This window comes from Capnocytophaga genosp. AHN8471, from assembly GCF_016806945.1.
Classification (GTDB): Bacteria; Bacteroidota; Bacteroidia; order Flavobacteriales; family Flavobacteriaceae; genus Capnocytophaga; species Capnocytophaga periodontitidis.
Window position 1 is genome coordinate 1 of record NZ_JAESPJ010000005.1, and the last position, 115,343, is coordinate 115,343.

Sequence of the window (115,343 nt, forward strand, 5' to 3'; positions counted from 1 at the left end):
TTTTTTGATTGTACCGAAGCTGAAATAAAAAAGTTCAGACAATAAAATAACTATACCCCTAACAACTAATGATAGACATAGGCATAAATCTCACTAATAAGCAATTCGCAGGTGAGTACGACAAAATTATAGACCGCGCCATAGAGGCAGAAGTAGATACAATACTTCTTACAGGAACAAGCGTGCGTAGCAGTAATGAGGCTTTAGCGTTAGCCAAAAAATACCCCAAAAGACTTTACGCTACCGCTGGCATTCACCCTCACGACGCCAAAACGATGAACGCCGAGAGCATCAAAAACTTACAAGCGTTGCTCAACCAAAAGTATGTAGTAGCCGTAGGCGAATGTGGCTTAGATTTCGACCGCGATTTCTCACCGCGCCCCATACAAGAAGCGTGCTTTCACGCACAACTTTCTTTAGCTGAAGAAGTGCATAAACCCTTATTTCTACACGAGCGTGCAGCCTTCGTGCGTTTTACTGCCATACTCGCCGACCACAACCAATTGCCCGAAGGGGTAGTACACTGCTTTACTGGTAGTTTAAAAGAAGCAAAAACCTACTTAGATGCTGGTTATTATATAGGTTTTACGGGGGCTGTGAGCGATAGCAAACGCTTTGCTCATTTAGAAGAAGTTGTCCGTTACGTGCCTTTAGACCGTATGCTCATAGAAACCGATGCTCCTTTTATGTTGCCCAAGAACGTACCCCAAAGTCAGCTGTCACAGTATCAATCGCGTCGCAATGAACCTGCCTTTTTGCCTTATGTGGCTCAAACTATAGCTCAGTTCAAAGAGATACCGTTCAAAACAGTGGCTTCAGCAACTACTCTCAATGCGCAAACCTTATTCAAACTATAAAAACTAACAGCGAATGACCATAGTATTCTTTGCTCACGGAGGCGAAGCTTTTTTAAACGAAGTAACTTTTGCATTGCTTTCTTATTATCAGCATCACCACACTGACGAAAATAAGATTGTAATATATACTGATAATGTAGCTCATTTTCAGCAATTGCTCCCTCCCCAAATTACCTACATAAGTGTTACCCCTGCACAAATAAAACAATGGCGTGGCACTATCAACTTTGTTCACCGTGTAAAAATAGAAGTGCTACGCGATGCTTTTCAGCGCTTCCCTCAAGAAACATTCTTGTATTTAGATAGCGATGTTTATTTCAAAGAAAACATCTCTTTCTTAGAAACGAAAATCAATAAAGGTACTCCTATAATGAGTTTGAAAGAGGGAATTATCTTCAAAAGCAATCTTAGGCACTTCAAAACATTAGCTTCCTATCTAAAATCACATCAAAACACGATTGCAGTAGTGCCTCCTATCGTTGTAGCTCCTCAACAAGCGATGTACAACGCTGGGATTATAGGTCTCTCACCAAGTGATAACTTTGTGGTAGAAAGGGCTCTAACAGTTACCGATTTTCTTCACCCTTCTATTGATAACCACGTAACCGAACAGTTTGCTTTCACAGTGTTGCTCTCTCAAAAAGGAGCTATTTATGAGGCTGAACCTCATATTCATCACTATTGGTATTTCAAAGAATTTAGAGAGGTTATAACACAATTTCTACAAGAGAACAAAGAAAAGAGTTTTGAAACATTAGTAGCTCTTTCTGCAAACTATAATCCCGAATATATGGGCAGTGAAAAACTCGCTTATAAACAAATGAACTTCTGGCAAAAACTCATACAAAAAATTACTAAAGGTAGAAAATGGAAGATTATATACCCCTCAAAATAGCTATTACGGGAATGAGTACCCTCGCTGCCGAGGCTCTTACTCTTCATAACAACATACCCCAAGGAAAACTTTCTGAGGGCGACCAAATGCTCATCTCAGCACTTCAAGCCTCCAATCCGGCTTACGAACCTTTAGATACTACTGTTCTTTATGCACTACACACCGCTCGTGAAGCAGTAGCACAAGCTAATTGGCACGATTTGCGTTTTGGCATCAATATAGGCTCTTCTCGCGGAGCTACGGCCTTGTTTGAAAAGAATTATTCTCATTTTCTCGCTGAAGGCACTTGCCAAACCTTAGCCTCACCCACCACTACTTTGGGTAATATCAGCACGTGGGTAGCTCAAGATTTAGGCAATCAAGGCTTTGAACTCTCACACTCCATTACTTGCTCTACTGCCTTGCACGGTATCGCTAATGCCATTGCGTGGCTGGAAAGCGGTATGGAACAACGCTTTTTAGTGGGGGGTAGTGAAGCACCGCTTACTCCTTTTACCATAGCCCAAGTAAAAGCCCTCAAAATCTATAGCAGTCTCCCTTTGCCTTATCCTTGTCGTGCAATGGATATGACCAAAAAACAAAGCACAATGGTGCTGGGGGAGGGGGCAGGTTGTTTTTGTTTAGAAAAAGGGGAACGCACCAATGCCTTAGCTTATATTGTGGGGATAGGTTTTGCTACCGAAAAGCTCACCCATAGTGTATCCCTCTCCAAAAATGGCGATTGCCTGCAAACTTCTATGCAACGGGCTTTGGCAAGTGCCGGAAATCCTAAAATAGATGCTATAATTACCCATTGTACGGGTACTATCAAAGGCGATCAAGCTGAACTCAATGCCATAGAAGCTGTTTTTGGCGACAAGAAACCACTGCTCACCAATAATAAATGGCAACACGGACATACCTATGGTGCCAGTGGAGCGCTCAACCTCGCAATGGCTGTCAGAATGTTGCAAAACAATCGTTTTGAGCCAATACCCTACCTACCAGCACCCGAATGTATCCCTGATAAATTACAACATATCTTAATCAATGCGGTTGGCTTTGGCGGAAATGGAATAAGTGTAGTCGTGAGTCGTTAGAAAATTTTTCTGTTGAACTTCCCTTATGCATCCCCACACTTTGGCAAAGTTGATTACTCTAATAATACGTGAGTTCGATATAACAGAACATTGATTTACAGTTTTGTAACATAATATATTCACAAAATAATTCACCGTCAGGTGAAAATTCGTGAGATAATAAAAAATAAAGACTTTTATGTACTCCCAATTTCGTGAAAATTCGTGTAATTCGTGGGAGATTAAAAAATATTTTACTGATTGTTAAATAATTACTTACGCCGAACTCACGTTAATAATCAATCATTTTTGAATTATATTATGTAGGAAAGCCAGCGATAGCTGGGTATGTGCTGCAAACGCCCCCGCAACAAACACCCATACAACTAAAAACAGTAAAATACCGCGTAATAGCTAAATTTTCCTCTACACCCCATCTTTTAACCTCTATTATATAATTAATTATAAATGAGTAGTTTAAAAATTTTAAATGCAAAAAAACTACAATATTTATCAGAAAAAGATTGTGTTTCAAAAAAAATGTTATACTTTTGCCGGCAGTAATTATTATTAAATTATAAAAAAAGAAAATTATGTCAGACATTGCATCAAGAGTTAAAGCCATTATCGTTGATAAATTAGGCGTAGACGAAAATGAAGTTACTGCAGAAGCAAGCTTCACTAACGACTTAGGAGCTGATTCATTAGACACTGTTGAATTGATTATGGAATTCGAAAAAGAATTTGATATTCAAATCCCAGATGACCAAGCTGAAAACATTGCAACTGTTGGTCAAGCAGTAAAATATATTGAAGACGCTAAACAATAATTGGCTCATAGGCAGTAGGCTATCAGCATATCACAGTTGGTAGCTTACTGCCTAATTGTTTTTTAAAACCTAAATGCTAAAAACTTAAAAAACTATATGGAGAAAAGACGTGTTGTAGTTACAGGTATAGGGGCTCTTACCCCTATTGGAAATACCGCCCCAGAGTTTTGGGAAGGTCTTGTCGCTGGTAAAAGCGGCGCTGCGCCTATTACCCATTTCGATGCTTCTAAGTTCAAAACTCAGTTTGCTTGTGAAGTTAAAAACTTTAATATCGAGGATTTTATGGACAAAAAAGAAGCCCGTAAACTCGATAAGTTTGCACAATATGCCTTAGTAGCTTCCGATGAAGCAATCAAAGATGCCCACCTCGATGTTGATACACTCGATAAAGACCGCATTGGCGTGATTTGGGGCTCTGGCATAGGTGGTTTGGAAACCTTCCAAAACGAGGTAACCAACTTCAATCAAGGCGATGGAACTCCTCGCTTCAACCCTTTCTTTATCCCTAAAATGATAGCCGATATCGCCGCTGGCGTAATTTCTATACGCTACGGCTTTAGAGGTCCTAACTTTACTACTGTATCAGCTTGTGCTTCAGCTGCTAACGCTATGATTGATGCCCTTAACTACATCCGTTTAGGCTATGCCGATATGATGGTATCAGGAGGCTCCGAAGCAGCTGTAACTATTGCTGGTATTGGTGGTTTCAACGCTTTGCACGCACTTTCTACTTTCAACGAAAATCCAGCCAAAGCCTCTCGTCCATTCGATGCCAATCGCGATGGTTTTGTATTAGGCGAAGGAGCAGGAGCTGTAGTGCTCGAAGAGTACAACCACGCAGTAGCTCGTGGTGCTACTATCTACTGCGAATTAGCAGGTGGAGGTCTTTCGGCCGATGCTTACCATATGACGGCTCCTCACCCAGAAGGATTAGGAGCTAAAAATGTGATGATCAATTGCTTGAAAGATGCAGGAGTATCAACAAACGAAGTCGATGCTATCAATATGCACGGCACTTCTACACCACTGGGTGATGTTGCAGAATCTAAAGCTGTACTCGAAGTTTTTGGCGAACACGCTTATGATATCAATATCAACTCTACCAAGTCGATGACAGGACACTTGCTCGGTGCTGCAGGGGCAATAGAGGCAGTGGCATCTATTCTCGCTATCAAATACGGCATTGTACCACCTACAATCAACTTTGAAACCCCCGATGAAAAAATAGATCAACGCTTGAATTTCACCTTCAACAAAGCACAACACCGCGATGTAAAAGTAGCGATGAGCAACACCTTTGGTTTTGGTGGTCATAATGCGTGTTTATTATTCAAAAAGATATAAACTATAAGTGTTCTACTTAAAGAAAATATTAGCTTTTCCCCGTCTTTTTTCAAAAAAGAAAGACGGGATTTTTTATAATAAAATAAAGAATCTCTTAGGCTTTGCCCCTAAAAACTTGTCCTATTACAGCGAGGCTTTTACACATCCTTCTTACCAATTCCAGAAGGCAACGCGCAAAAGTTATGAGCGATTGGAGTTTTTGGGCGATGCCATACTTGGCGCAGTAATAGCCGATTATATTTTCACCAATGCTCCTGAACAAGATGAGGGGTACCTCACCAAAATGCGCTCTAAAATTGTAGAACGCCGCAATCTCAACCAGTTGGGTAAAGATATGGGACTCTTAGATTTTTTGCGCACCAAGCTCACCCCAAGGCAATTGGGTAACAATATCACAGGCAATCTCTTCGAGGCGCTCATAGGGGCTATTTATTTAGATAGAGGGTATAAAGCCTGTTTCCGTTTTATAGAACGCGAACTCATCTTGCCGCATATCAATATCAAAAACTTGGAAGGAAAAGTGATTAGTCACAAGAGTTTATTGATAGAATGGTGTCAAAAACACAAGTTAGACTTTGCTTTTGAAGCCGAAGAAGATATAGAAGACCGTTCTGAAATAAAATATTTTGTCGCCAAAGTACACGTACAAGGTTTTTCGGTAACGCGTGCTCGCTCTACTTCTAAGAAAAAAGCCGAAGAAATAGCCGCTAAGCGCGCTTGCTACAAAATTCAAGGCAAACAGCACCATAAATTGGACGTACAATGAAAATTCTCCTCCTATCCGACACCCATTCGTATATAGACGACCGCATCCTGCACTATGCTAATGAAGCCGATGAGATTTGGCATTGTGGTGATTTTGGTAATGTAGCAGTGATCGAAGCCCTTCAAGATGTAAAGCCCTTGCGAGGGGTCTATGGTAATATCGATGGTACCGATGTGCGTCAGTACTTTCCTAAAGTAAATAGATTTTTGTGTGAGGAAGTAGAAGTACTGATGATACATATAGGCGGTTATCCTAATAAATACACTCCCTTGGCCAAACAAGAAATTTTAGCTCACCCTCCCAAACTCTTCATTTCGGGGCATTCACATATTCTAAAAGTACAATACGACCCACAATTTCAATTGTTGCATCTCAACCCTGGAGCTGCAGGCATTTATGGCTGGCAAACAGTGCGCACTATGCTTCGTTTTGAAATTCAAGGTAAAGAAATTAAAAACTTAGAAATCATTGAGTTAGCTAAGAGATAAAAGTTCTATTATTGTAAACTCTGCTAAATAAAAAAACAACAAATACAACTATGAAAAAACACTTAACTATAGCATTTTTATTAGCGTTTTTCTCTGTTTTTGCACAGAAAATTACTGTTACAGGTACCTTTAATAAGAATTATAGAACGATAAATCTATCGGAAAATATCAAAAAAGCACTTTTTGTATTAGAAAAAGCAAATATTTATTTACCAGAACGGGGATATTTCTTAGATTTATCACCTGAGGATGCTAAAAAACTAAAAACGGAAACGATTCTCCTTATTCCTTTTAATCAAGAAATAGGAGAGAAGTATGATACTCCTCTCACTTTTGAACTGCTCCCTATTCCTAATCTCCCTGAGGTGTATTACACCAAAAGCTATTGGAAACGCTCTCCTTCTATCATTTCACAAATCAAAAGAAAGAAACCTTTTTACTATGATGAATTTAACAATAGATATGATTTTCAAAATACAGCCTATTGGATAACTGCTATTAATAATCCTCAGAAAACAAAAGTAATTTATCTTTCATCAGGAGATGGTGAATGTGGTGTTAGTGAAGTAGGATTCCAAGAAAATATCAAAAATGTACCACTCTCAACATTAGCCAAAGAAAAATTAGAACATTTAGTATATTTAACCTATGATTTAGGAACTATCCCTAAAAAAGATACTCAAAAGGATTGGCAACGGTGGTTACAACAAATCTATAATTACAAATTTACCCCTATAAAAAATACCGCCCATATAGAACCTTTGAGTAACAATATAGGTTTTGAAGAGGTATATGCTACTTTAGATACTGTAACCCAACATATTTACCTCCTACATGAATACGATATAGATGCGTTAAAGCGTTTCGATACTACTACAGGACTCGTGCAACGTGGTAAAATTTGGAGTGAATCACAACCCAATGCTCGCGACTTTGTAACTGTCTATGCCGAGAGTGATACACTCTACACTCTCAATCGTCATTTGTGTTGGGCTAAATATGTGCCTACTCTTACTGCTAACAACTCACTTTTCTACCGTGAAATTGCTTCATTGGCTCTTCCTTTTGATAAAAATTATAATATTCAACAAAGCTATAGTCATTCACATTACACTTATTTGCTATTACAACAGCAAAATACTTCTGTTTTCAAGTTGTTGTGTCTCCAAACCAAAACTGGTAAACTAATTGGTGAAACTTCTATAAACGCGCTCTTAAACAATCCTAAAAAATTAGAATACAGGCTAATATCGGATACCGATATGCAAAAAGGAGATGCTTTTGCAGTGCTTTTTAAAACAGAACAAGGAGTGTATCACCTGAAGTTTAAACAAACAAAATGTACTGAAAATGTGTATTTAGGTAATGTTTTTAGGTGGGCAACCAACTATTTGCAATGGAACAATCAACAGTATCACGCCGGTAGAGAAGAGGGCAATTTTGTGCTATATAACATAGCCTCTCCTTCGCAAACTATAGTGTTATCCGACACTGATTACAACACCGATGAATGTTTGTTTACTACTAATAACCAGCATATTGCTGTTTTTTTTGAATTTGACGAAGGTTTTTACCAAGGAGTGAAAATGCAACTCTTCAGTAAACAAACCCTTAAACCTATTGATAAACCAAAAGTACTATACCAATATTTTCCTGAAGAAGAAGTTACAAGTGCAAATAATATTCGCAATTTTAAAGCTTTTTGGAGTGCAGGCAAGTGGAATGTACTCTTTATGAAGGAAAAAGAGTTGTTTTTTTGTCGTGATAATCAGTAACTAAATTTAAATCTTCTCATTTTGAGAATAAAATAAAAAATTATATCTTTGTCCCTTAATTGATAAAATCATTTTATGGCAAAGAAAAACACAAAAACCCTTAAATTCGAGGCATTAGACAAAGAACTACAAAACTTATTATACAGCCGTGACAACTCTAAACTGATTTCAGTACTCAAAGAGGGGAAAAATCCACTACACTTAGAACAACTCAACCAGTTAGATGTGAAGAGTTGTAAAAATTTAGGTTTCCCTATACTGTGGTCGCTATATGAAAATGATTTTATCCCATTTGAGGAGGATTTTTTAATAGAAAAATTCGGAGATGCCTTATACTTATTGAACAAACATAAAGAAATAGAGTCCTTTATTCTTAAAAGACCCCGTATTGCTAAAGAAATAGGTGAAAAACTGCCTTCTTATTTCCTTGAAAAAAGAGATATTTCTGTTACAGAATATGAAAAATTACTTGATTTCGGGGCAAAAGGATTTTTCAAAGGTACCCAAGTAGTACCTAACTTCTTGGAAGCCTTACTCAGTCCTATGAAGACCTATACAGCCAATACCTATTGCCGTCTTATAGAGAGCTGCAAACCCTCTGCGGAAGAACTCCTCCCTTCTCAGTACACCCTCTTTGCTCTGCTCAGTAGCGATAAGACCTCGGTGGTGAACTTTGCTATCAAACTCATCAAGCAAATAGCTGATGAAAAAGACTTTTACTTCCAAGCCTTTGCCGATAACTTAGCCTTGTGTTTTGCTACCCCAAAAATCGCCAAATCTCAACTCATAGGTTTGGATATCTTAGAAAAGTACTACAAAAAGCAAGCTCCTATCAATCCCGACTACCGCGAGCAATTAGCGGTACTCTTCACCGTCCCCGATGCCAAACTTCAAGAAAAAGTCGCCAGTCTCCTCACCACCTATTTCAACCAAGAAGGTCTCCCCGAAGTCATCGCCCCTTACCGCGATTATCTAAAAGGCAAAGCCCAAGACCTCCTTGCAACCCTAAGTCCATTGGATTCATCCACCCCGTCAGCCTCGTCTGACAGGTCAGCCTTGTCCGAGAACACCCAAACTGCTTGCGCGGCTCGCACCCTAATCTCTATCTCCTATCCTCTAAAATCTGAAGACCTCCTCTTCCTTCTCGGCGACTGCCTCCGCGAGCCTGCAGCTCATACAATAGATGTCTTCTTGGAGGGGCTTATCACCTTGCAAGACAACTTCCCTACCGATTGGGCAAAGTCCCTTTCGCCCTATATCAAACAGCTTACCAAGCGAGTAGATAAGGAGGAAATCCCTACCGATGCCATTCTCTTGGGAGTTTTGCGTGCGCTGATAGACCGCCGTCCTTTAGCACTTGACCCTAAGTGTAGCTATACGTGGGAAGAACTCTGTAAAAAGCGCAAAAAGCTCTCCGAAAAAGAGTTTGAAGCCTATACACAGGATTATTACTTAGGCAATGCCCGCCAAGTCCTGCCGTTTCTTTTCCGCAAGGGGCAAATCGTCATTGACTTCATCCTCCAGCACTGCCACCTGCCGTTGCTCTCTACCCCTACGCACCTGCCTTTTTATATAGAAGCAAAGGTATTAGTGGATAAGCTCTTGCAATACGAAGCACAAGGCAAATCCCCCGACCTTGATGACCTCATTGTAGCTTGCAACCGATTGCTTTTCACAGAAGTTTCGGCAGTAGCCAAAGAAAAAGCGAGACAACTCAAAGGAGATTATGCCAAAGCTATTCAGTATTATTTAGGTCTTACAGATGAAATACAACTAACAGAAGACCTTTTGCCTCTTTGGACGCAAATCACTCGTATCAAGCACCCTGATAGAGAGTTCCCAGAGTTTGCTGCCACTTCAGCTAAGGATATTCTGGGGGTAGTAAAACCTTACCTGATTGGCTATGGCTGGCAGGAAAATGACGTTCATAAAAAATTTACTTTTGGATACCACACCGAGTGGGTAGGGGTAAGTTATACAGACCTAAAGAATGCCTTCCCGTATCGCTATTACAATACCAATGGTGGAAACTCGCCCATCAGTACTATTTTTGAATATAAGCTAAGTCTCAACCCTCACTACCCCGATGCGATGTTGTGTGACTATATCAGCACTTGGGTTACGGGCAACGAAGTGCGCGAAATTCGCAATATGTCAGTTCCTTTGGAAGTGCTTTTGCGCTATGACATCAGCCTACGCCACAGCGGTTGGCTTTATATAGGAACAGCTTTGCTTTTTGAGAAACGCCCATCGCGAGATTTAGCGTATGAATATATCTGTCAGGCAATCACCCGCGGAGAAGACCTCAGTTACCTCAAAACCTATCTCGCTCAGGTGCTCGCTTGCGATTTTCTCCCGATCACTCGCTTTATAGAGTTCCTCGATCGTCCCGCTCACGACCCTAAAGTAAAAGCCTTTGGAAAAGAAGTAGTGAGATTGTATTCAGAAGAAGTGAAGAAGCAAGAAAAACTACCGAAGAATCATAAGAAGTTAGTGGAATTTAGCGATTAATCTACATAAACAAATACTAATTTAACGTAGAGACTGTCTAAAAAGTTTCAGAATCGCATTTGTGTCGCTACACTTTGCCAAAGATTCCTGCCCATGCGGCTTGCACCTTTAGCAATGTGTATTTTATTGATAATCAATTATTTTTAGAGTATATTATGTAGGAAAGCTAGCGATAGCTGGGTATGTGTCCAAACACCTCCTAAAAGTAAACTTATTTATTTCCAATCTATTTTTGTTTGACTATGAAACAATTCTTTTTGTCGTGGCAAAAGTATAAAATTCATACCATAACGGCTATAGGGTGTCGTTTTTCATTTGCAAAAAAGTCTTTTGTACAGCATCTATAATCTCTTTTTTATCCCTTTCTTGTGCGAATTGCACCGCTTTTTCTTCCACTTTTATAGCCTCGTCTTTCCGGTTGGTGGCATATAATAAGCAGGCATAAGTATCGAGGTAATAAGGGTCATTCTCTCTGAAATCGCAGATAGCCTCCATCCAGCGCGTGGCTTTAGAGAGTAAGGCAGCATCATTGCGACGCGTTTCGAAGATATAATAAGCAATAGTGTTAGCCTGATTTGCCCATACATTGCCATAAGAATACCAATCGGAATAATACCCATTCTTAGGAAATACCTTGTTGATACCTTGCACAAAATTGCCTTTCCCCTGTGCGATAACTCCCTCTATATAAGGCACGTAATAATCGATAGCCGCTTGCTTGTCTTGGTCTAATAAATAGTATATATAACCCAATGCCGAAGCCATCTTTTTAGCAACTGCCTCTTCGTAAATAGGTCTAATTTCTTTAAGAGGCAGTACTTTTTCTTTTTCTAAGTCATTAATAGCCTCTTGCACAGTCGAGTCGTATGGCTCTATTTTCTTTTTAGAGCTGATATTCACGCCTTTATCAATAGCTTGGTTGTAGGCTTCAATGGCTTGGCTGAACTTCATCAGGTAGGCAATGGTTTGTAGCTTGTCTTTAGCAGTGACTTTTTTATCCTCTATCAGATAATTTCTGTAGCTATAAAGGTTTCTGACGGTCATTCTGGCAAATAAGGGGTCTAAAACTGTATCGTTTTGATGACTTGCCGCCACTCTGCGCCATTGGTAAGTCAGTTGGGCGGGGGTGGTTTTCAGTTGGTAAATAAGTTTTTTATTTTTGAAGTCGAGTGCGTAATACTCTTGCTCAAATTTTTTGCGGTCGGTAAGCAAATATAAGCTCAAATCATAGTTTTTGAGGTAGGTGTAAAAGAGCGCTTCCACTTCTTTTATAGGAGCCTGAGGGTTAGCAAATAGCTGGTCGATGTGGCGCGCTACTATGATGCTATTGAAAAGGGTAGGAGCCGTGTTTTTTCCGAAGAAATCATCGCGCTGGGCTTCGGCTATGGTACTTTCTTGATAGTAAAGCACGTGTCCCTCGTAATCTACAAAAATCACTTGGTTTTTATCAGTGGCAATACCGTGTTTTTTCAGCCACTGCTCATCGCCTTTAGAAGTGGTATAAAACTGATAAGTAAAAGGTAGTTTATCGCTTTTCTCTATCTTGTAAGATAGTTTTAGCAACTCAAACTCTTTGTCGGCTTTGGGGTTCTGCGGTTGGTGAAGGATAGCGAGCAACTGCTGAGTGGGTTTTACGCGTTGTATCGCTTTTTCAATATTCTTGCTATCGCTCACCACTAAGGTGGCGTTTATTTTTGCTTCCTCTTCTTCCTCTTTATAATCTTCGAGTATATCGTCATAATCATCGATTACACAACCCAGTTCCCTATTCGTTTTAACTTCTTTAAAAGACAGATGTTCCCAGTTCTTTACACGTGTTATCTCGTTGGGATAGAGGGGGGTAGGGATAAGCTTTTGGTATATATCAGGTCTTTTATTGCCTGTTTCCATAAGTGATAGCTCGCCTGTTGAAGCCTCATATACTCCTATAAATTGATTTCTTAAAGCACTGTTCTCTCCCAAGAAAACAACTTCTAAGGCATTGGTGTTTTTGCCTATATAAAAAGTGTTGATAGTTACCTCGCCGTTATTTTCGCGGTATTCAGCAGCAAAGCTGTTTACCAAATAGAGCTTTTCGGTACGCGGAATTTCGATATGAAGGGTATCATTAGCGAACTGGTCTTTCGCCTCCTTATACAGATGCAGATAAGTGACGCCCCCTTGTTCGTTTTCGTAGCCTACATAGATAAACAAGGTAGAAGATTCCCAAATCATTCCTTTGGGGCCTATGAATGAGAGTTGCAGCTGCTGGGAGTTGCCCTGCTGTTTGTGTAGCATAAAAGAGCGGTCGGCGTTTAGTATCACAAGGTTGCCATCGCGTCTGTAGCTACCTGAGTATTTTATCACATCGAAAGTATTATCAGCATTGAGCCGGATACTTTCTCTTTCTCTATCGTTTTTATAAATCCCGACAAGGCTATCTTGAGCATATAGCCCACTGGCAAAGAGGGTGAAAAGTAGGAGGAGGTTTTTCATAAAACAATTCTTTTTTGTTATACTAAGAGTTCAAAATTTATACCATTATTATTTTTTTTAACTATAGCTGACCTACCTCCATAATTATCTCATTGGCAAATTTGCTAATTCACTAATTTGTTAATTAACAAATTATCCCTATCTTTGCCCCTCACACAAATCAACAAATCGACAAATCAAATGAACGACTTTGAATATGCTTATCCGTTTGCCTCTGTGATAGAAGAGGCGAGCGCTCACGAGAAGAATTTTATCTTTTCGCACTGTTCAGAACTCAAAGAAGACAATGCAGTGCCTTGTTTCTTCTGGGGGAGTATCACTCAACCTTTTGTGGTGGCTAAGTGTCTTGCTACACTGGCGAAGACCGTAGCCTCTCAGTTTGCTATCGCCCCAGGAGTGCTTGCAAAATTGCGTGACCCCATTATCTCGGTGGGGAATGGTGAATTGCTTTTTGAGGGCTTCTCCTCTTGCAATAGCGTCTATGCCCGTGTAGGGTTGCGCAACGATGTGTTAGACGGTGATTTTCTCCAAAGTGGTTGCACCAATATCGATTTCAACGATATAACCGTGCGTGCTTTCAATGCGGTAACCGCTTCCGAGAAAATGGTGCTTAGTGTAGGACAAAAGCAGACACACTTTATTACCGAGAAACACAAAACTGTAGAGAAAAAAGTAACCCTCCCCAACCGCTGGATCAAAGGCTTGGGTAATGTACAAGTATATCTTTCGGAGATGGATTTGGCATACCGCCTCAATAAAGCTGAAGCCATACAGCTCTTCCGTTCTTTGCCTAAACAAGCCGTGAAAAATGATTATTATTTGGTAAAACGCGGTGTTGGTTACACTTTTGCGCCTACCCCTACAGCGGGAGCTATCAAAATAGGAGGAGTGCACCGTCTCAACCTCTTACAAAGTTTACTTCTGCTTGCCGATAGTCTTTATGTATATCGCAGTAGCAGTGAGCAATCTGTTGCTTTTGTGTTGCATTTCAAAGGGGTAGAGATGCTTTTCTTACTTTCGGATAATGTATATCGAGGCTTTTCGGGCGAAGGAAAATACTTGGAGAATATGATTGAAGAGGTACCTATGGAATGGCTCGTGGGGATTAACAATTTCTTCAAAACTAACGAAGTGTTCTCACCAGCAATGGTAGCTATTGAAAACGATGTGAATATGGGTACAATGGCAACCCTACAAGCATCGCTTTCGAGTATCGGACTCTTGGGCTACAACCTCACCGATGGCAATTATTTCTACCGTCGTTTGCCTTTTAAACCGCAGCGATTGATAAGTCTGAACCCGCGTTTGCAAAATGCCAAAAAACTCACTGAAAATAATGAAGTACAAATCGTAGAACAACGCGGTGATTATGTGAAAGCCAATGTAAAAGGAACAGGAGGGGTTACCCATACCGTTATTCTTGACGGCGAGAAAGCACAATGCACTTGCAATTGGTACACCAATCACCAAACAAACAGAGGGTTGTGCAAGCACATTTTAGCTACCAAGATGATAAGTCAGAACAATTAAGAGTTTTGTTAAAAACTAAGATTAAAAAGATTCAAAGTAAAAGTAATAGTTAATCCTTCAAAGGAGGCTTTTTCTCTTAAAGGTATAGAATAGCCTATATGAGCGTTGTGTATATTAAAAAAAGAGAGTCCCATTCTGGGTTGTATAGCTTGAGTATTAATGGAGATTCCTGCTCCAAATATAAATATACTAGTTTCAAACCCTATTTCAGGGATTATCAGTACTTTATTAGAAGTGCTATCAAAATCTGACCCTATATGAGCACCTGCGTAAAAGGTTGAAGCTGTAGGAATGGCTAAAAAATAACCATTTCCTTCGTCAAAAGAATTGAGTGAAGCTCCTATAAAACCTAAGTTATGCGACTTGTTGCTATGGGTGAAAGCAGCTCTAACGCCAAAGTATTCAAAATCTTGAGCACTCCCTAACAAAGGAAGTAATAACAATAAAAAGAGTAGTTTTTTCATAAGAAAAGAATTTATTTATGACAAAAATAGCAATAATTTGTCAATTCTCATTGTCTTAATAAAACAAATTTGTACTACCTCACGGTATTCGTATTTAAAATAATAGACTTATGCTTTATTAATAAACTACAAAAAAAGTAGCGAATATTAGATGTTTTCTCTTTAAAATTTTACTTTTGCGGATTAGAAGCCGTCCAAAAAATCTCAAAATCACCTTTTTGTCCCTACACTTTGAAAAAGCTTACAGTTCTGATAATCAATCACTTTTAGAGTATGTTATGTAAGGGCGTTTTGCAAATGCCCTTACAAAAAATTTTTTGAACACCTTCAACGGAGGTTAAGCCTTTAAAAGCGAATGCTATTACCTCTTATCTCTTACCTAAAAAATTCTCCCCAAAAGTATTGTAATCAAAAAAAACTTTGTACCTTTGCAACATATTTTGTATAAAGAGAACATTAACTGCCACCTGACCCCTATCACCTAACACCTTACCACTAAAAACTAGCCACTAAATATAATGAGTATGACAAAGAAATTCAATCCCGACTATGTGTTCGAAACCAGTTGGGAAGTGTGCAACAAAGTTGGCGGTATCCACACCGTTATCGCTACTAAAGCCCCTGCTATTGCCAAAAAATTCAGAAGTAAATACATCTTGATTGGTCCTGATATTTGGCAACACAACGAAAATAAAGAGTTTGTAGAAAACCCCGAACTCTTCAAATCTTGGCGCACTAAAGCTGCCTCCGAAGGTTTGCGCGTGCGTGTCGGTAATTGGAAAATTGAAGATAACCCCATCGTCCTCCTTGTTGATTTCTCTCATTATATGAGCGCTAAAAACGATATCTTGCGCTACTATTGGGATAACTATAAACTCGACTCTTTTAGTAGCCCCTGGGATTATGTAGAATCAGTGCTCTTTGGATATGCCGTTGGAAAGGTAATCGAAAGTTTTGTGAAGTTCAACACTGCCTCACGCGAAAACGTAATTTGCCACTTCCACGAATGGATGACTGGTAGTGCCTTGCTCTATCTCGAAGAAACTATGCCTAAAATAGGCTCTGTTTTCACTACTCACGCCACCGTCGTAGGTCGTGCTATCGCTGGCAATGGCTACCCCCTCTACAACGATATGAAAAACTACAACCCCGAAGAAATGGCTTATCGTTTCGGGGTACAACACAAACACTTCCTCGAAAAAGAAACTACTAAAGTTGCCGATTGCTTCACTACTGTAAGCGAAATTACTGCTCAAGAAGCTCAGCATTTCCTCAGTAGAAAAACCGATATCATCACTCCTAATGGCTTCAACGATGCTATTGTCCCCGCCGATAAAGATTTCGATAAAAAACGCAAAATAGCTAAAGAACGCCTCATCAACGTCGCACAAGCGTTGGTAACTCAACCCATTAGTGAGAATACCAAAATCGTTGCTATCAGCGGTCGTTATGAGTTCCGCAACAAAGGAATCGATGCCTTTATCGATGCCTTAGGTGCTCTAAATCGCAACCCTAAAAACAAAAAAGAGCTCTTGGCTTATATACTTATCCCTACAGCCTACGACGCTCCTAACCAAGGATTGCTCAATAACCTCCAATCTCCCGAACAAACAACCCCTAACGAACAAAAACATCTCACTCACATCCTCCCCGATGTCTATAACGATGCCATTGTAAAACGCATCAACGAACAACAACTCTTCAACCGTAAAGAAGATAAGGTGAAAGTGATTTTCTGCCCAAGCTACCTCAATGGTAACGACGGCGTATTCAACCTCTCTTATTACGATTTGCTACTCGGTCTCGATGGTACCGCTTTCCCTTCTTACTATGAGCCTTGGGGCTATACCCCGCTCGAAAGTTTGGCTTTCAAAGTACCTACCATCACCACTACTTTAGCAGGATTTGGCAAGTGGGTAAACGACTACTACCCTCAAAAACAAAAAGCTATAGAAGTAGTCAATCGTACCGATAGCAACTATGGCGAAGTAGTAGGTGCCATCGCTAAAAACATACAAAATCTATTAGATAGCAAAGACGACGATTTCCAAGCTTTGCGCGAAACTGCCGCTAAAGTCTCCGAAATCGCCCTTTGGAAAAACTTAGTACAGTATTATATCAAATGTTACGAACTCACCCTCGAAAATATAGAGGATAGAGTAGAAAGCCTCCCTCCAGTAGAAACCGAAGGCGTAGCTTATTTAGAAAAATCCAAAGTGGTAAACACTCCTAATTGGCGTAGTGTGATCATCCACCGCGCTATCCCTGAAGCCTTACAACCCCTTGAGGAACTCGCCAAAAACCTTTGGTGGTGCTGGAATGATGAGGCTTACGAGGTGTTCAAATATATTGATAAAGCAAAATGGATAGAAGTGCGCAAAAACCCTATCGCTCTACTCGATAGCATCTCCCTCTCTCGTTACAAAGAGTTGGAAAACGATACTGTTTTTATGCGTAACCTCTCTAAAGTATATGGTGATTTTCAAGAATATATGGCTAAAAAAGCCGAAATGGTAAGCCCCTCTATTTCATATTTTAGTATGGAATATGGCTTGCACTCTTCTTTGAAAATCTACTCAGGAGGTCTGGGTGTCTTGGCGGGCGACTATCTGAAAGAAGCCAGCGACAAAGCTACAAAAATCACTGGGGTTGGATTGCTATACCGCTATGGCTATTTCACCCAAAAACTCTCCTCAGCAGGTAACCAAGAAGCCGACTACGAGGCTCAAGATTTCTCTAAAATCCCTGTAACTCCTGTATTCGACCCCGAAACAGGTAAGTGGATAGTGATCTCTATCGAGCTCCCTGGGCGTACCCTCTATGCCCGCGTATGGCGCGTTGATGTAGGTCGTATAGAACTCTATCTCCTCGATACCGATTTCGAAAATAACCGAGAAGACGACCGTTCTATCACACACCACTTGTACGGTGGCGACTGGGAAAACCGACTCAAACAGGAAATGCTCTTAGGCTTAGGCGGTATCAAAATGTTGCGAAAATTAGGTATCGATAGTGATATTTACCACTGCAACGAAGGACACGCTGCTTTCATCGGTTTAGAACGTCTTAGCGAATTTATCGAACACAACAACCTTACTTTCTCTGAGGCAATGGAGGTGGTACGCGCTTCTTCTCTCTTCACTACGCACACTCCTGTACCTGCAGGTCACGATGCTTTTGAAGAAGGTTTATTGCTCGCTTATCTCGGTAATTATACCGATAAATTGCACGTGAATTGGGAACAAATCCTCGCTCTCGGTAAAATCAACCTGAGCGACCCTCACGAGAAATTCTCAATGAGTAACCTCGCCGCCAACCTCTCTCAGGAAGTCAATGGAGTGAGCTGGCTACACGGTGAGGTGAGCAAAGAAATCCTCAAAGATTTGTGGCCTGGCTATATGCCTGAAGAATCGCATATTAGCTATGTGACCAACGGAGTACACCAACCTACCTGGACAGCCGGTCTCTGGAAAGAAGTGGAAAACGAAGTCTTTGGTAAAGACTACAAAACTCACCACTACGACCCTAAGAGCTTTGAAGGTATCTACAAAGTATCCGATCAACGCGTGTGGGAAATCAAAACAGCCCTCCGCTCTAAACTCTTGCGCCGCGTCGAACAAAAATTGCGCTTAGAGAAAAATACTCCCTATTTCTCTCCTCGCCAATTAGTCGAAATCAAAGAAAACTTGCGTGAGGACATCCTTACCATTGGTTTTGCACGCCGCTTTGCGACCTACAAACGCGCACACTTGCTCTTTACCAATATAGAACGTTTAGATAAAATCGTAAATAATCCTGAACGCCCTGTACAATTCATATTCGCTGGTAAAGCTCACCCTGCCGATAAAGCGGGGCAAGATTTGATTAAAAATATTGTCGAAATCTCTAAATTACCACAATTCTTAGGTAAAATATTGTTCATTCCTAACTACGATATGGAACTTGCACGCCACATGGTACAAGGAGTCGACGTATGGATGAACACCCCTACACGTCCGCTCGAAGCTTCAGGAACCAGTGGTGAAAAGGCAGCAATGAATGGTACTATGCACTTCAGCGTACTCGATGGTTGGTGGGTAGAAGGCTACCGCGAAGATGCCGGTTGGGCACTGCCAATGGAACGTTCCTACGAAAACCAACAATATCAGGACGAAATGGACGCTGAAACCATTTATAATATCATCGAAGACGAAATTGCACCTATATTCTACGATAAGAATAAAGATGGTGTTTCATCTCGCTGGTGCGCCCTTATCAAAAATACAATCGCCAAAGTCGCTGTGAATTTCACCACTACGCGTATGCTCACCGATTACGAAAACCAATACTATTACCCTATGACCGAACGCGTAAATAAACTGAAAGACAATCAGTTTGTAACTGCTATCGAGCTCTCTAATTGGAAACGAAAAGTAACCCAAGAATGGGATAATATAAAGGTAGTCAATTTCAAAGTCCCTAATCGAAACGAACAACTTATCTCTATAGGAAAAAACTATAAAGGCGAAATTACTTTAGAATTAGGCGAATTGCGCCCTGAAGATGTAGGTGTAGAACTCGTCGTCGCTCAACAAAAAGATGATAAGTTTAAAGTCCTCTCTACTAGTGAGTTCTCTGTAGTAGCTCAAGAAGGTAATAAAGCTACCTATCAATTAGAGATAGCTTCCGAATATCCTGGTGCTTTACACTTAGCAATACGTATTTTCCCTAAAAATAATTTATTGCCACACCGCCAAGATTTTGCCTTGGTAAAATGGTTGTAAAACATTTTTAATTAATTCGTAATCAAGTAAATAACAACAAACGAGGCAAGATATAATACTGTTTTAAACACTCTGTTTTTAAGTCTTTTTTTTAGTTCTTATCAATTTTAACAAAAAAAAATAACCTTAAAAATTTATAGATATTAAAATAATACTTATATTTGCCCCCAAATTTAAATAGTAATCAAAATTCATTTTTAAGTATGAAGAAAATCAAATTAACTTTATTTGCTTTGGCTGCTGCTTTTTCAGTAGGAGTTCAAGCGCAAGATGAAAACAGTCCTTGGCAGATAGGATTTGGAGTAAATACAGTTGATATACGTACTCCAGATGCTTTTGGGGACTTGATGAAAGACTGGGGTGGACCAAGTGATATCAACATCCTTCCCGCTGTTTCTCGTCTTTCTGTAGGTAGATACATTGGTGCCGGTTTCTCTGCTGAATTATCTGGATCATTGAACAAAATCGAAAAAGGTTTCGGTTATAGCAAAGATCTTGACAATAAAGTAGATTTGTCTTTTTGGGCTGCCAATTTAGCTGTGAAATACCACTTGAACTCTCTTTGGAAAGCCGCAAGATGGTTTGACCCATTCTTACAAGTAGGTGGTGGATATGCCGCTATCGATAACGAAGGTAAATTCCGCGCTTTAGGCGGCGGTGGTGTAAACTTCTGGTTTACCGAAAATATCGGTATCAACTTGCAAACTGCCTACAACCCAACTTTCAAATCTGATTCTCAAGAAGACTACTTCCAACACGCTGCTGGTATTACCATTAAATTCGGTAAAAAAGACCGCGATAAAGATGGCGTAGCCGATAAAGATGACCTTTGTCCAGACGAACCAGGTAAAAAAGAATTGAACGGTTGTCCTGACCGCGATAACGATGGTATTGCTGATAAAGACGACGCTTGTCCAGACGAAGCTGGTCTCCCTGAATTAAAAGGTTGCCCTGATAGAGATGGTGACGGTATCGCTGATAAAGATGACGCTTGCCCAGACGAAGCTGGTCTTAAAGAATTCAACGGTTGCCCTGATACCGATGGTGACGGTGTTGCTGATAACGTAGACCAATGTAAAGACGTAGCTGGTCCTAAAGAAAACAATGGTTGCCCTTGGCCTGATACCGATGGTGACGGTGTACTTGATAAAGACGATGAATGCGTTGATAAACCAGGTCCTGCTTCTAACAACGGTTGCCCTGAAGTAACTCAAGAAGTTCAAAAGAAATTGAACGACTTCGCAAAAACTATCTTGTTCGATGTAAACAAAGCTACTATCCGTCCTGAATCAGCTACTGTATTGAACAATATCGTTGAAGTATTGAACGAATACAAAAACGCTAAATTCTCAATAGAAGGTTATACTGATACAAGTGGTAACAAAGCTAAAAACCAAAAACTTTCTGAAGATAGAGCTTATTCAGTTAAAGCTTACTTAATTGATAAAGGTATAAACCCTGCTCGTCTTACTGCTAAAGGTTTTGGTCCTGAAAAACCTATCGCTTCTAACAAAACTAAGAAAGGTAGAGAACTTAACCGCCGCGTTGAAATCAACTTGGTAAAATAGTTTTAGGAACGTTTTTATCTTTATAAAACCAAAAAAAGAGGCTGCCACTTTCGGTAGCCTCTTTTCTATCTCTAACCCTTATGTCCATAGATATTCAATTACAAACCTTGCCTAATAACCCTGGCGTCTACCAGTTCTATGACGCCTCCGATACCCTTATCTATGTAGGCAAAGCTGTCAATCTCAAAAAACGCGTCTCCTCTTATTTCCAAAAAGAACACGATAATGCTAAAACACGCATTTTGGTACGCAAAATCGTACGTATTGAGCACATCGTGGTAGCTACCGAAAGCGATGCTTTACTACTCGAAAACAACCTTATTAAAAAATACCAACCTCGCTACAACATTCTTTTGAAGGACGATAAAAGCTATCCGTGGATATGCGTGAAAAAAGAACGCTTTCCTCGTGTCTTCTCCACACGGCGAGTAGTGAAAGACGGATCCTTGTATTTCGGCCCCTATACCAGTATGAAAACGGTGCATACACTTTTAGATTTGATAAAAGAACTCTTTCCCTTGCGCAATTGCAACTACGATTTGTCACCCCAAAACATAGCTAATCACAAGTTTAAAGTGTGTTTGGAATACCATCTAAAAAATTGCAAAGGACCTTGTGAAGGATACCAAAGCGAACAAGATTATAATAATAATATCCAGCAAATAGTCGAAATTCTCAAAGGAAATTTCAAAGACGCGCTTAAGCACTTCAAAGAAGAAATGATGACATTAGCTGCCGAAATGCGTTTTGAAGAAGCGCATCTCATCAAACAGAAAATACAAAGTTTAGAAAACTACCAAGCTAAATCTACCATTGTGAGTAGTAAAATTACCAATGTCGATGTATTCTCTATCGTTTCCGATGAAGAATATGGGTATGTAAATTTCTTGCAAGTGGCTTATGGAGCGATTGTGCGCGCTCATACTTTGGAGATTAAAAAGAAATTGGACGAGACTGATAGAGAGCTTTTAGAATATGCTATTATTGATATTCGCGAACGTTTCTTCTCTGTATCTAAGGAAATTATCGTACCTTTTGATGTAACCCTTTCTGACGGATTGCAAGCCACCATCCCTAAAGCAGGTGAGAAAAAACAACTTTTGGAACTCTCTTTGCGCAATGCCAAACACTTCCGTCAAGATAGGTTCAAACAAGAAAAAATACTAGACCCTGAACGCCATACAAACCGCATCCTTACCCAGATGCAACGCGATTTGCACCTCTCAGTCCCTCCTGTGCATATAGAGTGTTTCGATAACTCTAATATTCAGGGCACGAACCCTGTATCAGCTTGTGTAGTCTTTAAAAATGCCAAACCAAGTAAAAAGGACTATCGCCATTTCAATGTAAAAACCGTTGAAGGGCCTAACGATTTTGCTTCTATGGAAGAAGCTGTCTACCGCCGTTACCGCCGTTTGTTAGACGAACAGCAACCGCTGCCTCAACTTATAATCATTGATGGAGGTAAAGGGCAACTCTCATCAGCTCTAAAAGCCTTAGAACAGTTAGAATTGCGCGGTAAGATAGCCATTATAGGCATTGCCAAACGTTTAGAGGAAATTTATTTTCCTGAAGATAGTGTCCCTTTGTATTTAGATAAGCGTTCCGAAACTCTGCGTGTAATTCAGCAATTGCGTGACGAAGCACACCGTTTTGGTATTACGTTCCACCGCCAAAAACGCAGCAAATCAGCTATCGTATCCGAACTCGATGGGGTAGGGGGGATAGGCGATAAAACCAAAGAAACGCTCCTCCAACACTTCAAATCCGTAAAACGCATCCGTGAGGCTACATTAGAAGAACTCACAAAAGTCGTAGGTTTTAGAGGAAAAAAAGTCTATGAGTATTTTCATCATCCGTAATTCGCTAATTTTCTAATTTGCTAATTTGCCAATTATTACATATCTTTGCACTTTCATCATCAATAATTTTAAGTAGTGAAGTATTGTTTCTACATAATAACCTTGCTCTTTTTGGTTGCTTGTACTTCTAAAGAAAAAAAAGCAACCCTCACCCCTTTTACTTTTCCCGAAAATACTGAGCTCATCTACCATATCAACAACCGCGACAACTTCCTGAGTGCCCTTACGAACAATAGCTTTTGGAAAACTCATAACCCTCGTACATTGCGCTTGCACGAAGTAAAACTCTTAGGAACTTTACCCGTAAATGATGATATATGGGTAGCATTTTCTACTGAAGGCAATTGCTTTTTTATTTGTAAAAAAGAAAATAACGAGAAATCAGCTATTTGGAAAAACGCCTCTGCACAAGTGCAAAAACAAGCCTTGTTTGGCAAAGAGTGGTTCTATACAATTTATGGTGATTACTTGCTTATCAGCGATGGCGAAAAACTTTCTGAGTACACCTCTTTAAACAAACAAAACAAGAGCGATGCTCAACAGGATTTAGAAAAACTACAACAAATTAGCGGTACTGAATGTGTAGCAAACCTATTTTTGCAAAAAAACGCCGCCAATGATTATTTCGAACCTTTCTTTGGTGAAAAACTACTTGCTAATTGCAAAAATTGGGTAGCTTTTGATCTCTTTTTAGAAGAAAATAATGTGCGTCTCAACGGGGTAACTACTATTGATAAAGAGGCAAATACCGATGTGATGCTCCACACTGTCCCCTACCAAAACAATGCGCTAAGCCTAATGCCTGCCCGTGTGCTCAGCATCAGTGCTTACACTTTTGACGATGCCGAAAAACTAACACAAAACGACAGTATAGCACAAGAAAGTCCCTTTAGAACTTCTATCAATGGGGTTGCTTTTGGGCGCGTAACCGAAGGTCAATTTGCAGTAGTTTCCTCATTTGATGTAGATGAAACCCTCCAACAACTACCCGTGCTCTCCGAGGATTTCCAATACAACTTCCCGATGTACGAACTCAACCCCGACCTGCCCGTCGGTTTCTTCACTTCATTTGTAAAAGATTTCATTCCGCGTTATGCAGGTGTCTATCAAAAGCAATTGGTACTCACCAAAACCAAAGAACTACTTATCTCTGTAGTGAACGATATGCAGCGAGGGAATGTGTTATCAGCGAATAAAGCCTTTGGTTTATTAGAGGAAAACAGCGCTTCAAATGTTACTTTCTCCCGCATTGCCAATCTTTACGACAACCCTTCTTTTAGCAGTCGTTTTCCTGCAATAGCCGAAAATTACCGTTGGGCTCTCTTCCAACAAACACCTCAAAACGACTATTACGTGCTGAATTTTGTAAGTGAAAAACAAACTGAAAGCACCCTTTCTGATGAGATGCGCGAGCGTTTCCGCTTTGCCTTAGACGATGTTATGGCAAGCGAGCCCGTCATTCTCTTAAATCACCGCACCAAGCGATTGGAAATCGCTGTGCAAGATGAGAATAACTACCTTTATCTCATAGGTAATAACGGATCACTATTGTGGAAAAAACGCTTAGACGGAAAAATACAAAGCCCTATTTATCAAGTAGATTTATTTAAAAATGGCTTCCTGCAAATGGCTTTCACTACCGAAAAATCTATTTGGGTCGTCGATCGCAATGGCAAGGAGGTAGCCCCTTTCCCTTTGCAGTATAAAAATCCTATCACCCCCTTAGAAGTCTTTGATTACGAAAGTAATCGTGAATATCGATTCCTATTTGCCGAAGGTAATACTCTTCACCTTTTAGATAAGAAAGGTCAAGAAGTGAAAGGCTTTAACCAGCGCGCTAATGGAAAACCTTTGTTTACCCCTAAACACTATCGGTTCAATGGAAAAGACTATCTCATTTACTCATCTAACAATGGCACTTTCAACATTTTGCACCGCAATGGCGAGCAGCGTATTACAGTGAAAGGCACCTATAGTTTTTCTAACAATCCGCCTTTGGTGTTAGGTGACCTCTTTATGTTCACTAATAGTGATGGTACGCTTATCTCTATAGACGAAAAAGGTGGAATGACCCGCAAAAACCTATCGCTTACCGAACCTTTTTATTGGGGCGGCAACCGCTATGTACTTACCTCACTTTCAGGAAATATACTCACTATAGGTAATCAGCGTATCGAACTCCCCGAAGGAAAATACAGCCGTCCTAAATTGTTTCGCATTCGCGGAATGAACTACGTATCAGTAACCGAACAGAATACTCAAAAAGCTTACCTATACGACGAAAAAGGCAACTTGCTAAAAGATTTTCCCGTAGAGTCTATTTCTCCCATCGCTATAGATGTAGATTACGATAAGTCTATTTGGGTAGTCACCGAAAAAAGCACTACCGAATTGATATTGTACACAATGAAACAATTCGCTAATGAGTAGATCAATTACCTTTACTTTGATAACTGCGATAATTCTGAGAATTCCTCTTGCCTTACAGTAATTCCCTAATTTGCTAATTCCCTAATTCTCTAATTTGCTAATTTCCCAACCCTCAACTACTTAAAAACTTTTTAAAAAAATATTTCCAAAAAACTATTGCCATTTCAAAAAATAGTAGTACTTTTGCACGATATTTTGTAAATAGGCTTCGTGGGGACTCCCCAATGAGGCCACATAAACTTATTATATTCACCATAACAATATGGCAAGAGAAAAAACAACAGCTGTTCCTAAATTTGATAAAATTTCGATCGGTTTAGCCTCCCCCGAATCTATTTTAGCCGTTTCACGCGGCGAGGTTACTAAACCCGAAACTATCAACTACCGTACTCACAAACCTGAACGCGATGGGTTGTTTTGTGAGCGTATTTTCGGTCCCGTAAAGGACTATGAATGTGCTTGTGGTAAATACAAACGCATTCGCTATAAAGGTATCGTTTGCGACCGTTGTGGCGTCGAAGTTACCGAAAAAAAAGTACGCCGCGAAAGAGTGGGTCATATCAACCTCGTAGTGCCTATCGCTCACATTTGGTATTTCCGCTCACTACCTAACAAAATCGGCTATTTGTTAGGGCTCCCTTCCAAAAAGTTGGATATGATTATCTACTACGAGCGCTATGTAGTTATCCAACCTGGGATTGCCAAAGGCCCAGAAGGTGAAGATTTACAATATTTAGACTTCCTTTCAGAAGAAGAATACCTCGCTATTACCGAGAGTCTTCCCGCTGATAACCAATACTTAGAAGATACCGATCCTAATAAGTTTATCGCTAAAATGGGCGCCGAGTGTCTCCTCGAACTCCTCGAACGTTTGGATTTAGACGCACTTTCTTACGACTTGCGCCACAAAGCTAACAACGAAAGTTCTAAACAACGCAAAACCGAAGCGCTCAAACGCTTACAAGTGGTAGAAGCGTTCCGCGAATCTCAAAAAAACCGCGAAAACAAACCTGAATGGATGATAATGAAGGTGATTCCTGTAATCCCACCTGAATTGCGCCCATTGGTACCGCTAGATGGAGGTCGTTTTGCAACTTCCGACCTCAACGACTTATACCGCCGTGTAATCATCCGCAACAACCGCCTCAAACGCTTGATGGAAATCAAAGCACCTGATGTGATTTTGCGCAACGAAAAACGTATGTTGCAAGAGTCTGTTGATTCACTCTTCGATAACACTCGTAAATCATCAGCAGTTAAAACCGAATCTAATCGTCCGCTCAAATCCCTTTCCGATTCATTGAAAGGTAAACAAGGGCGTTTCCGTCAGAACCTCCTCGGTAAACGTGTGGACTACTCTGCGCGTTCCGTTATTGTGGTAGGTCCTGAACTCAAAATGTATGAATGCGGTTTGCCAAAGAATATGGCAGCCGAACTCTATAAACCGTTTGTAATCCGTAAGCTCATCGAGCGCGGTATCGTAAAAACGGTGAAATCAGCTAAAAAAATCATCGACAAAAAAGAACCTGTAGTATGGGACATCTTGGAGAACGTGATCAAAGGTCACCCTGTCCTCCTCAACCGTGCCCCTACATTGCACCGTTTGGGTATTCAGGCATTCCAGCCTAAACTTATCGAGGGGAAAGCTATCCAGTTGCACCCATTGGTGTGTACAGCGTTCAATGCCGACTTCGACGGTGACCAGATGGCGGTGCACTTGCCTCTTGGCCCTGAGGCTATCCTCGAAGCTCAACTCTTGATGTTGGCTTCTCACAATATCCTCAACCCTGCCAATGGTTCACCTATTACGGTACCTTCACAAGATATGGTCTTGGGGCTTTACTACATCACCAAAGGTCGTAAATCTACCCCTGAGTATCCTGTCAAAGGCGAAGGTCTCACTTTCTATTCTGCCGAAGAGGTAAATATCGCTTACAACGAAGGCAAATTGAGCCTCAACGCTTTCATCAAAGTGAAAGTACGCGACCTCGACGAAAATGGCAATGTGTATTACCCCGTAGTAGAAACTACTACTGGGCGTGTGCTCTTCAACGAGCTCGTGCCTTTAGAAGTGGGCTATGTAAACGAAGTACTTACTAAAAAATCTCTCCGCGACATCATCGGTCGTATCCTCAAAGCAACCAGCATCCCTGTAACAGGTGACTTCTTGGATAAAATCAAGAATATGGGGTACCGTTTTGCCTTCAAAGGTGGATTGTCATTCAGTTTAGGGGATATCATCATCCCACAAGAAAAAGCCGATATGATTGCTGAAGCTAACGGTCTCGTTGATGGTATTATGATGAACTATAATATGGGGCTCATCACCAATAACGAACGTTATAACCAAGTGATTGACGTGTGGACATCTACTAATGCGCAACTCACCGAATTGGCGATGAAACGCATCAGTACCGATCAACAAGGATTCAACTCTGTGTATATGATGCTTGACTCCGGAGCGCGTGGTTCTAAAGAACAGATTCGTCAGCTTACCGGTATGCGTGGTTTGATGGCTAAACCTAAAAAATCAAGCGTTGGAGGGGGCGAAATCATCGAGAACCCTATCTTGTCAAACTTTAAAGAAGGTTTGTCAATCCTCGAGTACTTCATCTCTACCCACGGGGCTCGTAAAGGTCTTGCCGATACTGCTTTGAAAACTGCTGACGCAGGTTACTTAACTCGTCGTTTGGTCGATGTATCTCAAGACGTAATCATCAACACCGAAGATTGTGGTACCTTGCGCGGGGTAGAAGTACGTGCCCTCAAAAAGAACGAGGAAGTAGTAGAAACTCTTGGCGAGCGCGTTTTAGGACGTGTGTCGCTCCACGATGTCTACAACCCTCTCACCGAAGAACTCATTGTGGGTGCTGGTGAAGAAATTACTGAAAAAATAGTAGATAAAATAGAAGCCGCTCCTATCGATATGATAGAAGTGCGCTCTGCACTTACCTGTGAAGCTAAACACGGTATTTGTGCAAAATGTTACGGTCGAAACCTTTCTACCGGTCGTATGGTACAGAAAGGGGAAGCCGTAGGGGTAGTTGCTGCCCAATCTATCGGTGAGCCTGGTACTCAGCTTACCTTGCGTACTTTCCACGCGGGGGGGGTTGCCGGTAACGTATCCGAAGAAAACAAAACCGAAGCGCGTTTCGATGGTATCATCGAAGTAGAAGATTTGCGTGTGGTAAGCGGTAAAGATAATGAACAAAACCCTGTAGATGTGGTGGTTCGTTCTTCTGAACTCCGCGTTCTTGACCCCACTACTAAAATGGTGCTTCAAACACACGATATCCCTTATGGAGCTCACATCTTTGTAAAAGACAAAGAAGAAGTGAAAAAAGGCACTTTGCTCTTCCAATGGGATCCGTACAACGCCGTAATCATCTCCGAATATTCTGGTAAAATCGCTTACGAAGATATAGAACAAGGGGTTACTTACCAAGTAGAAATCGACGAGCAAACAGGCTTCCAAGAAAAAGTGATTGTTGAATCACGTAATAAAAAACTGATTCCTACCTTGCTTATCGTCGATAAAAACGGCGAAACACTACGTTCTTATAACTTGCCTGTGGGAGCTCACATTATGGTGGATAACAATAGCAAAATTGAAGAAGGTAAAGTACTCGTGAAAATACCGCGTAGCTCTGCCAAAGCTGGGGATATCACAGGAGGTCTTCCTCGTGTTACCGAGCTCTTCGAAGCACGTAACCCATCAAACCCTGCTATCGTATCCGAAATCGACGGGGTAGTATCATTCGGTAAAATCAAACGTGGTAATAAAGAGGTTATCGTTACTTCTCGTTCAGGTGAGGAACGCAAGTACTTAGTAAAACTTTCAAGCCAAATCTTGGTACAAGAAAACGACTTTGTACGTGCAGGCAAACCACTCTCCGATGGTTCTGTAACTCCTGATGATATCTTGCGTATCAAAGGACCTTCAGCAGTACAACAGTACTTAGTAAACGAAGTACAAGAGGTATATCGCTTGCAAGGGGTGAAAATTAACGATAAACACTTTGAGGTTATCGTTCGCCAAATGATGCGTAAAGTCGAAATTCAAGACCCAGGGGATACCCTCTACCTCGAAGGTCAGTTGGTTCACAAAGACGACTTTATCGAGGAAAACGACCGCTTGTTTGGTAAGAAAGTAGTAGAAGACGCCGGAGATTCCGAAAACTTACAAGCAGGACAAATAGTGAGCCTCCGCGAATTGCGCGATGAAAACTCACTCCTTAAACGCTCCGATAAGAATTTGGTTATCGCTCGCGATATCATCCCTGCTACCGCTATGCCAGTGTTACAAGGTATTACACGCGCTTCATTGCAAACCAAATCGTTCATCTCAGCAGCTTCTTTCCAAGAAACTACTAAAGTGTTGAACGAAGCAGCAGTAAGTGGTAAAATAGATACCCTCGATGGCTTGAAAGAAAACGTAATCGTTGGTCACCGTATCCCTGCTGGTACCGGACTTAAAGAATACGAGAAAATCATCGTCGGATCTAAAGCGGATATGGAACAATCTGTAGTCGAAAAGAAAAAATCACGATAAACAATGGACGAAGTAGAAGAAAAAGAAGGACAATTGAGCATCGAGCTCGACGATAAAATTGCTAAAGGAGTGTACTCTAATTTGGCGATTATCAACCACTCATCTACCGAGTTTGTAGTAGATTTTGTGAGCGTAATGCCAGGGATGCCTAAAGGGAAAGTGCGCAGTCGCATTATCCTTACCCCTGAGCACGCCAAACGATTGCTATTTGCTTTAGATGATAATATCCAAAAGTTTGAACAAGCTAATGGAGCAATCTCTAACAGCGACGACCGTCACGCCATCCCTCTGTTTGGCATAACCGGACAAGCCTAATTAACGAATAGCTAACAAGCTAATAATACTTTGCCAAAGATGTAAACAGCCCGTATGGCTCACATCTTTGGCAATTTTTTTCGTCATTCATCATTCGTATTTCGTAATTATTTTGTACTTTTGCGCCGTCTCATAAGGGGTGCTGTAATAGGCTGAGATTATACCCATTGAACTTGAACGGATAATCCCGTTGAAGGAATGAAACTAAGCAATTGGAGCTTGTTTTTGCTTTTGGGTAGCATAAACAGGCTTTTTTATTTTATTAACACACCAAATAATAGCCTCTTTTATTTGTAAATATTTATTTTACAATGAAAAATGTACTTTTGTACACTGCTATTTGCCTTACTACATCGGCAATGGCACAACAGACAATAGAGCCTGACTCTATCGTCCCTTCACCTAAGCCCATTCAGTTAGACGAAGTATTAGTATCGTCCGTGAGGGCTACCAAAAAACTTCCCGTAACCTTTTCTAACCTCTCTAAAGAGGAAATTAAGACCAAAAATTTCGGTCAGCAGTTGCCTTTGTTGTTAGGTCAGTTACCTAATGTGGTGAGCTATTCCGAAGATGGTTCGGGCTTTGGTAGTAGCAATATGTTTGTACGCGGGAGCGATTTGTACCGTACTAATGTTACTATCAACGGTGTACCGCTCAATGACTCCGAATCACAAGGGGTATTTTGGTACAATCTCTCCGACTTTGCTTCTTCTGCCGAAAGTATACAGTTGCAACGCGGGGTAGGAACCTCTTCTAATGGAGCAGGAGCTTTTGGCGCAAGCCTCAACGTCCTCACCGATGCTGTACAAGAGCAGGCATCAGGAGAACTCGCTAACTTCTACGGCAGTTATAATACTCATAAACACAGCCTTAAACTTTCCACCGGAAAACTCAACGACCGTTTTGAACTCAGCGGACGCTTTTCGGTAATCAAGAGTGATGGATATCGCGACCGTGCTTCCTCCGACCTTAAATCTTACTTCTTGCAAGGTGCTTATAGTCACGGAGGTACTCTCATCAAAGGATTGGTGTTTGGTGGCAAACAAAGTGTATATCTCACTTATTTAGGAGTGGATAAAGAAACTTTGAATAGCAATCGCCGTTACAATCCTGCGGGTGAATACAAAGATGCCGCTGGTAACAAACGTTTCTACGACAACGAAACTGATAACTATCAGCAAGACCACGCCCAACTGCACTGGACGCAACAGTGGAATACTGCGTGGCATACGCAACTCTCCTTTCACTACACCAAAGGCAAAGGTTATTGGGAAAACTATGAGAAGAAAAAATATTCTAAGGTAGGATTGCCCAAAGTACTCGACGGGGCTGGCAAGGAACAAGAAGCATACATCATTCACCAACAAGGATTGAACAACGATTTCTGGGGTACTACTTTTTCGGCGAACTATCAGAAAAACGATGTACAACTGCTCTTTGGAGGATTGCTCAATCGCTATGAAGGCTCGCATTACAAAGATTTGCTATGGGCAGAAAAAGCGTCTTTTGTGTATGGCAATCGTTATAGTTACGAAGGACTCAACACCAAAGAAGAAGCGGCAGGTTATAGCAAACTCACTTGGCAATTTGCCCCTAAATGGAGCCTGTTTGCCGATGTACAATTCCGTTACGTAGGGTATAAAGCGAATAAATACAAAATAGACGAAAGCCTTAACAGTTTCAACCCTAAAGCGGGTCTTACCTTCTTTTTGAATGAGCACAACGACCTTTACCTCTCTTATGCTCGTGCTACCAAAGAGCCTAACCGCTCCGATTACAAGAGTTATTACGAAGCCTTACAGGACGACCCCAATGCTAAAAAACCTATCGCAGAGAAACTCAACGATATCGAACTCGGTTGGCGACTCACCACCCCAAAAGTACGTTTGAATCTCAATGGGTATTATATGGGCTATGAAGACCAATTAGTGCTTTCAGGTAAGCTCAATAGCACCGGTTATCCTATCCGTGAGAATGTGGGTAAGAGCTATCGTGCAGGAATTGAAGCCGATGCGATGGTGCAACTCTCAGAGCGTTGGTTGTGGTCACCTAACGTAGCTTTTAGCAAAAATATAAACAAAGATTATAAGAGTCAGGATGCTGAGGTAGCCACTCGCACTATTAGTTGGGGTGATACTCGCATTTCGTATTCTCCTGATGTAGTGCTCGGTAATACGATTACTTTTATACCTATTGAGGGTTTTCAAATAGGGTTGATTTCTAAATATGTGGGTGCACAATATGTAGATAACACCGAGCGTGAGGAAGCCAAACTCGATGCTTATTTCGTGAATAACCTCAGTTTGCAATACGAGTGGAAGCCTAAAAGCACTTTCAAATCGGTATTGTTTTCGGTAATGGGTAATAATATTTTCAATACCAAATACACTCCTTACGGCGATAACGGCTATGGAATGGTGTATATTCCCGCTGCCGAAGCCAATTACTTAGCAGGCGTAACGCTTAGTTTTTAGGTATATTGTAGGGGCGTTTTGCAAACGCCCTAGTAAGAAAGTTGTAAATTAGTAAATTATTCATACCTTTGCAAAAAATATGAGATGTATGAGAACAACCACTAATTACAATGAAGAGGGAGTGAAAATGCTCAATTATAATATAAAATTCCCTGAAACAGACTTGCCTGCTTTTGAAACATTTTTTAAAAAATATAACGTAGAAGTAGCCCCTATTGATGAGGAGGATGATTTTTACTATGAATTATCAGCTGAAGAATTACAGAAAATAGAAAAAGCAAGAGAGCAATCAAGGCTTGGAATGACTGTAAGCAGTGAAGAACTCCATAAAGAATTGAGAGAGAGATATGGAAGTAAGATGGAATTTAGAGGCTAAGCAAGATTTTTATAATACCCTTGACTATTGGGAAGAACATAATGGTTCTTTTGAATACTCTCTTAAAATAATTCGAGCAGTGGAAGCTTTGGAAATAGAACTCTCTGAAACACCTTATTTTTTGGCTAAATATAGTAGCACATTAAAATTATATAAGAAGTATTTTTTAGATAAAAGATTTGTTGTTTACTATGATGTTATTGAGGAACAGAAAGTTGTAATAATTCAATACTTCAGAAGTTCAAAACAAAAACCTTTATAATATAAAAAAGGCTGTCTAAATAGACAGCTTTTTTATTTGCGCCACTACACTTTGCTAAAGTTTCAGACTTTGGCAAAGTTAACTACTCTGATTATCAATAACTTTTAGAGTATTTTATGTAGGAAAGTCAGCGATAGCTGAGTATGTGCTGCAAACGCCTACACAAAAAATAAAACTTTTTAGATAGAATTTAATTGTTATCTTTGCCTAAAATAAAACACTTTACAATGAAAAAACTCTTATTCTTGGTTATTATAGTACTATGTGAGTGTACAGATAGCCCCTCTAAACAACAAGGGAACAAGATTGATAATTCTATAACTCCACTATTCTCATTTCATTGTAGTGATTATGGAGATCCAAAGTTCGATACAAAGATTTATATCAATGATAGTTTGCTTATTATAAAACATTATGGAGTAGCCCATTCTGAAAAAATAATCGTCGATAGCACTACAACCATTGCTCTAAAAGGAAAGGTAGTCCCTACAGAAAAACATTACTTATATCTGCGAGAAATGGCAAAAATGACTCAAGTTCCTATAAACAGTTTTGTGAAAATCGATTGTAATTATAAAAATATACCCCATTATATAAAAGATACTGAGCGTACTAAAATATGGGGGTGTAATGCAATAGATATTACAGGAGATGGGAAAGAAGAAATTTTTGTGATAGAAAGTGCTCCTGATTATTGGGATAGTTTGAGTTCATATATTACAGTCTATCCAAGTGAGATAAAATAACTATTTCTTACTTCTTACTTCTTACCTTTTTAAGTATTTCTCAAAAGTAAATCTATAAGCGTGTTTTTCGTCTTTTTCAAAGGGTTCAGAGCTTACCAACTCCCATTCTTCAGTGTTAAATTCAGGAAAGAACACATCAGCTTCGGGGAAAATATGGTCTACACGAGTGAGTTCTATCACATTGGCAATAGGCAGTGCTTGTGCGTAGATTTCACCCCCTCCAATCACATAAGGAGTGGGGTCTAAGGCAAGCGCTTTCGCAATAGCTTCCTCTAAAGAATTTACTGCGATAATCCCCTCTTTTGCATAGTCTTTTTGGCGCGTAATCACTATATGGGTACGATTGGGCAAAGGTTTAGGAAAGGTCTCAAACGTTTTCCTCCCCATAATAATACAATGCCCTGTGGTGAGGCGTTTGAAATGTTTGAAATCTTCTGGCAGATGCCAAAGCAACTCGCTTCCTTTACCTAAAGCATTGTGCTTATCGGCGGCAGCTATAAGAGTAATCATAGAATTTACACTGTAGGATTTGAATTGGAAGTAGAACTTTGTGCGGTTTGTTCAGCTGCTAATTCGCGTTGCGCTTGTTCCTTTTGTGCCGCAAATTCTTTTTCTACAGCAGCTTCTATTTTAATGAGTTTCTTTTGTTGAACCGCAACGAGATGTTCACGTTGTTTTTCTTGCCATTCTTTACCCAAAAAACGATTAAAAACAAATACATTCATCGCGTGCCATAGCCAGAGGAAAAGCCAAAGAAGGCTTGCCCATATATACCAATTGTAGTCTACCCCATAGTCTAATACTTTATTGGCTACTGCAAAAAATATGCAGCCTAAAACCATTACAAAAAAATGGATATACAAAAGTCTTTTTTGTTTAAGACGCTTTTCTATATTTTTGAAAAGTTCGTATTGTTCGGAAGTGAGTTGAGTGTCTGCCATTTTTATGTATCTTTTTAAAATTCAGGCGCAAAAATAAGAATAATTTGTGAATTAACCAAATAGTTCTTACTTTTGTCATTTCATTAGTGAATTAGTAATTTATGATCATACAAATACGTTCCAACAATCCTCATTTATTGGATGTTCTCAACAAAAACCCTAATACCGATTTTGGTATCTATGCCAAATCTCTCCGCAATGGGCAACTCATAGGTAATGCAGTAAGTGCGCATCAGTATGACGTAGTATTCCAAGATACGCGCTATAGTTACCTACCCGAAGAGAGCAATCAGATAGATTTTCAAAGTTATTGCTCACCTTTGGTGATTTTGCATTGCTGCAATGAGTTTTTTAAAGACCAATTACAGGAAAAAGAAACTTACTTTAGTCAGGAAATCAAATGGTTAGGAAAAACACGCCGCGAGGTGGACAACCAGCCCTGTACTATTGAAGTGAAGAACCTCTATATCAATTCTTCTTGGTATAGTAGCGGACACTTTTTGATGGAACGTTATTTCAAAAATTGCCAAATCACCCCTCTTATCGGTAATAATGTAGCCCTTAAAGTAGAAGGGAAAACTATCTTCGAGGCGCTCAACTTACTCAGCTTTATAGCCGTGATTACGCATATTACCAACGAGTATGGCGAATATACTTATATCGACGACTTTTTCGCCCAAAAATACGCACGTATCCTCACCAATATAGACGATGTGCCTTATTTCGTGTTCTACCTCTTTATCAAGCGCGCCGTGAAGAGCGAACGCCAACTCAATGAAATTAAACCTGCTTTCGAGGCCTATTTCAAAGCTAAAGGGCTCAATATTGAGTTCCAATTTACCGATACTCACGGCAGCCGTATGGAGTTTGCGGTGAAGGAGTTTGGTTTCGATTTCCCTATTTTGGATATCGGTTGTGGTGAACTGAAGTACTATCGTCGTTTTATGCGCAAAAACTACAGTTATAACCACCCTTATTTTGCTACCGATATAGATCCTGCTGTAGCCGAGTATGCCAAGAGTCTTTCTTACAAAATGGATACTGATAACCTTGTGTTCCTGCGCAGTTTAGACGATTTTGCTTACCAAAAACCGGTGAATATCCTCCTTACTGAAGTGATTGAACACAATACCCCCAACGATGCAAAGGCATTAGTGGATAAGTGCTTGCAAATTCCTTTTTACAAAATGATTATCACCACCCCCGATAGTAGGTTCAACAAGTATTATTTTGATGACCCTGAGAATGCTATCCGCCACGCCGACCACCATTTTGAGTGGAACGACGAGGAGTTTCGCGCTTTCATTAGTGAGGTGCTCACACCCTATCCTCAGTACGAAGTGCGCTATGTAGGTATAGGTGATAAAATCAATGGCGTATGCCCCACCCAAGCCGCTGTAATCGTTAATTCTTAATTGTTACTTGTTACCTGAATAACGGAGTCTTTAGTAACTTTGTATAGAGCATTCTTTTCGAGAATAGGATGCCATTTTCGAAACATATAGAACTGCCTATTAACAATAGTTTTTACGTATTTGCCCGCAGGTACACATAAACTTACTTTCACTTCTTGATCTCTAAACACATTGCCTTTTTTCAGTGTATAATGGTTAGGAAGCTCTATTACATTCTTGTTGAACTCTATAGGAAACTCTAACCGAGAAGCGTTCTCGGTAGCCTCACTCACAGTTCTCCCTTTAGATTTTTTAGTGATTAAAAGGTAGGGTAGTGAATCGTTAGTGGGTTGTATATCAGTGAAGTATATATTATTTCTCAAATCAACCCCTCTTTCGTGTAGCGATACAAATCCATCATAAGGTGTAGAGGCTTTTTCACTGATAACCAAAGTATCGGCGGTAGAGGTGATGGGTATTTTTGTTTCTACTTCACTTGCTGTTACAAATTCTTTACCTACACTTCCTAATACGGTGAGTAAAAGCATTATCCCCACCACTAAACAGAGCACATTAGCCACTACCCACGCTTTAGGCGTACGAAATCCTTTGGCAAAAAGTTTAAGAGCTAATAACACTATTAATGAGATAGGCACTAACAACAGTAAACCTGAAGCGAGGTACAATACAACAACTTGCCATTGATGCGCCAATAGATAAGGTAAGTAATCACTTAGGGTAAGCAGGGTAACACCGCCAGCAATAGTTGCGCCAAAGATACTGATAATCGTACCTATAAGTGCTATAAACAGAGGAATACATATCACTATAGCTATGAAATAGAAAACACCTTTGAGTAACATAAAGAAAAAGTTACTTCGCTGAGGAGATGTTATTGCTGTATCCGAAGTTTTTAAAGAATGAACCTCTTCAGTAGCCAAAGTAGGATTTTTAAGTACTACCGCTAAGATAAAATAGCCGATAATTGCCAATACACCCATTTGATGAAAAATAGGCAAAGAAAATAAAACTACTGCTACATAAGCAATGCGTAACCAAGTGCTATTGATAGATAGATAAAGAGCAAGTCCCCCTAAAACTCCCGCTATTTTCTTGTCAGTAAGGCTTTTCGTCCACTCTCTTCTCTGTGAAGGAAAGCTTGTTTTGAAATTAGATAAGGTATCTAGATTTACTTCCTCACCTTTCATTTCAAGTTTTTCAGAAGTTGTAACAGCTGCTGGAACTACACCCCAAAAGATGAAATACAATACAATAAGGGTAGAAGTAAACGAAATGCCTTTGCCATTAACGCTGAAAGCAAAAAAAGAAATATTAGCAAAAATGAGTAAGGCAAAAACAATACGCAGTAGCGTAACATCCCATTTAAAATAATGACTGATGCCCGAAAGTACACCACCTAATTTTTTGTCATCTATATCTCTGTAGAGTTTTCTACCTTTAAAAGAGTTAGAAAACTGAGGAGTAGAGGCAGTATTTTCCTCATCATCAACGTATTGTTCAGGACGACCTAAAACGCTTATTAGGTATTGAATATCTTGGCTGATAACCACTTCACGTCCTTTCATTTGGTCTTTGAGCAGTTCAGCCATACGCTGTTCAATGTCGTATAGAATTTCGTCTTTATCGGCATTGGTACTTAGATGTTTATGCACCTCAACAAGATAGGTGTTGAGAGCGTTGTAGGCAGTTTCTTCAATTGTAAAAGAAAAACCACCCAAACTGATGTTTTTTACTTTATCCATAATCTAAATGAGTTTGTTTATCATAGTTTGTAATTCACGCCACGCTTTTACAGTTTCTTCAAGAAAGCGTTTGCCTCCTTCGGTAAGCACATAGTATTTGCGTGGAGGCCCCGAGGTCGATTCTTTCCATTGGTAGGCGAGTAGTCCAGCGTTCTTCAGTCGGGTGAGAAGTGGGTAGAGCGTACCTTCTACCACAATCATATCGGCAGATTTGAGGGCATCTATGAGGTCGGAAACATAGGCTTCTTTACTTTTGTTGATAGCCGAGAGTATACACATCTCTAAGATACCTTTGCGCATTTGTGTTTTAATTTTTTCAGTATTGATTTCTTCCATAATTCTGTAGATTTATCAATTCGAGGGCAAAGTTATGGTAAAAAATAGTAATATGCAATACATAGTACTAATTTTTTTGATAATTTTTAGTAGAGTAGGGGAAAGTAATTAAGTAAGTGATTGAATATGTGTTTTTTATAAGGTTCTAAAGCGTAGTGATTAAATTAGAGATTTTTTAAAATTTCTTATCTCTTACCTAATTAAAGTCTGTTTCAGGGAATCCTATCAAATATACTTGTTGTTTGGCGCGGGTAAGGGCTGTATATAGCCAGCGGTAGTAACTTTCGTCAATTACGTAATCTTCAGGTAAGTAGGGTTTTTCAATGAAGATAGCATCCCACTGCCCACCTTGACTTTTATGGCAGGTGATAGCGTAGGAGAATTTCACTTGTAAAGCGTTGAAGTACGGATTTTCTTTCAGTTGTTGGTGCTTTTTGTACGACGAGGGTTCATCGTAATAATCGGCGAGCACTTCTTCGTAAAGTTGTTGACTTTCAGCGGGGGTAAGGGCAGGAGCTTCGCTGTAAAGGGTATTGAGCAAAATAACTGTATCAAAAGGCGGTTGGTTAGGGTAATCAATGAGTTGCACCGAAACTTCAGCAAATCTAAAACCGTATTCTTCGTAAAAACTGTAGATATGGAGTACCTCTATAATATCTCCATTGGCAATAAAACTCACTTCGGGGTTGTTTTTACACCAAAAATAATTGTTTTTCACTACCATTAGCAGGTCGCCTGCCGCTATTTCATCTTCTATATCCAAAATAGTGCGGCGTATATAAGCATTCCACCCTACAGCACGCTTGTTAGAGCGCACAATAATAGCAGTTTCTTCACTTCCGTAGAGCTCATAACTCTCATTGATAGCATCCGAAATTTCCTCGCTACCCGTGAGCCGGATAACATCAGGACTTTTGAGATTGAAGAGAAAATCAGGTGATTTGGCTTGCCCAAAAAGCGTTTTGCGCAGGCGGGTAGCATTGCGCAAAATCCCCGATTTATTTTTTTGGCGCAGCACCTCAGTAAGAGTTGTGGTGAGCACCTCTTTGTTGTATTGATATTCTAAATGACTCACACTCAACGCCGGACTCACCTCAGTACCCACAGGAGGTAACTGAGCTGTATCGCCTATGAGTAACAACTTGCAATTTTTGCCCGAGTAGACAAAACGCATCAAATCGTCAATATCGGCAAGCATCGATGCCTCATCTACTATAAATAAGGTGTTGTAGTGTTTATTGGCACGCAGTTTGAAGGATATTTCAGTACCCATTGTTGTGGTGTAGTAAAGGTACTTATGGATAGTGAATGCCTGTTTTTTAGCGAAATGCGACATCACTTTAGCTGCCCTGCCCGTTGGTGCTAAAAGTACCGCTTGGTGGTGTATCAAGGGGAGTGTAGCAATGAGACAGCGCGTGATAGAGGTCTTTCCTGTCCCTGCAAATCCTTTCAATAAAAATACTTTTTCGGAGGCATCAGTATCTAAAAGATACTTAGTGAGCATTTGTAAGGCAACTTCTTGTGAAGGGGTAGGAATATGTTTAAACGCCTGAAAGAGAGCGTTGAGAAAGGCTTTTTCGTCCATTGTAAAAAGTATTGAGCGCACAAAAATATAAAAAAAAGTTAAAATAATTTTTTAGTTTCAAAAAAAGATTGTAGTTTTGCGCTATGCCAGTCAAAAAAAATTTATTTAATATAATATTAAAACGATGAAAAAAATCTTACAAATTGCATTTTATCTATTAGGATTCGTGTTCTGCTTCCTAATTTACAGATCTATCACAGGTCCTATTGAATTTAACAAAATTAAGGAAAATCGCTACACCGAAGTGATCAAGAAGTTGAAGGACATTCGCAATGTTCAAGATGCTTATTTGAAAATTAATGGCGTTTATGCTAAAAATTTCGACGAACTTACTAAGTTTGTAGAAAATGCACGTTTTACCATCACTTCACAACGCGATACCAGCTGGGTAGAGTTCGACAAAGGTTTTAACATTGACGTGATGCGTCAAGGAGTGCGTATTGATACCTTAGGATACGTATCAGTAAAAGATTCGTTGTTTAAAAACGATACTCGTTACAAAACTATGGGTGATTTACCTACTTTCAAAGGTGTGAAACCAGGTAAATTTAAAATGGAAACAGGTGAAATTACCGATAAAAACGGTGTAAAATCATCAGTCTTCCAAGTTTATGTGCCTAAAAAAGATATACTAGAAGGTTTAGATGAAGGCTTAGTAGCTAAAGAAATTCAAAAAACTTCAGTAGAAGATGTAAGAGGTCCTAATATCCAAGTAGGTTCACTAAAAGAAATCACCGTAAATGGTAACTGGCCAACTTCTTATGACGCAAAAATCGCAAAACAATAAACATTTAGAAACGTATTTCAAGGAATTGTCCATTCAAATCAACTTGGATGGACTTTCTTTTTGTGTGTTTAACCCTGTGCTTACCTGCGTGGAATCTATCTACAATTTTCCTGTGAATTTTAGCTATAAAACTCAGGAAGAAATAAATGAACAAGTAGAATGTGTAATCCAAAGTGAAGAAGACCTCCGCCAAGATTTTACCACCATCAGGGTTTTGCACAACACCCCTCTTTTTGCCCTTATACCACAACCCCTATACGGCGGTAAGGACGAGATGTTGGACTATCTTAAGTACAGCATCGACATAAACAATGTAACCCCCGAAACTGTGGAAATCGATAAGATTCTCTCTGTCGAAACGGTAAATGCCTACGTACCTAACACTTTTGTAAACAATGCTTTGCTCTCTTACTATGGCAGGTTCGACTATCAGCATTTCGCTACCTCACTGCTCAAAATGTTCCTAAAACACTACTCCTCACACGCTTTGGAGGTAATGTATATCTATGCCGAAGTAGGCTCTTTCTACTTTGTAGTCTTCAGAAATAAAAAATTATACTACTTCAATCGTTTTAGCTATGAAACCATTGAAGATTTTCTATATTACATCCTCTTTTCTATTGAACAATTAGATATCGATACCGAGCAAGTACCTATCTATATCACGGGCGAAGTCGACCCTACTGCACTGTTCTACAGCAAAGTAAAATACTACGTACGCTATATATACCTCATAAAATATCATAAACAACACTTTGCAGCGGGAATGGATGAGCAGCTCATCCGTCGGAATTTTGTGCTCGCGCAATCGTTTTAACCTAATGCTATGAAATTATCGAACATATTCATCAATGCATTGAAATTAGTACAAGCTACTTTTGGCACACACCTCTTAGGAGCTCTCCTCCTCTTTGTAGTGGTTTTCACTATATATGCTTTGCTACTCACCACCGTTTTTGGAATGCCTATTGAGGGAATTGTGGAACTCAGTAAAAACCCTGAAAGATTAACTGCTTACGTAAATCAACCTCATTTCCTGATAAAATTTTGGTTTTTCTGTCTGCTAATCGATGGAATTATTACCCCTTTCACAGCAGGAGTTTACAAAAATTACGCTGAGGTGATAGCTGGTAGCCGCCCTTCCTTCCGCAACCTTTTTGCTTACTATCACGTACGTGAAACCAATGATATTTTAGGATATGTGATTTTGCAAATGTGCTTAAAAACCTTAGTGTCAGCAGGCGCTATAACTATAGGAACAGCGGCTTTAGGCTTAGCACTTTCTACAATTATATCTTTAGTGTTTGTACTCACTGTTCCCATCATTGTATTGGAAGGCAAGTCGCTTTTCAAGGCAATGAGGCATAGCTATCAGCGAATAATGCTGGCTCCTTTTACAGCACTTATCGTTACCGCCTTCGGAATGGTATGCTTATTGGTAGGTTTTTTTGCTTTTGGAATAGGAGTAACAATTACCTACTCGTATTTGTTAGCAGGCATTTTTAGTATTTATCAAACGATAAGTAACAAATAAGTAACAAATTAAAATATTTTTATATTATGTCAGTATCCAATGTTTTAGACCGCGCAGGCAAGCTCTATAAGAGTAGCTTTGCAAGCCTTATTGTAGGAGTTTTACTCCTCATTGTTGTGTTTGTTTTGTTCTATATGTTGTTTTTTCCTATAATTTTAGGAGGAGACTTCGGTGATTTTGAGGTGATGAGATCTCCTTATTATCTTCAAGAAATGATGGCAACACCTATTGTACAATTGAAATTAATGGTGTTAGGAGTCTTTATCAGCTGTGCTATAACACCATTATCAGCTGGATTCTATGAGAATTTTAAAAAAGTAGAACAAGGAGAACCTGCCTCGGTTAATAATCTCTTTACGCACTACAACTCGCCGTACACAGCGCGTTTACTAACCTATGCTACATTGTTTACAGTAGCTACTTCACTGTTTTCTCTTTTGGTAAATCTTTTAGGACTTCCTATATTGAGTACCCTTTTTAATATTTTTGCTTCTCTTCTATTAACCTTTGCGGTGCCTATCATTATATTTGAGAATCAATCAGTTGAACAAGCAGTAAGAGGGAGTATTGAACGTGTGATGCGCAATTTTGGTACAGTTTTTCTCTCAGGATTAGTGGGAGGAATTATTGCTGTATTAGGCGTTCTTCTTTTTGGCATCGGACTTATTTTTTCTTTGCCCTTTTTGTTTGCTACTCTCTATGCGCTTTATGCCGAAGAAAGAGGAATTACTCCAAATAACAATAATAATCTATGAAAAAACTAATGTTTTTAGGGCTCTTAGCTATGGGCTCTCTATCGTTGAATAGTTGTAATGAACTGCAACAAGTTTTGAATAACACTTCGCAAGGTGGCAGTGGTTTTAACGTCGCCAGCGGACTCAAACAAGCGCTCGAATTGGGCGTGAGTAGTGGGGTAGACTTATTGGGCAAAGATGGTGGTTATTTTAAAGACCAAGCGGTGCGCATTCTTTTGCCCGAAGAACTCCAAAAAGTAGATAAAACTTTGCGTTCTATCGGCTTGGGCTCTTTAGCCGATCAAGGGCTTAAAGTGCTGAACGAAGCTGCTGAAAATGCAGTGAGTCAGGCGAAACCTATCTTTCTTTCGGCTATACAAAATATGACCTTTACCGATGCGATGAACATCCTCAAGGGTGATAATACTGCCGCCACTACTTATTTGAAAAACACTACTTACAACGCTTTGGAAAGTGCTTTTGCTCCTAAAATCCAATCATCACTTAGCGAAGTAGGCGCTGATAAAGTTTGGGAAAATATCATTGATAAGTATAACCAAATTCCATTGGTGAAACCCGTTGAGGCAAATCTCACCAAATACGTTACAGAACAAGCTATCAATGGTTTATTCGTGAAAGTAGGCGACAAAGAAAAGGAAATACGCACTAATATAGCAGCGCGTACTACTCCTTTGTTGAAATCAGTATTTGCGATGCAAGATAAGTAGGTATCAGGTATCAGAAAATAGAAAAGCTGTTTGAGAAATCAAGCAGCTTTTTTTGTTTTATGTGTATAAAAAACTATCTTTGCCCTTTCATTAATTAAAAGATAATTATATGTTTCAAACCCCTTATAACGCAGCGCCCTTTTCGCGCTTTACTGCTACCGACTATCTGCCAGCTATTGAAAAAGCTATCGCCGAAAGCCTTGCCCAAATCGATAGTCTTGCCCAAAATCCTGAACCCGCTACTTTTAAAAATACAATAGAAGCCTTGGCTTACACAGGCTTAGAACTCGATCGACTCACGGCTATGTTCTTCAACCTCAACAGTGCCGAGACTAACGATACCCTACAAGCAGAAGCCCAGCGCATTTCGCCCCTACTCGCCGAATATAGTAATGATATCCGCCTAAATGAAGCCCTTTTCCAGCGTGTGAAAGCAATCTATAACCAGCGTGAGCAGCTTTCGCTAACAGCTGAACAACAAACGCTTTTGGAGAAAACTTACAAAAGTTTTACCCGCAATGGCGCTAATTTATCACTCAATGATAAGGGGCGTTTGCGTGAGATTGACAAGCAGTTGGCTACCCTAAAACTGAAATTCTCTAAAAATGTATTGGCAGAGACTCAACATTACCAATGGATGATTACCGATAAAAATACCCTCAGTGGGCTACCTGATTTTGTCCTTGAAATGCTCGCACAAGAAGCTAAAAAGCGCAAGGTACAAGGCTGGGTCATAACTCTCGATTTGCCCGTATATACTGCGGTAATGAAATATGCTGATAACCGCGACTTGCGTCAGAAACTCTTCATCGATTATCACAGTCGTTGTGCAGGAGAGAGTGCCTATAATAATGAAGACAATGTGTTGCGTATCGCCCAATTGCGACAAACGCGTGCTTCTTTGTTGGGCTACCCTAATTATGCTACCTTTGCTTTGGAAGAGCGTATGGCGGAAACTCCCGAAAAGGTGATAGCTTTCCTCAACGAACAGTTAGCCAAAGATAAACCTCAGGCTATTAAGGGATTAGAAGAACTCAAAACCTTCTCTGGTCTCACCGATTTTCAGCAGTGGGATTTTGCTTATTATGCCGAAAAACTCAAACAAGAGCGCTACCAAATAGACGATTCGCTCCTCAAACCTTATTTGGCATTAGATAAGGCAGTGGAAGGAATGTTTGCTGTGGCACACAAACTTTACGGCTTGCACTTTACTCTTACCGATGAGGTAGAAAAATACCACCCCGAAGTACAAACTTACAAAGTAACCGATGAAAACGGCAATTATCTCGCCCTTTTCTACACCGATTTTTTCCCTCGTGCAGGCAAGCGCAATGGAGCGTGGATGACCTCCTATAAAGAGCAGTATAGAGATGAACAGGGTAATGATTCTCGTCCGCACATCTCTATAGTGTGTAATTTCACCCGCCCAACAGATACCGCCCCTTCTTTGCTTACCTTCAACGAGCTAACGACTCTCTTTCACGAGTTCGGGCACGCCCTTCACGGAATGCTTTCCAAGGTAACCTATCCTTCGCTCAGTGGTACCAATGTAGCCCGCGACTTTGTAGAACTCCCCAGTCAGCTGATGGAAAATTGGTGTTATGAAGAAGAAACTTTGCGCCTTTTTGCCACTCATTACCAAACGGGTGAACCTCTACCTATAGAATGGGTGAAGAAAGTAAAAGCAGTTGAAGATTTTATGAAAGGCATTTTGAATGTGCGTCAGTTAAATTTTGGATTCTTAGATATGGAGTGGCATACCTATCCTCATTTAGAACGCCTTGAAGATGTTCGTACTTTTGAACAGACAGTAACCAAAGCAACACAACTCTATCCGCCTATCGATGTGATGTGTATTTCTCCTGCTTTCTCACATATTTTCAGTGGAGGTTATGCCGCAGGTTATTACAGCTACAAATGGTCGGAAGCCTTAGAGGAAGATGCTTTGGAAGTATTTAAACAAGCAGGATTTTTCAACAAAGCAGTAGCTACACGTTTCCGCAAAGAAATCCTCGAGAGAGGTAGTAGCGAAAAGGAAAGTATTCTCTATAAACGTTTCCATAACTAAAATACATATCTTTGCTCGCTAATCATCATTATAAGTCCGATAATAAAAATCAAAAATAAAAATGAATCAACCCCTCATCACCGCCATTGCTGAAGGTAATTTTTCGGCTATTCTAAACATTACAAGTCAGCTCACCGATAGTGAGCGTTATAGCACCATCACTGCTATCAAAGCATTAGACCCCTATTCGGAAAAAGACTTCCCGCGAAAGAATATTGATAAAAAGAATACTTACCGCCATAACTATAAAGTTTTTCAAGCTCATAACTACACCCTTATTACTATGGTGCGCGAAGAAAGCGACATTGCTAAAGTGATGATAGACAAAAAGAATTATATAGGCGAACCTTATCAGGAAAACCCTTATGCCATCTTAGGTTCTTTTTATTTTGAACCTGTAATAAACTACTTTACACAATTTCCGCCAGATAACTATATCAAAAAAGTACTTAAAGAACGATATAATAAAGAGATCGATGGATTGTCCTTTGGTTTCCAATGGCATTTTTACAAAAAAGGCTGGATCCCCTTTGAAGAAGAGCGTTTTGTAAAGAATTTATTAGAAATTAATATGGGTAGCCGCTCAGTAACTGCTGATGCCCAATTCCTCTTCCAATACCCCGAAGCCATTGAAAAAGTGCTCTTACAGCTTTACCGTATCGAAACCAAAGTACTCGACCTTTCCAAGTGGAAAAGTGATAACCCCTCAAGCAAAATGAGTACCTCTGGTGTTGCCAAAGTAACTACCTATTGGGATGAGGTATTTGAATTATTGGTACATTATGGCTACCAAATCCCCCGTAGTTTTGTAGGGCAGCTTTTAGAATCATTGCTCAACCAGTGGAAGAAACCCCACCTCGATTGGCATTGTCGTTTGCTCAAATGGCTTGCTCCTACCCAAGAGGAACTTTTAGCTCATCAACAAACGCTCTTTGCCGTTTTAGGCACTGGGGTAGGCAGTGTAGTGAAAACCGTTATGGAATACATCGTCTCTATTGCTAATGCGCCACAGTTTGATTTTGAGGGCTTCCGCGTGCAATTCCCGCTCGCCTTTACCGTAGAGAAACAACCTAAAGCGCTCCTTCAAGGAGTAGAGATTTTGGCAAAGGAGTTCAAAAAACACCCTCCTACCGATGTCAGCTACCGCGAACAATTAGCAGTCCTCTTCACCCAACCCGATGTAAAACTACAAGAAGCTGTAGCTGAACTACTCACCACCTACTTCAACCAAGAAGGTCTCCCCGAAGTCATCGCACCTTACCGCGATTATCTAAAAGGCAAAGCCCAAGACCTCCTTGCAACTCTAAGTCCATCGGAATCATCCGCCCCGTCCAACTTGTCCGACAGGTCAGCCTCGTCCGAGAACTCCCAAACTGCCTGTGCGGCTCGCTCTGCCTGTGCGGCTCGCACCCTAACCCCTATCATCTATCCCCTAACCCCTAATGAAACCCTCTTCCTCATTGGTGATTGTATCCGCGAGAAATCAGCCGCTACTATTGATGTTTTCTTTGATGCTCTCGTGCGTTTGCAAGACCAAATCCCTGCAGATTATGCTGAGCAGGTAAAACCCTACCTCAAGCAGCTTCTCGCCCGTGAGTGGTTTGTGGGAACGATGCCTCTACTATACTTATTTTTAGACTCTTGGAGCAACCAAAGCCCTACACCCCTTGTATATGATACCGACAAGGAATGGAAAGAAATTCAAAAACTCTACAAAGAACATAAATATACACAAGCCGATAAACTCGACAAACCAAGAGTGATGCACATAGCTGCTAATCAAGCACAGCAGACTTTCCCTTATCTCTTTAATAAGATAGCACGCACACTCCAAAAGCTCAAAGAGAAAGACACCTTGCCTTTCCTCTCCACCGCTACACACGAACCTTTCTATATAGAGGCGGAAGTGTTGGTGGATAAACTCTTGCAATACGAAGCCCAAGGCAAAGCCCCCGACCTCGACGACCTGATTGTCGCCTGCAACCGCCTGCTCTTTTGGGAGGTTTCGGCAGCAGCCAAAGAAAAAGCCCAACAGCTCAAAGGCGACTATGCTCCTGCTATTCAGTATTACTTAGGTCTTACTGATAAAATACAATTAAACGAAGCACTTCTACCGCTATGGACGCAAATCACCCGCCTAAAACACCCCGATGAGGAGTTCAAAGTATTTGAAAATACTCAGGCAAAGAATATCCTTAGCGTGGTGAAGCCTTTCTATATCCGTTATGGTTGGGAGAAAAGAACTTATGCCAATGGCGAAGTAGGCGAAGAGTTCACCTATCACTGCAATCATTATAACAAATACAAGAATAAGAAAAGCCGTCCTACTCTTTACAACTATTACAATGCCAATGAAGGAGAATGCACTTCGGCTCAAGAGGCAGAGTATAAACTAAGCCTCAACCCACACTATCCCGATGCGATATTATGTGCTTACATAGCGCTCTGGGCAACGATGAATGAGGCTGACCAAGTGCGCGATATGACTTTGCCTTTGGAAGCTGTTTTGCGCTACGACCTGCGTGTACGCCATAGCGGTTGGCTGTATATAGGCGCGTGTTTGCTTTTTGAAAAACGCCCCTCACGTGATTTGGCGTATGAGTATATTTGTCAGGCGATTGCTCGTGGGGAAGACCTAACTCACTTGAAAACTTACCTTGCCAATGTACTCGCTTGGGATTATCTGCCTATACCGCGCTTTATAGAGTTCCTCGATCGCCCTAATCCCCCAGCAGTAAAAGCCTTTGGCAAAGAAGTAATACAGCTCTATTTAGAGGAAGTCAAGAAACAGAACAAACTCCCACGCAACCATAAAAAGTTAGCGCAATTAGTAAATTAATACAAGTAATCCTTATGTTTGAACTCTTAAAGAAACTCATCACCAGCCGCGATTTAGAGGGCTTGTTTTCCTTTTGCAGTAACTTAGTAGAAGAAGAACGCCTTGCCCTTTTAGACCAACTTCAGCATTCGCCGTGGGGAATTAAAGAGCATAAGCGTTATGATAAAATATTAGTAACCCCCGATGGGGCGCGCTATGAATATCTTTTGGCGGTATTTCTCCTTACGCGAAGTCTTCAGGAATATGAGAAACAGCCTATCAATACCTTTATAAAGAAGATGTATTGTCCTACTGCTGGAGAGCTTTTCTCAAATTCAAAAGCTTCCTATGTCCTCCTGAAACTCCTCCAAGAGGAAAAGTATCGCTTTATTTTGGAACTATACCACGCTCTAAGCGAAGATAGCAAAGAGAACATCCCCTTTGAAACTTATTGGACACTCTACAAAGCTGGAGAAATTCCTTTGGATGAACCCCTTTTTGTAGATAAAAGTATCATTGCCTTCAGTTACTCCAGTGACAAGATAAACTATTATACCCATTTAGTCTTGAACGATCAAGAGTTCCAAGATAAAATTTTCAGGCGCTTACACCGCTACGAAAGTGGTATGCATCGCGATGCCAAGCTGTGGGAAGAAGTCTTTGTACAGCTACAGGAACAAGGCTATGTGTTCGACCGCCAGCTTATAGGCGAACTCTTGGAGAGCCTGCTCAATCCTTGGAAGAAACCCCAACTGAACTGGCATTGCCGTTGGATTACATTTCTTGCTCCTACCGAAAAAGAAATGATAGACAATCAAGAACGCTTCTTTGCTCTTTTGAGTACAGGCAACGATGTGCTGGTGAATTTTGCTATGAAATGGATTCAGAAAATCAGTAAAAGTCCGCTTTTGCTCATAGAAAAATTCCAAGATAGCTTTGTTCTTTGCCTACCCTCAGAAAAGACTATCAAATCACAGCTTGCGGGACTTACTATTTTGGAGAAATACTACCACAAGAACCCTCCTGAGCAATTAGACTCCCGCGAACAGCTTATTCCTCTCTTTACTCAACCCGATATAGCCTTCCAACAAGCATTGGCTACTTTGCTTGTTGAGTGTTTCTATGACGAAAAACTCTGGGAGCTCATCACCCCTTACACTGATTTTATCAAGCCCTCTGCACGGGAAATTCTCCAGCAGAAAGACGGTACTGATAAAGAAATAAAGACCCCCGAAAGTCTTCCTCACTCCACCGATAGGCTTCCCTTGTCCTTGCCCAAGAACTGGGATGAGTTGCTTTTCCTAATAGGTGATAGCATACGAGAACGCTCTGCCACTACCATTGACCTACTTATAGATGGGGTGGTACGCTTACAAACTCTTATTCCTAAGGATTTAAAAAAAGTACTGGCGCCCTATCACAAACAGCTTAACAAAAGCCACCGTGGGCATGTGCTACCCCTACTAAAAGAATTTCTCTTAGCCTTAGAAACAGGAAGGCACCTGCCTTTAGATGAAAACCTCTTTTTGTTCTTGCGTTACAAAATGAATGTAGCCCTTGAGAGAATCGCCAAAAAATGCACATTACCTCTGCTCTCTACCCTTACTATTGCCCCTTTTTATACAGAAGCAGCAGTCTTGGTTGAGAAGCTCCTATGCTACGAGCAAGAAGGGGTTATTCCCGATTTTGAAGACCTTACTATCGCTTGTAACCGCCTGCTCCTAACCGATATTCCCCAAAGTGCTAAAGAAAAATCGCAGCTACTTCAGGGAGACTATGCTCAAGCCATTCAGTACGCTTTGGGCGTTACCTCCGTCCTTTCTCCCACAGAAGAGACCTTGCCCCTTTGGACACAAATTACCCGAATCAAACACCCAGAACAAGAGTTCCCTAAATTTTCCCAAACTACCGCCAAAGATATCCCTTCGGTAGTAAGTCCCTATTATATAGGCTATGGTTGGCAAGAATACACTACTTACTTAGGAGAAGTAATGCCGGTATTTGTCTATGATTTCACCCCTTATAACAGTCCTGCAGAGCGACAAAAATCTCTACTTCCTGAGCAATATTACAATGCAGGAGGAGGTGCTTGGCATAGCAATGAAGATTTCGAATATACCCTGAGTCTCTGTCCGCAATACCCCGATGGGATCATCTGCTCGATTTTCTCTCATCGGGTAGGTTGGAATGCCCTAACCGGTGTTTATGACAATATTGAGGCTATAGAAACCCTCTTAAAATATCAATTGCCTCTCTATCATAGTGGTTGGTTGTATATAGGTGCCTGCCTATTTTTAGAAAAACGCCCCTATCGTGATTTAGCTTATGAATATATCTGCTGGGCATTGGAACAAGGAAAAGATTTAACTTACTTAGCAAATTACGTAGCGTATGTCTTGGCAACAGGGCATGCCCCTATTAAGCACTTCCTTGAGATGCTTGATCGCCCTAATCTAAATATTATAAAAGGATTTGCAAATATGATTATTAATGAGTATCTTCGCCAAGTGGAAGGAAGAGAACTTCCAAAATTACATAAAAAACTCTTAGACTATCAAAAAGAACTTAATCTATAGCAATTACCAAGATTATGATACTCCTTACCTTACTTTCCGCCATTAAAGCACACGATTTTACCGCCATTCGCAATATTTGCTTTGCGCTTTCTGAGGAAGAAAGACAGGAGCTAAAGAGTTATTTTGCGCGAAAGAATTTTAACTTTATCTTTCGGGAAGTCCTCGAAAAAGAAAAGAGATACCATTTCTCTAATAAGGAATTAGCCATTATCTCATACACTATTATGTGCGTGTGCAATACCTTAGAGGAAGTAAGAAAAATAGAACTTTTCCAAAATATAGAACCCTATATAAAGGGGAATTACTACTATTTCCTATCTTCTTTAGAAGACGAAGTTTTATTAGATTTCGTGCAGTCTCCGCAAGGGGCTTATATGATAGAAGGTATCCAGCTGATGTATAAAGACAATCCTTTGAAGATGTCTTTTAGAATGCTTTGGACGCTCTATAAAAACAACTACATTGAGTTTAATGAACTCATTTTCTTAAACAAAATGTTTAATATGGGTTGGGCTTTTGAAGAAACAGAGGAAGATATAATTGAATATTTCCTTCAAAATCCTAATTTAGCTACTGAATTATTTCCTCTTTCAAGTAATCATATAGATTATGTATTAGAATCTTTCAGAAATTGGAAACGAATATACAGCATTCTTAATGAAAAAGGCTATTTTACCGATCGAAATATCATTGGTCTTTACATAGAAGCACTCTTAAATCCTTGGAGAAAAAGTGTTTTAGATATGTGTTGTAGACTTATAGAATCCCTCAAGCCTACCCGCCAAGAGCTTTTATCTAACCAACACACCCTTTTTACCCTGCTCAGTAGCGATAAAACTTCGGTGATTAACTTTGCAATGAAACTTATCAAAGAGATGGCTAACGAAAAAGACTTTGACTTCCCTGCCTTCGCCGACAATTTTGCCCTGTGTTTTGCTACCCCAAAAATAGCCAAATCACAGCTTATAGGTTTAAATATCTTAGAAAAGCACTACAAAAAGCAACCCCCTGTAAATATAGAATATCGCCAACAATTAGCGGTACTCTTTACTGTGCCTGATGCCCAACTCCAAGAAAAAGTCGCCAACCTCCTCACCACCTACTTTAACCACGAAGGTCTCCCCGAAGTCATCGCCCCTTACCGCGATTACCTAAAAGGCAAAGCCCAAGACCTTCTTGCAACCCTAAGTCCATCAGAAAATTCTGAGAACTCCGAGAACTCCCACACCTCTCAAACTGCCTGTGCGGCTCGCACCTCCCACACCACCACCCAAAAAATTACCTCTGCGATTCGCACCCTAACCCCTATCACCTATCCCCTGAGACCTGAAGACCTCCTTTTCCTCATTGGCGACTGCATTCGTGAGCGCTCACCCCTTGTTTTAGATCTTTTCTTTGAGGGCTTGAACCAGTTACAAGCGCAAATCCCCAAAAATTTCTCTCAGCAGATAAGTCCCTACCAAAAGCAGTTGGGCGACCAGCCTTTTGAATTTACTACCTACCGAAAGTGTATGCGCTGGGTCATTGATGTTTGGGAGGGAAAAGCCTCAGTCTCCGATGATATTTTCGGTGGGAAGCTCTATAATCCTACACCGTTCCTCCGAGAGAAAACCAAGCGACTGCTCCTAAAGATCAAGCAAGGTAACTCACTGTCCTTTGTAAGCACCCCTACTCACGCTCCGTTTTATATAGACCCGCTTACCTTTTTAGAACGTATTGCACAATATGAAAAAGCTGGAAAATCCCCGATGTTAGAAGAGGTTGTCGTGGGGCTCAATCGCTTGCTACCTATAGAAATTACCAAAGAGCAAAAGCAATTAGCCCTTTCACTCACTGGTGAGTATGCCCCTGCCTTGCAATATTACTTTGAGGTAAACAAGCAAATAACTGTAACCGATGCTACACGAGTACTCTGGGGGCAAGTTTTACGACTGAAAGACATCGATGGAGTATTCCCTGAATTGGAAATCCCACAAAAAACCAATCTACAAGGCTTGGTACGTCCGTTTTATCTGAAATACGAAGTGAAGCCTACCAAAATTAACGGTGTAGAACGGAATAAGATTATTTTGGAAGACAATTGGGATAAAACCTACGCCACTTATGTGTATTACAACGAGTTTGGAGCCAATTATTACAATGTATCGCCGATGAGCAAGGGGAAAGATGAGGATATTGATTATCAACTCAGTGTGAACCCACGCTATATAGATGGTTGGCTGTGCAAATACCTGCTCACTTATGCCCAAGGAGTGGACGGGGAATCCCTCACTGAAGCTACCCGTGTGATGAGTCTGCTTTTGCAACACAACTTGCCTATTTATCACAGCGGTTGGCTAATGGTCGCTACTTGTCTTTTAGCCGAAAGAAAACCCTTGCGCGATTTGGCTACTGAATATATACTTTTAGCCCTCCAAAGAGGAGAAACGCTCACCTATCTCGCCGAAGCCATCGGGACGTTCTTAGCCCATAAGTACGCCCCCATCGCTCGCTTTATAGAGTTTTTGGATCTCCCTATCCGCGACCCCAAAGTAAAGGCTTTCCAAAAAGCAGTAGTAGAAGCCTATTTGCCTTTGGCAGAAAAACAAGAAAAGAAACCTACTAACCATAAGAAATTGGCTAATTTTCTAATTAGCTAATATGCCAATTGCCTAATTGACAAATTATTTTTACCTTTGCCCTTTTAAAAAGAATCTGTTCCGATGGAAGACAATACACCTCAAAACACTACTCCACAAGGAGATAGCATCATTAAAGTCACAGGTATGTACCAAGATTGGTTCTTGGATTATGCTTCGTACGTAATCCTCGAACGCGCTGTACCAGCAATCGAAGATGGCTTTAAGCCCGTACAACGCCGTATTATGCACTCGCTTAAAGAATTAGACGATGGTCGCTACAACAAGGTGGCTAACGTCGTGGGAAATACAATGCAGTATCACCCTCACGGCGATGCGAGTATAGGTGATGCTATTGTGCAAATCGGTCAGAAGGACTTGCTCATCGATACCCAAGGTAACTGGGGGAATATCCTCACAGGCGACGATGCGGCAGCTCCTCGTTATATCGAAGCTCGCCTTTCTAAGTTTGCCCTCGATGTGGTGTTTAGCCCTAAGGTAACCGAATGGCAATCCAGCTATGACGGTCGTAAAAAGGAGCCTATCAGCTTGCCGGTGAAGTTCCCGCTCCTCTTGGCACAAGGTACCGAGGGGATAGCCGTGGGTCTTTCTACCAAAATATTACCTCACAACTTCATCGAGCTCATCGAGGCTTCCATTGCTTACCTCAAAGGCAAATCGTTTGAATTATACCCCGATTTCCCTACTGCGGGTATTATGGATGTAAGTGGCTATAACGATGGGGCAAGAGGCGGACGTGTGCGGGTGCGTGCCAAGATTTCGCAACTCGACAAGAGTACGCTTTGCATCACCGAAATTCCGTTTACTACCACCACTACCTCGCTCATCGACTCTATACTGAAAGCCAACGAAAAAGGCAAGATAAAAATCAAAAAGGTAGACGATAACACAGCTGCCAATGTAGAGATATTGGTGCACTTGCCCAACGGCACGTCGCCCGATAAAACTATCGATGCACTCTACGCCTTCACTGCCTGCGAAACGGCTATTTCGCCCATTACCTGTGTGATTGAGGACAACAAACCGCATTTTCTCACCGTCTCAGAAGTGTTGCGTCGCAGTACCGACCGCACTGTAAGTCTTCTCAAACAAGAGCTCGAAATTGAACTTTCTGAACTCGAAATGCAATGGCACAGTGCCTCGCTCGAAAAGATTTTCATCAGAGAAGAGATGTATATCGACTTCAAGAAATACACCGATAGAGAAAGTTTGTACGAGTACTTGTACCAGCGTTTTGAACCTTTCAAAAAAGATTTACTCCGTGAGATTACCGATGACGATTTGGCTAAACTCACTCAAATACCAATGATTCGCATCACCCGCTTCGACTCTTATAAGGCTGATGAAAATATCCTCAAAATTGAAGCCGATATCGAGGAAGTGAAAAACCACCTTGCAAACCTTATCGACTATGCGATTGCCCATTTCGAACGCCTTAAAAAGACTTATGGTAAGGGGCGCGAACGGAAAACCGAAATTCGCGTATTCGATACCATCGAGGCGACCAAAGTAGTGGTGCGCAATACCAAACTCTATGTGAACAGAGCTGAAGGTTTTGTAGGTACAGGCTTGCGCAAAGACGAGTATGTAGGTGATTGCAGTGATATCGACGATGTGATTGTATTTACCGAAAGCGGTGCGATGTACGTTACCAAAGTATCTGATAAACAATATATAGAGAAAAACATCATACACGTAGCGGTCTTTAAGAAAGACGATAAGCGCACCGTGTACAATATGATTTATAAGGACGGACAAACAGGCTTCTCTTATATCAAGCGCTTCAACGTTACGGGTATTACCCGCGATAAGAAATACGAGCTCATTCCGCAACACAAAGAGTCGCGCGTGCTCTATTTCACAGCCAACCCTAATGGTGAAGCCGAAGTGGTAACCGTGAACTTGCGTCAGTTAGGCACTTTGCGCAAACTGCGATGGGATATCGATTTTGCCGATACCCTCATCAAAGGGCGTGGCGTGAAAGGAAACCTCGTGAGCAAATATGCTATCAAGCGCATCGAGCTAAAAGAAAAAGGTGTATCAACGCTCAAACCGCGCAAGATATGGTTCGACGATATTGTAAAACGCCTCAACACCGAAGAACGCGGTACGCTACTTGGGGCTTTCAAAGGCGATGACCGTATGCTTCTCATTACCAAAGAGGGCATCGTGAAGACCATTATCCCCGAATTGAGTCTGCATTTCGAGAACAATATCGCCGTAATGGAAAAATGGGTGCCCGAGAAACCTATTTCGGTGATTTACTACGATGGCGAGAAAGAACGCGTGTTTGTAAAACGCTTTGTGGTAGAAAATGAAAACCGCGAAGAGTTAGTCATTACCGAACATCCTAAATCGCAATTGCTCTTTGTCTCTGCCGATTGGCGACCTATGGCTGAGGTAGTCTTCACCAAAGAAAAAGGCAAGGAGAAAGAGAACCTCACGGTGAATTTAGAAGAGTTCATCAGTGTAAAAGGCATCAAAGCCTTGGGCAACCAGCTCACCACCGACAAGGTGAAAACTGTCAACACCCTTGAATCTCTCCCCTACGAAGAATCCCAAGAAGAGGAACCCGTAGAAGCCCTCGGCGATGAAGAAATCGTACCTCCTCCCTCTGAAAATGAGAGTGACGGCACCCAAACAGAATTAGAATTTTAATGCATCATACACTTTGCCAAAGTTTTTAATTGCTTGTTGTGCTACGACCTTTAGCAAAGTTGTTAATAATTTGATTAGACAACTTGGAGCAAGTGTAAGCACTTATTATGAACTAAAATAAAAGCGAGCAAAAAGCGGGCAATGCGGGCAAAAAGCGGGCAAAATGTCCGAATAATGTCCGAAATGTCCGAATAATGTCCGAATAATGTCCGACGTTTTAAAAAACAAACCTTATGAAAAACTATATCACACTCTTTATCATATTGTTGTTGGGAAGGAATACAGCCGTGGCACAAGAGAGCAAAGAGGCTGTGCTCCACCGGCTCAACCAAACCATTGAGCAGAGTGCTACTTATATACAAGCCAAAGAACAGCGTATTACTTCCTTGCAAAAAGCGCTTAAAAAAGCCTCTCAACCAACAGAAAAATACGACCTGCACAAACAATTGTATTCCGAATACCGAAAATTTAAGGTCGATTCGGCTATAGCCTATTTGCTGAAAAACGAGCAGATAGCAAATGATGTAAACAACACTGAAAAACTGGATGAAACCCATATTTTGCTCTCTAAACTCTACTCAGTAAAAGGAATGTATGTCGAGGCATTACAACTGCTAAAAGCTATCGATAAACACCGATTACCCAAGGAATCTCTGTGTGAGTATTACGATTCGTTTTATGCCCTGTGCAGTCATTACGGGCAAAGCATCAATAATAGCACTTATCTAAGTGCCTCCAATCAATACCGTGATTCTCTGCTATTGTGTACTGATAAACAGTCGCTTACCTTTAAGGTAAACAGTGCTATCGATGAGTTCTTTACAGGAGACAAAAACCGTGCTATGCAACAGTTTCAGCAACTATTGCCTCAAACTACCGAAGAGGAACCTGAACGTGCTATAATAGCTTATTATTTAGGTCTTGTAGAACGAGAAAAAGGAAATGACGACCTTCAAGAATACTATTTTGCCCTTTCTGCTATCGCCGACATCAAAAACGCAATCAAAGATAACGCTTCCTTACAGAGCTTAGCACTTACTTACTACAAACGAGGGAATATAAGCAAAGCCTATCAGTTTATCAAAATGGCAATAGATGATGCTGCCTTCTGCAATGTGCGACACCGCGCCGAAGAAGGTGCCTCTTTCTATTCCATCATCAACACCGCCTATCAAGAGAAAGAAGCTAAACAAAAGAAAGAATTACAATTGTATTTGGTACTCATCAGCGTATTATCAGTAGCCTTGATTATCGCTTTGGTATATGTGTACAAACAAGTAAAACGATTGATAAAGATACGTAAAGAACTCTCTTACAGTAATCAGCAACTCGAAAAGCTCAACACCGACCTACAACTGATGAACCAAAACCTCGAAGAGGCGAACCTCAACCTCGAGGAGGCAAATCTCATCAAAGAAGAGTATATTGCTCATTTCTTCAACCTCTGTTCAGCTTATATCGATAAGATTGAAAACTACCGAAAACTACTCTACAAAAAGGCGACTAAACATCAGTTTGACGACCTTACCAAGGTGCTAAAATCTACCTCTGTAGTAGAACAAGAATTAGAGGCTCTCTACAAGAATTTTGATACTATCTTCCTCAATATATATCCACATTTTGTAACTCACTTCAATGCTCTTTTAGAAGAAGGAGAGCAAATCTTCCCTAAAAAAGGTGAACTACTGAATACCGAATTGCGCATCTTTGCCCTCATTCGCTTAGGCATCACCGATAGCAGTAAGATAGCCGAATTCTTGCGCTATTCTCTTCGTACGGTGTACAACTATCGCACTAAAGTACGGAATAAAGCGAAAGGTGAACGCGATACTTTTGAAGAAAAAGTTAAACAAATACGCGACTGATCAAAAAAATGTATAAAAACCGTTTTTTCTATGTAAAAACATACTTTTTTGATTATCTCCTTTCTGAGATTTAGGGGCTATTTTACGATTAATAACTGAAAATTCAGTACTTTTTTAAGGCTTTTTCAGAACTTATTTTGTTAATATTCAGTTAAATAACTTTTTTAAAAAGTACTTTTCTAATACCTGATGAAATATTGATGTTTTTTTGCTATACTTTTGGGGCGTTGGAAAGATAAAAATAACTTTCCGAAAAGCAACAAAGAAAAAACTAACAAATGTAACGTTTTTATTTTATGAAAGTACTCAAAAAACATTTAATGCTAATGATGGTACTGTTAGTAGGCTATGTAGGTTTTGCCCAAGCACAAAATATTAGTCAGCTAATAGGTACTGTAACCGATGACAAAGGAATGCCTCTTCCTGGTGTTTCCGTAGTAATAAAAGGTACTACCAAGGGGGTAGCTACCGATTTTGATGGTAACTTTTCACTTAACAATGTGCCAAAAGGTGCTGTATTAGAGTTTTCATCAGTGGGGTATAAAACCCTTGATGTAAAAGCCTCTGGCACTTCTTTAAAAATAAAGCTCTCCGAAGCTACTCAAGACCTCGATGAGGTGGTAGTAGTGGGCTATGGTACTCAAAAGAAAGGTGATGTAACTACGGCAATCACTTCAGTAAAAACTAAAGACCTCGACCAACGTCCTGTAACTTCAGCGGCACAAGCCATTCAAGGGCGTGCAGCGGGTATTCAAGTAGTGCAACCTAATGGTGCTCCAGGTGCTGGTTTGGCAGTACGCATTCGCGGGAATACCTCTATCAGCGCGTCCAACGACCCTCTATATGTAGTAGATGGTATCCCTGTGCAAGACATCAACGGGATTGCCCCTACCGATATTGAGAGTATGCAAGTGCTCAAAGATGCTTCTTCAGCAGCTATCTACGGTTCACGCGCCGCCAACGGGGTAGTGCTTATCACTACCAAACAAGGTAAACGCAATGAACCTAAAATATCAGTTAATACGTATGTAGGAATCTCTCAGGTAGCCAAACGCATCGAGTCACTCAACACTGCTCAATACAAGGAACTAATGGACGAAACAGGTGCTGTTACTCTTCCTTCAGGGCTTACTGATAAAACTGATTGGTTTGATGAAACCTTCCGCAAGAGCCTGATACGCAACACGCAACTTTCTATCTCAAATGCAACCGAAAATACAAAGTATTACCTCTCAGCAGGAACTTCTAAAGATGAAGGGGTTATCCGCTCTTCTTATTTTGAACGTTATAATTTGCGCCTCAACTTAGAAACTAAAATGCGTAAATGGCTCACTTTTGAAACCAATCTATCTTATGCTGATTACTCGTCTAATGGTATTATTACTGGTACAGGCTCTAACCGTGCTGGGGTAGTGCTTTCGGTAATCAATACGCCTAAATACGCCCCCATCTGGAGTGATAAACCTGGGGAAGAAGGTTGGTATTACTACAATTTCTATGGAGCTAACCTCACTCACCCTGTAGAGAATATCTCTCGTAATGCCGACAATACCTCTAAGAGCAATCGCTTGGTAGGAAGTGTATCGGCTATTGTAACTTTCTTGCCGAGCTTAAAGTTCAAATCTACAGTAGGTATCGACCGTTTAGGACGCACTCAAACCCATTGGACAGACCCTAAACTCACCGAATATGGACGTAAGATCTTCGGTACTGCCGACGATATTCGTACTAACAACACCGTGATGACTTACGACAACTTGCTTACCTTCGACAAAAATTTCGGCAAGCACAACCTTTCTGCTTTGGCGGGTACTTCAGGAACGGTATCTAAATGGAACGAAAGCTATTTGTATGCCTCACACTTCCTTACACCCGACATCAAAACCCTCAATGCAGCCAATAAAATAGAACAAGGTAGTGGTTCGAATGCTGCCGAATGGGCGATTATGTCGTATTTAGGTCGTATTTCTTATAACTACGATAGCAAATACCTTCTCACGGCTAATTTCCGTGCTGATGGTTCTTCCAAGTTAGCACCTGGCAAACGCTGGGGTTACTTCCCTTCAGTATCTGTAGGGTGGAGACTTTCACAAGAAAACTTCTTGAAGAACGTCGATTGGCTTAGCGAACTCAAATTGCGCGGTGGCTGGGGACAAACAGGTAACCAAGCTGGTATTTCCGATTACGGCTACTTGCAACGCTATTCTATCACCCGTCAAAATTGGTGGGAGGCAGGCAAAGGTAATGCAATGGTAACCTTGCGTCCTAATTCATTTTCTAATCCTAACCTCACTTGGGAAACTACCACTCAAAGCAATATAGGGCTCGACCTTTCATTGTTTAAAAATCGTATTTCGTTAGCAGTCGATGCTTACCTTAAAAAAACTACCGATTTGCTAATGGATGTACCTCTTCCTTCTACTTCACCCATACCTTCTATTTATCGCAACGAAGGTGAAATGACCAACAAAGGAATTGAATTTGCGCTCGATACACGCAATCTCACAGGTGATTTTACTTGGAATACCAATTTCAATATCTCGTTCAACCGCAATGAACTTACCAAACTCACCCTTCAAAAAGTGTATTACTACGCCACTACCTCCGATGCTACTACTGAACAAGTGGTACGCATCACCGAAGGACAACCTTTAGGCAAGTTCTGGGGATTGATAAGTGAAGGCGTAGACCCTCAAACAGGCGATATCAAGTACAAAGACCTCAATGGTGATGGTAAAATCTCAGTGTCCGATAAAACTTATATAGGCGACCCTAACCCCGATTTTACTTTTGGGCTTACCAATGACTTCTCCTATAAAAACTTCACTTTAAGTGTCTTCTTCCAAGGCTCTTATGGCAATGATATCTACAACGCCTCTCGTATAGAAACTGAGGGGATGTACAAAGACCAAAACCAATCAACTGCCGTGCTCAATCGCTGGAGAAAACCTGGTGATATTACCGATATACCTCGTGCAAAACAAGGTACCGATAATATCAAAGCATCGTCTCGTTGGGTAGAAGATGGTTCGTACTTGCGCCTTAAAACACTTACTTTGGCCTACAACCTCTCCAATGAAGAATTGTTGAGATATGGTATCCGCAAGATACAACCTTACTTCACCGCTCAAAACCTTTGGACTCTTACCAACTACAAAGGCTTTGACCCCGAAGTAAACCAAGGGCTTTCAGGCCCTACGATGGGTATTGATTGGGGTACTTATCCTCAAACCAAAACCTTTATCTTTGGCTTAAACATTGATTTTTAAGAAGAAACTTTCATTTATTAATAACTTACCCTAATAGTTCGCCTTTGCGGATTGTCCCCCTTCGGGGGTTCGGGGGCTAATAAAACTATACAAAAATGAAAAGATACATATACCTTGCATTTTCGTTAGCAACGCTAACGGCTTGCAGTTTAGATAAAGACCCTATTTCGGAGTTCAACGAAAAAAATACAACTACCGAGGGCAAAAGTTCCTCTGCTATAGAGAACAAAGCACAAATGAAAACACGCTATGAAGCTCTCTATGCCTTTGTGCGTGGATCAGCACAAGAGTTCTGGACATTGGATTTTCTACAACACGCCGAAACCCGTGCTGATAATTCCTATGCAGGCGTTAAAACTTCTGTAAATATAGCTTCTATTGAACAAAATAGCCAAGATGCTGCTAATGCCTATATCAAACGTGATTGGCAAAAATATCTTGAAGCTATCAACTTAGCTAATGTAGTAATTGCCAATGTAGATAAAGTGCCCGATGCTTCCCTTACAACCACTGAACGCAAACAGTGGAAAGCCGAGGCTAAAATATTTAAAGCGTGGATGCTTTTTGATATGACACGACTTTGGGGTGCTATACCTATTCCTGCGATGGAAATCCCTGAAATATCATCTGAAAACGTAGAAGAAACCTATAAATTGCTCTTTCCTGAACGCACATCTGTTGCCGAGGTGTACAACATCATTCGCACTAACCTCGAGGAGGCTCTCGTCGATGCTCCTGCAGTGAAGGCTAACGATAAGTTCTTCTTCAGTCGCGCGGTTGCTAATGCACTTTTAGCTCACGTATATGCCGAAAAACCTATACGCGATTACAACAAAACCATTCAGTATTGCGCAGCCGTAGAAGCCGATGGCTTTTCCCTCTTGCCTAATTACGCCGATTTATTTCAAATCAACGATGCTAAAACCGATGTAAAAGTGCGCAATTCTGCTGAGTCTATTTTTGAGATTACCTACTCTCAAGGCGGACAAACGTGGTTACCAGGGCTCTTCGGCTTAAACTACACCAACCCCAATAGCACTTACAATTGGGCGAAATGGGTAACCCCTTCACGCGACCTCATCGCTGCTTTTGATGCTGAGGGCGATACTGTGCGCAAAAACCAAGCTATCGTTTACGGGCAACCCTCTTGGAATATTTATTACCCCTCTAACCACTATCCTTTTATGTATAAAATACGTTCAGGAGGCAGTAGTATCATCAAGTTGCGTTTAGCCGATATCCTCTTGCTAAAAGCTGAAGCTTATGCCGCTTTAGGTCAAACCGCTCAGGCGGCTGCCTTAGTAAATCAAGTACGCGCAAGGGTAGGACTTGCTGCTATTTCCTCTTCTCTTTCACAAGAACAGATGAAAGCAGCCGTACTCAAAGAACGTCGCCTTGAATTGGCATTTGAAGGCTTCCGCTGGTTCGATTTGGTGCGCAATGATAAAGCTATTGAAACAATGAATACACTTAATGCACGTGATGAAGGTCGTTTACCACGAGTATACCCGCTAACAGAGAATAGTTCCATTTACCCTGTCCCACAAACTGAATTAGAAAACAATAAAAAACTCACTCAAAACCCTGGTTACTAATGAAATTATTCCCGTCTTTTTTACTTGTAATACTCTGGAGCATCGCTTCTTGCAGCTGCCAGAAAAAATCCAACACAGGGGAGGAACCTACTCCTCCCCCTGTTGTTGAGCCATCGGTAGGTAAAGTGAACGTATTGCTAACTACAGCCAATCGCCAAAAAGAACTTTACAAAGAGCAAACCGACCTAAAGCTCATCAAAAATCCTAACGCATCTTATAGTATCACCCTAAAACCCGCTGAAAAATTCCAATCTATCTATGGTTTCGGGGCTGCCATTACAGGTTCTACCTGCTATAACTTGATGCAGATGTCTCCCGCCGATAGAAAGGCATTCCTCACCGAAACCTTCTCCGAAACTGAAGGCTTTGGACAGAATTTTGTGCGTATATCCATCGGCTGTTCCGACTTTTCTCTAAGTGAATACACTCTTTGCGATACCAAGGGAATAGAGCATTTTGCCCTCACCAAAGAGGAAACGCAATACGTGATTCCTATACTCAAAGAGATTCTCGCTATCAACCCCAAAGTGCAAATCATAGGCTCTCCTTGGACACCTCCACGCTGGATGAAGGTCAATAACCTTACCGATTTGCAACCTCATAACCAATGGACAAGCGGTCAGCTAAACCCCGCTCACTATCAGGATTATGCGCTTTATTTTGCCAAATGGTTGCAAGCGATGAAAGACAATGGCTTGAACGTCAATGCCATTACTATACAAAACGAACCTCTCAACAGAGGCAACTCGGCTTCTATGTATATGGGATGGGACGAGCAGCTCGCCTTTATCAAAAACGCCTTAGGGAAAACTTTGCGCAACAAAGGCTTTGCTGAGGTTAAAATCTACCTCTTCGACCATAACTACAACTACGATAATAAGCCTTCACAACAGCAATACCCCTTGCATATCTATAAAGATGCCGATGCCTCTCAGTACGTTGCGGGGGCTGCTTACCATAACTATGGGGGAAATCCTAACGAATTGAGCAACATTCATAACCAATACCCAAATAAAGAACTCATCTTTACAGAAAGCTCCATAGGTACTTGGAACGATGGTCGCAACCTCGAACGCCGTCTCACCGAAGATATGCAAGAGCTCGGTATCAAAACTCTCAATAATCATTGCAAGGCGGTGATGGTGTGGAATTTGATGCTCGACGAGCAGGGAGCTCCCAATCGTGAAGGCGGTTGCAAAACTTGTTTTGGTGCGGTCGATATCCAAACATCCGATTATAAGACAATGCAACGCAATTCGCACTACTATGTCATAAGTCATCTTTCGGCAGTCATCAAGCAGGGAGCGACCCGTATAGGCGTTGAGAAAACCACTGATGACAACGTGCAATGTACTGCATTCGAGAACCCCGACGGCTCTTTGGCTTGTGTGTTGCTGAATAAAAAGAAAGAAACAACCTATCTAACCCTAAGCACCGGCAAGCACTATTTCTCTTATGAAGTACCAGCCAACAGCGTGGTATCCTTTTTGATACCAAAACTATAAAATAGCAATCAACAAATTAATTATCCTATACTTTGTCAAAGTCCTTGGACTTTGACAAAGTATATAAATTGACAAATTAAAATTACGCAAATGAAAAGAATATTATTGTCACTATTTGCAATTGCTTCTGTAGCATTTGCCAAAGCGCAAACCGCAACCCCTACTACCGTAATCAAAACGGTAATCCCCTTTGAACAAACCGATGAAACTCCTTGGATTACCCGCTATCAAAAGGATATTACCAACTACCAAAAGGAGAACAAACGCCTCAAAGACCTCTCCTGCGACGCGCTATTCCTCGGTAGTTCGTCTATCAATCTATGGGATACTATCTATGAAGATTTTGCACCGCTGAAACTCATCCGTCGTTCTTATGGAGGGGCAACCTTGCGCGATATGATTTACAACTACAACACCATCGCACAAGGATACAAACCTAAAAGCATCGTTCTTTATGTAGAAAACGACCTCGGAAGCCACAAAGAAGGCGTGAATGCCGTAAAATGCTTCGACCTTTTCCGTATATTCATCGCTAAACTCAAAAAAGATTACCCAACAACTCCCTTGTTTGTAGTGTCTCTAAAACCCTCACAGCACAAAGCCGATCAGCTGAAAGACCAGCTATTGGTAAACGCTCTTTTAGAGGAAAATGCCACCGCACAAGGTTATACTTACATTGATATCACCAAAGTAATGTACGATGAAGCGGGTAACCTCCGCACCGATATCTTTAAAGAAGACAACCTCCATATGAACGCCGAAGGTTACAAACTATGGACAGCCATTATCAAACCCTATCTTACAGCAGTTAAGAAATAACAATTAACAATTGATAATTAATAATTAACAAGTGTCTCTACACTTTGCCAAAGCTCTGCCTGTGCGGCTCGCACCTTTGGCAAAGTTGATTACTCTGATTATCCACAAGTACGCCCCGTCACTTTTGCAGATTGTCCCCTCCTTTCGGGAGGGGAACGGGGTGGGCAATTGGCAAAACAGTGGCAAATAAGAAAAATAATTAGACTCTCCTTTTGCAGCTTGTCCCCTCTCTTTGGGAGAAGTCCGCGAGAGCGGAGTATGTGAGAACGGGGAGAGGATTAAACGAATACGATATGAAAAATATAAAAACTTTACTGATTTGCTGTGCCGTAGGTACGCTCTCAGCCCAGCAAACGCCTGTTTATTTAGACGCTTCACAACCCATTGAGAAGCGTATCGACGATGCCCTCTCGCGAATGACTTTAGAGGAAAAAGTAGCTATGTGCCATGCTCAATCTAAGTTCAGTTCACCTGGTGTGCCCCGCTTGGGTATCCCCGAAAACTGGATGACCGATGGTCCTCACGGCATACGCCCCGAAGTACTCTGGGACGAATGGAATCAAGCGGGATGGACAAACGATAAATGTACCGCTTTCCCCGCCCTCACTTGCCTTGCTGCCACGTGGAATCCCGCTCTCAGCAAAGCCTACGGAAAGGCTATAGGCGAAGAAGCCCGCTATCGCAACAAAAACGTACTCTTAGGTCCTGGGGTGAACATCTACCGCATTCCTCTCAACGGTCGCAATTTCGAGTATATGGGTGAAGACCCTTATTTGGCTTCCAAAATGGTTGTGCCTTATGTGCAAGGCGTGCAAGCCAATGGCGTAGCTGCTTGTGTGAAACACTATGCGCTTAACAATCAAGAAATCAACCGGCATACAGTGAATGTAAAGGTAGACGACCGCGCCCTGTATGAGATTTACCTCCCTGCCTTCAAAGCGGCTGTGCAAGAGGGAAAAGCGTGGAGCATAATGGGGTCTTATAACAAATACAAAGACCAATGGGCTTGCCAAAACCAATATCTATTGCAAGACATCTTGCGCAAAGAATGGGGCTTTGACGGTGCTGTAGTATCCGATTGGGGTGGTGTGAACAACACCGATGGCGCTGCTCTTCACGGATTGGATATGGAATTTGGTACTTGGACTGACGGAATGGCTGAAAACCGCTCGAATGCTTACGACCATTACTTCCTTGCCCAACCTTTTCTCGAAAAACTGAAATCAGGAGAAATAAAAGAAGAAGTTGTAAATGAAAAAGTGCGCAATATCCTCCGACTCATATTCCGCACCAATATGGCAGTCAATCGACCCTTTGGGTCATTCGCTTCACCAGAACACTTTGCCGTCGCTCGCAAGATAGGACAAGAAGGCATCGTACTGCTCAAAAACGATAAAAATGTACTCCCTATCGATGTTAAAAAGGCAAAAACCATAGCTGTTATAGGCGAGAATGCTATCAAAATGATGACCGTAGGTGGAGGAAGTTCCTCATTGAAAGCCGTTCACGAGATACTCCCCTTAGACGGAATTAAAAACCGTGTAGGCAATACTGCCAAAGTGCTCTATGCACGTGGCTATGCCAGTGACGATTACAAAGACCAAGACGGGCTTGCTGCCAACGACATCACCGATAAACGTCCGGCGCAAGAACTCCTCGCCGAAGCTGTTAAAACCGCTAAACAAGCTGATGTAGTTATCTTTATAGGTGGACTCAACAAACACGATGGTCAGGATTGTGAGGGTAACGACCGCAAACAATATGGCTTGCCTTACGGACAAGATGCTGTGATTGAAGCTTTGGCAAAAGCCAATAAAAACTTAGCAGTAGTACTCATTTCGGGGAATGCAATGGCAATGCCTTGGGTGAAGAGTGTGCCTGCCATTGTACAAGATTGGTATTTAGGATCCGAAGCGGGTAACTCCCTCGCCGATGTACTCTTCGGTGATGTGAACCCCTCAGGGAAATTGCCTTTCACTTTCCCAGTACGTTTGGAAGATAATGGGGCTGTAGCCTTAGGTGAATACCCAGGTGATAAAGAGGTTACCTACCACGAAGGCATTTTGGTGGGCTACCGCTACGCCGATACCAAAGGAGTAAAACCACTATTCCCTTTCGGTCACGGACTCTCCTATACTACCTTCAAATATGGCAAACTCACTGCCAATAAGAAGACCACTAATGGCGATATCAGCTTCTCAGTAACAGTACAGAACACCGGCAAACGCGATGGCGCTGAAGTAGTACAACTCTATTTGCACGACGAAGAAGCCTCAGTATTACGCCCGTACAAAGAGCTCAAAGGTTTTGAGAAAGTATTCTTGAAAGCAGGAGAGTCCAAAACTGTAACCTTCCACATTACCAAGCAAGACCTCTCTTTCTTCAATCCTGAGCAACACGCTTGGGTAGCCGAAAAAGGTACCTTCAAGGCCTTAGTAGGCACCTCTTCAGGCGATATTAAAAGCACCATAGATTTCACCTTAGAATAAATATTTTTTACTTTTCATATAGCAAAAACTCCAGTACAGTCTTTCACTATACTGGAGTTTTATATACTTTGTCCGTGCGGATCGCACCGTCATTCGTAATTTGTAACTCGTCATTAGATTACAGTTCTTTTCTGAGGCGTGCTACAGGTATATCCATTTGTTCGCGGTATTTGGCGATAGTGCGGCGTGCAATGGGGTAACCTTTCTCTTTCAGGAGCTGTGCCAATTCGTCATCGGGGAGGGGTTTACTCTTGTCTTCCTTAGCAATGATATGTTGTAATATCTGCTTGATTTCACGAGTAGAAACATCTTCTCCTTGGTCGTTCTTCATAGATTCCGAAAAGAAATCTTTAATGAGTTTTGTGCCGTAAGGGGTAGTTACGTATTTACTGCTCGCTACCCGCGATACAGTAGAGATGTCCATACCTACCTTATCGGCGATATCTTTGAGAATAAGCGGTTTAATTTTCAGTTCATCACCTGTGAGGAAGTATTCGCGTTGGTGTTCCATAATGGCATCCATCGTGATGAGGAGCGTTTGTTGTCGCTGACGAATGGCATCTATAAACCACTTAGCAGAATCCAACTTCTGTTTGATAAAGAACACTGCTTCTTTTTGTGAATTGCTCTTTTCCTTACTCTTCTTATAAGTGTCGAGCATAGTGCTATACTCCTTAGAAACGTGTAGTTCAGGAGCATTGCGTCCGTTGAGGGAGAGTTCTAATTCATTATCTACCACTTTTACGGTAAAATCGGGGATAATTTGCTCTATATGCACATTATTGCCTACGTAAGAACTCCCAGGTTTAGGGTTTAGGCGCTCCACCTCTTGTACCGCTTCCTTCAGTTGTTCCTCAGTTACCAAAAAGCGCTGTTGCAGTTTGGTATAATGCTTTTTAGTAAATGCCTCAAAGGCTTCGGTAAGCATTTTGATTGCCAATTCTATAGCAGGGGTTTGTTTTTTGCGGCGCAGTTGTATGAGCAAGCACTCTTGCAGGTCGGCAGCGCCTACTCCTGCAGGGTCTAATTGGAAGATAATCTGTTGGCGTATTTGTTCTACGTGTTCCTCTTCAGTATAGATATTTTGGGTGAAAGCTAAGTCGTCGGTAAGGTCTTGAATAGAGCGGCGTATATAGCCTGTATCGTCTATGCTACCCACGAGGAACTCAGCGATGAGGTAATCTTCATCCGAGAGGGTAAAGGTGTTTAATTGGTTGATAAGAGATTGGTGGAACGATACCTCCGCACTGAAAGGAATATCGCGATCCTCATCGTCGTCGCTGTAGTTATTAGCGTGCAAACGATAGTCGGGTATTTCGTCATCACTGAGGTATTCATCGATGTTGATATCGTCCATATCAATTACATCGTTGTCGTTATATTCATCGGCAGAGTTGTCGAACTCATCGTGAAACTCATCGAGGGCATCTTCTTCGCGCCCCGATTCTAAGGCGGGGTTTTCTTCCAACTCTTGTTTTACGCGCTGTTCAAAGGCAAGAGTGGGGAGTTGCACGAGTTTCATCAGCTGTATTTGCTGAGGTGAGAGTTTCTGTGAGAGTTTAAGTTGTAAATTCTGTTTGAGCATTTCTTATGAGATAGGGCGCAAAGATACGAAAAAAATTAGTTACTATTTAAGGTAAGTATAATTTTTGTAGTTTCAAGTACTATTTTAATATCAAGGAATAATGAATATCGCTTGATGTAGTACAAATCATATTCTAATTTTTTAATACTATCTTCAGGAGTGGCTTTTGGAATATGAATTTGAGCCCAACCTGTAACTCCTGGTTTTACCATATGGCGTAGTTTGAAAAAAGGTATTTGTTCTGCGTATTTTTCTACATATTCAGGAATTTCAGGGCGAGGGCCTATAATACTCATATCACCTCTCAATACGTTGTATAATTGAGGTAGTTCATCTATTTTGGTAAAGCGCAATATTTTTCCAATAGGGGTAATACGTGAGTCATTTGCCTGAGTAAAACCTCCATTGTTTAATACCATAGTTCTGATTTTGTATATTTTAAAAGTTTTTCCTTCTCTTCCTACACGTGTCTGTGCAAAGAAAGCACCTCCTTTTGAACTTAAAAGAGTAAGAAAAACTCCTATAATAGTTAAAGGTAATGCTATAGGAAGAGCTAAGAAAACAAGTGATAAATCAAAAAAACGTTTGATCAATCGGTGTCTAATTCTTTGTTTTATAGAAAAAATATCATCGCCAATATATTTTTTAGCTTCTAATTTTACGATAGGAATACGCTTGTTGATATTTTCGTAAAATTCTTCTGCTTCATAAACAATAATACCTTTAGTTCTCAAATCAATAATTTCTCTAATGATATCATCAGGATATTCTTTGATTTTTGAAGTTTCAATAACAATAATTGCTATTTTTAGCTTATTGACAATACTCGAAATGGTTCTTTTTTTCTTGGAAATATCATATTTGATAATTCTATAAAATTTAGAGATATTTGATTCCTCTAACAATTTCTCAAGAATACCACCCACATTAATAAATAAACAAGTTGGTCTATGATAAAATATTTTCATAATTATATCTTTTTAAAACAATAAATTATTTCAGTGCTTTTTATGAATTTCATTGATAAGATGTCTAATTTTTTGTTTGTTTTTAAGATTGTGGTATCCTCGATTCACAATAAATAAAACAATAGCTAAAACTATAGAGAAAGCTATAAACAAAATTCCCAGCATCAAAGGGGATATTCTTGTATTAAAAAATAAAATTGTTACAAAAACAGCGAGATTAATCAAAGCTAACAGCAAACTTGCTTGTGAGTGCGACAATTTCATATAGTCTATCATCACGTGGTGGATATGACTGCGGTCGGCTTTAAAAGGTTGTCCGTGGCGCAACAAGCGGGTGGTGAATACGCGAGTAGTATCAAAAAAGGGAATGAAGATGATAGAGAGTAGCACCCACACTTTGTTGGAAGGGGTGATAACAGCACTTTCTAACAACTCTGTATTGAGCGAAAAGTATTTGATAGCCAATACAGCAATGAGGAACCCTACAATCATAGAGCCTGTATCGCCCATAAACACCCTTTTTTTAGCCGATAGGTTATAACGCAAAAAAGCCAATAGGAAACTGATGCTCAACAGTGATAACAGAAAGTAGAAGTACATTTCGGCATCGTAGAAAACATAGGCAAAAGCTCCAAAAATCACAATGCCTACCATTGCTGCTGAACCATTAATACCATCGATCAGATTGTAAGAATTGACAATAGCCATCACTATAGCACAACTGATGAGTATAGAAAACCAATAAGGAATATCAGTGATACCTAAAAAATTGTTTAATGTGGTGATTTTAAGTCCTGAGCCAAAGAAAAGAATGAGAGTAGCGATGATTTGACCTATGATTTTTGTACTGGGGTTTACACCTGTGAGGTCATCCTTTAAACCTACGAAAAACAATACACCAACCCCTGATAGAATATTAATCCCCACACTATCGTTATCAAACGGACGAAGCAAGAACAAGGTAAAAATCAAGCTTACAAAAAAAGAAAGTCCTCCTAAAGTAGGAGTTTTTTCTTTGTGGGAGCTACGCGCATTGGGTTTATCCATCAAGTTTTTTTGTTTTACGACATAGATAACACTTGGCAAAGAAAAGTAAGTTACTCCTAATGAAAGGAGGCACACAAAAAAAGCTGTAAACCATAGGTTTTCCGAAAAGAAAGTAACTATCATATTGTTTATTTCTTATTGATCATTTATTTTATGTTTCGCTACTCCAGCGATGTTTTTCACGTCCCACTGTATAGTCTGTACAAAAGGTTTTTCTCTAAAGGGACAATCAATGGTGCAAATTTCACACGAAAAGGGTTTGCAATAGTCTAAGTGAAAGTTGAATTCTATCGTTCTATCTACTTTTTCTACCAATAAATGAATCACTTTTTCCATCTCTTGGTGGGCTTCTTTTAGCGAATAGTAGTAAGGCAGAGTGATATGGGCATCAATATGCAAGTGAGCCCCAAACTGCTGAATACGCATATTGTGAATGTCTATCCATTCGGTTTTGCGGTTAGTTTGCAGTATATTTACGAGTTCGGCAAAGAGGGCTTCGTCGCGCTCGTCCATAATACCACTAAGGGCTTTACGCACAATCTTCCACCCTATTACTATGATATAACTACCAAAGCTAATAGCAATTAGAGGGTCGAGCCATAACCAACCGGTGAAGTGTACCAACACCAAACTCAGTACAATAGCTGAAGTGGCAAAAGTATCTGATTGCAAGTGTTTGCCCGCACTCATTAGTACTAAAGAGTTCTCTTTTTTCCCTTTTTGGTAAGAAATATACCCCATAGCGTAATTCACTATGGCGGTAGACCCGAAAAGGGCAATCCCCCAGCCTAATTTATCGAGATGTATTCCCTCTATAAGTGACGAAATAGCTTCGATGAGGATGAGTACTCCAGCGATAGCGATGAGCATCCCCTCAATGCCAGCGGTAATAAACTCTACCTTGCCGTGTCCGTAAGGGTGGTCGGTATCGCGAGGTTTGTTGCAAAGGTATAGCGAATAGAGCCCCATAAAGGCGGCAATGATATTCACAATGCTCTCCATCGTGTCCGAAAAAATAGCGTTAGAATTGGTAATATGCCACGCTATCAACTTCACGATGAAGAGCAATATACCTATAAAAGTAACGAGCTTTTGAAACTGAAAACTTTTCACCCTCTAATTTCTACTTCCTAACTTCTAAACTTTAACCTCTGCTGCTTCCAACAAGAAATTGTGTATATCGGTATTGCGCATAAAAGGTTTTAGGCGTTCGCTACCAGGTCCATACATTCCCAATTCAGTGTAATCGGAAGAGTGATCCATACTAATCCAACCTACTGAAGTATGAGCTTTTTGTATTTCGGCAAACAATCGGTAAGGGAGGTGTTTGTAGTTGTACAAGCCGTCTTCTTTTCTTTCGGTTTTAGCGTAATACCCTAAGAGTTCTTTAGCTTGTTCCTCATTGATGTTCATTCCACCGCAGTATTGAGCAACGTGCTCACGCACTTTAGCTACCGAGTCGTTAGAGTTGATTTGTTGTAAAATCCAATCGTTAGAATGGGTGAAGTTTTGCAATCTGTCAAAATTGTCGTTACAATCTTTGCCGTAGATGAGTCCAGGGTTAGCATTACCGTGGTCGGAAGTAAGCACCACAAGAGTGTTGCCGTCGGCTTTAGCAAAGTCGAGTGCTACTCCTATAGCCTCGTCAAAAGCAACTTGGTCGTAGAGCAAAGCCCCTATATCGTTAGCGTGTGCAGCCCAGTCTACTTTACCACCTTCCACTTGTATTACAAAGCCGTTAGGGTGATTTTTGAGCTGGTCGATAGCCTTAGCGGTCATCTCAGCAAGGGTAGGCGATTTAGCTTGTTCTTCACTGCTTTGAGCGCGATCGATAGTGTAGGGGAGTGCATCTTCAGCAAAGAGCCCATAGAGCGGTTTGTTAGTAGGGGCTTTCTGCATTTCACTACGAGTGCGGGCTACGGTATAACCTTTCTTTTTGAGAACGGCAAAGAGGTCTTTCTTGTCCTTGCGATGGGCAGGGTCAAAGTATTTACTACCGCCGCCTAACATCACATCGAAGCCTAATTCGGTATAGTTGAGGGCAATCTCGTCCATAGCATTACGGATTTTGCTCCACGTACAGAAGCCTGCCGGAGTGGCGTGGTTTACCATTACGGTAGTGACGCAACCCACTTTCTTACCTGCTTTTTTGAACTTTTGCAAGATAGGCATATTCTCTTTGCCATCCGGACTGATATTTAGGCTACCGTTCTTTACACGTACGCCACCGCCCCAAGACGAACTTGCTGCCGATGAATCGGTGACTACCGAACTCGCCGATGCCATATCCATTACGGCGCGTTGAGCGAGGTTCTGTTCGTATAGTCCCATCCAGTTAGAAGGGCGACCGAATTTGCGTTTGAGGTAGAGATCGGCCATTACTAAAGTACCGAAACTCATACCGTCACTCACCATAAAGATGATGTTTTTAGTGCGTTTGTTTTTATGGGTTTCCCCAAGGGTTTGCGCTTGTAAATCAAAGGAAGGCAATACTAAGCCTCCTAAAGCTGCTAAAGCCCCATTTTTAAAAAATGCTCTTCTTTTCATTATTCCTATTTTTTTTATGTTATGTGTTATAGTAAAAATCTGTATTCGTATACTTTAGGTTCTATTTGTTTAGCTAATCTATTGAGAGTCTCTCGTAAATTGCCGATGAGCTGGTTGTAAGTTTTATCTTCGCTTTTGTTGTTCATCTTACCATTGGCATTACGTCCCTGAAAATGTTCACGAATATCATATAGAGAAGCGTTTGCATCAGCATTAGGTTGGGTGAAATAATACACCCATAGTTGCCTACCGGCCTCAAATACAGCTTTAGCGTTTTCCGAAAAATACAAAGGAACTTGATACTCAGCTTCAGGTTCTGAAACCATATATACTGAGGTGAATAGGTTGATAGTTTGAGGAGGAGGTGTAGGTTTGATTTTCCCCTTAATGAAGTCAGTCATAAAATGACTACTGAATAGGGTAGGGGCGTTTACTTCTTGTTCAGTAAAAGGAATCCAATGATTTATACCTTCTTTACTACTGATTCTATTCTGCCCGTGGAAAAGGGTAAAGGTAAGACAGTCATTTTGAAATAATTTATCTGTTTTCCAACCCTCATCAGGATAGAGAAATTGATCACGATCATTGAGCCAAGTAGCTTCCATACAGAAACGTACAGCAAAATATAGACAACCCTCTATAAGATTGTTTTTATTTATATATAAGTAGTTGTTATGTCTGTTTCCTTCAGTATTTGCAATATTTAGGAACTTATTATTTTGAAAATCAGGAGTAGGATTTTCCATAAAGCCAATGGTTATCTCTGGGCTTTTTTTATTATCGAAGTTTTTAATCCATTTATTGATACGATTAACTTCATCAAGAGAAGCTATTTTTTTATTTTTTATAAACTCGCCTTTTCTGTTGTAAAAAGAACCTTCTTTTTCAATAAAGATTTCTTCTCGTTCTCCATTCCATATTTGGAAAGAAATAGGGAATTGCCCTGTAACATTATCAAAAGTATTTGCTGGAATAGCAAAAAAATTTTCGAGCTTCGCTCGATATTCTTTTCTGAAATCCAAGAAGTTGGAAGATTGCAAATTTTTCAAAGTTGAAAAATTTGCAATCTTGCAGTTAGGGATTTCCTTGTAAATTCGTATCAAGAACTGGGCGAAAAGCTCATTGCTTGCCTTGCCTATAATTCCTTTGTATTTTTGGTAAGTTCTATTCTCTATGGCTGTACCAGCTTTATTTTCTCCTGTACCTGTAACTGTTCTGGCGGTAGTAGCCTCAGCATAAGGTGGATTGATATACACCACTAACTTTTTCCGTTTTTCATTATCACTGATGATATCGAACAATGCATCGGGGAGCTTTCCTCCTTGTTTTTTAGGGATAAACTCATCATTGAGGAAATCAAACTGAAACACATGTTCATCTATTAAAAGAGCACCGTGTTGAATGCGTTCGTGCATTACATTCACATCGGCTTGGTCGAGGGTAGAGGCGAAAATATTGTATTTATTGGTAAGCCCAGCTAAGAGGTTTCCTGTACCTGCTGCACAATCCCATACATAATATTCTTCTTGCCAATTTTCTCCAAGATAATCAGCAAGGTATTGCTGTGAAAGGGCTACCCATTGGCGTGGCGTAAAAAAAGCTCCTTTGCGTTCACGAATGTCTTGAGGTACTAATAACTCACGACGTTCAATAATGTAGTCGTGGTAATCACTGTGCGGCGGGCGCCTATAGAGCTTCCAAAAGTTTTGGTAAGTAGTTTTGTCCTTGATGCTTATTGTCGCATCAAACAAAGTGTTGCTTAGGTTCTTTTTAGGGATTTTGTATCCTTGATTTTCGAATAGTACAAATAGGTTGTCATAAATAGCTATATCATCATCTATCTCTGGAGTGCCTTTGTCGTCTACAAAAAGGTCAGCAAGGTAAAAATCACAGTCTAAAATATTGTTTTTCTTCAGAGCCTCCCAATCAGTATCAATAATAGGTTTTATTACCTCTAGCCATCGCAAATAGATAGAAACGAAATTACTTTTGTTAATGGTTTGTTTAGCTTTATCGGTAGCATTGGCAAGATTATGACTGATGAAAAAGCGTAACTCTTGAGCGTCTTTTTCAAAATCAAAGAGATATGAGTTCTGTTGTAAGTCGGCTTCTATGCGCTCTTTGATGATGGCAAATTCTTTGCTTTCGTGGTCGGAAGGGGTTACATTCCAATTGAAATCGTTGATAGAAAAAATACTTTCTACACTATTATAAGGTACGAAAGCTATTTTTTGAGCATCAAAAGCTCCTAAAAAAGCTGGAGGAAGCATACGGGTATAAGTACGTGCTTTCCCAATAGTGAGAATAAGCTGTACGAACATTGTTACTACATCGTAATCTCCTTTCTTTGCTTCAGCCCAAAGCAAAGGGATAGAGTGGAAGATATTATCTTTTTCGGGAAAAACCGAAAAATCAATATTTCCAATGATTTGTGTAGTATCGAAGCCTAAGAACCAATCGACAGCAACTTTGTTCTTCACTTCTTCCTCTCGCATATTAGCGTATTTCATATTCTATCAATCATTAACCATTAATCATTATTTATTGTTTAGCGCGTTCCACCCTCTCGCTATGATTGGGATGAACTGTCCTGCACGAGTGACGAGGTTTACGCCTTCCCCTTTATCAGTAATGTAACCTATTACGCTAAAATTGGGGTTTCCTTTAATTTTGTCGTAATCGGCTTGGGCAATAGTAAAGAGTAGTTCGTAGTCTTCACCGCCACTTAGGGCTATGGTAGTGCTATCTAAATTGAACTCCTCACAAGTGCTAATTACTTGTGGGTCAAGAGGTATTTTATCTTCATATAACCTACAACCTACCCCCGATTGTTTGCAAATGTGCAAGAGCTCTGACGATAAGCCATCGCTCACATCCATCATTGCAGTAGGTTTTACGCCTAATTGTTTGAGCAGTGGCGGAATGTCCTTGCGGGCTTCGGGTTTGAGCTGGCGTTCCAGAATGTAGGAATACATCTCTATATCGGGTTGAGAGTTTGGATTTACCTGAAAGACCGCCTTTTCGCGTTCCAATATCTGCAAACCCATATACGCACCCCCTATATCGCCTGTGAGCACTATAAGGTCGTTAGGATGTGCCCCGTTGCGGTATACCAAGTCCTCTTCATTCGCTTCACCTATTGCCGTTACTGAGATGATAAGTCCGCGTGTAGAGGAAGTCGTGTCGCCCCCTACCAAGTCCACTTTGTAACGATCACACGCTAAGCGAATGCCCGCATAGAGTTCTTCTAAGGCTTCCAACGGAAAGCGATTAGATACTGCTATTGATACCGTTATTTGGGTAGCGGTGGCATTCATTGCATAAATATCGGATACATTCACCGATACCGCTTTGTAACCCAAGTGTTTCAGCGGTACATAGCTAAGGTCAAAATGCACCCCCTCAATGAGCAGGTCGGTAGAGACAACTGTTTTTTTATCTTTAAAATCCATTACCGCGGCATCGTCACCTACGCCTTTGAGAGTGGAAGGATTGTGGATTTCAAACCCTTCTGTTAGGCGGTCGATGAGTCCAAATTCACCTAAATCGGCTAATGAGGTGCGGTGTGGCGTTTTATCTTCTATCATTTAGCAAAGTAGTTTAAAGCAATTACCACCCCAAGGTGCATACCCTCGTGAGTGTTGTTGAAATGTATTGCATCTTCTATACAAGTGAGCGCATAGCCATAGCTGGTAGTATAAGGGGTAAAGTTAGAGAATACTCCGCGCTCGTAGTCGGCTTGCAGTTGTTTTTGGGTACTGATGAGCAGGCTGCGCAATTCTTGAATTTCGTCAGCGGTAGGGATATGCCCATCGGGATAAGTGCCTTTTTTGTAAGTATCTACAAAAGTTTCGGGTACAACGAAATTGAGTCCTGATAGTTTGTAGCAGAGTATTTGTTGTTGTGCTACACAGTGAGCGATGTTCCACCAGATATTATTGTGAAATCCATTAGGGATTTGCGCTAATTGTTCAGGAGTTAGGTTCTCCAAATAAGTTAAAAGATTGTTGCGGGTTGCCACGTGTAGGGCAAATACTTGGTCTGTCATTATAGTGAAAATTTAAGAGTGAAAAGCAAAAAAGTTGCTAATCACTGTATTTCAGCGCAAAATTACAAAAAATAGACCAATATATCACTATATTTGGAAAAGATTTGTATTTTTGCGCCCTAAATTTAAAAGAAAGCTTTATGTATCAACTAATTAAACAATTACACTCATTCACTGCCTATATAGTATTAGCTGTGCTTATTGCGGCGGTAGTTAATGCACTTATCGGTTATTTCAAGAATAAAAAATACTTTGAGGTAAAAGATCTCCGTTTAAGTTTGTTTGCACTTGTTTTCTCACATATACAAATGTTATTAGGTTTGTTACTATATGTAACAACACCTCGTTTGCAGATGTGGGGTGAGGGGGCTAAGATAGTAATGAAAGATTCCTTATTGCGCCTTCTGTTGTTAGAACACCCTTTGATGAATATCATTGCCATAGCGCTCATCACTGTTGGTTGGGTAAAACTCAAAAAGCAGACTGAGGTGCGCCAGATGTTTGGCAAAATAGCCTTGTTCTACGGTATAGCTTTAGTGCTATTACTTTCCAGAATTCCTTGGGGATTATGGTTAGGATTTTCATAATAGATTTCGTTTTTTAACGAATTATTTTCAATAAAATAGAGGTCTCTCGTTGTAAAATAGCTTTGCAACGAGAGATTTTTTACGTTTATGCAGATGTTAAATATAGTTAAAATTTGAAGAAAAGAGTATTGATTTTCTTGGTTATAAAAAATACTTATAACAGTATATGTGTTATTTATATTATTGAAAATAAGAGACTTAATACAATTTTTAGCAATGTTGTAATATAGGTAAAAAATTAAGATGAAAAATGAGATATTTTTATTAAAAAGTCTATTTTATTGAGAATATGATAAATTCTTAACTGAAATATTGCGATTTGTTCAAAAAAATAGTTTCACTGAGAAATATTTAAGTCTGTAGAAAAAAAATCTGATAGTATTTGGATTCTTGTAAAATTATTCTATAACTTTGCGGTGTTAAACTAAAATTAATAGCGATGAAGAAAAAACTATTTTACGTGTTTTTATTCGTTCTTTTCTTTTCAGCAGTCGCTACTGCACAAGAAAGGACGATTACAGGGGTCGTGAAAGACGATGCCGGTTTGCCCTTGAACGTTGTATCAGTAATGATTAAGGGTTCTTCGCACGGGGTAGCCACCGATTTCGATGGGAATTACAGAATTAAAGTGCCTAACAACAAAGCAGTGTTAGTCTTCTCACAAATAGGGATGAAGACTGTAGAGAAAGTGGTAGGCAAAGCTAACAACATTGATGTAATACTACGTGAAGAAGCTCAAGAGCTTGGAGAAGTAGTAGTTACTGGTGTAGGGGTAGCTACCGATAAGCGCAAAGTAGCGATTTCAGTAGATGCCGTTTCTGAGAAAAGCCTCAAACGTACACCTGTAAAGAGTATTGATGATGCTCTTAGTGGTAAAATTGCCGGAGCACAAATCCAGTCAACCTCAGGGCAACCAGGGCAGCAAGCTAATATCATCTTGCGTGGTATCAACTCTTTGAGTACTACCCAACCGATGGTGATTGTAGATGGAGTAGAAGTAAATACCAATAGTTATTCTTTAGGGACTACGGGTAGTAGTTCTGTGTCTTCTCGTTTAGCCGATTTAGACCTTTCTAATGTAGAACGCGTAGAGGTAATACAAGGTGCCGCCGCCGCTACTATCTATGGAGCACAAGGGGCTAATGGGGTAATCCAGATCTTTACCAAAAAGGGTAAAAAAGGAGAACGCACAGAAATAACTTATAATTCTTCTCTCAGTGTAGATGAAGCTCTTACAGGAAATCTTTCGTTTGCACAAAAACATCCTTATAAAACTGATAAAGAGGGTTATATTATAGATGCTCACAAAGCACGTATAACAGTAGATCCTGAAACAGGATATTGGACAAAACCAGATCCTACTATTAAGGACACAACAGCTAATATTTATTCATACAAAGAGAAAACATACGATCATTTAAAACAGTACTACAAAACTGCTTATACTACCCAACATTCTGTAAATATTACAGGGGCTGCTGGGAATGTAGATTATGCCATAGGAGCTTCTTTGTTAGACCAAACTAGCCCTGTGAATGGTAGTTATAAAAAGAAAAATCTATCAGCCAATGTAGGGGTAGAAGTATTTAAAGGACTTACACTTCGTTCTAATACACAGCTTATCAATAGTAAAAATACAGCAGGAGGAATAAATGGTAGGAGTTATATAACCTCTGGTGTCGGCGGTGCTTTAGGAACTCCTGCTTATGTAGATTTACACTTTAGAGATACAGCAGGAAAATCTCCTGTACATTACGATCCTGACTCTAATGAAGTATTGCCTTTTTATATTTATGAAAATCAAAGCAATTTAGCGGAAAATAATCGTGTAATACAGAGTATAAATGCTAACTACAAGTTTAGCAAAAACTTAGACTTTGATTACAAATATGGTTATGACCATACTCGTTACGATAATAGTGAATTTATTAAAAATCAAAAGAACACCAATACTTCTGGTAAAGGAATCTCTCCTTTAGATGGTCAACTTACCGAACGTTTTATTCGTCATACCCTTCAAAATTCCTTATTAAGTGCTTATTTACGCCTTGATTTTCAAAGAGATTTAAAATGGAAATTACCTATACAATCTACAACTCAGTTATCTTATGATTGGCGTAAGGATAATTATTATCGTCTTACAGCTACAGGTTCAGGTTATGGGGTAAATCCTCCTTTTACGATTTCCTCAGCCAACACTTCAACCTCTAGTGATCTTGAACAAGAGTTTGTAACTTTTGGTTATTTGGTGAACCAAAAGTTTGATTACGCAAATCTTTTTGGAGTATCCGTAGGGGTACGTTCCGACTTTTCGTCTGCTTTTGGTGAAGGAGGTAAACCATTTACTTTTCCTCGTGCGGATGCGTATTTCCGTATAGCCGATTTACTTAAATTAGAAAAAGTTACAGAATTGAAACTTCGCGGGGCTTATGGTGAAGCGGGTATCCAACCTGATGCTTACGACCGTTTGATTACTCTTTCTAATGGTAAATTAGGCGATAAGGGATATTATTACCTGCCTACTACGGCTCGTAACCCTGAATTGGAGGTGCAAAAAAGTAAGGAGTTAGAAGTAGGCTTAGACTATGGATTTCGTCTCGGAGAAGGTTGGTTTCATCGTATCAGCGGGAATGTAGTGTATTGGGATCGTAAATCGTTCGGAACAATTTATAATATTGAAACACCACCTTCTTTAGGAGCTCAAGAACTTACTACCAATGCAATAGACTTATCCAGCAATGGATTGCAAGCATCTTTGGATTTAGGAGTCTTGAGCACTGATAAAGTAGATTGGACTTTTAGCACACGCTTTAGCAAAGGAGAAACAGTAGTCGATAAAATTTCTAACGGCAAACGTATTGTAGTAGGTATTCAAGGAGGGGGACAAAGTACTCTCGATGAAGGTGAACGCGTAGGTACTTTCTTTGGGTACAAGCCACTCAGCTCACTTACTCAAACTAATTCTAAAGGTGAACGTTATATCGCTGATGCTGATTTGAACAATTATCAATTGGTAAATGGGATGGTAGTAAATAAACAAAGCAAAGAAGTAATATTTAGCACTGAACAGGAAAAAATGGGTGATGCTACCCCTGATTTTACGATGTCGTTCTTTAATGATATTACCTTTGCCAAAAAATTGACCTTCTCTGTGCAAGTAGATTGGACAAAAGGAGGTGATATTTACAATGGTACAAAACAACGTATGTATTTCAATAGAACCCACGGTGACCTTGATACACCTATACCTGTAGATAAGAATTTACCCTATACAAACTATTATGTATCTTTGTATAACAAGGGACAAGCCACTTCTTATTTTATAGAAGATGGTTCGTATGTAAGAGTGCGCAACGTCTCTCTTTCTTATGATATGACCGATATCCTAAAAGAAACCTTTATCAAAGGATTGACACTTACTGCTTCAGTAAGGAATTTGCTTACCTTTACTAACTATTCAGGGTTAGACCCTGAAGCCGTAGGGGTATCACTCAATGAACCACTCTATCGTGGTATCGATTTGTACACTTTTCCTAATATGCGTACCGTTACAATGGCACTTAATGTTAGATTTTAACTCTTAATACCGAAATACAATGAAAAAGATATATACAATAATTGCTGTAGTAGCTTTACTCTTTACTGCTTGTAGTAAGGATTCACTTAAACTACAGAATCCTAATGAGCCTGGTTTGGAAAATCTTAGAACGGAAGAAGGTATCCAAAAATTTGCCTTAGGGGTGTATGCTCCAATGAAAGGAGGAGTTAATTATTACGCTTGGTTTGCACTTACTCTTCATAATTTGATGGGAGACTCCACTACTGCTTTTGCACTTAACTTTGGTTTCTGTTATAGTAACCTAATGTTTACTATTACACGTCCTGATGGAACTGTTGTCAAATCTTCTTTGTTAGGAGAAAGAACTCAGGGAGCAGTGTTGAAACAATTAAATATCAGAGAAAATGGGAATGAAAATGCTTTCAATAATGAATGGATGGCTATGTATGGTGTATTAGGACATTGCAACTTAGCTCTTAAACTCCTTGATGACAATGAAGTAGTTTTTAAAGATAATGCTGAAGTAAAGAAAAAAACTTATCAAGCATGGTTCTTATGGTGGAAAGCTTTTGCTTACTCTCGTATTGGTTCTCTTTATGCAAAGGGAGTGATTACTAATGAATACAATGTGCTTAGCAATAACTACCAATCACACGAAGCAATAATCACTGAAGCCAATCGTATCTTTGAAGAAGCAAAAGCAATCTTAGCTACTATTCCCGAGGGAGACACTACTTATAGTGGTCTTATTGATGCTTTTATTCCCTCTCAGTTTAAAGAAGGCAATGGAGGAATTATAACTCCTCAAATGTTTATCCGCAATATCAATACCTATATAGCGCGTAACATTCTAGTAAACAAATACGCTTCAGACCTTACAGCTACTGATTTATCTCAAATAGAAACTTTAGTGAATAATGGTATTCAACAAGGTGATAAGATCTTTACAATGCGCTCTATGGCTAATACTACTTTGTGTTTTGTAAGTGAAACCGCTTGGACTCCTTATAGGATTCTTGTAGGTTGGGAAAACCTTTCTGAGCGTTTAGTGCAAGATTTTAAAGCTGGAGATAATCGCTATACTCGAAATGTAGTAAGAAGGTCTAGCGTTCTTTTCAATCCTCGAAATCGTGGTTATGGTATAAGTACTCGTTATGCACTTAAAGATGGTGGTGATTATGCAAGTACTACCGCAGGAGTTGTAGAACTCCCTTTTGCAGGTACTTATGAAGAAAACCAATTGATGCTTGCTGAGGTAAAATTGAGAAAAGACAACGATATTGATGGGGCTTTAACCCTTGTAGATGCAGTGCGTACTTACCAAAATGCAGGCTTAGCAGCTGTTGCAGGTACAGGCTTAACCAAGGAACAAGCTTTGGAAGAACTCCGCAAAGAACGTCGTATAGGCTTGTTCCTTAAAGGGACTTCTTTCTATGATGCACGTCGTTGGGGCATTCTCAAACCCGTAGCTCAAGGAGGTGGTCGTACCAATGCCAATGTAGTAGTCGCCGCAGATGGCACTACCGAGGCTTGTACTATTGATTATCAATATTTAGAGTGGTTTGATGTTCCTGCAAGTGAAACTGATTTTAATCCATTAAACTAAAAAGTAAAGCGTTTTTTATACTCGCTATACATCAAAAAAAACACCTATAGTTACTTTACTATAGGTGTTTTTATTATCTTTGCCCTCTCAAGATAAGAAAAATGAAATTTTTGAAATACACTTTTTGGCTACTTTGGAAGTCTTGGTTTTATGTGCTTGTAGCCTCTATTATACTACTTCTTTTGCCCCTATTACTCGTCCTTACTGCTCATAAAAGGTGGTATCGCGCTTTGTATTGGGTGATGCGACATCTCTGGGCAACCCCTATATTGTACGGTATGGGCTTCTTTCCTAAAGTAAAACGCGAGTACACTGTGCCTAACGATCACCATAGCTATATGTTGGTAGCCAATCACTACAGTATGATGGACATAATGCTAATGTTGTATTGCAGTAAAAACCCCTTTGTGTTTGTAGGGAAGAAAGAACTCTCTAAACTACCCTTATTTGGTTATTTCTACAAGCGTGTGGCGATAATGGTAGATAGAAAGAGTCCACAGAGTAGGAGGGAGGTCTATACTCAAGCGATGGAGCGCATAGAGGCAGGTTTGAGCATTTGTATTTTCCCTGAAGGGGGCGTCCCCGATGATGAGAGTATTGTACTCGATAGTTTTAAGGACGGAGCTTTTCGCATCGCGATAGAATGCCAAATACCCATAGTGCCAATGGTGTTCTACGACACTAAAAAACGCTTTCCTTTCCGCTTTTTTGCTGGCAGTATAGGCACAATGCGAGTGGATGTACTACCCCCTATTTCTACCCAAGGCAAAACTCTTGATGATAAAGAGACTCTACGAGAAGAAGTGCGTGCGTTGTTGTGGAAGAGACTTATAAAATCTTCTGGAAGAACTGATTCTGAGGGAAAAGAGTAGCCCCCTTGTTAGCAGTTTCTTTAGCTTTTTCTTTCTCTCCTTTCTTCAGATAGAAACTCACTAATAGCTGATAGGTGTCTTCATAGCCCCAACTCACGGGACTATCCTTAGGTGCTTTGCTGAATAGGGCGATGGCTTGCAGGAAATAATTTTCAGCTTTGCGCTGTCCACCATACATTTCGGGGGTGTACATATCTTGTATACCCTTCACTAAGAAAAATCGAGGATTGGCTTTATCTAACGAAAACGCTTCGTCTAAATCATTGCTAATTTTCATTGCTTTTTCGTACATATTGGCATTAGGAGCTACAAAATTTAAAGCATAACTTTCACAGAGAGCTAAAAGCACCCAGTCCTCAGCATCTTTATCAGTTTTCTTTTCCAATAACTGAACAGCTTTCTCTATATCGGCTTTGTCAAGTAGGCGAAGTGCCTCATTCTTAACACTTCCATAAGTGCCTAACATAGAGGCTTTGCGATACAAAAGATAGGCTTTCCAATAATCGGAAAGTTGCTTTTCGTTCTTTTCGTAAAAGTCACGCAAAGGCTGCTCGCTCTTTTGTTGGTGAGCAGTGGCTAAAACGGAGGCGATTTGTGCATCCGTACTTTGTGCAGTGGCTATTCCGCTGAACAATAGCCAACACATTAAATACAAATTTAAATACTTCATCATATCGTTATTTTTTAGAGTTTGAGATAACTTTTTAAGGCTTCTACATAGTTTTCAAAGGCAAGCAACCCTTTGTGGGTAAGCTGAAGTTCGGTATTTGGATAATTGTCCTTGATAGATTTGGTTACAGTAACATATCCTACCGCTTCTAACTTCTGTATTTGCACTGATATATTCCCCGATGTAGCTTTAGTAACCTCTTTGATGCGCACAAAATCGGCTTTTTCTTCCGATATTAACAAAGAGACTATTGCCAAGCGGAGTTGTGAGTGCAAAATAGGGTCGAGTTCGCTAAACATTTTGTTGCTTTTTATGGTGAATATAGAGTTGAACACCAGGAATTAAAAACAGTAAACACGCTAATACCGATGAGAGTAAAGGTAGATACACACCATATTGACAATACAAAACGGTATAGATAATTACGATGGCAATGAGAGAAGTAGCGACCCAAAGGCGCATTTTCAAATGTAAGGCAACTGCCAAAGCTACAAAAGCAAAAGGAAAATAGATGGTTAGCAGGGCAATTTCATAATGATTCCACAAGCTAAAAGGCATACAAAAACTGAGCAATGCCACTATTCCTGCCACACACCACGCCCAGTCGAGCCAATCGGCAGAAAGAAAAGCTTTGCTGTGTTGTCCTCTATTTCTCAAGAGGATTCCAAAGTTAATAACAAAGCCTAAAGGCATCAATACTGCCCATACCATTCCCGATTGTTTAGGGTAAAAATTGCTGATGAGCATTGTAAACTGCACTATTCCTGACAGTGCGATGAGTGCGCCCCAAAAGAGCAAGAAAAAGCCATTGGCTTCATACTTTTGTTTGCGTTGCTGGATAATCTCTTGAATGATTTTCAAGCTATCGGAAGGCTGTAATTCCATAATACTAAAAGGTTTTTACGTTCAAATACGCGGCAAAGGTAATTAAGTTTATTTTATAAACCAAATTTTTTACCTAAAAAAATTGCCAAAGTCTTTGAACTCTGGCAAAATCTATATTTTATCGTTGCATAAGTCGGGCGACATATTTACCAATTACATCGAATTCTAAATTTACAATGCTACCTATTTGTAAATGTTGTAGATTGGTATGCGCTAAAGTATAAGGGATTACTGCTACGCTAAAACTATCACGAGTGGCATCGACTACTGTGAGGCTTACGCCATTCACAGTGATAGAGCCTTTTTCAATCACTACATTACCCGTGGAAGGGTCGTACTGAAAAGTAAAACGGGTGCTACCGGCTTCTTCTTGGATAGCAGTACAAGTGCCTGTTTGGTCGATGTGACCTTGTACGATATGTCCATCTAAACGGGTGTTGAGGAGCATACCGCGCTCTAAGTTTACTGCATCACCTACTTGCAAACTGCCCAAGTGGGTTTTAGCAAGGGTTTCGGCAATGGCGGTTACTCGGTATACATCGCCATCGATAGCTACTACGGTGAGGCATACCCCATTGTGGGCAACACTTTGGTCTATTTTTAGTTCATTAGTAAACGAACTTTTTACGTATAAATGCAGATTCGCTTGTTTGCGTTCTATTCGTACGATTTTACCTATTTCTTCTATAATTCCTGTGAACATAAAGTTAATTAGCAAATTAGTTAATTAGCAAATATTATGGGAGTAGTTTTTTATATTTTCTTTTTACTGATTTAGAGTTTCTTAAACATTCAATCAATTCATTGAATAAAGATACTTTCATTTTTCCCCATATTTTATAATCACTTGTTTCGTTAGGATATAAATCTTCTAACAAATCAGTAGTGTATTCGTCTAATAGATGTCCGTATAGAAAAGTTGGTACGCTAAAATGCTTTCCATCTTCAGTAATTTCAGTAGAAGTAGAAAGTACAAAACAATTGAAATTACTACTTTCACATTCTATACAACCGTGTTCAATTATTAATTTTTCGGGGATGTAATCCTTACTTGTAGGCAAAGAGGCAAGAATACTTTTGTTGTTGATATTTTTTAATACTACGAAATATTTATTCTTAGCTTTATTACCATTTTTAAAATAAAAAGGAGTAAAATATATAATGGTTCTTTCGGTAAACATTTTTAAAACTGTTCGATATAATCTTCATAAATAGCTTTTTTGCGTGGGTCGTTTGCTACCAAATCGGCTAAATTGAGATAAAGATTGGTACTGTTAATCATTTCATTTTCTAAAAGAGCTAAAACATTATGCTCTTTAGCAGTTTTGTTCCATAGCGAGTCTTCATTATGTGTGTAAGTAACTAATTGTTTAGCAGATTGATTTCCAAAACGCTCTATCACTTCGTCTAATAAATTTATATCATTATCAGAAAATTCATCGTCGTTGAATGATTTTTTAGCAGAAAGATATCCGTTTTTATCGGATTTTATAAAAGGGGATAGCAGAGTCATTTCTGATGATAAATCAATAAATATAGGTTCGGCTACGGGACCGAACTTCCATACTTTATAATCCAAATTAAAGAAAGGAATTCCCGATTGTTTGATAGAGAGCTCATCTAAAATATACAACAACTTCAAAAATTTTGTTTTTGATAAATGTTGTATTCTTTCACTCAAATAGATTGCTGTGTTCCCTATTTTGTTGAGTTGCGCTTCACTATATTGTGTATAAGTTTCATTTTTCATTACTTCTTACCTATTTATCTAATCCAATTCTCCAGTGAGTTCTGAGAACACTATACTCGCTCTTTTGCCTTCGTAGAGCACTTTGTAGACGGCATTGAGTATGGGGGTGCGGCTTGGTTTTTCTTGATTTTTGTTGATGAGATAAGCGCTTTTGGTGGCGTAATAACCTTCGGCTACCATATTCATTTCAGCCATTGTACTTTTTACGGTATAACCTTTGCCAATCATCGTGCCGAACATACGGTTACGACTGAAAAGCGAGTAGGCAGTTACAAGTAAATCACCGAGATAAGCGGAGTTGTTGATATTGCGTTTGATTTTGTAAATATGCTTGATATAACGTCGCATCTCGCGAATGGCGTTGCTCATCAACACGCTTTGGAAGTTATCGCCATAGCCCAAACCGTGTGCAATACCCGCAGCAAGGGCATAGATATTTTTGAGCATAGCAGCGTATTCAATACCTACCACATCGTCGGATATTTTGGTTTTCACGTAATGGCGTTTCATTGCTTCAGCCATAAAGCGTGCTTTTTCCTCATCGAGACAAGCAATAGTGAGGTATGATAAGCGTTCGAGGGCTACCTCTTCGGCGTGACAAGGACCTGCAATGATACCTATCTGTGCGTAAGGCACGTGATGTATTTTGTTGAAATAATCACCTACTATGAGCCCGCTTTTAGGTTCGATACCTTTGATAGCAGAAAAAATATTTTTATTAGATAGCGGTTCGGTGAGTTTTTCTAATTCATCGCTTAAGAAAGCTGAAGGGATAGAGAAGACGATATAATCGCTAAAAGCTACCGCCTCGTTGATATCGTTAGTGAGGTGTAGCTTGTTGATGTTCAGGTGTACGTCGCTGAGGTAGTTAGGGTTGTGTTTGGTTGCTTTGATGTGCTCAATAGCCTGTTCATTGCGCATATACCAACACACTTGGTCGATATTGGCAGTAAGGATTTTGATAAGGGCAGTTGCCCAGCTACCGCCGCCTATTACAGATATTTTAGATTTCATTGTTCTTTGTATAAGGTGATACCTTTAATAAGTTTAAAGTGTTTAAGGTTGTGGGTGTATACAGGCAAGTTGTAATATACTCCTGTTGCACCGATAAAAATATCGGGGAATTCAAGACTATTATCCTTTTTGATAACATCAATAGAAAGTTCAGAAATACTTTTATTGATATGGAGTACTTTTAGAGAGTCCATAAAGGCTTTGATTTCCTTTCTGTCCTCACGAGTAAATTTTCTAAAAGCACTAAGCCAATGTACGATTTCGATGTATACAATAGGAGTGATATATACATTTTTCAGTCCTATTATATTGATTTGCTTCATTACTTCAGGATCGCGAAATAGAAGTTTGCTAATGATATTTGTATCACAAATTACCATATAATTCTTTTCTGTTAAAAGGTTTGATATCGTACTTGCTAATGATAGCTTGAGCTCTTTCAGCTAATTCTTCTATTGTTTTTTTCTTTTTAGATACGGTCTTCTTTTTAGTAGGCATTATAAGTCCTAAGCCTCTGCTGTTACTGGCTTTGTGGGTAGTTGTTATTGTAGCTGTTGTAGGCATAATATTGTATTTCCTTATTATTTTTTATAGAGATATTTTTTCATTTGTTCAGTAGTTATGAAAAAATGTCCATAACCTTTAGCAGTGAGCCCATTGATAAGAACTTGGTCTCTTGACCAAATCTTGTGTTTTATTTGTAGGTGCAAGGCGATAAAGGGGTAATCGTCTTCATCTATATCTTTCACAATAGTAAAGGCTTCTTGTAAATATTCTTTGTCGATTTTATCTAAAGAGATAATAGTAATTTTTTCTAACAAATAGTTTAAATCAGCTAATATTTTCTTCTTAGTTTTATCTTTTTTCCTACTTGCCTCTATAATATCCAAATGTTCTTTTACCTCGTCGATGATAAAATCAGGAGCTATAAATTGCATATTCTTATCTCTCAAGATATTAGCTATTTCTCCATTAGGAGCTATTAATGCACTATAGAAAATATTGCTATCAGCAATTACTATCATTGGTATTAGTTTTTAAAGGGTAGGTTTAGTTTTTTTTCTTTGTTTATTTTGCGTGCAATAGCTCTATTAGTTTCTTTGGAAAGTGCCATTATAAGTTCGTACTGTTCTTGCGTTTCTTCTTCAAAATCAGGCTGGGCAAGAACAGGTTCTTTTATCTCGGTTACTTTTGCAAAATCAAGTTTCTTAGCTTTTTCTACATAGGCTAAGGCTTGTGGGCTATCATTGGTTATGGTAATTGTGTATGGCATAATATTTACAATTAACAATTAACAATTAATAATTATTGAGGTGGATGAGGGCGAATACAGCGTAATTTACTATATCTTGATAGTTAGCTGCAATACCTTCGCTTACGAGTGTTTTACCTTGGTTGTCTTCAATTTGTTTTACACGTAAGAGTTTTTGTAAGATAATATCGGTGAGAGAACTCACACGCATTTCACGCCATACTTCACCGTAATCGTGGTTTTTAGCTTCCATTAGGGTGCGAGCTTCAACTACTTTGGCATCGTAGAGGGCTGTAGCTTCCTCAACATTGAGGTCGGGTTGAGAGGCAATGCCTTTATCTATTTGAATGAGTGCCATTAAAGCATAGTTGATAATGCCTATAAACTCGGTAGTTTCGTCCTCGTCTATTTTGTGTACAGCGTTTTCTTGCAATCCGCGAATGCGTTGTGCTTTGATGAAAATCTGGTCGGTGAGAGAGGGGAGTCGCAATATACGCCACGCGCTGCCATAGTCTTTCATTTTATTGATAAAGAGGCTGCGGCATTGTTCAATTACTTTGTTATATTGATCTATAGTATTCATTTTTTTAGGTAAGAGCTAAGAGGTAAGAGATAATGTTTTATTCTATGATTATAGTGTATTTAGGGTCGATATTAGTACGAGGGTCGAATACAAAGTCAAAATAAGCGGCATCGTCTTTTTTTCCTTTTATTTGTTGTTTTACGCGCCCAATTTCTATGTTTTGTTTGTTAAATACTTTTACCATTACGCTACCTTCAAAGTCTTTTTCGAAAATGAGGTAGAGAGAAAGTTTATTATCATTACCATTTTCATCACTAACGGTGTGATGACCTAATTTTAAGCCGCGTTGGGTGAGAGTTTCAGAAAGTTTTAGTCTTGAATTACCTGATTTGTCAATGCCTTCTCCTATACCATCGCCGAAAGAACGGGCTGTACTTCCTACGATTTCGCCTGCTTTAGTAGCGGTTTTATTAGCGATTTCTTCGGTAGTATTGGCAGCTTCTTTGGCTGCATTAGAAAAGAAACTACAAGAGCTAAAAGTTGCAGTTATAGCAAAAAGTATGATTATTTTTTTCATTGATTTAGAATTTTAGTTTTTCAGGATTATCTCTATTATCAAAAAAGGGAACATACTTGCTGGTACATAACAATCTTGCTTTTTGATGAACTTCTGAGCTTGGGATTCCTTTTCCTTCACGCAATTCTTGCCAACCTTCTTCAATGCCTTGTATTACTTCTAAAGGTAAAGATTGTATTTCATTCTTCTGCACATCTAAAACTATGGCTTCTAACACACGTACTGCCATTTGGTATTGTTCAAATGTTATATCTTGATTGAATTGTATGTGCCTCATATTTCTTATTTTTTGGCAAAGGTATAAATAATTTGTCAATTAACCAATTTGGTAATTGGAAAATTAGTCGTCAAACAAACCGAAGTAATCTGATTTGTTTGACGACTAATTATTAATTTCTAACTGCTAATTTCTAATTCTTAATTTTTATTGAGTGAATCTTGTTGTAACCTGTTGAGGGTTCCCATACTTCTTTATTAGCTAAACGGATACTATACTCAGGGCGATTGGATAGGCTCTTGTAGGGGTCGGGGAGGTTGAGATAAACGTTGTATTCTCCTGCGGTAAGATTTTTAGGAAGGGTTATCTCTGCCCCCACTTCGGTAGTGCTGCCTGCTGCCCAACGGCGAGGGTCGGTATTTACTTTGAAAATATGTTTTTCGCCAGTTCCTTTTTTTGTGAGGATTATCTGTACATCACGCGGATTGAAAGGCGCTGCAAAACCTTCATTTTTAATCTTCAATTGCAGTTGTAATTTTCCTCCTACTTTGATATTTTCATTGAATTTTCCCTCAGTAAGCACAAAGCGATAACCGAGACGCCTTTTGATATCGTCCATACATTTGTTTTTCCAAAGGTTTAGAATCCCTTCATAATAGTCTTGGTTGAGGTAGCTCCAATGGTAGGTAGCCATATCTTTTAGTGCGTTACTACACTCGGCATAAGAAGAATAGCCTGATGCCGGACGGCAGGTTTCGCCCCCCATTACTACGTATTGAGTTTCATTGGCTACATATTTGCGATGCTCTTGTATGTGGTGATAGGTGCCAGTATCGTCGTCATCGGCGAGGAAACAATCGTTGTGAAAGCCTATACGAGAAAGGTCACTACCGGTGAAAGCTGTTTGAGCCGTTAGAGCGTTCTCTACGCCTATATTTTGAGTGTAGAGTTTAGCTTTTGGGTAACGCACACTTACCATTCTATCCTTAGGTAAAATGCTCAACTCTTTGGCTAATACCTTCTTGCGCAGTTCATACGCTTGAGCGTTATCGGCAGGCTCAAAGTTGTAGTGATTCGTGTAATACCATTCACCCCACACTCCTACAAAACCTGCTTCCCATACAGCTATGATATCAGCATTTTCTTTGATGATAGGGGCTAATTGATTGAGATGTTTTTCTGTCCACTGCCAAGAAGCGTCTCCTTTGCCATTGTTGTAGTCGTTTTGATCATACGAATAGGCAAAGCGCAACACTACCTTACTACCTCCTTCACGAATGGCGCGCATATTATTGCGAATGCGATTTAGAAAGCTTTCTGAAATAGGTTGCTCGCGAAACTCATTCATATAATAGATGGTGAGAACAAGACTAAGTCCCTCTTTTTCTCTTTTTTCTTTTACCCAATTGGCATTTAATTGCCAGCTATTACTTTTTTGATCTTGGTGTGTTAAAAAACCTCGTTCGGGGTTTAAGAATATTTCATTAGTAGGCTGGTAATTCACTATTTGAGTGAATTGGGTATTAGGAGGTAAGGGTTGGGTAGTTTGCGATTGAGTGGTAGGTGACTGTGTACCTCCTCCATTGTTAACGTCATCTTCTTTGCTTTGGCAAGAGATAGACACTGCTAATAAAGTACATAACGTTAAAAAGCATTTTTTCATATTATTGAATTTTTAATAAGGTTATCTTTTGAAGGTGTCCAAAAAGTTTTTCTAGAGGGGGCGTTTGCAAAACGCCCCTACACAACATACTCTAAAAGTGATTGATTATCATATTTATAGACCTTATCAAAGGTACGAGCCGTACGGGCAAGAAACTTTGGCAAAGTGTAGCGACACAAAAGCGATTTTGAGATTTTTTGGACAGCCCCATTGATTATCAGATTGCTATTATAATTTAACGTGAGTTCGGCTTAAGTAATTATTTGACAATCAGTAAAATATTTTTAATCTCCCACGAATTACACGAATTTTCACGAAATTGGGAGTGTATAAAAGTCGTTATTTTTTATTATCTCACGAATTTTCACCTGACGGTGAATTATTTTGTGAATATATTATGTTACAAAGCTGTAAAACAATGTTCTGTTATATTGAACTCACGTTAATTTATTACTTAATCTTTACAAAATAAGGCAATCGCTCCAAAGGTACTTTTAGGGTGTATGCTTTGCCTCCTTTGTACTTTTTGCCTTGTTCGTCTTGCCAAGTGCCTTTAGGGAGTTTTACCGTGCGAATATCGCTTTCGGTCATTACAGGGGCTACTAAATACTTATCGCCCAGCATATATTGGTCTTTGCAATTAGCGAAACCCTGATGAGGAAAAGCATACTCCATACTGCGCACAATAGGTTCTCCTGTTTGTGCCGATTTTTTAGCTTCGGCTATGATATAGTCGCCTAATTGTTCGTGCCATTTGGCATATTTGATACAGATAGCCAAATTTTCTTTCGAGAGAATACGCCAAGGAGCTACTGAAAATTGCATCATAGGCATCATCGAATGTATTTGGCAAGAGCGCACTATGAGTTTCTGATTGAACTTAGTAGGGTCTACATTCAAGAAACTGCCGTATTCCCCTCCGCCTATCATATCGGGACAGGCGAATGCATAACCGTTGAGTCCTGCGGCTATCATATCGGGGACTAAACGGGCTACACCGTCCCAAGAGTAACTCTTGTCACCCAAACGTTGTACCAAAGCCTGTCCGCCTAATTTCCAGCAAGCGCGGAACTCGTTGTAAGGGAATTCTAAACCTAATTTACCCCAGAGATAGGTCTGTTCAGTATCGTAAGATTTTTGGTCGAAAACCTCTACATCTTCCGCCAAATAGCGCTCTGGGTCACCTGCATCAAACTTAAATCCATCGATGCCGTATTCTTTTTGTAGGTCTTTGAGCATATTCACAAAGTAAGCAAAGGCTTCGGGATTGCTGAGGTCGTAGCAAGCGCTGAGCCCATTCCACCAATCGAGGATAGCAGGGGTGTCAGCTCCTTTTTTCTTCACTAAATAGCCTTTGTCGCGCAAAAAGCGGTACTCTTGGCTATCGGGTGATACAAATGGGCATACCCATACCATCACTTTGAAGCCCATTTGGTGGAGCTGGTTTATCATTTCCTTAGGTGTAGGGAACTTATCGGGGCGGAATTGCCATACGCCATAGTCTTTTTGCCAGTTGTCATCAATCATTATTACTCCCGTTGGCATTCCGTTGTCCAGAATGGCTTTGGCGTAGGCTAAAACGTCTTTTTCGTTCTGATTGTAAATAAGTTCTATCCAAGTGTTGTATTGCGGTTTGGTAAAGAACACTTCGGGGGGGATTACCCCTGAAGGCGGAAAATATTGTTTACTTACTGCCTGATAGGCACTTTTGAGGGTAGAGCCTGCTGTGTGGCAACTCACCTCAGCCCGTGAAGGAGTGATAAGTATCTTTCCGTCTTTAAATTGGTAAGCAAAAGGAGCTTCCGAAGCGATATAACGCCCTTGATTAGAGTACAGAAAGGGCACTGATTGGTTGTTAAAATTCTCGGTGCGCAAGTTGTAAATGCGCTCCGATGGTTGGTAAGGCATCTCTTTGCCTACGCCCGTAAAGCCACCCCACCATTGTTCATTGGGTAGTAGGGTGATTTCAGTGGGCTGTTGTGCACTCGCCCATAGCGAACTGCACAAAGTAATAAAAGCAAATATTCTTTTCATTTGTATGTTTTTAGTCGTTAGTTATTAGTTCTTAGCCGTTAACTTTTTACCTCTTACCTGAAATAAATTCTGAGGGTGATACCCCAAATTGTTCTTTAAAAGCTCTTGTGAAATACGACGGACTATCAATTCCTACTTCGTAGCACACTTCACTGATGAGTTTATCGGTAGTTTTAAGCAGTTCGGCAGCTTTGTCTAAGCGTATTTTGCGAATGTAGTTCGCCAAGGTAAGTTCGGTAGCTTGTTTGACAAAGCTGTACAACTTAGTGCGGTTCATACCGAGTTCAAGGCAGAGGTTATCTACCGAGAAATGTGGGTTTTGCATATTGGTCACAACCAAATGAGTGAGCTTGTCTAACTGTTCTTGTTGTTTTTTATCAATCACTTTCTGACGGATATTCTCAATAGGAGTGTGCTGTTTGCTCTTGTTGAGCAAGTTGCGCACATTGGTTTTGAGCAGTTTTACATCAAAAGGTTTCGTAAGATAGGCATCAGCACCTAACTCAATTCCTTCTATCTGCGACTCTATTTGTGATTTTGCGGTGAGCAATATCACAGGAATAAAGCACGTTTGCAGGTTCTTTTTCAGGATAGCACAGAGCTCAAATCCGTCAATTTTAGGCATCATCACATCCGATATGACCAAATTAGGAAAATGCTGATTACACTTCTCAATCGCTTGTTCGCCGTCGGAGGCGAGAATGATGTTGTACTCTTTGATAAAGATGTTTTTGAGTATCATCAGTACCTCGTGATTGTCGTCTACTAAAAGCAAGGTAGGTTTATCTTCTTGAGGCAAATTTAACATTTCGTCCTCTTCTTCGCCTATGTGTTCATACTCAACCGCATAGTCCGATAAGTATTCTTTCAGCTGAAAAGCACTGTCCTGCAACTTCTGTTCGGGCAATAAGTAACTATCGTCCATAGGGAAGGTAATGATGACTTCCGTACCTACATTGGGCTTACTGCTAATGATAATCCCACCGCGATGCGCTTCAACTAATGATTTTACCAAAGAAAGCCCGATGCCCGAACCTACTCTTTTTTGTCCTTGTCTCTCTACACGGTGAAAGCGTTCAAAGATTTCGGATAAGGCATTCTTCTCCAACCCTACGCCTTCATCTTGCACTTTTACCACCAACTGTTTGCCTGGCAAGGTATGCGCAGTGTTCTCAAAGGCGCTCTTGTAGAGCGGTGTGAGCTCGCTCAAATTCTCTACCGAAATCGATAAGCGTATAGTGCTTCCCGCATTGGAGTACCTAATAGCATTGGAAAGAATATTCGAAAGTATCTTGCTAAAATACTTCTCATCTAACCACAACTTTACTTCTTGTTCAGGTAGTGTTAATTGCAAGGTTATAGCCACTTTGCTTGCCCACTCCTTAAACTCGTTGTAAATGGCTTGCACATAGCTGTTTGCCGAAATGTAATTGGCTTTTAGCTGAGGTGTATACACGTCCATACGGTGTATCTCAAGCAGTTCGTTCACCATATTACTGAGCTTACCCGTATTGCGCTTGAGGGTATGCACATACTTATTGGTAGGCATTTCCTCTTCCATTTCAGTTACTGCGTGGCTCATTAGGGTAAGTGGTGTACGGAACTCGTGTGAGACGTCTGTAAAGAACTGCATTTTCATCTGCATTAGCTCTTCTTTATGTCGCTCTTTTTCCTCTTGTACAGCTATGGTATGCTTCATTTGCGTCCATCGCATAAAGTACCTGAAACATACGTACAGCAAGCCTGCAAGGGCAAGTGCATAGAGGGTGTACGCCCACCACGTAAGCCAAAAAGGAGGCTTGGAGACCACTGTAAGCTCGGTCTGCGCTCCGCTCCACTGTTGCCAATCGCCTACCTCTACTAATAGTTTGTAAGTACCATAAGGGAGCTTTTGGTAAGTAGCGTGTGGGGCAGGGGCATTCACGGCTATATAATGCCAATCAGTGTCGTAATCCTCTAATTTATAACGGTAGCGCAACCGCTGAGGGGCATTGTATGACAAAGTGGTGAAGTACACCGAAAAATCGTTGTTTGGGTACGCTATCGAAAGCGCATCGGTAAACTCTATAGACGAATTGACTACCTTGCCGTTGTTTTCAAACCTGCTAAAATGTACTCTTAGGTGAGCTGACGAAAACATCTGCGCTTGTGGTTTGAAATAGTTAAAGCCGTGTGAGCCCCCAAAGTACAGATTCCCCTCAGCATCTTTGCAAGAGGAAGCCGTCCCGAAACTGTGCCCTTGCAAGCCATCGTTGTTGCTGAAAGCCGCAAAACGCTTCTGCTTTGTATCAAAGAAACTCAAGTAAAAGCCTCCACACCACACATTGCCAAAAGCATCTACTTCCACACTTTCAATATCGTTAGAGGTTGCCCCTTCTTCTATGCCGTAATGTTCGGCAGTATAAGTGAGTTTGCCATTAGCGTTATCAGTGAGAACCACCTTGTTGAGTCCGCTACCCATAGTACCTATCCAATAAGTATCTTTGTCTTTATCAATTGCCCAAAGATAATTACTACTCAGGCTGTGCGGGGTTTTAGCGTCGGCAGCATATTTGAGCACACGCACTACCTCGCCTTTGGCATTGAGTTGCAATCTGTTTAAGCCCATTACCGAGGTTATCACCAGTTCGTTCTTAGCCTTATCCACATATATTTTGTGAAGCTTGTTAGTAGATAACCTACGAGGTTCAGGCGTTGTTTCGGTAAAAGTGTATACGTTTTGCCATTGTCCTTTTTGCTCTTCAAAGCACTCCAATCCTGAATAGGTAGTAATCCACAAACGGTGAAAGGTATCGAGCTTGATATCAAATATATAATCGTTGCATTGTGTTGCAAACGAACCGATAATGCGTCGGCTTTGCTTGTCTATCACCCATACCCGTTCGCGAACCGATACGTACAAGTGTGCTTTATCGCTCTGAATACTCGTGACGTTAGGCGAAAGCTCAGGAGCATTGCAATAGTGCTCGTCTAACTGCTGACTCTGGGTGTGAAACCTAATCACTCCGCCGAACTTATTGCCTATATACACAAAGCCATCGGGGTCGTAGTGCATCGTGCTTACAAACTCCGAACCCACTTTGCTTTGGGGTTTTATCCATACCGTCTTGAAGAACGCATCGCGCGTACTGCTGTACGATACACCATTAGACCAAGCCGATACCCACAAATTGCTGTCCTTGTCTAAGAACACACTGTTGATATGATTGCTTGCCGAATACGGATTCAAAGGCGAGTGACTGTGTTCTTTCAGCAGAGAAAGACTGTTTTTATCCAACTGAAAGATGCTTTCTTCATTCACTACCCACACGTATTGCCCGCTCAGTGTAAGAGAAAGCAAATGTTTGTTCAGCTCAAATTCCTTTTTTGCAACTATCGCATAGGTGTTATCGGGCTTACAGGCGTACTTCACTAAGCTATCTCGGTAAATCACCCACAAGTAGCCATCGGCATAGAGCATCTTTACGATACCCGAACCTATGTTGTTTACCTTTTCAGGGAGGGCTTTTAGTCTGCCCTTATCAGGAACGTAAGCTGATAACCAAGGGAACCCCGAAAGCCACACTTCTCCTTTTTCACTCACTGCTATTTGCGGATTGAGTTGCGAAGTAGTGAGTTGTGAGGCAGAGCCAATAGGCAATGTTTTCAGCGTAAGTGCCTTTTCGCGCTGATTCCACACTACCTTAGCACGCCTAATTTGGTTTTCGCTCAAAAGCCAAAGTTCATTGTTTGTGCCTTTTTGTAAAAGTTTTACTTTGGTATAGAAAGCCAAATCAAGAGGGTCGTCTATTTTAAAATTGACAAACTGTTTGAGCCGAATATCAAAACAAGCTACCCCTGCTTCGGTAGCTACCCAAAGGTAACGCCCCATAGGTTGCAAGCTGTACACACGGTTGTAGTACACCGAGTTGATAGGGTCTTGCTCGTACTTGTAGGCATCAAGGGTATAGCCGTCGAAACGGTTGAGCCCTCTATGAGTACCTAACCAAATAAAGCCCAACGAATCCTGAGCAATGCAAGTAACGTTGTCGTGCAACAGACCTTCATTGCGTGTGAGATGGTGGAAAAGGAAAGTTTCTTGCGCTTGAAGCTTCATCCACAGTCCTTCTCCTAAGAAAATAGAGGAAAGAAAATACCACAACAACAGGATTCGCAAGAGCTTTATCGTTCTATTCATTTGTCAGTTTCATTTTTAGAATAAAACACAAAAATATTAAACAATTGACAATTAACAATTAATAATTAACACAATTGTCATTCGTAACTCGTCATTCGTAATTATTTACGGTGTTACCGTAATTTTGACAGTCCGGTATTCAGTGTTGTACTTGTACTCGTTGGCACTTACAGTTCCTACATCAGTTTTATAGCCGTCTTTTGAATAGCTTTTAAAACTACTGCTACTGCCCACTACCACTACCTCATAAGTTCCTGCTTTGTCATACGTATGAGTGTATTTGGTTACCCCAGAATCATCGGTAATGGTAATACCTTTTCCTGTATCGAATGGGAAATAATCAATAGAAGCAAAACTCGCTGATTCTAAATAAATATTACCAATATATGCTATATTAGAGCCGTCTTTTGCAGGAAAGATAATGCGGATATTTGATAATTTTTCCATTTTTTTACCCATTGAATTTTCCCACGCTTCTATAATTTCACCTATATTTACTTTGTAATCAGCATAAGAAGTGCTAATATTAGGTAATTCTCTGCCCCATACTGTTACATCTCTAAAGGTAACTTGAGTTTCGCCTTCAGCTATACCAGCTACTTTGGTTACTATACGAAGATTCTTATCTTCTGGGTGAGGTGTATTATTTGTAAAGTCCTTTTGGATATCAGTTTCAAATTTCATACGCAAGGTAAGAGTTTTATTATTACCTACCTTAGTATTTACGTTGAAAATGAGTGTTTCACTCCACCATTCGGGATGAGCAGAAACTAATTTTAGCACTTTTTTACCTGTAGAGGCATCAGTAACTACTTCAGAAGAAGCTAAATTGCTACTCACCTCAAAAGCGCCTCCTTCAAAGGGGGTCTTAGCGCCCACTTCCGATTTGTCAAAATTCAATCGGTAAGGAATGATGTTCGCATCGTAATTGCGGTAAATCTTACTTTGTAACTCTTGAGAGCTTTTGTTTTTGAGTATATTGTCAGCGCTCTTTAGGTAATCGTGTCCTTCATCACCGGTGTAAATAGCCAAAGCATTTACATTATGATGAATAGTAAAAGTTACGGGATCGCCTACCCTTACTTGGGTTTTATCGGCAGTTACCGATAGGTCTACGTCTTCAGGTTTGTTCTTAGTACAAGCACCCAAAGCCGTGAGTAGCAAACTGCTAATGAGTAATATATGTGTTTTCATTTTAGTATCCAGGATTTTGAGTTAAATTTTTATTTGTGTCCAATTCGCTAAGCGGAATAGGTAACAATTGGTGATAAGGGCGGACATTTTCAGGAGTAAGAGGAGGTGGAATACGACGTTCTTCCCCACTGATAAACGGATTATAAATACGCCAGTTTTGAAAGGCTTGTACCAAAATACCACGACGTACGAGGTCGCACCAGCGGTCGGTAACTTCTCCTACAAGCTCGCGTGCGCGTTCGTTTAAGATTTCAGTACGGAAAGCGGTATAATCATCGCTGTAATGTTTGGCTGTCCACATAGCAGTACCTGCATAGTCATAACCATAAGAGGAGGGTTTCCAATCGGGTACTACAGTATTTACATCGTTGATATGGGTTTTATCCAAATCACGAGGCAATACATCGCGGTGCACCACACGTCCGCCTGCTTTGTTAGAGATACGAGCACGTTTGCGCACTAAATTCACCGCATCGTAAGCACTGTTCACGTTGGAGCCATTCATTGCTAAAGAAGATGAGGGTGTATAAGCACCTGGTGAGTGATTTATCTCATTATAAGCTTCTGCATAGATGAGGAGTACATCGGCAAAACGGAGGAGTGGTTCATCCATACCAAAGTTTTTGTAGTTATAGGATGAGGCATCGGCTAATGGAAAACGGCGGAACTTACCGATACTCCACATTACCCAGCTATTGTTTTCGGTAGCGTTACTAAGAGGTTGGTCTACACGTGTATCCCAATAGATTTTATAATCCCAACCCCATAACTTACCGTTGTCGAGCACTTGCACACGTGGGCAGTTCCACAATCGGCGAATAGAGTCGGAGGGTTCATAAATCATACGGTGATAATCGGAGCTGGAGATGTTATCCCACGAACCTCCTAAGTTTTCATTTCCTCTCATTCCGTAAAGCATTCCTGTGAGGGTACCGGTATCGTCGCCTGTAAGACCTTGTACGCACCAAATAACTTCTTTTGGAGCTTCGCTTATTTTGGTTTTAGCGTTGAATACATCAGGATAGTATTCTACTAATTGGTAGCGACCGCCTTGTATGACCTCTTTGGCATAGTTCATTGCTTTGGTGTAGTTTTCAGTAGCCGAACCAAGCACTTCACGTCCGTCGCGTTGTGCTACTGAGGCAAGCCACAAGTGTACTTTAGCCAAGAAACCGCGACAAGCATCTTTGGTAATACGTCCGTATTGATAACCATTGCTTCTATCGTCTTTTTCGGCTACGTGAGCCATTGAGTAAGTAAAATCGGCAATAATTTGCTCAAACACCTGCTTTTGAGGGGTGCGAGGCACTTTGAGGTCGTCAAGCGATTCGGTTTCTTTTAATACCAAAGGCACATCGCCAAACCAACGCACCAAATCGAAGTACAAGTAAGCGCGCACACCACGAGCTTCGGCTACATAGCGTTCCCAGTTATTGATACGATCTTGGTGTTCGGTTACATTATCGATTACCGAGTTGCAGTTCTTAATGGCAGCATAGTGTTGTTGCCACATTTGGGTGATATAATCGTTGTCAGGTCCAAACTTATAGTTACGCAAGCCTTGCCCCTCGTCCCAATCAGCGCGTTTGGCAAGGTCGGTACTAATTTGTTTGGTGCCGTGTCCTGTGATGTACACATCGGTGAGGTAACGGTAAGTACCGTTCATCGCTTGGCGAGCATCCAATTCATTTTGATAGAAAAATTGAGACGTAAGGGTGCTCTTGGGGTCTTCTTCTAAGAACTTAGCACAACTGCTCAATCCGAGGCTTGCCCCTATTGCTATAATGGTGGTAATATGTAATTTCATAATCTATATCTTTTAAAAACCAACTTCTACTGAGAATAAAACCGATGTAGGTCGTGGGTACGGACTCATATCGAGGCCTGGGGCTAAGCGGGCAATAGTTCCATAGCCCGTATTGGCTTCGGGGTCAAACCCTGAATAACGTGTCCAAAGAGCGAGGTTAGTACCTGTTACCCCTATGCGCAATTTGTTAAGTTTATAAGGCTCTAATACCTCCTTAGGCAAATTGTAGCTGAGACTCACGGTTTGCAAACGCAAGAAAGAACCATCTTCTACTAAGTCGCTACGGAAAGCATTTTCAGCCCAGAAACCACCTCCAAAGAGCGGGAAGTTACGGTCAGGGTGTGCTTCCGACCACACGTTGTTATAAACGCTTTGTGTGATATTGTCGATATTCTTAGTGCCTGTGAGGTAGTAAGCATTTCCGTTTACTACATCGTTGCCATACGACCAACGCAAGAAAGCGTACAGTTCCCAACCTTTATATGAGAAAGTGTTACCTATACCGCCGGTGTGCAATGGGTTTACATCGGCTACAGGCACACGGTCGTTAGTATCGATTACACCATCGTGGTTGATGTCTTTCACACGCAAACCTCCTAAAGCGACGTTAGGCCCTGGCTGAGCGTTATCCACTTCGTTTTGGTTGTGGAATACACCATCGGCTACATAACCGTAGTAAATACCTACTGGCATACCTACGCGCAAGAGCACATCACTTTTGATTTTGGAGTTGATGCCACGGTCGTAGAATTGTTGATACTGACCTTCGTCTAACGAAAGGATTTTGTTTCGGTAGAAAGAAATATTGAAATCGGTTGTCCATTTGAAATCGCCTTCACGCAACCATTGTGCATTGAAGCTCACTTCGAGACCTTTGTTTTCCATTGAACCTGCATTCTTCCACGCTTTTTGGAATCCCGAAGTAGAAGGGATATTCACTTCCAAAAGCATATCGTCTATCCGTTTGTAATACAATTCAGTAGAAAGGGTGTAACGGTTTTTGAGGAAGGACAAATCTAAACCAATATTGTATTGCTTTTGGCTTTCCCATTTAAGGTTGTCGTTAGCTATATTGCTAGTATAACGACCGATTTCCACTTTGTTACCGTCTAAAACTACTTTATTTTTAGCGAGTTGCGCTAAAGATTGGTAAGATGGGATTTGGTTGTTACCTGTCATACCAAAACTACCGCGCAAACGCAAATTGGAAATAGCTTCTATTTTTTTGATAAAGTCTTCTTCGTGAGCATTCCAAGCTAAAGAAACGGCAGGAAAATAACCGTATTTGTTATTCTTACCAAATTTAGAAGAACCATCAGCACGCAAAGAAGCATTGAGTACATACTTGTTGTTATAACTATAAGTTGCTCTACTGATGTAGGATACTAATTGGTTGCCATCATAAGTGTACAAAGGCGCATAGGTTACTAACCCTTGGTTGATACCCCAAATACCTTGTTTGGTATCCTCGAAGTTGGTAGATTTGTTATAAGTATAATCTGTCCAATACTTATTGGCTTCAAAAGCACCCATTATAGAAAAATAGTGCTTATTGATGCTTTTAGAGTATTGCAAACGGGCTTCATATACCCAGCTGTTCTCATTGCGATGAGAGAGTTCCATACGTCCGCGTTCTGACTGTCCGAACCAAGTGTCAGGTCCCCAAAAACGGTCTTGACCAATAGTGTGTAAACGGTAAGAAGCACTGGTGTTAAAAGTCAAATCTTTAAGCAGTTGATAGCTGAGGTATACATTGGCGTTGAGCTCGTTGTATTTGGTATTGATATCCACTTGGTCTACTGCTACTTTAGGGCTCATCGTGCGAATATTAGGATAGCTCATCAGGGTACCAAAACCAGGGTAGTCTAAGAAAGGAGAAGTTTGCAAAGCTTTGAGAACCACTCCATTTTGAGACCAATCGCTTACGGGATTTTTATCCTTAGAAACGGCATAAGAGAGGTTGATACCTGCATTCATCTTATCGTTAATCTTCTGAGAGAGGTTGAGGCGTGAAGTAAAGCGGTTGAAAGCAGAACGCTTGATAAGTCCTTCTTGGTTCAGATAGCCCACAGAAAGCATATAACGGGTTTGGTCGGTACCACCCGTGATACTACCGTTAGCTTCGTTTTTGGTACCTGTTTGGGTAACTTCTTTCAGCCAATCTTTTACGGCAGGGTGATTCCAGCCTTTTTCGGCAATGATTCGTTGCCAAAAGTCTATTTGAGGTTGATTGCCCCAAGTGCCATAATCGAGCATTTTGTGAGCATAATCTTCAGCGCTGAGCACCTTCAAAGGGATATTAGGCATCATTTCAATAGAACTTGCATAACTGAAGTTAAATTTAGGTTTAGCGAGTTCCTTACCTTTTTTGGTGGTGATAAGCACTACCCCATTAGAACCGTTAGACCCGTAGATAGCTGCTGCGGCGGCATCTTTGAGGATTTCCATTGACTCAATGTCGTTAGGGTTTAAACTGAGTAGCGGATTGGTAGCCACATCTTCATTGGTATTGGTTACCCTTTGGGTAGGCATAGGCACCCCATCAATAACAAAGAGCGGTTGCGTACCTCCTGTGATGGAGTTCACCCCGCGAATTCTAAAGGTGAGTCCGCTGGAAGCAGAACCATCGGAAGAGATGATTTGCACCCCACTCACTTTACCTTGCAACGCTTGCAATACCTGCGACGGACTGCTTTGGGCAATATCTGCCATCTTCACCGAAGCTACTGCCGTAGAAATATCGCTTTTGCGCTGTGTACCGTACCCTACAATTACCACCTCATCCATTTGAGTTACTTCAGGAGAGAGTGTTACTTTGAAGGTACGTGTTTTGCCTACGGCTATAGTTTTTGGCTGATACCCTATATAGCTCACTACGAGTTTATCAGTAGGGAGCGCACTCAAGGAAAAACGCCCATCCAAATCAGTAGCCGCACCTGTATGCGCTGGCTCTACTACTACCGTCGCACCAGGGAGGGGTTGTTGGTTTTCATCGGTAACGACCCCCGTAATGGTTACTTTTTGCGCCAACATCGGGATGCTGAACAACAAAATACAAATGCTAATGATGTTTTTCATTATACAAAAATTTAAAGTTTTTTCTTTGCGACAAAATTAAGAATTGATTAACAAAGTACTCTTTACCTATTGTACGTTTTTCTTTACTAAAGTTTGTTTTTCTTATGAAAACGTAAGTAATCAGTAAGTTAGGAAAGCAGTCGTTAATGATTAATCATAAAAAAACTTTGTTAAAGTCATTAGACTCTAACAAAGTTACTTGTTATTTGTTACCCAAATGTTACTTAAATAGTTCTTCAATTTCTTTCATAGTTTTTACCACATCATTGTTTTGGGTGAGAATGACGATGCTCGTACCTACAATTACTCCATCGGCATAATGGCGCATCGTTTGTACATCGTTATTCGTTTTGATGCCAAATCCTAACGCTACAGGTAGGGTGGTATGTTGCTTGATGTCGGTAATGAACTGTTCCAATCTACCTAAATCAACCTGCTTGCTACCCGTTACTCCTAAAGACCCCACAGCATATACAAAACCACCTTTAGCTAAAGAAGCGATTTTAGCAATGCGGTCGCCAGAAGTTACACTCACCAAAGGAATAAAAGCAATGTTATGAGCGTTTAGCAGTTGTGCTACTTCGGTGGCTTCTTCATAAGGCAAATCGGGGATAATCATACCTTTGATACCTACTTCAGCACTTCGCTTTACAAAGGCTTCTACTCCATAAGCAAAAACGAGATTGTAATACACTAAAAACACTAAGGGCTTATGTATTTTTTCTTTTACTGAATTAAGAAGATCAAACACTACATCGGTAGTAACCCCTGCTTGTGAGGCAGCAAATGAAGCTTCAGCAATGTGTTTACCATCGGCTAAGGGGTCGGAATAGGGAATGCCTATTTCCAAAATATCAATAGCCGAGTCGTCTAACTTCGTGAGAAATTCTTTTGTAAATTGAGTAGAGGGGTAGCCTGCTACTATATAGCCGATATTAACGTTTTTCTTTTCGGCAAAAACATCTGTTATAGTTTTATATTTCATCTTTTTCTCCTTTTAATACTGAAAAAACAGTGTGCATATCTTTATCACCTCTACCCGATACATTTACTACTATGGTTTGATTAGCAGGCAAGGAGGGGCATAATTTTTCTAAATACGCCAAAGCGTGAGCACTTTCAATGGCAGGGATAATTCCTTCAAAGCGAGTGGTGCGTACAAGAGCATCCATAGCCTCCGCATCGGTGATAGGTATATATGTAGCTTTACCACTTTCAAAGAGATGGGCGTGCTGAGGGCCTACCCCAGGGTAATCAAGCCCAGCCGAAATAGAATGCACCGGACTTATTTGTCCGTACTTATCTTGTAAAACATAAGTTTTCATTCCGTGAATAATACCCTCTTTGCCTAAAGTGAGGGTAGCAGCGTGCATATCGGTATCAATGCCGTAACCACCTGCTTCTACTCCGTAGAGGTGTGTAGTATCATCATCTAAAAATCCTGAAAAGATGCCAATAGCGTTGCTACCACCACCTACGCAAGCAATTACGTGATCGGCGTGTAAGCCTAAAGTATTAAGTTGCTCACGGCATTCTGTACCTATAATCGATTGAAAATCTTTTACCATTGAAGGGTAGGGGTGAGGACCTACTGCCGAGCCTATCACGTAGAACACCGTTTCAATCTCAGCTACCCACGATTGGATAGCAGCGGTAGTCGCCTCTTTAAGCGTTTTAAGTCCGTCGTGAATGGCTACTACGTGTGCGCCCAAGAGTTCCATACGGAAAACATTTAGCTTTTGGCGCTCCATATCTACTGCACCCATATACACATCGCATTCCAATCCTAAGAGAGCCGCCGCAGTAGCGGTTGCCACCCCGTGTTGTCCTGCACCAGTTTCGGCAATCACTTTTTTCTTGCCCATACGTTTGGCAAGCAATACTTGCCCCAGAGCATTGTTAATCTTATGAGCTCCAGTATGGTTGAGGTCTTCGCGTTTCAGGTAAATCTGCTGACCGTAGTGCGCACTTAAGTTTTTGGCGTGATAAAGGGGGGTAGGACGACCTACATAGTTTTTGAGTAGGTCGTTTAGTTCTTCCTGAAAGGTAGGGTCGGCTTTGGCTTTAAGGTATTCGGATTCTAATTCGTTCAAGGCGAACATAGCAGTTTCAGGCACGTATTGCCCTCCAAATTTACCGAAATAAGATTTTGTATTCATTTGTTAATTTTCTAATCTGCTAATTTACTAATTATTTTTTCCACAAGTGAGCGATTTTTGCGGTGGTTGCACTCTACTTTGCTGTTCACATCTAATATTGCAGGATGATAACACAAGGCTTCTTGTACATTATCTACCTCAAGACCTCCTGCTAAAATATAAGAGTAAGGCGATAGGTCTTTAAGTATTTCCCAGTTAAATTGAGTGCCGTTACCACCTTCGGCAATGCCTTTGGTATCGAATAAAGGATATTGAATATAAGGCTGATAGGGAGTAATATCAGGTAAAGTATCGTATACTGAAAAGGCTTTCCAAAGAGTGTAGCCTGCGTTGTGTAAGGTGCTGCAATCTTCAACGCTTTCATTGCCGTGTAGTTGCAGTATATCAATGTTTGTTTGTTGCTGAATTTGTTGTAGTTCGTGTATAGGTGTATTCACAAACACCCCTACTGCCAGTTTGCCAACTGAGTGTATTTCAGTAACTATATCTTTTGCTAAATCCACGCTCACATAACGCGGACTTTTAGGCGCAAAGATACAGCTGAAGTAATCGATAGACAAATCTTTCAGTTCTTGAATTTCACTAAGAGAGCGAATTCCGCATATTTTTAGCTGAGTGGTCATTGGTTATTCTGCTATTATAGTAAGCCATTCATCTAAATCATTCACTAAATCATTAGCTACTCTTTCGAGTTGCCCGTCGTAATAATCATTTTTTTGTATTTTTTCTAAAATACTCACATACTGCACTACATCGTCAGAAGCTAAAGTATAAGTTAAAAAATATAACTCTCTCACTTCTTTTTCTTTTAGGTAGAGAGGAGCGCTATCATAAGGCATCCCAGCAAAAGGTATACTTGATACATCAGTTACTATAATGTATTGCAAAATCTTTTCTTCGTTGAGAATGAAATAAAGATTTTCAGTAACTTTTAGGGTTACCAAGTCTAATATTTTATTGCAATTAGTGTAGCTAAATACAAGATTATTATCACATAAGTACGCACGGGTATGGGTGTAGTCATCTACTTCAAAGCTGAAATCCTCACGCGAAAGAGTGGTGAGCGTAGTAGGTTTTTCTTCTAACAGAAAGGAAGGTAAAACAGGTAGTATAACACTCCCTACATTGTGTTGCAAAAGGAGGTTTATGCCGCGCAAATTTCCCTCAGTATCAAAGAAAAACACATCACCAGATACTTCTAAACAAGTAGAACTCTCACCCCATCTAAAAAATAAGGTTCTATCAATAATTTTATTCATAAGTTCAGTGATTTATTTACTTTTCATTTGTCCCTCGTCATTCGTAACTCGTCATTTGTCCCTCGTCATTCGTCATTCGTTCCTCGTCATTAAAAAATCTCTCCTTTCATCAGTGCTTCTCCTATTAAAAGGGCATCTATGCCTAAGTTTTCGGCATATACAATATCTTCTTTACTGTGATAGCCACTTTCGCTTACTATCAATAGTTCTTCACGTTGGCTTTTGGGAATTGCTTTGAGTAGTTGCTCTGTTGTTTTCAGCGATACCTCAAAAGTATTGAGGTTGCGATTATTGATGCCTAAGAGTTCTAAATCAGGTACTTGTAAAGCGCGTTGTAGTTCTTCTTTATTGTGAACTTCTACTAATACTTCTAAATCCAAAGAATGTGCTAACAGATGCAAGAACATCAGCTCATCATCAGTAAGCATACGTACAATCAGCAAAATTGCCGAAGCTCCTAAACTCTTGGCGTGGAATACCTGAAAAGGAGTATAGATAAAATCCTTGCGGAGGATAGGCATCATAGGGAAAGCTTTGGCTACAGTGGGAATAAAAGCGTTATCTCCCTTAAAGTAAGCTTCTTCGGTAAGGATAGAAAAGGCAGCTACGCGGTTATTTGCGTAGTGTTGGGCTTGCTTTAGAAGGTCGAAATCTTTTGTCGCTATTTGTCCTTTAGAGGGAGAAGCACGTTTGATTTCACCAATAATGCTAATGCCAGGTTGTTGTATAGCCTGCGTTAAATAAGGGCGCGCCCATTCTTCTATTTCACGATGTAATTGTATTTCGCGTTGTTCTTTGATTTTAGAAAGAATATCCATAAATGAAACCTGTTAATTATTAATTGTTAATTGTTCATTGTTAATTGATAATAGTTCCATACTTTTCCACTCCTTAATGCTTCTTCAATAAGAGGTTTAGCTTCAGTGGGGTGTTTTACTACATTGGCGGTATAGAGAGCAAACATTGCGTTGAGTATCACGATATCAGCTTTAGCACCGCGCTCTTCACCTTTGAGAGTGCGACGTAGTATCTCAGCGTTTTCAGTAGGAGTACCACCTTGTATATCAGCGTGAAAAGCACGCTTAAAGCCAAACATTTCAGGCGCTATGGTATACTCTAATATTTGCTTACCCTTTACCTCTACAATCTTCGTCTCATCACAAATACTTATTTCATCTAAACCATCATTGCCACGTACTACTAAAGCGTGTTCGCGTCCTAAAAGCTGTAGTGTTTCGGCATAGAGGCGCATCACGGGCTCGTGATATAAACCTACTAATTGGTATTTTAGTTTTGTATTGGGGTGTAACAGAGGGCCTAATACGTTAAACACCGTGCGGATGCCCAAACGTTGTCGCACTTCACGTACTTCGCCTACTAAGTTATGGAAGAAAGGCGCGTGGAAGAATGCTAATCCGTTTTTCTCCAAGCTATCTAATTGTTTCATCAAGTTGCTTTCCATCGCAATACCGAGCTCTCCTAACACATCAGTACTGCCACTCTGGCTTGTAACCGACCTGTTGCCGTGTTTGGCTACTTTCACGCCTAAGGCAGCTACTATAAAGGCTACCGTGGTAGAAATGTTAATAGTTATGAGTCCATCGCCTCCTGTACCACAGAGGTCTATCATAGGTCTTGAGTCTGCAAAGGTAGTGCTATACGCCAAGATGTTACGCACAAAAGCAGTAAGTGATTCTGGATATAAACTCTTTTCGCTGATAAGCACCAAGAGCGCGCCTAATTGTACGATGTCGTACTGCTTGCTGTGCAATACCGCACATATCTGTTTGAAATCGCTATCGCCTAACGGCTGATTCTCTTGCAGTTTCTTCAAAGCTGCTTTGAACACTTCATTGGCGTAGGCTTTTGCTTTTTCCTCAGTATTTTGAACGCTTTGAGCAGTTTGTGTCCCTATCAAAAAGTTCTTGAGGATATTTTTGCCATATTCAGTAAAAAACGATTCAGGGTGAAATTGAATACTGTGAATAGGTTTTGTTTTGTGTTGTAATGCCATAATCACTCCATCGTCCGAGAGGGCAGTTATGATGAGTTCTTGTGGCAAGGTGTCTTTATCTACATATAGCGAGTGGTAGCGCATCACGCTAAACTGCTGTGGCAAGCCTTTAAACAATATCGATTGTGGTTCGGTAACGGTAAGTACAGAAGTCTTGCCGTGCAAAGGTACTTCTAATCGTTTTATAGTGCCGCCGTGCACCAATCCAAACGCCTGATGCCCTAAACAGATACCTAAAATAGGAATATCGGTAATTTCTTTTAGTATTTCCAAACAAATCCCACTGTCCTTAGGGTGTTTGGGTCCTGGTGAAAGCACTATACGTGAGGGGTTTAGAGCGCGTATCTCGGCAAGGGTGAGTTGGTCATTGCGCACAGTACGCACTTCTTCATCAGTGAGTTCACCGAGGTATTGTGCTACATTAAAAACAAATGAATCGTAATTATCTATTAGTAAAATCATTTTTAGGTGTTAGGTTTTAGTCGTTATATAGTCCTTTTTTGCGGATTGCCCCCTCTCCTTGGAAGAGGGCTTGGGGTGAGGATTGCAATTCCTCTCAAACACTTTCACTACTGAAGCTCTTTTGTGTTGTATTTCAGCATATTCTTTTTCAGGTATAGAATCATAAACAACTCCTGCTCCGGCTTGTATAAATACACGGGTGCACTCAGAATCCTGAAAAGCAGGTTTTTCAAAAAAAGCACTGCGTATCACAATAGCGAGCTGTACGTTGCCGTTGAAATGCAAAAAGCCAATACCTCCTCCATACACATTGCGGCGGTATTGTTCCAGCTCAGCAATAATTTCCATAGCGCGTATTTTAGGCGCTCCACTCAGCGTACCTGCAGGGAATACTGCTCCAATCACCTCAAAAAGCGACACCTCTTTGCGCTTGCGACCATACACATCGGTTACTATGTGCATCACGTGCTCTAACTGCTTAATGTGCATCATATTCTTCACCTGCACAGTACCTTTCTCGGCAAAACGCCCTATATCGTTGCGTGCTAAATCAACCAGCATTCGGTGCTCAGAACACTCTTTAGGATCGGCGAGAAGTTCTTGTGCCAAACGAGCATCATCGTTAGCATCTTTACCACGCGGGCGTGTACCAGCGATAGGTGCTATATACATAGTTTCCGAGTTGATTTCTACTAATATTTCAGGACTTGACCCTACCACCTCTCCATAAGGAGTAGGGAAGAAAAACATATAAGGAGAGGGATTGGCTGTACTGAGTAGTTTATAAAATTCTAAAGAGTTGAGGTTGCTTTCCAAACAGAGTTGTTCGCTCAATACCACTTGAAAAATATCGCCAGCACGTAGGTATTCCTTAGCTTTTTCCACTATCTTGTAAAAGTGTATTTGCTCCTCATTCAGGTCGGTATTGATGTGATAAAAAGGTTTTTCAGCTGAAATTGATTTTATAGAAGTAGAAGTTTCTTCATTTGCTGCTTCCAAAAAATTGAAGTATAATACTTCATCGCCGTAAAAAGAGTACACTTTATTCACTTTGGAATAATGCAAATAGGCTTTCGCATTCGCAAATACAAAGGCGGGAAACTCGTATTGAGCTTGCTCTTGTGTGGGAATATTTTCAAAAAAATGGATTGATTCATAACCTAATACCCCAAAAAGTCCCGCAAAGGGTGCGATAGAAGTTTGTTGCTGGTAATAGGCTTGCAAAGAGGTGTAATTATGACTGTAGGCATCGAAGTAATCGCAATCTATCCCAATGATAATCTGATGAATGTCTTCAGCTAAGTAAGAGTTTCTGAAATGTTTGCGTATAGTAGAAAAATAATGTAATGGTTCTTTAGTAAGCATATAAAATTACTTTGGAGTGGCAAAGGTATAAAATAATTAGCAGATTCACAAATAAGTAAATTAGAAAAAAAATTTGTCAATTCAAATAATTGTCGTACTTTTGCCGAACTTTAATTGAAAATTATATATGGCAACTTACAAAAAGAACAACAACCGACCTAATAGACATAGAGATAACGAGCAACTCAACGACGCTCAAGAAACTCGATTGCACCAAGAAAGTACTACTGCCGAGGTATTCGATGCCCTTGATGCAGGCGCTACTCGTACCGAAGATTGGGTGAAACGCAATCAGAAAATTATTATCGGAGCCCTCATAGCTGTAGCCGTACTGGGCTTAGGTTATTTGTTATACCAACAATTTGTGAAAGCTCCTAACGAAAAGAAAGCTGCTAACGAATTCTTCTTCGCTCAACAATTCTTTGATGAAGCTATGCAAGCTACCGATGCTAAAGCCAAAGATTCTCTCTTCAAAGTTTCTATCGAAGGCGGTAAAGGTAAATATGGCTTCAAGCAAATCGCTCAAAACTATAGTGGTACCAAAGCAGCTAACCTCGCCGAGTATGGTATGGGTATGGCTTATATGCGTTTGCGTGACTACAACAATGCTATCGATCACCTCAAAGAATTTAATTCTGATGACGATATTTTCGGCGCTTTAGCCTATGGAAATATAGGCGATGCTTACCTTCAACAAAAAAATAATGCCGAGGCTCTCAAATACTACATCAAAGCCTTTGAACATAGCAACAACGATTTTGTAACTCCTATATACCTCAAAAAAGCAGGTATAGTAGCTTCTCTACAAGGTAAAAAAGATGATGCTCTCAAATACTACGAGCGCATCAAAGATGAATTCCCTACTTCAGAAGAAGCTCGCACTATCGATATCCTTATCGGAAAAATCAGTCAATAAAACAAGATAAGAATAAAAGGCAGAAGATGAACATTCTTACCTCTTATCTCTTATCTCTTATCTGAAAAAATGGCAACAGAAAACAAGAATTTATCTCAATACGATAAAAGTACAATCCCAAATGCGAAAGCTCTTCGCTTTGGGATTATTACTTCTCAGTGGAATGAACAAGTAACTTACGGAATGCGCGATGGGGCTATCGCTACCCTTAAAGATTGTGGGGCTGTAGATAGCAACCTCCTCCTTTGGGAAGTCCCTGGTAGTTTTGAACTAGTACACGCTACCAAACGAATGATCGATACTCAGCACTTAGATGCTATCATCGTAATAGGCTGTGTAATACAAGGCGAAACCAAGCACTTTGATTTTGTGTGTCAAGGAGTTACTCAAGGTATTGCTCAACTCAATGCAATGCAAAGTAAGGTGCCCATAATCTTCTGTGTCCTCACCGATAACAATCTTCAGCAATCACTCGACCGAAGTGGAGGAAAACTAGGTAACAAAGGTGTAGAAGCCGCTATCACTGCTATTAAAATGGCTGTTTTAGGGAAGTAGTGAAGCTAATAGTGAATAGGTAACTTGGAATAATTTTTGCAGTATGTTATGCAGGGGAGTATGCCATACGCCCTTAATAAAAAAAATCACTATGAAAAACATCATCACATATATAAAACATTATCTCCTACCATTTATAGCTTACCTCTTACCTCTTACCTCTTACCTCTTATTCGCTCAAGATTTTCACGAAGGTGATACTATCTATCTTCCTGAGGTAAACCTCTTTGGTAGAGAGCGTTCCTTTGGTGATGCCGATGCTCAAAAACGATATCTACTGCTCAAAAGTCGTGTAAAACGCGTGTATCCTTATGCTAAAATGGCTGCCGATCGCCTTTATACTATGGAACGTATTATGGATACTATGCAAAACAAACAACAGCGAAAAGTCTATGTAAAGCGCACTCAACGTTATATAGAAGACCACTTTACCGACGAACTCAAAAAACTCTCCCGCTCTCAAGGGCGCATCCTCATCAAGCTCATCCACCGCCAAACAGGGCGTACTG

Annotated in this window: 86 protein-coding genes and 1 riboswitch (1 of these 87 running past the window's edge); of the genes, 44 read left to right on the top strand and 42 right to left on the bottom strand. The window is 40.4% G+C overall.

The features are described 5' to 3' along the window. Nucleotides 1–68: 68 nt before the first annotated feature. From JMN12_RS01255 to JMN12_RS01295, 9 genes are all read left to right on the top strand, one after another. Nucleotides 69–857, top strand: coding sequence for a TatD family hydrolase (locus tag JMN12_RS01255; protein ID WP_203136359.1), 789 nt, complete (start codon nt 69–71; stop codon nt 855–857). Nucleotides 858–870: 13 nt separating this feature from the next. Continuing rightward, nucleotides 871–1,752 carry a hypothetical protein gene (locus JMN12_RS01260; RefSeq protein ID WP_203136361.1) on the top strand — a complete coding sequence of 294 codons (882 nt, stop codon included), beginning with the start codon at nt 871–873 and terminating at the stop codon, nt 1,750–1,752. Beyond that, nucleotides 1,725–2,831, top strand: coding sequence for a beta-ketoacyl synthase N-terminal-like domain-containing protein (locus JMN12_RS01265; RefSeq protein WP_203136363.1), 1,107 nt, complete (start codon nt 1,725–1,727; stop codon nt 2,829–2,831). Before JMN12_RS01260 ends, JMN12_RS01265 begins: the two co-directional genes overlap by 28 nt. Before the next feature lie 572 nt (nt 2,832–3,403). Further along, entirely contained in the window at nt 3,404–3,640 is a 237-nt protein-coding gene (locus JMN12_RS01270) for an acyl carrier protein (RefSeq protein ID WP_002680600.1), read from the top strand. Nucleotides 3,641–3,736: 96 nt separating this feature from the next. Beyond that, a complete protein-coding gene (gene fabF / locus JMN12_RS01275; RefSeq protein ID WP_009412422.1) occupies nt 3,737–4,984 on the top strand; it encodes a beta-ketoacyl-ACP synthase II in 1,248 nt (415 codons plus the stop codon). A gap of 7 nt (nt 4,985–4,991) precedes the next feature. After that, entirely contained in the window at nt 4,992–5,750 is a 759-nt protein-coding gene (rnc, locus tag JMN12_RS01280) for a ribonuclease III (RefSeq protein WP_009412423.1), read from the top strand. Further along, complete coding sequence (locus JMN12_RS01285) at nt 5,747–6,238, top strand: metallophosphoesterase family protein (RefSeq protein ID WP_009412424.1); 492 nt, start codon at nt 5,747–5,749, stop codon at nt 6,236–6,238. The genes rnc and JMN12_RS01285 overlap by 4 nt, the downstream gene beginning before the upstream one ends. 50 nt (nt 6,239–6,288) lie before the next feature. After that, on the top strand, nt 6,289–8,013 hold the full coding sequence (locus JMN12_RS01290) for a hypothetical protein (RefSeq protein WP_203080485.1): 1,725 nt from the start codon (nt 6,289–6,291) through the stop codon (nt 8,011–8,013). A gap of 75 nt (nt 8,014–8,088) precedes the next feature. Beyond that, nucleotides 8,089–10,524, top strand: a complete 2,436-nt coding sequence (locus tag JMN12_RS01295) for a DUF6493 family protein (protein WP_203136366.1) — start codon at nt 8,089–8,091, stop codon at nt 10,522–10,524. 294 nt (nt 10,525–10,818) lie between these two features. On the opposite strand, the gene JMN12_RS01300 is transcribed toward JMN12_RS01295, so the two are convergent. Continuing rightward, nucleotides 10,819–12,999: a hypothetical protein gene (locus JMN12_RS01300; RefSeq protein ID WP_238423778.1), complete on the bottom strand. Its 2,181-nt coding sequence runs from the start codon at nt 12,997–12,999 to the stop codon at nt 10,819–10,821. Between the two features lie 180 nt (nt 13,000–13,179). Here JMN12_RS01300 and JMN12_RS01305 point away from each other — a divergent pair, with 180 nt between their 5' ends. Then, a complete protein-coding gene (locus JMN12_RS01305) occupies nt 13,180–14,529 on the top strand; it encodes an SWIM zinc finger family protein (RefSeq protein WP_198466619.1) in 1,350 nt (449 codons plus the stop codon). An 8-nt stretch (nt 14,530–14,537) separates the two neighbouring features. On the opposite strand, the gene JMN12_RS01310 is transcribed toward JMN12_RS01305, so the two are convergent. After that, nucleotides 14,538–14,993: a hypothetical protein gene (locus JMN12_RS01310; protein ID WP_203136367.1), complete on the bottom strand. Its 456-nt coding sequence runs from the start codon at nt 14,991–14,993 to the stop codon at nt 14,538–14,540. Nucleotides 14,994–15,511: 518 nt separating this feature from the next. On the opposite strand from JMN12_RS01310, the gene glgP reads away from it, so the two are divergent. From glgP to JMN12_RS01360, 10 genes are all read left to right on the top strand, one after another. Beyond that, on the top strand, nt 15,512–19,756 hold the full coding sequence (gene glgP / locus JMN12_RS01315) for an alpha-glucan family phosphorylase (RefSeq protein ID WP_203136373.1): 4,245 nt from the start codon (nt 15,512–15,514) through the stop codon (nt 19,754–19,756). 203 nt (nt 19,757–19,959) lie between these two features. Next, nucleotides 19,960–21,324 (top strand): OmpA family protein, encoded by a 1,365-nt coding sequence (locus tag JMN12_RS01320; RefSeq protein WP_203084068.1) that lies wholly within the window; start codon nt 19,960–19,962, stop codon nt 21,322–21,324. Between the two features lie 80 nt (nt 21,325–21,404). Further along, entirely contained in the window at nt 21,405–23,186 is a 1,782-nt protein-coding gene (gene uvrC, locus JMN12_RS01325) for an excinuclease ABC subunit UvrC (RefSeq protein WP_203084067.1), read from the top strand. 75 nt (nt 23,187–23,261) lie between these two features. Beyond that, on the top strand, nt 23,262–25,616 hold the full coding sequence (locus JMN12_RS01330; protein ID WP_203084066.1) for a hypothetical protein: 2,355 nt from the start codon (nt 23,262–23,264) through the stop codon (nt 25,614–25,616). Between the two features lie 262 nt (nt 25,617–25,878). Continuing rightward, nucleotides 25,879–30,168: a DNA-directed RNA polymerase subunit beta' gene (gene rpoC, locus JMN12_RS01335; RefSeq protein ID WP_009412435.1), complete on the top strand. Its 4,290-nt coding sequence runs from the start codon at nt 25,879–25,881 to the stop codon at nt 30,166–30,168. A gap of 3 nt (nt 30,169–30,171) precedes the next feature. Next, nucleotides 30,172–30,483, top strand: coding sequence for a DUF3467 domain-containing protein (locus JMN12_RS01340; protein ID WP_009412436.1), 312 nt, complete (start codon nt 30,172–30,174; stop codon nt 30,481–30,483). A gap of 125 nt (nt 30,484–30,608) precedes the next feature. Beyond that, a riboswitch (TPP riboswitch) is annotated at nt 30,609–30,699 on the top strand. A 95-nt stretch (nt 30,700–30,794) separates the two neighbouring features. After that, nucleotides 30,795–32,957: a TonB-dependent receptor gene (locus tag JMN12_RS01345; protein WP_203136378.1), complete on the top strand. Its 2,163-nt coding sequence runs from the start codon at nt 30,795–30,797 to the stop codon at nt 32,955–32,957. A gap of 88 nt (nt 32,958–33,045) precedes the next feature. After that, complete coding sequence (locus JMN12_RS01350; protein WP_238423779.1) at nt 33,046–33,333, top strand: hypothetical protein; 288 nt, start codon at nt 33,046–33,048, stop codon at nt 33,331–33,333. Further along, nucleotides 33,305–33,595 carry a type II toxin-antitoxin system RelE/ParE family toxin gene (locus tag JMN12_RS01355; protein WP_198474147.1) on the top strand — a complete coding sequence of 97 codons (291 nt, stop codon included), beginning with the start codon at nt 33,305–33,307 and terminating at the stop codon, nt 33,593–33,595. Before JMN12_RS01350 ends, JMN12_RS01355 begins: the two co-directional genes overlap by 29 nt. A 227-nt stretch (nt 33,596–33,822) precedes the next feature. Continuing rightward, nucleotides 33,823–34,341, top strand: a complete 519-nt coding sequence (locus JMN12_RS01360; protein WP_203136380.1) for a hypothetical protein — start codon at nt 33,823–33,825, stop codon at nt 34,339–34,341. Between the two features lie 21 nt (nt 34,342–34,362). Here JMN12_RS01360 and JMN12_RS01365 read toward each other — a convergent pair whose 3' ends face one another. Further along, nucleotides 34,363–34,851: a dihydrofolate reductase gene (locus JMN12_RS01365; protein ID WP_203094014.1), complete on the bottom strand. Its 489-nt coding sequence runs from the start codon at nt 34,849–34,851 to the stop codon at nt 34,363–34,365. A gap of 5 nt (nt 34,852–34,856) precedes the next feature. Beyond that, on the bottom strand, nt 34,857–35,282 hold the full coding sequence (locus tag JMN12_RS01370) for a 2TM domain-containing protein (protein WP_203136381.1): 426 nt from the start codon (nt 35,280–35,282) through the stop codon (nt 34,857–34,859). A 101-nt stretch (nt 35,283–35,383) separates the two neighbouring features. Here JMN12_RS01370 and JMN12_RS01375 point away from each other — a divergent pair, with 101 nt between their 5' ends. After that, entirely contained in the window at nt 35,384–36,697 is a 1,314-nt protein-coding gene (locus JMN12_RS01375; protein WP_203136382.1) for a hypothetical protein, read from the top strand. On the opposite strand, the gene JMN12_RS01380 is transcribed toward JMN12_RS01375, so the two are convergent. From JMN12_RS01380 to JMN12_RS01390, 3 genes are all read right to left on the bottom strand, one after another. Next, nucleotides 36,694–38,439 (bottom strand): PspC domain-containing protein, encoded by a 1,746-nt coding sequence (locus JMN12_RS01380; protein ID WP_203136384.1) that lies wholly within the window; start codon nt 38,437–38,439, stop codon nt 36,694–36,696. The genes JMN12_RS01375 and JMN12_RS01380 overlap by 4 nt on opposite strands. A gap of 3 nt (nt 38,440–38,442) precedes the next feature. Continuing rightward, entirely contained in the window at nt 38,443–38,775 is a 333-nt protein-coding gene (locus JMN12_RS01385) for a PadR family transcriptional regulator (RefSeq protein ID WP_009412445.1), read from the bottom strand. 196 nt (nt 38,776–38,971) lie between these two features. Beyond that, entirely contained in the window at nt 38,972–40,360 is a 1,389-nt protein-coding gene (locus JMN12_RS01390; RefSeq protein ID WP_203136386.1) for an ATP-dependent RecD-like DNA helicase, read from the bottom strand. Nucleotides 40,361–40,484: 124 nt separating this feature from the next. Here JMN12_RS01390 and JMN12_RS01395 point away from each other — a divergent pair, with 124 nt between their 5' ends. The 16 genes from JMN12_RS01395 to JMN12_RS01470 all read left to right on the top strand — a co-directional run bounded on the left by JMN12_RS01395 (nt 40,485) and on the right by JMN12_RS01470 (nt 68,444). Further along, on the top strand, nt 40,485–41,147 hold the full coding sequence (locus JMN12_RS01395) for a hypothetical protein (RefSeq protein ID WP_203081322.1): 663 nt from the start codon (nt 40,485–40,487) through the stop codon (nt 41,145–41,147). Continuing rightward, nucleotides 41,122–41,964: a DUF3822 family protein gene (locus JMN12_RS01400; protein ID WP_088593780.1), complete on the top strand. Its 843-nt coding sequence runs from the start codon at nt 41,122–41,124 to the stop codon at nt 41,962–41,964. The genes JMN12_RS01395 and JMN12_RS01400 overlap by 26 nt, the downstream gene beginning before the upstream one ends. A gap of 9 nt (nt 41,965–41,973) precedes the next feature. Next, nucleotides 41,974–42,681: a beta-carotene 15,15'-monooxygenase gene (locus JMN12_RS01405; protein ID WP_203136388.1), complete on the top strand. Its 708-nt coding sequence runs from the start codon at nt 41,974–41,976 to the stop codon at nt 42,679–42,681. 26 nt (nt 42,682–42,707) lie between these two features. Continuing rightward, nucleotides 42,708–43,436 (top strand): hypothetical protein, encoded by a 729-nt coding sequence (locus tag JMN12_RS01410; protein WP_198474164.1) that lies wholly within the window; start codon nt 42,708–42,710, stop codon nt 43,434–43,436. Beyond that, on the top strand, nt 43,433–44,143 hold the full coding sequence (locus JMN12_RS01415; RefSeq protein WP_203136390.1) for a DUF4197 domain-containing protein: 711 nt from the start codon (nt 43,433–43,435) through the stop codon (nt 44,141–44,143). The genes JMN12_RS01410 and JMN12_RS01415 overlap by 4 nt, the downstream gene beginning before the upstream one ends. Before the next feature lie 109 nt (nt 44,144–44,252). Next, nucleotides 44,253–46,211, top strand: a complete 1,959-nt coding sequence (locus tag JMN12_RS01420) for a M3 family metallopeptidase (RefSeq protein ID WP_203136392.1) — start codon at nt 44,253–44,255, stop codon at nt 46,209–46,211. A gap of 61 nt (nt 46,212–46,272) precedes the next feature. Further along, a complete protein-coding gene (locus JMN12_RS01425) occupies nt 46,273–49,050 on the top strand; it encodes a DUF6493 family protein (protein ID WP_203136394.1) in 2,778 nt (925 codons plus the stop codon). 14 nt (nt 49,051–49,064) lie between these two features. Next, entirely contained in the window at nt 49,065–51,605 is a 2,541-nt protein-coding gene (locus tag JMN12_RS01430) for a DUF6493 family protein (protein ID WP_203136403.1), read from the top strand. A 14-nt stretch (nt 51,606–51,619) separates the two neighbouring features. Next, nucleotides 51,620–54,244 (top strand): DUF6493 family protein, encoded by a 2,625-nt coding sequence (locus JMN12_RS01435; protein WP_238423780.1) that lies wholly within the window; start codon nt 51,620–51,622, stop codon nt 54,242–54,244. Nucleotides 54,245–54,307: 63 nt separating this feature from the next. Further along, nucleotides 54,308–56,902 (top strand): DNA gyrase/topoisomerase IV subunit A, encoded by a 2,595-nt coding sequence (locus JMN12_RS01440; protein WP_203136412.1) that lies wholly within the window; start codon nt 54,308–54,310, stop codon nt 56,900–56,902. A 233-nt stretch (nt 56,903–57,135) separates the two neighbouring features. Beyond that, complete coding sequence (locus JMN12_RS01445; protein ID WP_009412457.1) at nt 57,136–58,767, top strand: DUF6377 domain-containing protein; 1,632 nt, start codon at nt 57,136–57,138, stop codon at nt 58,765–58,767. Nucleotides 58,768–59,063: 296 nt separating this feature from the next. After that, nucleotides 59,064–62,036, top strand: a complete 2,973-nt coding sequence (locus JMN12_RS01450; RefSeq protein WP_203136414.1) for a SusC/RagA family TonB-linked outer membrane protein — start codon at nt 59,064–59,066, stop codon at nt 62,034–62,036. 95 nt (nt 62,037–62,131) lie between these two features. Further along, nucleotides 62,132–63,631 carry a RagB/SusD family nutrient uptake outer membrane protein gene (locus JMN12_RS01455; RefSeq protein WP_203084052.1) on the top strand — a complete coding sequence of 500 codons (1,500 nt, stop codon included), beginning with the start codon at nt 62,132–62,134 and terminating at the stop codon, nt 63,629–63,631. Then, nucleotides 63,631–65,136: a glycoside hydrolase family 30 protein gene (locus JMN12_RS01460; protein ID WP_203136415.1), complete on the top strand. Its 1,506-nt coding sequence runs from the start codon at nt 63,631–63,633 to the stop codon at nt 65,134–65,136. The genes JMN12_RS01455 and JMN12_RS01460 overlap by 1 nt, the downstream gene beginning before the upstream one ends. A 90-nt stretch (nt 65,137–65,226) precedes the next feature. Continuing rightward, entirely contained in the window at nt 65,227–65,955 is a 729-nt protein-coding gene (locus JMN12_RS01465; protein ID WP_203136419.1) for a GDSL-type esterase/lipase family protein, read from the top strand. A gap of 293 nt (nt 65,956–66,248) precedes the next feature. Further along, nucleotides 66,249–68,444 carry a glycoside hydrolase family 3 C-terminal domain-containing protein gene (locus tag JMN12_RS01470; RefSeq protein ID WP_203136431.1) on the top strand — a complete coding sequence of 732 codons (2,196 nt, stop codon included), beginning with the start codon at nt 66,249–66,251 and terminating at the stop codon, nt 68,442–68,444. Nucleotides 68,445–68,562: 118 nt separating this feature from the next. Here the strand turns inward: JMN12_RS01470 and rpoN are convergent, their stop codons facing one another. Genes rpoN through JMN12_RS01510 form a run of 8 tightly spaced genes read right to left on the bottom strand, consistent with a single transcriptional unit; the run spans nt 68,563 to nt 78,639 of the window. Next, nucleotides 68,563–70,029 carry an RNA polymerase factor sigma-54 gene (gene rpoN, locus JMN12_RS01475; protein WP_095901047.1) on the bottom strand — a complete coding sequence of 489 codons (1,467 nt, stop codon included), beginning with the start codon at nt 70,027–70,029 and terminating at the stop codon, nt 68,563–68,565. Between the two features lie 35 nt (nt 70,030–70,064). Further along, entirely contained in the window at nt 70,065–70,997 is a 933-nt protein-coding gene (locus JMN12_RS01480) for a sugar transferase (RefSeq protein ID WP_198474186.1), read from the bottom strand. A gap of 30 nt (nt 70,998–71,027) precedes the next feature. Beyond that, nucleotides 71,028–72,167 carry a glycosyltransferase family 4 protein gene (locus tag JMN12_RS01485; protein ID WP_198474188.1) on the bottom strand — a complete coding sequence of 380 codons (1,140 nt, stop codon included), beginning with the start codon at nt 72,165–72,167 and terminating at the stop codon, nt 71,028–71,030. 12 nt (nt 72,168–72,179) lie between these two features. Then, the gene (locus JMN12_RS01490) at nt 72,180–73,157 is read right to left on the bottom strand and encodes a cation diffusion facilitator family transporter (protein ID WP_203136433.1); all 978 of its coding nucleotides are present in this window, start codon (nt 73,155–73,157) and stop codon (nt 72,180–72,182) included. Between the two features lie 24 nt (nt 73,158–73,181). Then, the gene (locus JMN12_RS01495; protein ID WP_203136435.1) at nt 73,182–74,591 is read right to left on the bottom strand and encodes an alkaline phosphatase; all 1,410 of its coding nucleotides are present in this window, start codon (nt 74,589–74,591) and stop codon (nt 73,182–73,184) included. Nucleotides 74,592–74,617: 26 nt separating this feature from the next. Continuing rightward, nucleotides 74,618–77,101, bottom strand: a complete 2,484-nt coding sequence (locus JMN12_RS01500; protein ID WP_203136437.1) for a hypothetical protein — start codon at nt 77,099–77,101, stop codon at nt 74,618–74,620. A gap of 27 nt (nt 77,102–77,128) precedes the next feature. Beyond that, complete coding sequence (gene thiL, locus JMN12_RS01505; protein ID WP_203136439.1) at nt 77,129–78,178, bottom strand: thiamine-phosphate kinase; 1,050 nt, start codon at nt 78,176–78,178, stop codon at nt 77,129–77,131. Continuing rightward, the gene (locus tag JMN12_RS01510; protein ID WP_009412471.1) at nt 78,175–78,639 is read right to left on the bottom strand and encodes a DinB family protein; all 465 of its coding nucleotides are present in this window, start codon (nt 78,637–78,639) and stop codon (nt 78,175–78,177) included. The genes thiL and JMN12_RS01510 overlap by 4 nt, the downstream gene beginning before the upstream one ends. A 140-nt stretch (nt 78,640–78,779) precedes the next feature. On the opposite strand from JMN12_RS01510, the gene JMN12_RS01515 reads away from it, so the two are divergent. From JMN12_RS01515 to JMN12_RS01530, 4 genes are all read left to right on the top strand, one after another. After that, nucleotides 78,780–79,226, top strand: coding sequence for a hypothetical protein (locus JMN12_RS01515; RefSeq protein WP_088593800.1), 447 nt, complete (start codon nt 78,780–78,782; stop codon nt 79,224–79,226). Nucleotides 79,227–79,665: 439 nt separating this feature from the next. Further along, nucleotides 79,666–82,803 carry a SusC/RagA family TonB-linked outer membrane protein gene (locus tag JMN12_RS01520; RefSeq protein WP_088593801.1) on the top strand — a complete coding sequence of 1,046 codons (3,138 nt, stop codon included), beginning with the start codon at nt 79,666–79,668 and terminating at the stop codon, nt 82,801–82,803. Nucleotides 82,804–82,822: 19 nt separating this feature from the next. After that, nucleotides 82,823–84,391, top strand: coding sequence for a RagB/SusD family nutrient uptake outer membrane protein (locus tag JMN12_RS01525; RefSeq protein WP_088593802.1), 1,569 nt, complete (start codon nt 82,823–82,825; stop codon nt 84,389–84,391). A 101-nt stretch (nt 84,392–84,492) separates the two neighbouring features. Beyond that, nucleotides 84,493–85,263: a lysophospholipid acyltransferase family protein gene (locus JMN12_RS01530; protein ID WP_203136441.1), complete on the top strand. Its 771-nt coding sequence runs from the start codon at nt 84,493–84,495 to the stop codon at nt 85,261–85,263. Here JMN12_RS01530 and JMN12_RS01535 read toward each other — a convergent pair. The 27 genes from JMN12_RS01535 to JMN12_RS01665 all read right to left on the bottom strand — a co-directional run bounded on the left by JMN12_RS01535 (nt 85,220) and on the right by JMN12_RS01665 (nt 113,363). Then, the gene (locus JMN12_RS01535) at nt 85,220–85,936 is read right to left on the bottom strand and encodes a hypothetical protein (protein ID WP_203136443.1); all 717 of its coding nucleotides are present in this window, start codon (nt 85,934–85,936) and stop codon (nt 85,220–85,222) included. The genes JMN12_RS01530 and JMN12_RS01535 overlap by 44 nt on opposite strands. Nucleotides 85,937–85,947: 11 nt before the next feature. Continuing rightward, on the bottom strand, nt 85,948–86,232 hold the full coding sequence (locus tag JMN12_RS01540) for a winged helix-turn-helix domain-containing protein (RefSeq protein WP_009412478.1): 285 nt from the start codon (nt 86,230–86,232) through the stop codon (nt 85,948–85,950). Beyond that, the gene (locus tag JMN12_RS01545; protein ID WP_203136446.1) at nt 86,225–86,818 is read right to left on the bottom strand and encodes a hypothetical protein; all 594 of its coding nucleotides are present in this window, start codon (nt 86,816–86,818) and stop codon (nt 86,225–86,227) included. Before JMN12_RS01545 ends, JMN12_RS01540 begins: the two co-directional genes overlap by 8 nt. A gap of 118 nt (nt 86,819–86,936) precedes the next feature. Further along, a complete protein-coding gene (locus JMN12_RS01550; RefSeq protein WP_203136447.1) occupies nt 86,937–87,521 on the bottom strand; it encodes a riboflavin synthase in 585 nt (194 codons plus the stop codon). A 34-nt stretch (nt 87,522–87,555) separates the two neighbouring features. Further along, nucleotides 87,556–87,999 carry a hypothetical protein gene (locus tag JMN12_RS01555; RefSeq protein WP_088593807.1) on the bottom strand — a complete coding sequence of 148 codons (444 nt, stop codon included), beginning with the start codon at nt 87,997–87,999 and terminating at the stop codon, nt 87,556–87,558. Between the two features lie 2 nt (nt 88,000–88,001). Beyond that, nucleotides 88,002–88,568 (bottom strand): Panacea domain-containing protein, encoded by a 567-nt coding sequence (locus tag JMN12_RS01560; protein WP_088593808.1) that lies wholly within the window; start codon nt 88,566–88,568, stop codon nt 88,002–88,004. A gap of 18 nt (nt 88,569–88,586) precedes the next feature. After that, nucleotides 88,587–89,582, bottom strand: coding sequence for an NAD(P)H-dependent glycerol-3-phosphate dehydrogenase (locus tag JMN12_RS01565; protein ID WP_088593809.1), 996 nt, complete (start codon nt 89,580–89,582; stop codon nt 88,587–88,589). Further along, nucleotides 89,579–89,962: a type II toxin-antitoxin system VapC family toxin gene (locus tag JMN12_RS01570; RefSeq protein ID WP_088593810.1), complete on the bottom strand. Its 384-nt coding sequence runs from the start codon at nt 89,960–89,962 to the stop codon at nt 89,579–89,581. Before JMN12_RS01570 ends, JMN12_RS01565 begins: the two co-directional genes overlap by 4 nt. Next, a complete protein-coding gene (locus JMN12_RS01575; protein WP_088593811.1) occupies nt 89,949–90,146 on the bottom strand; it encodes a hypothetical protein in 198 nt (65 codons plus the stop codon). Before JMN12_RS01575 ends, JMN12_RS01570 begins: the two co-directional genes overlap by 14 nt. A 17-nt stretch (nt 90,147–90,163) precedes the next feature. Beyond that, a complete protein-coding gene (locus tag JMN12_RS01580; RefSeq protein ID WP_088593812.1) occupies nt 90,164–90,607 on the bottom strand; it encodes a PIN domain-containing protein in 444 nt (147 codons plus the stop codon). Nucleotides 90,608–90,612: 5 nt separating this feature from the next. Beyond that, complete coding sequence (locus tag JMN12_RS01585; protein ID WP_088593813.1) at nt 90,613–90,855, bottom strand: hypothetical protein; 243 nt, start codon at nt 90,853–90,855, stop codon at nt 90,613–90,615. A gap of 25 nt (nt 90,856–90,880) precedes the next feature. Then, a complete protein-coding gene (locus tag JMN12_RS01590) occupies nt 90,881–91,417 on the bottom strand; it encodes a DUF1599 domain-containing protein (RefSeq protein WP_088593814.1) in 537 nt (178 codons plus the stop codon). Nucleotides 91,418–91,454: 37 nt separating this feature from the next. Beyond that, the gene (locus tag JMN12_RS01595) at nt 91,455–91,934 is read right to left on the bottom strand and encodes a hypothetical protein (protein WP_088593815.1); all 480 of its coding nucleotides are present in this window, start codon (nt 91,932–91,934) and stop codon (nt 91,455–91,457) included. A 4-nt stretch (nt 91,935–91,938) separates the two neighbouring features. After that, nucleotides 91,939–92,211, bottom strand: a complete 273-nt coding sequence (locus tag JMN12_RS01600) for a hypothetical protein (protein ID WP_203080398.1) — start codon at nt 92,209–92,211, stop codon at nt 91,939–91,941. Between the two features lie 133 nt (nt 92,212–92,344). Further along, nucleotides 92,345–93,814, bottom strand: a complete 1,470-nt coding sequence (locus tag JMN12_RS01605) for a DUF4832 domain-containing protein (protein ID WP_203080397.1) — start codon at nt 93,812–93,814, stop codon at nt 92,345–92,347. 450 nt (nt 93,815–94,264) lie between these two features. After that, entirely contained in the window at nt 94,265–95,848 is a 1,584-nt protein-coding gene (locus JMN12_RS01610; protein ID WP_203080396.1) for a glycoside hydrolase family 31 protein, read from the bottom strand. Nucleotides 95,849–95,894: 46 nt separating this feature from the next. Further along, complete coding sequence (locus tag JMN12_RS01615) at nt 95,895–100,025, bottom strand: response regulator (protein ID WP_203080395.1); 4,131 nt, start codon at nt 100,023–100,025, stop codon at nt 95,895–95,897. 105 nt (nt 100,026–100,130) lie between these two features. Further along, nucleotides 100,131–101,219: a DUF5017 domain-containing protein gene (locus JMN12_RS01620; RefSeq protein WP_088593819.1), complete on the bottom strand. Its 1,089-nt coding sequence runs from the start codon at nt 101,217–101,219 to the stop codon at nt 100,131–100,133. A 1-nt stretch (nt 101,220) separates the two neighbouring features. Continuing rightward, nucleotides 101,221–103,026 (bottom strand): RagB/SusD family nutrient uptake outer membrane protein, encoded by a 1,806-nt coding sequence (locus JMN12_RS01625; protein ID WP_203080394.1) that lies wholly within the window; start codon nt 103,024–103,026, stop codon nt 101,221–101,223. Between the two features lie 12 nt (nt 103,027–103,038). Beyond that, on the bottom strand, nt 103,039–106,104 hold the full coding sequence (locus JMN12_RS01630; protein WP_203136449.1) for a SusC/RagA family TonB-linked outer membrane protein: 3,066 nt from the start codon (nt 106,102–106,104) through the stop codon (nt 103,039–103,041). Nucleotides 106,105–106,324: 220 nt separating this feature from the next. Then, the gene (trpA, locus tag JMN12_RS01635; protein WP_088593822.1) at nt 106,325–107,089 is read right to left on the bottom strand and encodes a tryptophan synthase subunit alpha; all 765 of its coding nucleotides are present in this window, start codon (nt 107,087–107,089) and stop codon (nt 106,325–106,327) included. Continuing rightward, a complete protein-coding gene (gene trpB, locus JMN12_RS01640) occupies nt 107,079–108,263 on the bottom strand; it encodes a tryptophan synthase subunit beta (RefSeq protein WP_088593823.1) in 1,185 nt (394 codons plus the stop codon). The genes trpA and trpB overlap by 11 nt, the downstream gene beginning before the upstream one ends. A gap of 11 nt (nt 108,264–108,274) precedes the next feature. Further along, nucleotides 108,275–108,886 carry a phosphoribosylanthranilate isomerase gene (locus JMN12_RS01645; RefSeq protein ID WP_203136452.1) on the bottom strand — a complete coding sequence of 204 codons (612 nt, stop codon included), beginning with the start codon at nt 108,884–108,886 and terminating at the stop codon, nt 108,275–108,277. 3 nt (nt 108,887–108,889) lie between these two features. Next, on the bottom strand, nt 108,890–109,522 hold the full coding sequence (locus JMN12_RS01650; protein ID WP_203136454.1) for a hypothetical protein: 633 nt from the start codon (nt 109,520–109,522) through the stop codon (nt 108,890–108,892). 89 nt (nt 109,523–109,611) lie between these two features. After that, nucleotides 109,612–110,340, bottom strand: coding sequence for an indole-3-glycerol phosphate synthase TrpC (locus tag JMN12_RS01655; RefSeq protein WP_203136456.1), 729 nt, complete (start codon nt 110,338–110,340; stop codon nt 109,612–109,614). Nucleotides 110,341–110,366: 26 nt separating this feature from the next. Next, nucleotides 110,367–111,998 (bottom strand): anthranilate phosphoribosyltransferase, encoded by a 1,632-nt coding sequence (gene trpD, locus JMN12_RS01660; RefSeq protein ID WP_203136458.1) that lies wholly within the window; start codon nt 111,996–111,998, stop codon nt 110,367–110,369. Nucleotides 111,999–112,007: 9 nt separating this feature from the next. Then, a complete protein-coding gene (locus JMN12_RS01665; protein WP_203136460.1) occupies nt 112,008–113,363 on the bottom strand; it encodes an anthranilate synthase component I family protein in 1,356 nt (451 codons plus the stop codon). Between the two features lie 127 nt (nt 113,364–113,490). Between JMN12_RS01665 and JMN12_RS01670 the strand changes: the two genes are divergently transcribed. The 3 genes from JMN12_RS01670 to JMN12_RS01680 all read left to right on the top strand — a co-directional run. Then, on the top strand, nt 113,491–114,279 hold the full coding sequence (locus tag JMN12_RS01670; RefSeq protein ID WP_203136469.1) for a tetratricopeptide repeat protein: 789 nt from the start codon (nt 113,491–113,493) through the stop codon (nt 114,277–114,279). A 69-nt stretch (nt 114,280–114,348) separates the two neighbouring features. Beyond that, nucleotides 114,349–114,834, top strand: coding sequence for a 6,7-dimethyl-8-ribityllumazine synthase (gene ribH / locus JMN12_RS01675; RefSeq protein WP_203136471.1), 486 nt, complete (start codon nt 114,349–114,351; stop codon nt 114,832–114,834). A gap of 91 nt (nt 114,835–114,925) precedes the next feature. Next, nucleotides 114,926–115,343, top strand: partial view of a DUF4294 domain-containing protein gene (locus JMN12_RS01680; protein ID WP_203136473.1) — the 5' portion only. It continues 242 nt past the right edge of the window; 418 of the gene's 660 nt are visible here — the first part of the coding sequence; it begins with the start codon at nt 114,926–114,928; the stop codon falls past the right edge of the window.

Coding starts and splice junctions, on each gene's coding strand:
- JMN12_RS01440 (WP_203136412.1), top strand. CDS start 54,308: ATGGAAGACAATACACCTCAAAACACTACTCCACAAGGAGATAGCATC.
- JMN12_RS01655 (WP_203136456.1), bottom strand. CDS start 110,340: ATGGATATTCTTTCTAAAATCAAAGAACAACGCGAAATACAATTACAT.
- JMN12_RS01385 (WP_009412445.1), bottom strand. CDS start 38,775: ATGGAAGAAATCAATACTGAAAAAATTAAAACACAAATGCGCAAAGGT.
- JMN12_RS01445 (WP_009412457.1), top strand. CDS start 57,136: ATGAAAAACTATATCACACTCTTTATCATATTGTTGTTGGGAAGGAAT.
- JMN12_RS01540 (WP_009412478.1), bottom strand. CDS start 86,232: ATGTTTAGCGAACTCGACCCTATTTTGCACTCACAACTCCGCTTGGCA.
- JMN12_RS01620 (WP_088593819.1), bottom strand. CDS start 101,219: ATGAAAACACATATATTACTCATTAGCAGTTTGCTACTCACGGCTTTG.
- JMN12_RS01310 (WP_203136367.1), bottom strand. CDS start 14,993: ATGAAAAAACTACTCTTTTTATTGTTATTACTTCCTTTGTTAGGGAGT.
- JMN12_RS01565 (WP_088593809.1), bottom strand. CDS start 89,582: ATGAAATCTAAAATATCTGTAATAGGCGGCGGTAGCTGGGCAACTGCC.
- JMN12_RS01355 (WP_198474147.1), top strand. CDS start 33,305: ATGGAAGTAAGATGGAATTTAGAGGCTAAGCAAGATTTTTATAATACC.
- JMN12_RS01520 (WP_088593801.1), top strand. CDS start 79,666: ATGAAGAAAAAACTATTTTACGTGTTTTTATTCGTTCTTTTCTTTTCA.
- JMN12_RS01610 (WP_203080396.1), bottom strand. CDS start 95,848: ATGAAAAGAATATTTGCTTTTATTACTTTGTGCAGTTCGCTATGGGCG.
- JMN12_RS01305 (WP_198466619.1), top strand. CDS start 13,180: ATGAACGACTTTGAATATGCTTATCCGTTTGCCTCTGTGATAGAAGAG.
- trpD (WP_203136458.1), bottom strand. CDS start 111,998: ATGATTTTACTAATAGATAATTACGATTCATTTGTTTTTAATGTAGCA.
- JMN12_RS01560 (WP_088593808.1), bottom strand. CDS start 88,568: ATGAAAAATGAAACTTATACACAATATAGTGAAGCGCAACTCAACAAA.
- JMN12_RS01420 (WP_203136392.1), top strand. CDS start 44,253: ATGTTTCAAACCCCTTATAACGCAGCGCCCTTTTCGCGCTTTACTGCT.
- JMN12_RS01340 (WP_009412436.1), top strand. CDS start 30,172: ATGGACGAAGTAGAAGAAAAAGAAGGACAATTGAGCATCGAGCTCGAC.
- JMN12_RS01320 (WP_203084068.1), top strand. CDS start 19,960: ATGAAGAAAATCAAATTAACTTTATTTGCTTTGGCTGCTGCTTTTTCA.
- JMN12_RS01455 (WP_203084052.1), top strand. CDS start 62,132: ATGAAAAGATACATATACCTTGCATTTTCGTTAGCAACGCTAACGGCT.
- JMN12_RS01590 (WP_088593814.1), bottom strand. CDS start 91,417: ATGAATACTATAGATCAATATAACAAAGTAATTGAACAATGCCGCAGC.
- ribH (WP_203136471.1), top strand. CDS start 114,349: ATGGCAACAGAAAACAAGAATTTATCTCAATACGATAAAAGTACAATC.
- thiL (WP_203136439.1), bottom strand. CDS start 78,178: ATGATAGAAGATAAAACGCCACACCGCACCTCATTAGCCGATTTAGGT.
- JMN12_RS01525 (WP_088593802.1), top strand. CDS start 82,823: ATGAAAAAGATATATACAATAATTGCTGTAGTAGCTTTACTCTTTACT.
- JMN12_RS01480 (WP_198474186.1), bottom strand. CDS start 70,997: ATGAAAATATTTTATCATAGACCAACTTGTTTATTTATTAATGTGGGT.
- rpoN (WP_095901047.1), bottom strand. CDS start 70,029: ATGCTCAAACAGAATTTACAACTTAAACTCTCACAGAAACTCTCACCT.
- JMN12_RS01615 (WP_203080395.1), bottom strand. CDS start 100,025: ATGAATAGAACGATAAAGCTCTTGCGAATCCTGTTGTTGTGGTATTTT.
- JMN12_RS01390 (WP_203136386.1), bottom strand. CDS start 40,360: ATGGACGAAAAAGCCTTTCTCAACGCTCTCTTTCAGGCGTTTAAACAT.
- JMN12_RS01265 (WP_203136363.1), top strand. CDS start 1,725: ATGGAAGATTATATACCCCTCAAAATAGCTATTACGGGAATGAGTACC.
- JMN12_RS01570 (WP_088593810.1), bottom strand. CDS start 89,962: ATGGTAATTTGTGATACAAATATCATTAGCAAACTTCTATTTCGCGAT.
- JMN12_RS01410 (WP_198474164.1), top strand. CDS start 42,708: ATGTCAGTATCCAATGTTTTAGACCGCGCAGGCAAGCTCTATAAGAGT.
- JMN12_RS01270 (WP_002680600.1), top strand. CDS start 3,404: ATGTCAGACATTGCATCAAGAGTTAAAGCCATTATCGTTGATAAATTA.
- trpB (WP_088593823.1), bottom strand. CDS start 108,263: ATGAATACAAAATCTTATTTCGGTAAATTTGGAGGGCAATACGTGCCT.
- JMN12_RS01670 (WP_203136469.1), top strand. CDS start 113,491: ATGGCAACTTACAAAAAGAACAACAACCGACCTAATAGACATAGAGAT.
- JMN12_RS01370 (WP_203136381.1), bottom strand. CDS start 35,282: ATGGCAGACACTCAACTCACTTCCGAACAATACGAACTTTTCAAAAAT.
- JMN12_RS01470 (WP_203136431.1), top strand. CDS start 66,249: ATGAAAAATATAAAAACTTTACTGATTTGCTGTGCCGTAGGTACGCTC.
- uvrC (WP_203084067.1), top strand. CDS start 21,405: ATGTCCATAGATATTCAATTACAAACCTTGCCTAATAACCCTGGCGTC.
- JMN12_RS01415 (WP_203136390.1), top strand. CDS start 43,433: ATGAAAAAACTAATGTTTTTAGGGCTCTTAGCTATGGGCTCTCTATCG.
- JMN12_RS01345 (WP_203136378.1), top strand. CDS start 30,795: ATGAAAAATGTACTTTTGTACACTGCTATTTGCCTTACTACATCGGCA.
- JMN12_RS01530 (WP_203136441.1), top strand. CDS start 84,493: ATGAAATTTTTGAAATACACTTTTTGGCTACTTTGGAAGTCTTGGTTT.
- JMN12_RS01485 (WP_198474188.1), bottom strand. CDS start 72,167: ATGATAGTTACTTTCTTTTCGGAAAACCTATGGTTTACAGCTTTTTTT.
- JMN12_RS01300 (WP_238423778.1), bottom strand. CDS start 12,999: ATGAAAAACCTCCTCCTACTTTTCACCCTCTTTGCCAGTGGGCTATAT.
- JMN12_RS01365 (WP_203094014.1), bottom strand. CDS start 34,851: ATGATTACTCTTATAGCTGCCGCCGATAAGCACAATGCTTTAGGTAAA.
- JMN12_RS01430 (WP_203136403.1), top strand. CDS start 49,065: ATGTTTGAACTCTTAAAGAAACTCATCACCAGCCGCGATTTAGAGGGC.
- JMN12_RS01625 (WP_203080394.1), bottom strand. CDS start 103,026: ATGAAATTACATATTACCACCATTATAGCAATAGGGGCAAGCCTCGGA.
- JMN12_RS01260 (WP_203136361.1), top strand. CDS start 871: ATGACCATAGTATTCTTTGCTCACGGAGGCGAAGCTTTTTTAAACGAA.
- glgP (WP_203136373.1), top strand. CDS start 15,512: ATGAGTATGACAAAGAAATTCAATCCCGACTATGTGTTCGAAACCAGT.
- JMN12_RS01295 (WP_203136366.1), top strand. CDS start 8,089: ATGGCAAAGAAAAACACAAAAACCCTTAAATTCGAGGCATTAGACAAA.
- JMN12_RS01555 (WP_088593807.1), bottom strand. CDS start 87,999: ATGTTTACCGAAAGAACCATTATATATTTTACTCCTTTTTATTTTAAA.
- JMN12_RS01650 (WP_203136454.1), bottom strand. CDS start 109,522: ATGAATAAAATTATTGATAGAACCTTATTTTTTAGATGGGGTGAGAGT.
- JMN12_RS01605 (WP_203080397.1), bottom strand. CDS start 93,814: ATGAAAAAATGCTTTTTAACGTTATGTACTTTATTAGCAGTGTCTATC.
- JMN12_RS01645 (WP_203136452.1), bottom strand. CDS start 108,886: ATGACCACTCAGCTAAAAATATGCGGAATTCGCTCTCTTAGTGAAATT.
- JMN12_RS01500 (WP_203136437.1), bottom strand. CDS start 77,101: ATGAAATACGCTAATATGCGAGAGGAAGAAGTGAAGAACAAAGTTGCT.
- JMN12_RS01550 (WP_203136447.1), bottom strand. CDS start 87,521: ATGTTCACAGGAATTATAGAAGAAATAGGTAAAATCGTACGAATAGAA.
- fabF (WP_009412422.1), top strand. CDS start 3,737: ATGGAGAAAAGACGTGTTGTAGTTACAGGTATAGGGGCTCTTACCCCT.
- JMN12_RS01585 (WP_088593813.1), bottom strand. CDS start 90,855: ATGCCATACACAATTACCATAACCAATGATAGCCCACAAGCCTTAGCC.
- JMN12_RS01255 (WP_203136359.1), top strand. CDS start 69: ATGATAGACATAGGCATAAATCTCACTAATAAGCAATTCGCAGGTGAG.
- JMN12_RS01360 (WP_203136380.1), top strand. CDS start 33,823: ATGAAAAAACTCTTATTCTTGGTTATTATAGTACTATGTGAGTGTACA.
- JMN12_RS01285 (WP_009412424.1), top strand. CDS start 5,747: ATGAAAATTCTCCTCCTATCCGACACCCATTCGTATATAGACGACCGC.
- JMN12_RS01545 (WP_203136446.1), bottom strand. CDS start 86,818: ATGGAATTACAGCCTTCCGATAGCTTGAAAATCATTCAAGAGATTATC.
- JMN12_RS01435 (WP_238423780.1), top strand. CDS start 51,620: ATGATACTCCTTACCTTACTTTCCGCCATTAAAGCACACGATTTTACC.
- trpA (WP_088593822.1), bottom strand. CDS start 107,089: ATGAAATATAAAACTATAACAGATGTTTTTGCCGAAAAGAAAAACGTT.
- JMN12_RS01495 (WP_203136435.1), bottom strand. CDS start 74,591: ATGAAAAGAAGAGCATTTTTTAAAAATGGGGCTTTAGCAGCTTTAGGA.
- JMN12_RS01460 (WP_203136415.1), top strand. CDS start 63,631: ATGAAATTATTCCCGTCTTTTTTACTTGTAATACTCTGGAGCATCGCT.
- JMN12_RS01665 (WP_203136460.1), bottom strand. CDS start 113,363: ATGCTTACTAAAGAACCATTACATTATTTTTCTACTATACGCAAACAT.
- rpoC (WP_009412435.1), top strand. CDS start 25,879: ATGGCAAGAGAAAAAACAACAGCTGTTCCTAAATTTGATAAAATTTCG.
- JMN12_RS01630 (WP_203136449.1), bottom strand. CDS start 106,104: ATGAAAAACATCATTAGCATTTGTATTTTGTTGTTCAGCATCCCGATG.
- JMN12_RS01380 (WP_203136384.1), bottom strand. CDS start 38,439: ATGGATAAAGTAAAAAACATCAGTTTGGGTGGTTTTTCTTTTACAATT.
- JMN12_RS01425 (WP_203136394.1), top strand. CDS start 46,273: ATGAATCAACCCCTCATCACCGCCATTGCTGAAGGTAATTTTTCGGCT.
- JMN12_RS01575 (WP_088593811.1), bottom strand. CDS start 90,146: ATGCCTACAACAGCTACAATAACAACTACCCACAAAGCCAGTAACAGC.
- JMN12_RS01600 (WP_203080398.1), bottom strand. CDS start 92,211: ATGAGGCACATACAATTCAATCAAGATATAACATTTGAACAATACCAA.
- JMN12_RS01450 (WP_203136414.1), top strand. CDS start 59,064: ATGAAAGTACTCAAAAAACATTTAATGCTAATGATGGTACTGTTAGTA.
- JMN12_RS01375 (WP_203136382.1), top strand. CDS start 35,384: ATGATCATACAAATACGTTCCAACAATCCTCATTTATTGGATGTTCTC.
- JMN12_RS01580 (WP_088593812.1), bottom strand. CDS start 90,607: ATGATAGTAATTGCTGATAGCAATATTTTCTATAGTGCATTAATAGCT.
- JMN12_RS01405 (WP_203136388.1), top strand. CDS start 41,974: ATGAAATTATCGAACATATTCATCAATGCATTGAAATTAGTACAAGCT.
- JMN12_RS01350 (WP_238423779.1), top strand. CDS start 33,046: ATGAGAACAACCACTAATTACAATGAAGAGGGAGTGAAAATGCTCAAT.
- JMN12_RS01400 (WP_088593780.1), top strand. CDS start 41,122: ATGACGCAAAAATCGCAAAACAATAAACATTTAGAAACGTATTTCAAG.
- JMN12_RS01595 (WP_088593815.1), bottom strand. CDS start 91,934: ATGAAAAAAATAATCATACTTTTTGCTATAACTGCAACTTTTAGCTCT.
- JMN12_RS01395 (WP_203081322.1), top strand. CDS start 40,485: ATGAAAAAAATCTTACAAATTGCATTTTATCTATTAGGATTCGTGTTC.
- JMN12_RS01465 (WP_203136419.1), top strand. CDS start 65,227: ATGAAAAGAATATTATTGTCACTATTTGCAATTGCTTCTGTAGCATTT.
- JMN12_RS01515 (WP_088593800.1), top strand. CDS start 78,780: ATGTATCAACTAATTAAACAATTACACTCATTCACTGCCTATATAGTA.
- JMN12_RS01290 (WP_203080485.1), top strand. CDS start 6,289: ATGAAAAAACACTTAACTATAGCATTTTTATTAGCGTTTTTCTCTGTT.
- JMN12_RS01535 (WP_203136443.1), bottom strand. CDS start 85,936: ATGATGAAGTATTTAAATTTGTATTTAATGTGTTGGCTATTGTTCAGC.
- JMN12_RS01510 (WP_009412471.1), bottom strand. CDS start 78,639: ATGACAGACCAAGTATTTGCCCTACACGTGGCAACCCGCAACAATCTT.